Source organism: Parapedobacter sp. (assembly GCF_035556095.1).
In the GTDB taxonomy this organism is placed as follows: domain Bacteria; phylum Bacteroidota; class Bacteroidia; order Sphingobacteriales; family Sphingobacteriaceae; genus Parapedobacter.
The window spans coordinates 346,028-461,370 of sequence record NZ_DATMFT010000018.1 but is presented as its reverse complement, the minus strand read 5'-3'; the positions used below and the strand labels follow the sequence as shown (position 1 = coordinate 461,370).

Here is a 115,343-nt window from a genome sequence, read left to right as displayed (position 1 = left end):
TGCCGAAGTGACCGAATCGAATAGTAATGAGATTTTCCAATCGGTAGAAATCGATCCGAAACCACCGGGCGGCCTGCCTGCCTTCATGGCGTGGATAGCAAAGAATTACGATTATCCGCAGGCAGCTATTGAGGCCGGTGTGAATGGTCAGGTACAGGTGTCGTTCGTTGTGGAACGCGACGGTAGCCTAACGGATATCAAGATTGTACGGGACTTGAAGTATGGAACCGGCGAGGCGGCAGTGAAACTGCTTTCGAAAGCGGAAAAGTGGTCGCCAGGTGTGCAGAACGGAAGACCTGTACGTGTGGCCTACACATTGCCTATCCGGCTTAATCTCCAGCAGTAAAGCGGTGCAGCAACACGATAGAGATAACAATGGCAGACAGAAATCGCCCAACAAGCGGTTTCTGTCTATTTTGGGCCTGTTTATGTTTGGTTTTTACCTGGTGTTGGGCCTTGTCGTTATCTTTTGGAAAAACTTTCCGCTCGAGTTGGATAGCACGTATAGGGTCTTGTTTGGGCTATTGTTGGTGGTTTATTCTTTCTTCCGCTTTGTACGGCTTTGGCAAAGTCGATGAATTTGGAGTTGAGCAAAAAAGAGGTTATTTTTTCATAACTATGAAAAAATTAGTATTATTACCGCACATTTTTGGTCTCTTGGCTGTCTTGGGTTCATGTAATAACCCGCAGCCGCAGGAAAACCAAACCATTGTGGGCGGTAAGCTGCAAGTGCTGGTGGATGAGACATTGCTTCCTGTTATGGAAGAACAAGTAGCGGTTTTCGAACACTTATACAAGCAAGCGGACGTGGAGTTGTCCGTTGCGCAAGAGAACCAGATTGTAACCAAACTTGTGAATAACGAAGTTGAGGTTGCCGTGCTCACCAGGCAGTTGAATGCTGAGGAAATGACGTTCTTTGAAGCCCGCCAGTTCCGACCGAGGGTATACCGGTTCGCTGAAGATGCACTCGCGTTGGTAGTCAATAAAAACAGTGCTGATTCGGTGATAACCGTAGACGATATCATCCGTGTGATGCAAGGGAAAGAACCGGTTGGGCAAGTAGATAGATTGGTGTTTGACAATCCGAACTCTAGTACGGTGCGTTATTTGAAGGATCTGGCCGGCGTTGACTCGCTACCGGCAACTGGAGTATACGCGTTGAAATCGAATAGTGAGGTGCTGAAATACGTCTACGAGACTCCAAGAACCGTTGGTGTACTGGGGCTGAGTTGGGTGGTCAGACCAGACAGCGCACTCCGGCGGTATACAGACGGCGTAAAGGTACTCGGTGTGCGCAGTCAGGCGGGAAAACCGGGTGCCGACGGTTATTATAAGCCCTCGCAGTCAAACCTGGCCGAGGGAATTTATCCACTGTCGCGTTCGGTTTATATCATCAACGCCGAGCCCCGGAAGGGTTTAGGCATGGGCTTTGCAGCGTTTTTAACCGGATTGTCAGGCCAGCGGATTATCTTGAAATCGGGCTTAATGCCGGATAGCTTGCCACCAAGGGAATTAATTATAAGGAAGTAAATAGATTAAACACTTAATAGAGTAAAAATGATGAAGAAAGCAATGATATGGGGTATATCCCTTGCTTTTGTGGTTACGGGAGTGCAGGCGCAGAGCTTGGACGACGCGAAGAAGGCGATAGATGCGGAGCAGTTCGCCCAAGCAAAGCAAATGCTGGAGACGCTTGTGAAAAGCAAGCCGAAAAACGGTGAAAATTACTTTTATTTAGGGCTCGTTTATATAGAGAACGATCACCTTGATTCTGCAAAAACACTTTTTGATCAGGGGTTGACCGCTGATCCGAAAAACAACTTAAATAAGGTAGGGCAGGGGATCGTTGAGCTATATAGCGGCAACGAGAGTGCTGCCACAGCGAAGTTTGCAGAAGCGACTCAGAAATTGAAACGCAAGCAATATTTGGAGCTTTACCATATCGGTAGGGCGTATATTGATGCACCCGAGCCCAACTACCAAAAGGCAGTAGAATACTTGGATCAAGCGAAGGCCAAGAATACGGAAGATCCGATGATTCCGTTGGCGCTGGGGGATGCATATTTCGGATTGGAGAGCGCCAGTCCTGCTTATGTGAATTACCGGGACGCGTCGCTGCTGGACAATACGTTAACACGTGCAAAGGTACAGCTGCAGGTGATTACCCGTTTATCGCATGCTTGGCAAGAGGCGATTGATGGATTGAAGCAAATCGCCGAAGAGGTGCCTGACTATGCACCTACATACCGCGAGCTCGCAGAGACCTACCATGCATGGGCCAACACGGCAACCGCCATAGAAGACTACAACACACGCAACCAGGAAGCTGTGAAGTTCTATAAGCAATATATGGATAAAACCGACTACACAGTAGATTCGCGGATCCGCTATGCTGACTTCTTGGTTTATGTGAAAGACTACGAAGAATTGCAAGTACAGGCAGCTGAATTGGCACAGCTGGAAGATGTAAACCCGAAGGTACTGCGGTACCTCGGATATTCGGCTTATCAAAACAAACAGTTCCAGGAAAGTAAAGACGCGTTGGATAAGCTATTTACCCGGATGGAGGCCGACCGCATCATTCCGCGTGACTACCTTCACTTGGGCCTTGCCGATATCAAATTGGCAACGCAAAGCAACCCGACAGATGAAGCATTGTTCAATGAAGGGATTGTGCAGTTGAAGAAAGCCGTGGTTGCCGATTCGTCCATCGCCGATGACCTCAACGATGTGGGTAAGGAGATTTTTGCCGACAAGAAGTTTGTGGATGCCTCGAAGGTGTTCGAAATTGCCGCATCTACTCCTGCGTCGCGTAACTTTATTTACGATAACTTCTACCTCGGATATGCTGGATATTATGCGGTTGCAACGAAGCCGGTGGCCCAACGTGGTCCAGCGGAAACGGAATTGCTGCATCAAGCAGATACCGCATTCGGTGTAGTTATCGAAAAGGCACCGACTACGCAAGACGCTTACCTGTTTAAGGCGAGGATTAAGAATTTATTGGACGATAGCGAGCAGCCCAAGGGATTGGCCGTTCCTTACTTCGAAAAGTACATTGAAGTAGTGAAAGAAAAAGGAGATGCCGAGGTACAGAAGGCTAAAAATAATTTCATCGAGATCTACAACAACCTCGCAGCTATTAGCGCGAAAAACGGAGAGTACCAGAAGGCCCGGGATTATCTCGGAGAAACATTGAAGCTGGACCCTGAGAATGACTATGCTAAGCAAACGCTACAGTACTTAGAGCAAGCGTCAGCCGCTTCAGCAGCTGATTCTGCGGGAAGGTAATCAGCATCACCGCAGGTTTTTCAGTAACGACCTTAATAAAGCGCTAATTTCCGAATTAGCGCTTTATTTTTTAGTTTTGTCCCACGTTAACACAGATACGATGGAATCGGAATTATTGAGTACCCCCCAGGATTACTTACCTATATTAATCCAACTGATTGTAGCGGCCGGATTTGGCGTGGGAACAATCATCATTACGCACCTCATCGGTCCTAAGGTAAGGACTGAGAATAAGTTGGGTGCGTTCGAGTCGGGCGTGGAAGTAATCGGAAATGCTCGCCAGCCGTTTTCCATTAAGTATTTTATCGTGGCGATTCTATTCGTCATCTTTGACATAGAGGTTATTTTCATGTATCCTTGGGCAGTCAATTTCCGCGAATTCGGATTGTCTGGGCTGATTGAAATGTTCGTGTTTATGGGATTGTTGCTGTTGGGATTCATTTATATCATTAAGCGGAAAGCATTGGAGTGGGACTGAGTCGCACAACACTAGAACGTTTCTAAATAATACAATTCGCCCGATAAGCACCCAATATATTGTAATTTTGCGACTCGTCTATACTGTAATATAGGTGAGTTTTTTTTGAGGTAAGACCGGAGTAAGCATGAGTGATATTAAATTGGCGCCGGCGCCGCCTGGCGTAGAAGGGTCGGGTTTTTTTGCAACGACACTGGATAAGGCTATTGGGTTGGCTAGGGCCAATTCATTATGGCCGCTTCCATTTGCGACATCGTGCTGTGGTATCGAATTCATGGCAACGATGGGCGCTCACTATGATTTGGCCCGTTTTGGTGCGGAGCGGCCGAGCTTTTCGCCGCGGCAAGCCGATATGTTGTTGGTTATGGGCACCATTGCCAAAAAAATGGCGCCGGTGCTTAAGCAGGTATACATCCAGATGGCCGAACCCCGTTGGGTGATTGCCGTAGGGGCATGTGCATCGAGCGGTGGGATATTCGATACCTATTCGGTGCTGCAAGGTATCGATGAAGTGATTCCGGTTGATGTATATGTGCCGGGATGTCCTCCAAGACCGGAGGCGATCCTCGATGGTGTCATGCGGTTGCAGGAAATCGTGAAGAATGAATCATTGAATCGGCGCAATTCGCCCGAATATAAGGCTTTACTTGAAAAGTACGGAATACAAACCCATGGCTAAACTCGATAACAACACGGTATTGAAGCGTCTTCAGGGCCGGTTTGACGGAGATGCCATCCGCAACATAACGGAACCATTTGGGCTACTTACCGTCGAAACCGATACGACGCAGCTGCTGGATGTCCTGGAATTTTTGAAAACCGATGAAGAATTGCAATTCGGCTATTTGACGGATATCACGGCCGTACACTACCCCGACTTGGAAAAGGAATTTGCCGTGGTGTACCATGTGCACAGTCTGGTCAATAATGTGCGTATCCGTGTCAAAGTGTTCCTGCAAGGGGGATACCCAGCCATTCCCACCGCTACTGTGTTGTGGGATGGTGCGAATTGGATGGAGCGTGAGACCTACGATTTCTTCGGTATACAATTCGTCGGGCACCCCGATTTGCGGCGCATTTTGAACGTAGACGACATGGAGGTGTTTCCCATGCGGAAAGAATATCCGTTGGAAGACCCCAATAAGATAGATAAGAAAGACTATTTCTTCGGAAGATAAGATATGATGAGCGATTCGGTTTCCAAAATAACGGGCAACAAACCTGTTTTTAGCGACAACGACCCGCAGGATGAGTTGTTTACGCTCAATCTCGGGCCTACTCATCCCGCCACACACGGGGTGTTCCAGAATGTCCTGCAGGTCGACGGCGAACGCATCGTCAGTGGTGTGTCAACTATCGGCTATATCCACCGGGCATTTGAGAAAATCGCCGAACACCGACCTTACTACCAAATCACACCGCTAACCGACCGCCTTAACTATTGCTCGTCGCCCATCAACAACATGGGCTGGCACATGACGGTAGAGAAGCTCCTCGAAATCGAGATACCTAAAAGGGTGCAGTATATGCGCGTGATCATCATGGAGCTCGCACGCATCACCGACCATATCATCTGTAACGGCATTCTTGGCGTGGATACCGGTGCTTTTTCCGGCTTCCTTTATGTACTGCAAGAGCGGGAATTTATTTATGAAATCTACGAAGAGATCTGCGGGGCACGACTCACCACCAACATCGGCCGTATCGGTGGGTTCGAACGGGATTTCAACCAAACTGCGTTTGCTAAAATCCGTGAGTTCCTGAAACGGTTCCCGCCGGTGTTGAAAGAATTTGAAGAACTCTTCAACCGTAATCGGATTTTTATCGACCGTACTGCGGATGTGGCGGCGGTGGATGCAAAAACCGCTTTGGGTTACAGTTGGAGTGGGCCGATACTGCGTGCCACTGGTGTCGATTACGACGTTCGGGTGAACGAGCCTTACTCGTCATATGAAGAGTTTGAGTTTGATATCCCCGTGGGCACCAAAGGCGATGTATACGACCGTTTCATGGTCCGCAACAACGAAATGTGGGAGAGCTTGAAAATCATTGAACAGGCACTGGACAAGATTGAAAAGGAGCCAAAGGGCATTTTCCATGCGGATGTACCGGATTTTTATCTTCCGCCTAAAGAGCAGGTCTACAATAACATGGAGGCGTTGATTTACCATTTCAAGATTGTGATGGGCGAAATCGATGCGCCGAAGAATGAGGTGTACCACTGCGTGGAAGGGGCAAACGGTGAATTGGGCTTTTACCTGATCAGCGATGGCGGTAGGTCACCCTATCGGCTGCATTTCCGCAGGCCATCATTCATCAACTATCAGATGTACGCACCGATGAGTAGCGGGATGCTGCTCTCCGATGCCATCATCAACATGAGTAGCTTAAACGTCATAGCAGGAGAATTGGATGCTTAGTGTGAAACATAATGAACCCGTGGAGTTCACGGAAGAAATGCTGGGCAAGTTTGCCGAGATCGTGGCGCGCTACCCAGAAGGACGGCAGAAGTCGGCTTTGCTGCCGATCATGCACGAGGTTCAAGCGGTATATGGCTGGCTGAGTGTCCCCGCGATGGACAGCGTGGCCGCCTACCTTAAGCTGGAACCCATAGAGGTATATGAGGTAGCCACCTTTTATACCATGTTTTTCCTACGGCCGCAGGGCAAGTATGTGCTGGAAGTGTGCCGTACCGGGCCCTGTTGCCTGGTGGGTGCGGAGCGCATCATGGCACATATCGAGCAGCGACTGGGCGTAAAAGAAGGAGAGGTGACCGTCGACGGGTTGTTCAGTTGGCGGGGAGTGGAATGCATGGCCGCCTGCGGCTACGGACCGGTATTGCAGATCGGGCCGGAGTATACCTTCCATGAAAACCTCACGGAAGAGAAAGTAGACCAACTGATAAAAGAACTGAAGAATAAAGCTGAAGGGCGAGAGCTGACGGCTGAAAGCTGATAATTATGGCTCGTAAATTATTGTTGACACATATCGATGTTCCCGGCATCCAAACCTATGAGGTGTACCGCCAGAAAGGGGGGTACCGGGCTGTTGAGAAAGCATTGAAAACGCTCACCCCAGAAGAGGTGGTCGAAGAAGTGAAAGCGTCGGGTTTACGGGGCCGGGGTGGCGCCGGTTTCCCCACAGGGATGAAATGGAGTTTCCTGGCCAAGCCTGAAGGCGTGCCGCGTTACCTCGTATGCAATGCCGATGAGTCGGAGCCGGGTACGTTCAAAGACCGTTACCTGATGACATACATTCCCCACGCATTAATCGAGGGCATGATTGTGTCGAGCTACGCATTGGGTGCCCATACGTCATACATCTACGTGCGCGGCGAGATGATGCCGCAGATACGTATCCTTGAGAGGGCCATTGCCGAAGCCAGAAATGCCGGTTTCCTCGGCAAGAATATCTTGGGCACCGGCTACGACCTGGAGCTGTATGTGCAGCCCGGCGGTGGTGCCTACATCTGCGGGGAAGAAACCGCATTGCTGGAGTCATTGGAGGGTAAACGGGGCAACCCCAGGATTAAACCACCTTTCCCTGCCGTATCGGGACTCTACAATTGCCCCACGGTGGTGAACAACGTGGAATCCATTGCTGCCACCGTGCCCATTATCAACGACGGCGGCGAGGAGTATGCAAAAATCGGCGTGGGACGGAGCACGGGTACCAAGCTGATTTCTGCCGGCGGCAACGTGAATAAACCGGGCGTTTACGAAATCGAGTTGGGTGTGCCCGTAGAGGAGTTTATTTATTCCGATGAATATTGTGGAGGTATCCCCAATGGCAAACGCCTGAAGGCGGTGGTAGCCGGGGGCTCATCCGTACCCATCCTTCCAGCCAACCTGATCGTGAAAACGGCGAGCGGTGAGCCGCGCCTGATGACCTACGAATCACTCGCGGACGGAGGCTTCGAAAGTGGTACGATGCTGGGGTCAGGCGGTTTTATCGCATTTGATGAAGATCAGTGCATCGTGCGTAACACGTGGAATTTCACCCGGTTCTACCACCACGAGAGCTGTGGGCAATGTTCGCCCTGCCGCGAAGGGACAGGATGGATGGAAAAAGTGTTGCATAATATCGAACACGGCCATGGCTCCTATAGTGATATCGACCTGTTGGTGAATGTTGCCAAGAACATCGAGGGTAATACGATTTGCCCGCTCGGTGATGCGGCTGCATGGCCGGTGGGTAGCGCCATCCGCCACTTCCGGGACGAATTCGAGTGGCACGTAGCCAATGGTCAGGAAGCGCAGACCCGTAATTACGGATTGGCGCACTATGCCGATCCGCTGGAGCCGGTGGTGTGAAAAAGAAAGGTTTTAAGTACGGAGTTAACAGGACTGGAAGCCGAGGGCTGACAGTGTATAGCTGAAAAAGAATGGCTGAAGACGTTAAATTCAAGGTAAGCATTGACGGTATCCCGGTGGAAGTTTCGCCGGGGACAACCATATTGAATGCGGCCCGCACGATCGGTGGCGACGTTGTGCCGCCGGCGATGTGCTACTATTCCAAGCTGGAAGGTAGCGGCGGTAAGTGCCGCACCTGCTTGGTAAAGGTGAGTAAGGGCTCGGAAAAGGACCCGCGACCCATGCCGAAATTGGTCGCTTCATGCCGCACCACGGTGATGGACGGCATGGAAGTGCAGAACATTACCTCACCCGAAGTGCTGGAGGCCCGTAAGGGTGTCGTGGAGATGCTACTGATCAACCACCCGCTCGATTGCCCTATATGCGATCAAGCCGGTGAATGCCACCTGCAGGACCTGAGTTATGAGCATGGCCTAGCGGAGACGCGTTACGAGTTTGAACGGCGCACGTTTGACAAAATCGATATCGGTGATAAAATACAGCTACACATGACGCGCTGTATCCTGTGCTACCGTTGTGTGATGGTGGCCGATCAGCTTACACCACAACGCGTGCATGGTGTTTTGGGCCGTGGCGATGCCGCCGAAATCTCCACCTATATTACCAAGGCGGTAGATAATGAATTTTCCGGCAACATGATCGATGTATGCCCGGTTGGCGCATTGACGGACAAAACTTTCCGGTTTAAAAACCGGGTGTGGTTTACCAAACCCGTCGAGGCTCATCGCGATTGCCCGACATGCAGCGGCAAGGTAACGTTGTGGTATAAGGGCGAAGAGGTGCTGCGGGTCACTGCCCGGAAAGATACCTACGGCGAGGCCGAAGCGTTTATCTGCAATACGTGCCGGTTCGATAAGAAGGCCACCGCAGACTGGGTAATCGAAGGACCACGCACGGTGAAGCGGACGTCTGTGATCTCGGCAAACCACTACGAACAATTGAATCCGCCGCCGGTGGTCAAAACGAATCTGGCCTTACAGGAGGCCAATAAGGAGCAGTTTGACCGCGTGGAACGGTTACTGCCATAGGGTGTTGATTGGATGATTTGAAGATGAATCGATGTGTTGGTTTGAAAATAGGAAGTATTAGATATGGAACTGGCATTTGTCATTGAGAAAGTAATATTGGTAAGCCTGATTTTCGTGATTACGCTGGTGATTGCGATGTATTCTACCTTGGCCGAACGCAAGGTGGCCGGTTTCATGCAAGATCGCTACGGACCGGACCGCGCCGGACCATTCGGTATCCTGCAGCCACTGTGCGACGGCGGTAAGTTCTTCTTCAAGGAGGAGATCATCCCTGCCGGTGCGCACAAGTCGTTATTTATCCTCGGACCCACCATTGCCATCATTACGGCATGTATCGGCAGTGCGGTCATCCCGTGGGGGCAAACGCTCACCATCGGTGAACGGGTCATCGAACTGCAGGTAACAGACGTCAATATCGGCGTATTGTACATGTTCGGTGTGGTGGCACTCAGCGTGTATGGCATCATGCTGGGCGGCTGGGCATCCAACAATAAGTTTTCATTGATGGGCGCGGTGCGCGCCGCATCGCAAAGCATCAGCTACGAGTTGGCTATGGGGCTTTCGCTTATCGCCCTGTTGATGGTTACCCAATCGCTTTCGCTGAAGGAAATCGTAGAGCAGCAATCGGGATTCGTCAATTGGAACATTTGGGTGCAACCGTTGGGTTTCCTCATTTTCCTCATTTGCTCATTCGCAGAATGTAACCGTGTACCGTTCGATTTGCCCGAATGCGAGACTGAATTGATCGGTGGTTACAACGTGGAGTATTCGTCGATGAAACTCGGCCTCTACATGTTTGCGGAGTATATCCACATGTTTGTCTCTTCGGCATTGATGGCCACACTCTATTTCGGGGGGTATAATTTTCCTTTCATGGATACGCTGGGTCTCTCCCAAAATTGGATCACCATCATCGGTGTCGTCGTGTTTTTTGCCAAGATATTCGCGTTCATCTTTTTCTTCATGTGGATCCGGTGGACACTACCGCGCTTCCGTTATGATCAATTGATGAACCTGGGCTGGAAAGTGTTGATACCATTGGCTATCGCCAATATTGTGTTGACCGGGGTGATTACCATTATCAATGATACATTTTTTTAACGAAATTTGGTTGGGGAAAACGATATGCAGTCTTTAAGCAATAGGAAAAAGGTATTGGAGCAGAAGCCCATGAACTTCTGGGAGCGCATTTATCTCCCGGCAATCTTCAAGGGGCTAGGCATTACCATCAAGCATTTTTTCAAGCCGATTCCCACCGTGAAGTATCCGGAGGAAGAACGGCCGTATTCGAAAAACTTCCGCGGGCAGCATTCGCTGAAGCGCGATGAAGAAGGCCGCGAGCGGTGCACCGCCTGTGGGCTTTGCGCGCTGTCTTGCCCTGCCGAAGCCATCACCATGATTTCTGCCGAGCGGCAAAAGGGGGAAGAGCACCTCTATCGGGAAGAGAAGTACGCCGCCGTGTATGAGATTAACATGCTTCGCTGCATATTCTGCGGTCTCTGCGAAGAGGCATGCCCCAAGGAAGCCATTTACTTAGATGGCCCCCACGTGTCGGCTGACTATCTCCGCAAGGATTTTATTTATGGAAAAGACAAATTGGTGGAGCCCCGGTTTGACTTTCACGAAAAACATGAACCCACGGCCTAGTCCGCAGATAACCCCTACGAAAGCAGCATGAGCGTTTTTTATTTTGTGGCCTTTTTGTCAATCTTCTTTGCGTTGATGACCATCTTCACCAAGAATCCGGTACACAGCGTACTTTACCTCGTTATTACCTTTTTCACCTTTACGGTGCACTATATCCTGTTGAATGCACAATTTCTCGCCGTCGTCAATTTCATTGTCTATATGGGTGCGATCATGGTGCTGTTCCTGTTCGTTTTGATGTTGCTCAACCTCAACAAGGATACCGAGCCCCTTAAGTCCAATCTGGTGAAATTCATGGGTGTCATTGCGGGTATGTGTCTGTTGGTAACGCTGGCCGCATCATTCCGGTTACTGGAAGTGTCAGACCCGGTCGTGCTGAAAAATCCCGATATCGGACTGGTATCCAACTTGGGTAAGGTATTATTCAGCGATTTCCTGCTACCCTTTGAGATATCCTCGATATTGTTGTTGACCGCCATGGTGGGTGCCGTATTATTAGCCAAGAACGATCCAAAAAAAGTATAAATGGAAACCATTATACAAAATATACAGGGTGTACCACTCAATCATTATATCCTGTTTTGTAGTGTTATTTTTGCCATCGGTGTCATGGGGGTGCTTATACGCCGCAATGTCATCATCATCATGATGTCTGTCGAATTGATGCTCAATTCGGTAAACCTACTGCTAACGGCGTTTTCAGTACATCATGGCGATCCGGCCGGCCAGGTATTCGTGTTTTTCATCATGGCACTGGCGGCTGCCGAGGTTGCGGTGGGTTTGGCCATCATCGTGATGGTGTACCGGAATACCCGCTCGGTGGATATCAATGCGCTGAACCGCTTAAGGGGATGATGTTGATGTGACGATACGCTGATGCAGCGATGTGCAGATTGAAGACTGACGATTTGAACGATTAACAAAAGATGATAGATTTAATTTGGTTGATTCCATTGTTGCCACTACTTGGTTTTCTGATCAACGGTATGGGTCGAAATGCGTTACCTAAATCGCTGGTTGGGCTATTAGGCAGCGGCGTGGTACTGGCTTCGTTTCTGTTGAGTTGCGGCGTGTTCGCAGAAGTATACTCGGCCCGGCAAGCCGGTGAATCCGCAACGTTTGTCCAATCCGTTTTTGAATGGATTAACGCCGGTAGCCTAAACGTTTCACTGTCCTTTTTGGTAGACCCGCTAAGCGCCATCATGCTGCTCATCGTCACCGGCATTGGTTTTCTCATTCACGTCTATTCCATTGGTTACATGAAACACGATGCGGGGTTTGCCAAGTTTTTCGCATTCCTCAACCTATTCGTTTTCTTCATGTTGCTGTTGGTGTTGGGGTCAAACTACGTGGTCATGTTCATCGGCTGGGAAGGCGTTGGCTTGTGTTCGTACCTGCTGATCGGTTTCTGGTTTAAGAACAAGGAGTTTGCCAGTGCCGGAAAGAAGGCATTCGTGATGAACCGTATCGGCGACTTGAGTTTCCTCATTGCCGTATTCATGATATTCAACACCTTCGGTACGCTGGAGTTTGCAGGTGTATTTCCCCAGGCGGCTGGAATGGCCATGGGCGACACGACGTTGCTATTGATTACGTTGTTACTGTTTATAGCGGCTACCGGTAAGTCCGCCCAGATTCCCCTGTTTACCTGGTTGCCCGATGCGATGGCCGGTCCCACGCCCGTGTCGGCCTTGATTCATGCCGCCACGATGGTTACCGCGGGTATTTATATGATTGCACGGTCAAACATCCTGTTTACGCTCTCGCCGATCACCTTGCAGGTGGTCGCTGCGATCGGTATCTGTACAGCCTTGCTGGCAGCAGCCATCGCTATTACGCAGAATGACATCAAGAAAGTATTGGCCTATTCCACCGTATCCCAATTGGGCTATATGTTTTTGGGGTTGGGCGTTGGTGCTTTCACGGGGGCCTTTTTCCACGTCATCACCCACGCGTTTTTCAAAGCACTGCTGTTTTTGGGTGCCGGGTCGGTCATCCACGCCATGAGCGATGAGCAAGACATGCGTAGCATGGGTGGTTTAAAAAAACACCTGCCCATTACCTATGTGACTATGCTTATCGCTACCATCGCGATCGCTGGGATACCGCCGCTATCGGGCTTCTTTTCCAAAGATGAAATACTGGCCCATGCGTTTGCCGAAAACAAACTGCTGTGGGCGCTTGGCTTCATTGGTGCGCTATTTACCGCATTCTACATGTTCCGGATGCTGTCGCTGACGTTCTTCGGTAAATTCAGGGGTACCGCTGAGCAAGCAAGCCACCTGCATGAGTCGCCAGCCACGATGACGGTCCCCTTGGTTATCCTCGCCGTTTTGGCGGCCGTGGGTGGCTTGCTGAATGTGCCGTCGGCGCTGGGCGGTGGGCATGCATTGGCCGACTTCCTTTCTCCGGTATTCGCCGATTCGGCCGCGGTAACGGGAGCGTTCCATTTAGATCACAGTACAGAATACGTACTCATGGCCGTTTCGGCAATCGGAGCAATCGTCATGGCGGTCGTAGCCTATCGCCAATATGCGGTCAAAGGTACCGTGCCCGGGGGGGATGATGCGCCCCGCAGTCCGTTGGCCAAGCTCTCTTATCACAAGTTTTATGTGGATGAACTCTACGATGCCCTCATTGTGCGCCCTTTCAATGCCCTGTCGGTATTCTTCTATCGCATCATCGACCGGGCAGGAATTGATGGGTTAGTGAATGGGTTGGGCAAGCGGGTTGGCGAGTCGGGCCATGGGGTTCGGCTCCTGCAGACCGGCAACGTGGGTTCGTATATCTTTATGATGGTCATCGCCGTCGTGGCGCTCTTGGCTTATGGTTTTTTTAACGGTTAATCGAGACGAAGTTATATCGCGTACATGGACAATCTATTTATACTACTGTTAATTCCGGTCCTTGGAGCCATAGCGCTCGCTTTTGTACGGCAAGCCCGCGCAGCCAAGCAATTGGCATTGCTGGTGTCGCTGCTTTCCCTGGCGCTCACGATTCCGTTCTTGGTCAATTTCGTGCCGGATGCCAGTATGCAGTTTGAGCAGCGGTTTGCATGGATACCCGCGTTGGGCATCCATTTCCACATCGGTATCGATGGAATCAGCTTGCCGCTTGTACTGCTCACCAACGGGCTCATCCCGTTGATCATCCTTTCCGCGTTCAGCCACGACTACAAGGGCGGCTTCTTTGCCTTGGTATTGTTCATGCAGGCCGGATTGTTGCTCGTCTTCACGGCTTTGGACGCATTTGCGTTTTACGTGGGCTGGGAAGTTGCACTGATTCCGATTTACTTCATCTGTGCCCTCTGGGGTGGCGAGAACCGTATCCGCGTAAACATCAAATTCTTCATTTATACTTTTTTCGGAAGCCTGCTGATGCTGATTGCCATCATCTACCTACATGTGCAGGTGCCTTCGGGCGATTACGAGCTCAGCTCGTTTTATCAACTGGCACTCGATGAAAGTACACAACGGTGGATTTTCTGGGCGTTCTTCATTGCTTTCGCCATCAAGATGCCGATATTCCCCTTCCACACCTGGCAGCCCGACACGTATACCGAAGCGCCCACCGCGGGCACGATGTTACTGGCGGCGATCATGCTCAAAATGGGTGTGTATGGCCTTATCCGATGGTTGATTCCGATTGCCCCGTTGGGTACCGCTGCCTACGGCCAGTTGGCGTTGGTGCTGTGTATCATTGGGGTGGTCTATGCATCCATTATCGCGTTCAAGCAAGGCGATGCGAAACGGCTGATTGCCTATTCGTCGATTGCGCACGTAGGCCTTATCGGGGCGGGGGTTTTTGCTTGGAATGTGCAGGGCTTGCAGGGCGCCATCATCCAGATGATTAACCACGGCATCAGTGTGCTGGGACTGTTCTTTGTGGTGGATATCCTCTCCCGCCGACTGGGTACGCGCGACCTATCCGCGATGGGTGGAATCGCCAAATCGGCACCTGTGCTTGCGATTATGTTTCTAACAATCGTGATGGGGGCTATCGGTTTGCCGGTGACCAATGGGTTTATCGGTGAGTTCCTGCTATTAATGGGTATCTACCAGTATGGTATTTGGTATGCCGTATTCGGTGGGCTTACCATTATCCTTGCCGCCGTATATTTGCTGCGGATGTACCAAAAGGTGATGCTGGGTGAGGTGAATACCCAGACAAGCGGTTTCGCCGACATAAAAGGAACCGAATGGGTGATATTGACGGCGGTGGTGGTGCTGGTTATCGGTATCGGCGTATATCCGAAACCGTTGCTGGATATTTCCGAGGCGGCCGTTACCGAGTTGGTCGATAAAATCAGTTTGGTTAAGTAAAACGAAAGAACGCATATCCCGCAATTGATTAGGGCGGGATTAAGATAATAAACGAAATATGAGTGCAATCATTACGCTGTCTTTGTTAGCCATATTGGTGCTTTATTTGGGGTTGTTCAAAGCCCATAAGGCACTGCTGCCGGTGTCCCTGCTCGGCCTTGTTACCGCGGTGGTGCTCTATGGTGTGCAATGGGGTACAGCTGCCGAGCCGCTGTATAGTGGTATGGTGTTGTTCGATCATTTTGCCGTCGCTTTCTCGGTGGTATGCGTGGTATTGACTGCCTTGGTATTATTGTTGTCAAAAGATTATTTTGACAAATCAAGCCCGCATGTGGCCGAGTATTATGCGCTTATCCTGTTCTCACTGACTGGCGCAGTGCTGGTGGTTTCTTTTCACAACCTGGCCATGCTATTTATCGGTATCGAGATCATGTCAGTTGCACTGTATATCCTGGCGGGTATCCGCAAGAAAGATTTCGCATCCAATGAAGCGGCGTTGAAATATTTCCTGATGGGCGCGTTCTCTACGGGATTCCTACTATTCGGCATCGCGCTGCTGTACGGTGCCAGCGGCTCATTCGATCTGGCAGCCATCAAAGACTACGTGGTAGCCAACCCCCATGAGGTATCCCCATTGTTTTATGCGGGAATCCTGTTGCTGATCGTTGGATTGGCGTTTAAGGTAGGCGCGGCACCGTTCCACTTCTGGACACCCGACGTGTATGACGGCGCGCCGATACTGGTCACGATATTCATGGCCACGGTGGTCAAAACAGCCGCCTTCGGTGGCTTCCTGCGTTTGTTTTATTTCTGTTTCGTACCGTTGCAGGATTTCTGGATGCCGGTACTGTTGGTGATGACCATCATCACGTTGTTCGTAGGAAACATTACGGCCATCGTGCAGCAGAGCGTAAAACGGATGTTAGCTTATTCGAGTATTTCCCATGCTGGATATTTGCTCTTTGCCATTGTGGCCATCGGTACTACGTCTGCCGACTCGGTGCTCTTTTATGCCACGGCCTATTCACTGTCTACCATCATCGCTTTCGGAGCTCTTATCCTGGTGAAGAAAGCAACGGGCAGCGAGCATTTCGAAGCGTTCAATGGCTTGGCCAAAAAGAATCCTTACCTGGCACTGGCCATCACCATTGCCATGTTGTCGTTGGCAGGCATACCGCTTACCGCGGGCTTCGTGGGTAAATTCATGATGTTCTCGGGCGTGCTGGCCGATTACCAGGTGCTGCTGGTCGTACTTGCCGTTATCAACGCAGCAATGGGTGTTTTCTATTATTTCCGTGTGATCGTGGCGATGTATTTCAGACCGATAGACCGGAACACCGTCGCCGTTAGCAGCCCCTACCGGGTTGTGTTTTTCCTAGCCGCACTCATCACGCTATTGTTAGGCATTTATCCGGCCTGGCTTACCGGTGTGATTTAAGAATAATGTGCCAAAAATCTTCGATGGCTTTACACCTTGCATGCAAAGCCATCGAAGCAAACTTCCACATTACTTTGATTTATCTGGGAAACCAGGAATTGTCGGAACGCCCGTCGCACCGCCTTCAGCTAGCTTCTTCAGCAGTACGCTGATACCGCGTGCCAATTGCGTATCGTTACCCTTGTACTCCTCGTAAGGGTCGTTTACCACCTCGATATCCGGATGTACACCCTCCCCTTCGATAATGAATGACGAGCCATCCGCAGCAAAATGTGCAAACTCGGGCTTGCGCATATCGCCACCATCGATAAACGGTAGGGATCCGCTGATACCCACTACCCCACCCCAGGTGCGTTGACCGATGAGTGGCCCGATGCCGTAATACTTGAACTGCCAGGGGAACAGGTCGCCATCAGATGCCGAATACTGGTCGATAAGGCATACTTTCGGGCCCACGTGGGCGTCCGGCTTGATGGAAGCCGTTTTGCTATTGCGCCGCATGGTACCTAGGCCGGGTTTACGCAGCAGCCGCTCGATGATCATTGGCGATACGTTGCCACCGCCATTGCCCCGGTCGTCGATAATCAAGGCTTCCTTATCCAGTTGCGGGTAAAAGTAGCGGGCAAATTGGTTGAGGCCCTCCGGCCCCATATCGGGGATATGTACGTACCCGATACGGCCATCGCTTGCCGCAGTGACTTTCGCGATGTTCTGCTGTATCCATTCATGGTAATAAAGTGCAGCCTCATCTTTAATGGGTTTCACGAGTACTTTTCGCGTCCCGTTATTAGACGCAGTTCCATTGATTTCAATCTCTACCAGTTGGCCCGCCTTACCGACGAGGGTTTGGTAGATGTTATCCACTTCTTTCATCGACGTACCGTTAATAGCGATGATGTATTCGCCTGATTTGGCATTTACCCCTGGTGCACGCAAAGGCGATACCAACTCCTTGTTCCAGCTTTGGCCGGAAAGTATGCTGTCAATGCGGTAGTAACCACTCGCGTCACGGCTTAATCTGGCGCCCAATAGTCCCATTTGGATGCGATCCACATCGGGCCGGTCACCGCTATTTACATAAGCATGGCCGATATTGAGCTCTGCAATCAATTCACCGATGAGGTAAGTGAGGTCATCGCGGTGATTCACGTACGGAAGCAAAGGGGCGTATTTTTCGTGCATCGCTTCCCAATCTACACCATGCATATTGGGATCGTAAAAGTAATCCCGCATTTGGCGCCAGCTTTCGTCGTAGATTTGCTTCCATTCTGCTTTCAGGTCTACCGTCATTTTCATGCCTCCCAGATTCACGTTATTGGAAGGCGTTATTTTTGACGTGCCAAGGTTTTCGATGAAGAATCCGTCGCCGGTCCTTATTAAGATTTTTTTCCGGTCGGTCGTCACGCTATAATTCCCGAAACTGCCGATGTCGGTTTCCTTTTTGTCTTTGAGGTTGAAAAACTTGAATCCGCTATTCCCGTGGGTACGGCTGGAATAGTACAGGCCCTCAGTGGTAGCCACGAGCCCGTAATAGGAACCCGGTGTTACCGGAAGGCTCTCGATACGGTCGGCCAATCCCGCTTCATCCACCGTTACGGTGATATCGGTTTTGGAAGGCGCCTCCGCTTTCTCGCTGTCATCTTCTTTGTCGCTTTTCTTATCATCGTCATTTAGCGTCACTTCGTCGCTTTTTTCGGCAAAAGGCGATTTGTCAGCGGCACTCAACCGCACAAAATACGGCCTGCTCATGTCATTATACACGTGGTTCCACTCGGTACTGCCGTATGTCGGGCTGAAATCGCGCTGCGACACGAAATACAGCAATTTGCCATCGAGGCTGAATTCGGGCTGGCCACTGTTATACCACGTATCGGTTACGGGAACCGTCTTCTTGCTATCGAGGTCGAAAAGGTTGATGACTGTAAATTCGCGAGCGCGGCCGGGGAGGGTATACGCAATCCATTTGCTATCCGGAGCGAATGTGTAGGAGCCGACTGTACCCTCGTCAGCATGTGCGATCAATATGCGGTTGCCCGACTGGACATCCACAGCATAGAGGTTTTGACCGCGGTCGCCATAGAGCAGGTATTTGCTATCCGGACTCCACACGGGGGCGAACTTATAAGCTCCGCCACCTTCAGTAAGTTGTTTGGCTGGCGATGTTCCATCTTGTCGCTGTATGTACAATTCATCCTCACCGGTGCGGTCGGAGATAAAACTTATCCAACGGCCGTCGGGGCTCCACCCCACGTTCCGGTCGTGTGCTCCGCTGCTTTGCGTCAGGTTGCGCGTTACGCCGGTTTTGGCCGGTACGGTGAACACATCACCACGCGCACCGAAGACCACCCGCTTGCCGTCGGGTGAGAGGTCGGCACTGTACACAAATTTAGATGCATCCACTTGCTTGGAGCGGCCCGATGCAAAGTCCTCAGCAATGGTAATATGCAACTGTTCGGTTTGGCCCGTGAGCAGGTTGTGGAGATAAATGTACCCACCATTTTCAAAGACGATGGCATCTCCGCCCAACGCGGGGAATTTCACGTCGTATTCGGTGAAGTCAGTTACCTTTTCGGTTTGCTTGGTTCGGGTGTTGTAGACAAACAGGTTGGCAATGCGGTCACGGTCGCTCACAAAATAAATGTTGTCTTTATAGTACATCGGGAAGACATCCTGTGCAGGATTGTTGGTGAGGTTTTCGGTGATACCGGTTGCGGGGTCTGCCAGCCATATATCATCCGCCATCCCCCCACGGTAGTATTTCCACGTCCGGAATTCACGGAATACGCGGTTCATCGCCAGCTTGGTGCCGTCAGCATTGTAAGATGCCCAAGAGGCAACCGAGAAAGGGAGCTCCCGGCTGAGGTCGCCACTAAGCGGGGCGAGATAGAGCTTGCCCTTAAATGCGTTGAACGAGGTGCCGCGCCCACGGTAAATAACATGCTGGTCGTCTGGGGTCCACCCCATAACGATGTTGTTGGGCCCCATCCGGTCGGCTACATCGTCCCGGCCTAATGTGGCTGTGTAGGTAATGCGTTTAGGCTCGCCGCCCGTTGCCGGGATGACAAACACTTCGGTATTGCCATCGTATTGGCCGGTGAAGGCAATGTGCTTGCCATCGTGGCTGAAACGGGCGAATAACTCATATCCCGGATGGCTGGTTATCCGGCGGGCCATGCCACCATTCGTCGATGCGACGTAAAGGTCGCCTGCGTAGGTAAACGCCACTTGGTTGCCATGCACGGCGGGGAAACGAAGCAAGCGCGCTTCTTCCTGTGCGTTGGTGACCAAAATACTGCACAATACAATGATGAGTAAACTGACTTTCTTCATGGGATGCAATAATGTGTTAACTCAATTAAGGGTAATGGCAACTAAGTTAAGGAATTCATTTTCAATAAGGGCCCCTACGGGCGGGAGGATATAAAAAAACCGTCCCGACTTACGTCGGGACGGCCGCCCCAATGGGGTTAGGGGCTATCAACCTAAACCTATTCCGGTAATAGCGAAAACGGTGCCAAAAATTCACGGCAGCTAAAATCTTTTCTTTTTTTGTTGACTAATGCCATTTCCACTATCTCATTACAGTTGGTTGCGGGTGATTTTGCCCTTAATAATATACAGTCGGATGATGGAAGCTTTGTCGATAACGGTGTCGCCGCCATATGCAGGGTTGCTCGCACGGAGGATGATCTTGCTGGCATCGTCATGCTGATATAGGAGTTTTACCGTAACCATGCCATTGGCCCGCTCATCGGTAGCGACAAGGTAGGCCTCACCCCATAAGATGACATCGCGGTTGGTTACCTCTTTGACGGCGATGATCTCGCCATTGGCAAAGCGCGGGTACATGCTGTCGCCATAAATAGGGAGGTACGCCGTGCAGTCGTTGAAAGGGCGATAGTTTACATAATATTCGGGTGTACTTTCACCGAAAATATCGGGAAACCCCTGCAGCTGGGTAAGCTTGACGTCAAAAAAAGGTACGCTTTCGGCATGATCTACTGTCTGGGGCTGGAACGTCTTTTTGTGATAAGGCCGCACTTTTAGGACTTTCTCACCCTTGCCGGTATGGAGATAGGCCGGATTGATATTGTAATACTCGATAATATCTTTTGCCAGTCGTTTGCCTAAATTGCGTTTGTTGTTTTCAATAGAAGAACCATTGTTGAATGCTTTCATTAACGGGCTGTAAAATTCTTCCACCGTCATTCCCAAGGACTTTCGGACATCTTTAAGACGAGGTCCAATTTTTTCCGATTGTAAATCAATGGATTCCGCGACGTTTTGCATCTTATTTCAATTTGATATTGAATAATTATCTAAAGATAGTATCTTTGTTGTATAGTCATAGCAAGATACAAACTTAATGAACTTGACAGGGTATGCAAATAAAAATGATGAAGAAACCAACCGTTATGGATATCGATACAAATGACCTCCCCGCTGCGCAGCAGGTTACGCTGCGCCGATTGGCCAACGAACTTTCCCGTCGCTTGGCCACCGAGTTTATTTTTTGTTTTGCGCTGCAACGATTCGACGTACAGCGCACGCATTGCTTCGCCCCGAAGGTTAATAAAAAGTGGTTCCATGTTGATATTCTGTTAGTGTATAATGACAGCGAGCAACGTTGCCCGCCTGATATCCTTCATCTGGCAAACAGTGTAGCGATGGATGAGCTTCAATACGCGGCGGTAGTCATGCCTTACGCAGAAGCGATGCAAAATCTCGCCGACGGCGAGACGTTCGTCTGCACAGTATTTCAGCGGGGAGCCGTGCTCCACAGCCGTACCAATGTGTTGCCACCTCGAAAGGTGTTTGTATGTCACGAGACCTTGCTGCTGCAGACGAGGGACGGGTGGCGGCGTTGGTTCAACAACAGCTGCCAATTCATGGATTGTGCCAGTTATTGTTTGATGGAAGACAAATTCAACATGGCGGTGTTCATGGTGCATCAGGCTGTCGAACAGGCATGCAAGGCAATGCTCAAGGTGATGTTGCACATGCGGCCCAGCACACACAACCTAGCCTGGATGCTCAAGTTGTGCCGTACGTTGGCACCGGAAATCGCCTCGGTATTTCCGCGGGACAACCCGGAAGACAAGACGCTTTTCAACCTCCTAAAAAGCAGTTACATGGATAGCCGATATGCCGCGGACTTCTCGGTTAATGAGGAGGAGGCTTGGACACTTTACTACCGCGCTTCCACTTTGCTGAAGATTGCGGGCAAATTGTGCAATAAACGGATAATGGAGCTGGAAGAATTGGTGGGAGCACCATCCATTACTCATCCCTCAACGATGCTACCGGGTTCGCTACCGCCGCGCGTATCGCCTGCCAGCCTACCGTGAGTAGCGCAATCGCCACTGCAGCCAAGCCGGCCAGTGCAAACATCCACCACTGGATATCTATACGGTAGGCGAAATTATCGAGCCATCTGCTAAAGCCCCAGTAAGCTAGTGGGCAAGCAATGACAAATGCCACTGCCACTAATCTGACGAAGTCGAGACTTAACAGCCGTACCAATGACGTAACGGTGGCACCAAGCACCTTGCGTACGCCGATTTCCTTCGTGCGCTTCTCCGCAGTGAATGCGGCGAGCCCGAACAGGCCTAGGCATCCCACGAAGATGGCTAGTATCGAAAATGCAAGCAGCACCGATGCCGTCTGCTGGTCGGCCAGATAAAGGCTCTTCAGGTGGCTGTCCAGAAAGGTATAGTCAAAAGGCGCGTCCGGCGCCACCTGCTTGAATGCCTGTTCGTACTGTTGGAGTGTCGTCCGAAGGTCGCCCGTAGCAAAGCGTACCAAAAGATAGCGTAACCTTTGGGGCGTGTTTGTAAAGGCGTATGCGCCGATAGCGTCATGTAGCGAGGAAAAGTTGAAGTTATCCACCACGCCCACCACGTACGTGTTATCGCCAATGCCGGCCAGCGGTTTTTTGCCTAGGGCTTCTTCGGGCGTGAGACCAAGGTAGTCGACGGCGTACTTATTGAGCACCATCTCGAAAATCCATCCCCCTTCTTGCGTCGTATCACGATCCACCCGTTCCTTAACCATCCTGCCGGCCAATAGGTTCAGCTGCAATACCGCTTCGGTTTCACCATCCACCCGATTTGCACGAAACATGATACCCTGCTTGTCGGCGTCGTCCTTTCGTAATGTATGTCCACTTTCACCCTTCCCGGGGTACGCTTGCGACACCACCATACTTTGGGTGGGGGCTAACGCACCGACCTGATTCCGCAGTGCATCCAACTCCTGGTCATTCTTCAACGAGCCCAAACTGATGGCAAGGACATTCTCGGGGTTATAGCCCAACTTGCGGTGGCTTATGAAATCCATCTGGCGGTACATGATAACGACCCCTATGATAAGAACAATACTCGCCGTGAACTGCAACACGACAAGTGCCCTGCGGAAAATTGTTGAGCCGGCGCGGGTTACCTTGCCGTGTTGGAGGGCCTCCAATGGGGTGTATGAGGAGAGGATAAGGGCTGGATAGAGCCCGGCGACCAGTGTGAGCGAAAGCCACAACGCCGGTAACCCCGCCAGGAAAACCGGATGCGAAAGCGTGTCGTAAGCCAGCGTTTTGCCCGACATCGCGTTGAATAGGGGAATGCCCAGGACGGCCAACACCGAACCAAGCCCAATTGCAATGCAGGTGAGTACGGCGGTTTCAGCGTAGAACTTGCCCAGCAAGCCGCTCCGGCTGGCACCCAATGTCTTGCTTACACCCACTTCCTTGCTGCGCTGCTGTGCCCGTGCGGTGGCAAGGTTCATGTAGTTGATGGCAGCCATGAGCAGCAAGGCAATGGCGAGATACGTCAACTGCCCCAGTTGGTCAGCATCGCCTTTCCGATTACTATAGGCATTGATTGCTGTGGAATGTAGGTGCACGTCGGTCAATGGCTGGAGCGATAATGTGTAATAGGTGCCTTCAGAGCCAAAATGCTCTTGCATCATTTTTGGGAGATAATCTTCCACCAACCGGCTGTCGTCCGTTTCGCGGAGCATGATCCATGTTTCGAAACTGGCATTATCCCAAGTGATGTTTTTGGCGAAGCCTGTTGAATTGAATGAGCCGATCAGTTCGGCGTCGAACGTAACCGTGGGAGGTAGGTCAGCATATACACCGATTACCGTCAGCGTATTGCTCCGGTCCATTTCAACAGTTTTGCCCACCGGGTTTTCGTTGCCGAAATACTGTTTTGCCTTACTTTCCGATAGCAAGATCGTGTTTGGTTCGGTCAATGCCGTTTGGCGGTCGCCATGTACAATATGGAGATCGAATATTTCAATGATATCCGGATCGGCCCAATACAGCCGGTCTTCGGTGAACGCATCGTTACCAACACGGAAACTTGCATTTTCCCCGAAGCCATTCAACAGGGTGCGGGCCGACCACGCTACTTGTGGGATGTTGTCCTTTACAGCCGGGCCGATTGCGTTGGGTACACCAGCCCATATTTCGTTACCTCCATCATAATTGAGGTGAGCGAGGTAACGGAAGATTTTTTCCCGGTTCGGGATTTGGTTGGCCGAGTACTCCTGGATGATGAAAAGGGAGAGTAGCAAGGCCACAGTCAGCCCCAAGGCAAGCCCAAAGATGTTCAGTATACTAAACATGCGGTTCTTCTGCAGGTTCCGCCATGCGGTTTTAAAATAATTCGTTAGCATTTTCTTATGATGCCACTTTTCGAGCCAAATTTGCAATCTGTTGTTTTACAGTTGCTTATTTTTTGGATAACTAGCGGGCAGTGTTCGATTCCGAACACCGATTGTTCAGATACGGACAGTCAATTATAAAGGGCGTGCCGTACTCCTTGTGCACGGTAATTGGGATTTTTGCCCAACTTTTGCAGCCCCCTGTTTTTTATTGTACTTTTAGCGCTCATTTTGACAGACGTTATATGAGCATAACAACGACGACATCCTTGCAGAATGCAGTACATGAAAAATACTTGGAGCTCCATGGCGACACTCCGTTGCTGGTGCGATCCCCAGGTCGGGTGAACCTCATCGGTGAGCATACCGATTACAATCAAGGGTTGGTACTTCCGGCAGCGATAAACAAAAATATCATCGTGGCCATAGGTAAGCGTGATGACCGTCATATCCAATTGTATGCACTGGATCAGCAAGAGTCTTTTGATGCCGCGCTCAATGCACTGGAGCGGTCACCGCTGTTGTGGCCTGACTATATCCTCGGTGTGGTACAGCAATTGCAACAACGTGGCCACGATGTTGGGGGCTTCAACCTTGTATTTGGGGGCGATATTCCGCAAGGAGCCGGACTCTCATCGTCGGCCGCATTGGAATGCGCCACCGGATTTGCATTAAACGAGCTTTTCGACCTCGACATATCCCGTTTGGATATCGCGCTTGCTGCGCAAGCAGCGGAAAACGAGTTCGTTGGTGTAAAATGTGGCTTGATGGACCAATTTGCGAGTGTTTTCGGAAAAGAACAACAGTTGATTAAACTGGACTGTGCAGACTTCTCCTACGACTATATCCCTTTCAACAATCCCGATCTATGCATCGTGCTGTTTGATACCCAGGTGAAACATTCGCTAGCCTCATCGGCCTACAACGAGCGTCGTGAGCAATGCGAGCGCGGCGTGGCATTGATTCAGCAGCACCATCAGCACGTGAAAAGCTTACGCGATGTGACTATCGAGCAGCTTGACGAATATGTAAAACCGGTGGATGCCACCGTGTACAACCGTTGCCACTATGTGGTTTCGGAAATCAAGCGCTTGCAAGACGGATGTGAAGACCTGAAAAACGACGATTTTAACGCATTCGGCCAACGCATGTTTGAGACGCACGATGGGCTCCAGCATTTGTATGAAGTAAGCTGTGACGAATTGGATGTCTTGGTAGATCTGGTGCGCGACAATGATGCCGTGCTTGGTGCCCGCATGATGGGGGGCGGATTCGGTGGTTGTACCATCAACTTGGTGAAGATAGACCAGGTACAGAACCTGGTGGATACCGTTATCGGTGCCTATAATGAAAGAACTGGTCGAACTGCACAAGCGTATATTGCCAACATATCCGGCGGCACGAATGTAATTTTGGATTAACTCAATAACCCCGATGATGACGCCCTACAAACTACCCAAAGAAGACCAATTTGAACACCAGATTGCCGGAAAGCCCACGCACCTCATCCGGTTGGAAAACGACCGGGGGATGGCCCTGGCCCTTTCCGATTATGGAGCCCGTGTTGTAGGGCTTATCGTGCCCGACAAGGCAGGGAACCCTACCGATGTGGTACTGGGGTTTGATAGCATACAGGGATACCTCGCTGCGGACGAAATTTATCATGGTGTAACAGCGGGGCGGTTTGCAAACCGCATCGCAAACGGCCGTTTCACCATCGATGGCGAAACGTTCAGCGTCCAGCCCAATAACGGGCCGAATGCGTTGCATGGTGGCTCCGGCGGTTTCCATACGCGCGTGTGGGACCGGCGTGTGGTATATCGCGAAAAGGCGGATTTCTATTACGTGGCTGCCGATGGTGAAGAGGGCTTCCCCGGCAGGCTTTCTGTCATGGTGAAGTATCGGCTTACCGACGATAACGAACTGGTGATTACCTACCGGGCCGAAACGGATAAATCCACGGTAATCAATCTCACCAACCATGCCTTCTTCAATCTCAACGGTGAGGGAAATGGCAACGTCCTTGACCACGTACTATCCATTGCGGCCGATAAGTACCTGCCTTGCAATGAATATCAGATACCAACGGGCGAGCTGGCCGATGTGGCGGAAACGCCTTTTGATTTTACCACTGCTAAGCCGATCGGCAGGGACATTAACCAATCTGACGAACAGTTGCGAATCGGCCATGGTTATGACCATAATTACGTGCTTCGCCCCGCAACGGTGACCACCGGAGCCTCGATAGCTACCGTGGTATCTCCGACTACCGGCATCCGCATGGACGTGCATACCACCGAACCGGGCATACAGCTTTACACGGGTAATTTCCTGACGGGTAAAGATATAGGAAAACAAGGGAAGCCGTACAGCAAGTACGGCGCTTTCTGCTTGGAAACCCAGCATTTCCCGGATGCACCCAACCAGCTGGAATTTCCGAGCACATTACTGAAACCCGGACAGGTATTCCAATCGGAAACAAGGTATCGATTCTCGGTGGTTAAGTAAACGGCGTTAAAGAAGCCTTTTCCTTATTCGCCCACGAGTAGTCCCTTTAATGCACCGTGTATACGGTCGAAACCGAAGCGCTCCACCATACCATCGAATGCCTGTCGGATTTCTGTCGTACACAGGTTGCCGATGCTACCCTCGTGCGTGTGATTAACCACTTTTTGGGGACTGAAAGTGCCTCCCTCAATGGCTAAGCCGATATTGCGGTAAGCTTCACGGAAGGGAACACCTTTGAGCACCTCTTCGTTGACTACCTCTACACTGAATAGATAGTCGTACTTGGGATCATCGAGAATGTTCTTTTTGATTTCAATGTGTTCAAGCATAAACGTGGTGATTTCCAGGCACTCGTTGAGCGACCGGAATGCAGGAAAAAGATTTTCCTTGAGCAACTGCAAATCCCGGTGGTATCCCGAAGGCAAGTTGGCGGTCATCAGTGCAATTTCATTCGGCAGCGCTTGTATCTTGTTGCAACGGCCGCGGACCAATTCAAATACATCCGGATTTTTCTTGTGAGGCATAATGCTCGATCCGGTAGTGAGGTGATCGGGGAACGAGATGAACCCGAAATTCTGATTGATATAGAGGCATACGTCCATGGCGAATTTGGCCAGCGTGGCTGCGATGGCACTCATCCCCTGTGCCAGAATCCGCTCTGTTTTACCCCGTCCCATCTGTGCATATACCACGTTGTAATTCAGATCATCAAACCCAAGCAAGTCGGTTGTCATCCGCCGATTCAACGGAAACGAAGAGCCGTAACCGGCGGCGGAACCCAAAGGGTTTTTGTTGCATACGGTCCAAGCTGCATGCAGCAACGCCAAGTCGTCCACCAAGCTCTCGGCATAAGCACCAAACCACAGTCCGAACGAAGACGGCATGGCAATCTGCAAATGGGTGTAGCCCGGCAGCAACACGGCTTTATGGGTTTCACTCAGCGTGGCCAGTCTGTCGAAGAGAGCTTGGGTATGTTTAACGAGATTTTCGATTTCGGTACGGAAGTACAGCTTGAGGTCTACCAGTACTTGGTCATTGCGCGAACGGCCACTATGAATCTTTTTGCCTGCATCGCCCACCCGCTGCGTAAGCAACAGCTCCACCTGCGAGTGCACATCTTCCACACCGTCATCGATAGTGAATGTACCCTCGGTTACCTCGTTATATAGTTCCCGCAGGCCAGCTTGGACAGCAGCGAGATCCGGACCATCCAATAACCCGATGCTGTGAAGCATGCGCGTGTGTGCCAGGGAACCCAAAATATCAGCCGCTGCGAGTTGTAAGTCAAGCTCACGGTCATTGCCTACGGTAAAACTATCTACAAAGGCGTTTACATCCGTATTTTTTTGCCAAATCTTCATCTCTAGCTAAAATCTAAATCCAACCGCCAAACTTAGTAAAATGCTGCGTATTCGCATGCATGATGATGGTAATTTCGTTCCTGCACGTCCGTCGTGGCTCCCGAATGTCCTTTAGCGAAAATCGGGTGGATATACTAATAATGATTAAGCGAATTTACAATGGGTGAGTGTTTACTCACTTATTTTTAAAAAAAACCTTTGCGGGTATCGTTTATATTGTTACGTTTGTAACCAACAAAGGGGAAAATGGTTTGATTCAAACGCCTTTAGACTCGATTGTGTAGGGTGAGTGAATCATGAATTACTCGATATTGTAAACATAAATTAGTGGTAGACGCCCAGGTCTTAAAACTAGGGGAACATACTAATCGGTTATAAACCTACTTTTTTTTTGATGTTTGATTTTAAGCAAAAAGAGCGGCGCTAAGATGAGGGACTTAGCGCCGTTTTCTTGCTGGGCATTTCTATGTGCGTTTGCGGTATGCGAGTTAGTCTTTTCGCGTAGCCAACCGGCGTCGAATTTTACTTAAGAATTCCGGAGTCATGCCCAGGTAGGAGGCGATGTAGTGCTGTGGTACCCGTAAGGCAATTTTAGGGTATTGCTTCACAAACTCAACATATCGCTCCTCCGCTGTTTTGGCGATGGTGCGAATAAGTCGGCGTTCCAATGCCGATAGGTGACGTTGGATCATCAACCTGAATACCCGTTCGAATTGTGGTATACGGGCCAACAATTCTTCCTTACTGGTTGGACTTAAGGTGAGTAGCTCACTGTCTTCGATCGCTTCGATGTAGAGCAGTGACGGCGTACGGTCGTGGAAACTGCCGATATCGCTTACCCACCAATCTTCCACCGAAAATTGCAGGATAACCTCACTGCCATTTTCGTCGATATAAAACGTGCGCAGACAACCACTTCGAATGTAAGCCTCGAAATTGCATATTTCGCCTTCGCGTAGGAGCAGTTGTTTTTTTTTAATCGACTTAGGTTTGAGCAGGTCGTTGAACACCATCATATCTTCGCCCGAGAAGACGCCGCAGCGATTGACGTAATCATTGATGGAGGTAAACATCGCTTAAAACCCTACACTTTTCAATCGGAGCCCAGCGGTCTCATCCAAGCCGGCCATCAGGTTCATATTCTGTACCGCTTGGCCGCTGGCGCCTTTGAGTAAATTGTCGACAATACTAGTAATAAGTAGCTTATTACCATGTTTTTCGACTTGCAAAATGCATTTATTCGTATTGACCACTTGTTTGAGGTCAATGTTGGTATCACTGATGTGTGTAAAGGGATGTTCGGCATAATAGGACCGGTAGCATTCCTGTGCATCTTCTTCACCAAGATCGCTGTCCAAATAAATAGCAGACAAAATGCCACGTGGGAAATTGCCCCGCTGGGGGATGATATTGATGCGTTGCATGGCTCGTTGCAGCAACGGCGCATCCCCGTCGGGTAGAAAACCGGGTTGCAACTGCGTCAACGATTCACTGATTTCCTGGAGGTGCTGGTGCGAAAAAGCTTTATACAATGAAAGGTTACCGCTACGCCAGCTGAAATGCGAAGTGGCGGACGGCCGTTGCCCTGCACCGGTTGAGCCGGTGGTTGCGTTGATGTGGATTTCATCGGGCAGCAAGCCTGCGGCGGCCAACGGCAGCAAAGCCAACTGAATTCCCGTGGCGAAACACCCCGGGTTGGCCACGTATTGAGCAGACCGGATGGCATCACGCTGCAATTCCGGAAGGCCGTAGACAAATAATCGCCCTTGGTATTCCCGGTTGGCACTAAGCCGGTAATCCTGCGAAAGGTCGATGATGTTCACGTGCGGAGCAACTGCATTGGCCTCTAAAAATTTGCGCGAGTCACCGTGACCCACGCAAAGGAACAACACATCGATATCGCTGTGGTAGGTGTCGGAAAACCGCAGGTCGGTGTCGCCCAGCAGGTCAGTGTGCACGGCAGACACCTTATTGCCAGCATTGCTGCCACTGTGGGCAAACACGATGTCTACATTGGGATGGTGGATAAGTATCCTTAATAGCTCCCCTCCGGTGTAACCCGCCGAACCGATAATACCTACTTTAATTTTTTGCATGTTCTGTTTTCTCCCTCAGCTACTTCTCATTTACTTTATGCCAGATGGATACCTGGTTACCGAATATCTTGGAGAACCCTTTCACGTCATCCCCACTCCAAGTATTGTTCATTTCACCGTAGCTACCAAATGCGTTAGACATGAGGTCGTGTGCCGATTCGATACCGATTACTATGAATCGGTACGGATGCAACTCCACAAAGACGTCGCCTGACACCGTTTGCTGGGCGTTCTGAAGAAACGCTTCGATATCGCGCATCACAGGGTCATGCATCTGGCCCTCATGCATCCAGTTGCCATAGAAGGCGGCCAGTTGATCCTTCCAGCTCAGTTGCCATTTGGTCAAAGTATGTTTTTCGAGTGTATGGTGAGCTTTGATGATGATGAGCGGCGCCGCCGCCTCAAAACCCACCCGGCCTTTAATGCCAATGATGGTATCGCCCACGTGGATATCACGGCCTATGCCATAGGGTTGCGCAATGGCCTGTAGCTCCTGAATGACTTTCACCGGCCCAATCCGGTCGCCATCCAACGCCACGGGCTCGCCGTTTTCAAAGGTGAGGGTAATTCGGCGTGGTGCTGTCGCCGTCACCGGTGTCGGCCACGCTTCCTCCGGTAGTGTATCATGGGAGGTCAGGGTTTCCTTTCCGCCGACCGATGTGCCCCATATCCCCTTGTTGATGGAGTATTTTGCCTTTTCCGCATTGAACTCAGCGCCGTGTTTGTGGAGGTATTCGATTTCCTCTTCGCGGCTCAATTTAAGGTCACGGATGGGCGTGATGATCTCCACGTTGGGGATGATGGTGTTGAAAATCATATCAAACCGCACCTGGTCGTTGCCGGCGCCGGTACTGCCGTGCGCCACATATTCCGCACCGATTTTTTTGGCGTAGTTGGCAATGGCTGTCGCTTGGCTTACCCGCTCGGCACTGACCGACAAGGGATAGGTCGCGTTCTTCAGGACATTGCCGAAGATGAGGTATTTAATGCTGCTATCGTAATAGTTTTGTGTTTCATCGACTACCGTGTGCGACTTGACCCCAAGTGCGTAGGCGCGCTTTTCAATTTGCTCAAGTTCTTCCGTAGAAAAACCACCAGTATTGACAATGACCGAGTGGACTTCCAGTCCCCGGTCTTTGGATAAGTAAATACAGCAAAACGAGGTGTCTAACCCACCACTAAATGCTAATACGACTTTCTTCATCTATCTATTAATTTCAACTATTTAACTTATACCGTCTTCGGGTGCCGAGCAATAAATACCGTTACCATTTTCTTGGTAGACTTCCAGAGCTTGTTTTCAATCCGCTTCAACAGGGATGATTTCTTGGTGATCTGCTTTAGACGCTCTTTCGCTTTAGCTTTCATTTCAATCCGCTCGCGAAGTTCCTTCTCTTTTTCTACCGGATCCCAAAGCATAGCCGTACACATGCAATTTTTTCGCTGTTTCATGGTCAAGATGTCATAGTTCACGCAACTTTGGCAACCTTTCCAAAAATCCTCGTCTTGTGTAAGTTCCGCATACGTAACGGGCTCATAACCCAAATCAGAATTGATTTTCATTACGGCCAAACCAGTAGTGAGCCCGAATATCTTTGCCTTTGGGTATTTTTCCCTAGAGAGGTCGAAGATACGTTTTTTTATGGCCTTGGCCAACCCGACTTTGCGAAATTCGGGATTAACAACCAGCCCCGAGTTGGCCACGAAGTCGCCATGGCTCCAAGTTTCGATGTAGCAAAATCCGGCCCACGCTTTGTCGGCCTTGCGCAGCGCGATAACCGCTTTACCCTCACGCATCTTATTGGCTACGTATTCCGGACTGCGCCGTGCGATACCCGTGCCGCGGGCCTTGGCAGATTCTGCCATCTCGTTACAGATCTGCTCGGCGTAATCGACATATGCCTCGGTAGCTGGGATGATGATAAAGTCTGAAAGTTCCATTAGATTAACGACCCCGAAAATTGAAAACAAACAACCTGAGTTGTGTCTTACTGTTTAAATAACTTGAAAATAACATGATTAACCTGTACGGATGGACTCCTTGCCGCACACTCATCGGAGAGGTATGCCCCTTATTAAGCCCGGGGCAATATGGGTCGTCGGAACCGGAGAACCGGCCTCTCGGCTGTTGATAGTTCACAAAAAAAGCACATCATGCGCTGCTGGAAGCAAGGCACGGCAGATAGAGCTATCATATTTTTTGTGTTCATCGTATTCGTATACAGCATCGGGCTGCAATTAAGGTGCCAAATCTAAGTAAAATTCCTTTTTTATGCAAGCATAAATGTATTGAAACCGTCATGATTTTCAAAATCATACAGCGGAATGACTAAACGGCTTCAGCCATCTTGAATGTGTTGAAATCAAACACAAATGAAAAATCATGATCGCTTCATCACCTTTAAAACCGCCGAAGGCAGCATGAATGCGTTTAGAAACACCGATCGATCCGCCGTACGTTTCCCGCTGGTCATAAATGCATTTGCATGCCGTCTGTTTTCTTCCGACCTTTGCCACATGACAGGGGCCAGTTGGTTTTTTATCTTGATTTTCGCGATACCCCTTATCGCATTCCTTTTTTGGCTGATGAAGCAAGATCGCCGTAAAGGAATTTGGGGTATCATCATCGTGGCATTGCTTGCCATCGGCGCGATAGCAGCTTCCATAAGAGCGAGCAAAAATGCAGTCCAGAATTTCGAGGAGCGAAAAAAAGAAGCGCAGGAAGAAAGCGCTCCTGTGGTTCGGCCATAACGCGTCCATTAAACCTTTTGCTCAAATCATCATCAAACGAACGAACGATAACGCTGAGGTAAAGCGAACCTGGTGGAGCGGTTTATTGACACCAAAAAAGTGGAATTAAAAATCAATAATTTAGCTAAGTTTGCCCAGCACACTAAAATACACACAATATGGCGTTTTGGAAATTGCGCAGCGCACTCATCATCATCCTTCTCCCCTTACTTTCTTTCGGACAGACAAAAGATACTCCGCCAGCAAATTGGTTTAACCTCGATTACGAGCGCGACGGTGTGCTGGGTATCAGTACAGAAAAGGCGTATGAACAGTTACTGAGTGGTAAAAAGAGCACAACCGTTGTCGTGGCCGTGATTGACGGCGGCGTGGACGTGAATCACGAAGACCTGAAAGACGTCATCTGGGTCAATGCAAAAGATAGTGCCGCTACCGGTACGGATGAGGACGGCAACGGCTACATAAACGACCGATATGGCTGGAACTTCATCGGTAACGCCAATGGCGAGAACGTCCACTACGATAACCTGGAAGTTACCCGGCTCGTTAGGGAACTGGAGCCTAAATACGTCTCTGTGTTGCCCAGTACGCCAATGAGCGGCGAGGAGCGCCGCGAATTTGCCGAATACCAGAAAATGGTAACCTATTATGCTAATAAAACGCAGGAAGCGCGGTTTGGTCAGGTTAGCTATACCGGATTGAAGCGTGTAGTGGATACGATGGTGGCCCGGATAGGTAAGGAAACCCCGACGTTGGCAGATTTCGATAACTACAAAGCTAAGGACGACTTTGAGAAAATGGCACTGAAAATCGTCAAAAAGGAATTGAAAGATGAGCCCGACTTCCATGTATTTTACGAAGATCTGGAAGACGGCGTAACGCATTTCAATAATCAGGTAGATTACCACCTCAACAAGGAATTTGATTCGCGGCACATCGTGGGAGACGACTACGAAAACAGCCATGAACGTTATTACGGTAATGCCGACGTTATCGGGCCGGATGCTGACCATGGTACACATGTGGCAGGTATTATCGGAGCTATACGGACCAATGATATCGGCATCAAAGGCGTTGCGGATGATGTGCGCATCATGGTGCTGCGTACGGTACCCGATGGCGATGAGCGCGACAAGGACGTGGCTAACTCTATCCGCTATGCGGTAGAAAACGGGGCCAAAGTGATTAACATGAGTTTCGGAAAAGCTTTCGTAAAAGATAAACAAGTCGTTGACGATGCGGTTCGGTTTGCGATCGAGAACGATGTGCTCCTTGTCCATGCCGCGGGAAACGAAGGACAGGATAATGACGCCAATCCGAATTTCCCTAACCGCAACTTCGTCGATAGCTTGGGAATCAATAAAGGTGAGGCGGCGGCGTGGATAGAAGTGGGCGCCTCACAATGGAACAACGACGGAGACCTTGTAGCGTCTTTTTCTAACTACGGACGGCGGTCGGTCGATGTATTTGCGCCAGGCGTAAAAATCCACTCCACAATGCCGGGATCCGCCTACAAAGACCTGCAAGGCACGAGTATGGCAGCCCCCGTTGTTGCCGGCTTGGCCGCATTGATACGTTCTTATTACCCCCAACTGCCAGCGGTTGAAGTGAAGCGCGTAATTATGCAGTCCGTTACGCGGGTAGATCAACGCGTGAAAGTAAAGGGACCTGATGGGCGCAATATGCGGGTATCGATGAATGATATCTGTGTAACCGGCGGTATCGTAAATGCATACCGCGCCATGCAGTTGGCCGAGCAGGCCGCCGATGGACTGAAGAAAAAATGAATTTGAAGGTTGTGAAGCATACTAATTCGCGGGCGATAGCGTTATATACCATATAACTAATATGCTTATGACAGAAACGTATACACAAACAATCTTCCCCCGTAAGGCCGCTAGGGAAACAGACAGCGAACGCATCCAATTAGATGCCGACGACCAGCTGTTTTACGACTTGCTTAAAAGTGAATTAGACGCCTTGCTTCGACAACCGCAATCGGGAATCGTCAGTAAGATTACGTCGTATTCCCAAGCCCAGCGTACACGGTTGATGTAGAAGACGGGGAATATGCTTAAACATGCTTAAAAAAGAACGCTACCAGGCTTTTGTGGCGTATTTCTCTGCGCACAATCCAGACGCCCAAACCGAGCTGAATTACCGGAACCCTTACGAGCTGCTCGTGGCGGTCATCCTGTCCGCGCAATGTACGGATAAACGGATCAACCAAGTAACACCGGCATTGTTCGAGCGGTTTCCGGAAGCGGAGAGCCTTGCCGCAAGCAATCCCGATGAAGTGTTTACCTATATACGTAGTGTCAGCTATCCCAACAATAAAGCGAAGCACTTGGTGGGGATGGCCCAGAAGTTGGTCAGCGATTTCGGCGGCGTGGTGCCGCAATCGGTAGATGACCTGCAGAAACTTCCCGGCGTAGGCCGCAAAACAGCCAATGTCATTGCTTCTGTAGTGTATAATGCGCCCGCCATCGCGGTAGATACGCATGTGTTTAGGGTAGCAAACCGGATCGGTTTGACCGATAGCGCCAAGACGCCCCTTGCCGTGGAAAAACAGTTGGTGAAATATTTACCAAAAGATACATTGGCAATTGCGCACCATTGGCTAATTTTACATGGGCGGTACATCTGTGTAGCCCGAAGGCCCAAATGCGAGGAATGCCCGATTACGTGGATGTGCAGATACTATGAGAAAGTGATGCGCCCCAAGCTGGAAATAGGTATTCCGCAATCGAAAGGAAAGGTCGGCCGTTGAATGCTAACCGCCGGTGATTAATTGTCGGCAAGCGATGGAAAACGAAAAAAATTAGTAAAACAAAATAAATTTAATTACCTTTGACCGATAAATTACTAATATAATGAGTAGCCAAGAGAAACTGAAAGCCCTGCAGCTTACATTGGATAAGCTGGAAAAATCCTACGGAAAAGGTGCCGTGATGAAATTAGGTGATTCTGCGGTGGAGCCAATTGACTCCATTTCAACCGGATCTATCGGATTGGATATCGCGCTGGGAATCGGTGGGGTGCCCAAGGGACGGGTTATCGAAATATACGGGCCGGAATCTTCAGGTAAGACCACACTGGCTACCCACATCATCGCAGAGGCCCAGAAAAAAGGGGGAATTGCGGCGATTGTCGACGCGGAACATGCATTTGACAAATATTACGCGCGGAAACTTGGCGTGGATATCGACAATCTATTGATTGCCCAGCCCGATAATGGTGAACAAGCGTTGGAGATTGCCGATAACCTGATCCGGTCCGGGGCGATCGATGTAATCGTGATCGACTCCGTGGCCGCATTGGTACCTAAAGGAGAAATTGAGGGCGAAATGGGGGATTCAAAGATGGGATTGCAAGCCCGACTGATGTCGCAAGCATTGCGGAAACTCACCGGCACGATTTCCAAAACCAATTGCTGCTGTATCTTCATCAACCAACTACGTGAAAAGATCGGGGTTATGTTTGGCAATCCGGAAACCACCACGGGTGGGAATGCCCTCAAATTCTACGCCTCGGTTCGGCTTGATATACGCCGAATGGCCCAAATCAAGGATGCTGACGAAGTGGCAGGCAACCGTGTGAAAGTGAAAATCGTCAAGAACAAGGTAGCACCGCCGTTCCGTATAGCCGAATTTGATATCATGTTTGGTGAGGGGATTTCCAAAGCGGGCGAAATCATCGATTTGGGTGTTGATTTCAATATCATCAAAAAATCGGGCTCATGGTTCAGTTATGGAGATACCAAGCTTGGGCAGGGGCGTGATGCGGTGAAAACGTTGCTGCTCGACAATCCCGATTTGATGGATGAATTGGAAACGAAAATTAAGGCGGAAGTAACCGCCGAGAAATTAGAGGACCTTTAATGTCGGTTTCTGGCAACACAGTGCTTATTTAACAAAATTTTAACACTTAGGGTGTGTTTTCGGCACGGAAGTTGCTCAAGTAATAATATAAAATTGTCTTTTCATAATTTAGGTTTATAATTGGTTAGTTAGAAGGCCCTGATTCTCCCCGTTTCAGGGCCTTTCTTTTGACCGATCTTTGCCGGGGATCGGCTTACGTAAAATTATTATAACTTTTTGTCAATAAGCTGTGCCAGCGTTTTGCCTGTCTTCGCAAATCCCTCAGCTATCCGGTCGTTGTTATTCGGTATCCCTACAAAAGCGATGTCTCCCGGAGCTTTCTCTGCCTCGATGGACAAGAGCACATTTTCGGGGTTACCCGTCTCTACAAACTGCAACAACGTGCTGATTTTCGCATGCTGCTTCATTACCCCACCAAACCATCCCGGATAAATCCATGTGGCTTTCACGATAAGCGTATAAGGTGCATTGCCTTCGGTAACAAATGTGATTTTAGCCTTTTTGGAGTTTTCTGTGGCGACGGCCGTGAACTTCTGCAAGAAACGCTCGTTTTTGAACGAGTCCCAGTCCTTTACCCAGTTGGCAGATTCACCGGGATCTTTCTCTTCAATTTCCTTAATCCGCTTATCGATGTATTCCTGTTCGGTCAGGTTGTCGTTATAAAACGTCACCTCACTGAAATCCAACTTCGTCAAAACGGTTTCCTGGCCTTTCAAAAAATTGAAGTCGCCAGATATAACCTTCACCTTTTGTGCAAACCCTAGTGTAACGACAAGCATTATCGCTACGGTAGTACTGATTAACTTTTTCATGGTGCTCTATATTCAATTTTTATTTGGTACTACTAAAGTAGTTATTTTCGGAAAATTGCCAAAGACATTCGGAGGATACGGATGAACCAAAGGATATATCGTCATAAAATCAATTCATTTTAACCTATTAATCATGCTAATACGTTATTCGATTATTTCGCTTTGGCTTCGGTTATCTTCCAAGCCGCGGTAGGTCAAGCCCCGGCTTCCACACATGGTTTTTTTCATTGCGACGCCCGGCCCTGAGCGGCCGCGATTCATTACTGGCCGGCTTGCGCAGACCGCGTGTATTCTCGGGGCGCCACCCCAAAAAAGGATTTGAATGATCGACTGAAGTATTTAGGGTCATTAAACCCTGTTCGGTAAGCCACCTCGCTGATTGTTAATTGATGTTGACTCTCCAATAGGCGCGCTGCTTTTCTTAATCTAATCGAATTGATAAGCTCAATGATGTTCAGACCGGTAAGTTGTTTTACTTTTTGAAAGAGCGCACTACGGCTTACGCCTATTTCCGCCGCCAACATATTGACATTAAACTCATTTTGGGTTAGATTATGCTCAACGATTTCAATAATTTTTGCTAAAACGTCCTGTGTTGCAGTTGTTTTCGACGCTGGCAAAGCATATTCTAGTAGATACTCTTGGATGAATTTTTTCCTTATTCCTTCCCTCGTTTGAAGGATATTTGAAATTTTCAACATTAGCACCTCGAAACTGAAAGGTTTTGTAATGTAATCATCAGTGCCTCTTTCCAAGGCTGCAATTACATGTTCAGGAGCTGTTCGGGCGGTCAACAGGATGACCGCGATATGATTGGTTTCATTTTCTGATTTGATTTTTTTCAGCAACTCCATCCCGTCGCTTATAGGCATCATGACATCGCTGACCACAATATCTGGCTGCGTCTTACTAATCAATTCCCAAGCCTCAGAACCGTCACTAGCCTCTATGATCGTATATTGCCCACGCAGCCCATCTGCAATAAATGACCTTAATTCATCGTTATCGTCGACAATTAGAATAAGGGGCATCGCCCGGTCCGGCTTCAGGTTGAAGTTTTTATTAGACGATTCATTTTCTGAGTCATTACAAATTAACAGCGGGCTCATCGATTCGGATAATTCACAGCATTCTACATATTCTCCGGTATTAAAAAGTACCTGTTGGCTAAAATGATCTTTACCTAATGGAAGCAATACGGTAAACCGAGTATTGATTTCGCGTAAGTCAGCCGCCTCGTTACGAAGATTGCTAACAACATTAATCACACCACCGTGTAGTTTAACAAGACCATCAGATAAAGCAAGGCCAATGCCCGAACCGGAAATGCTACGCGAATTATTTCTTTCCGGATTATGAACTTGATAAAACTGCCCGAAAATGGCATCCTGTCTCTCTGCTGGTATTCCGATACCACTGTCTTCCACAATAACTTGGGCAGCGCCTTCTGGATAGCTGTCCGAGGGCAAGGTTTTGCTTAACCTGACACGAATATTCCCCTCATCTGGCGTAAATTTGAACGCGTTTGAAATGAGATTAAACAAAACCTTTTCCAATTGGTCCCGATCTGCCCACAACGTTAGAGGCTGGCCCCATACGTTGTCGAAACGAAGGGTAATACGCTTCTCATTAGCAAGGTATTCAAACGTATCAATGATTTGGCTGAGAAAACCTACCATTTCGATGTGGCTAACGTGGAGCTGCATAAGTCCACTCTCTTGTTTCCTAAAATCCAATATCTGATCGACAAGTCGCAGTAGCCGCTGACCGTTGCGTTGTGCTGTGGCCAATAACGATTGGAAGGTATTTGGCAGGTTCGGTTCATCCAAAAGCCGTTCAATTGGCCCAATGATCAACGAAAGCGGTGTACGGAACTCATGCGAAATATTAGCAAAGAAATTGAGCTTCTCTTCATGGATTTCCCGCTGTTTTTCAAGCGCCATATGTTCAACCAACAAGTCATGCTTCAACTTATTACGTACATTGATAAATTTGACACACATATATATAGCAATACCCGCCATCACCACGTAAATTAAATGCGCCCACCAGGTCCTCCAAGGGGGTGGAAGGATATGGATGTCCAAAGCAATCGGGGTATCATTCCAAATTCCATCGTTATTTGCTCCTTTGGCCAATAAGGTGTAATGGCCCGCGTTTAGATTAGTATAGCTAGCAACGGGAGTCTCCACGTAATTCCACTCATTATCAAACCCTTCAAGTTTATAGGCGTATTTGTTCTTCTTAGGTATGATGTAATTCAATACAGCAAATTCGATGGAGAAAACACCCTTATTGTGTGGTATTGTAATGGATTTGGTTACTGAAATGTGTTGCTGAAGCACATCAGATTCGCCCGGAGCCACGGATTTATTAAATAGTTTAAAATCTGAAAATATCACTTGTGGTACAAATGCATTGATCTTCATGCTATCCGGAGCGAATATGGTGAATCCCCTGGCGTTGCCAAAAACCATACGCCCGTTCTCCAATTTGGAATATGCGCCGAAGTTAAATTCATTGCTATTAAGGCCATCTGTCGTGTTGTAGTTTCTGACAAGACCGGACATAGGGTTAAATCTACAGAGCCCGCCATTTGTGCTTAACCAAAGATTGCCCAATTTGTCCTCTAATATGCCGAATATATTATTTCCCGGTAGACCATCCGCTATGTTATAATGGGTAAATGTACGATCGCGTGGATTATAACGGTTCAACCCATCGTTATAGGTTCCAATCCAAAGGTTATTTCTACTATCTTCAAATATACTGATAATAAGATTTCCGCTAATTGAATGTTCGTCTGCAGGGTCCGATTTAAATACGTGGAATTGATTGGTACCAGGGTGCCGTAGGTTTAGCCCATTCCTGGTGCCCACCCAAAGGTTTTCCTCTGAGTCCACGAAAATTGTGCGGATTTGGTCGGAGCTGATATGCGGGTACCGCACGATGTCGAATGTATCAGCGTGGTGGCTCCGTTTTATATTTAATCCGCCTCCATATGTTCCGACATATAAATTTCCCTGACTGTCCGCTGTAATCGCATAAATCCTATTGTCCGAAAGTGAGGTTGGATTGCCCGGATCATGTTTGTAATGTTTAAACGATTGCGCTCCCTTTTCAAGGACATTCAATCCGCCTTGATAGGTCCCCACCCATAAAGCCTCCTTTTCATCCCGGAAGAGCGTTTTAACAGTATTGTGGCTAAGACTAAGGCTATTGCCGGGGAGGTGTTTGTAACGCTCGAACGTACCCGTTTCTATTTCGTAGTAATTTAATCCACCCCCCTCCGTACCAATCCACAAATTACCTCGTTCATCTTGTGCAAAAGAGCTCACTACGTTATAGCTTAAGCTATTTGCATTCGGCCCTTGCGAAAAGTTATGAAAATTCGGGATATCAGGATCTAAGATGCTGACGCCACCGAAGTAGGTGCCAATCCAGATGGATCCCCGGTTATCCTGGAATATAGGCCTTATCGAATTGTTGCTGATTCCCGTCGACTGCTGATCGGTATACGTCAAAAACGCCCCGTCCTCATAGAGACTCAGCCCTTTGAATGTCCCCACCCAGATATTTCCCCGCCTATCTTTCAAAATTGACCGTACATCGTTGTCGGGGATGCTCTGTATGTCGTTATCAACATGAACGTGATAGGTAAATGTGTTGGTTGTTTTATCGAGAATATTGATACCTCCGCTTTTAGTGCCTATCCATAATTTGCCCTTATCGAGCTCATTTACGGTGTTAATCCAATTGTCATTTAAGCCATTGTTTGTTTGTCCTTTTACGAAATAGGTTTTCACGGTGAGCTTATTAGGAAATTTCTCGTCAATGATGGTGCCCAGTAAACCATGTTCGGTACCTAACCAAAGCACGCCATCTGCATCTTCAAATAGTGATCTCACGTTGGAAAATACATGTTGAGTACTTCCAATAGTTGTCTCATACGCACTGAATATCAGTTTTGCGTAAGGCTGGTGGTCTTCAATAATTCTAAATAACCCGCCATTACTAGCTACCCATACATTCCCGCGTTTATCACTTATAATGGTATACACGGAGGGCTCTTCTTGATCCATTGCCGAGAACGGCAATGCAATGCGTATGAAACGATCGTTTGCTCGATCATATAGGTTAAGGCCATTGCTTGTCCCGATCCAAAGCCGCCGATGCTGATCTTCAAAGATTGTTTGGATGAAATTATCGCTCAATGAAGTGGTATCATACGGCGCATTCCGGTAAACGGTAAAGTTACCAGCATCGTATTTATTCAACCCATCCCGTGTTCCAATCCACACCAACCCTAAGTGATCTTGACTGATGGCATATACGGTATTTTGTGATAGTCCATCAACTACATCGAGGTGGGTAAATTTCATGTACGGATACTGTGCCGATGCCTTCAATAAGAGAGCAGCAAACGCGAAGCCACATAAAACGATATTCCTAAATAGCATTTTTGGAATAAAAATCGGTTATAACCAAATCATAAAAATAGGCTTTTAATTTGATAACCTATATTGGATAATAGCCATTTTTTCGATAAAAACCATTTTTCACCCCTTATTCTGCCGAAAAGTGCACCTATTTGTCGACCGGGCGTTTCAACTTTACGTCCTGGAAACACAGGTGTTATTTCGCGTTACCATTTATAAGCGGCATATCGTTAACACGGAGCGATCAATAGACTAGATGTAAATATTAGTCCAATTATTCATTCAACTGAAATAGATAAACGATGAAACCACAATTACTGAAAGTATCGTTTGGACCTGCACAGTCATTCAGTGTTAGGCAAGATTCGGAACCATCGATAAACAATAAATGGCATTACCACCAGGAACTGGAACTGATTCACTTCAATAAAGGCGAGGGCATGCAATTCATTGGCGACAGCATGCGGCGCTTTAATCAGGGCGACATCCTATTGGTGGGTTCTTATTTGCCACATTATTGGCGATTTGATGATATGTATTTTGAAAGACGCTACCGTGCACCCGTGGACGTACGGGTAGCTCATTTTAGGGAAGACCTATGGGGGAGCTGTTTCATAAATTTACCCGAAAACAGATCACTGAGAGATATTTTAGAACGATCCAAAAGAGGTCTGAAAATAAACGGAAGGAATAACGCTACAGTTGCGAGGCTGTTAGCAAAAATGCTCCATGCGAATGGAGCCCAGCGGTTAATCATCTTGACCCAGATTTTGGTGGAAATAGCCGGGAAGAGTGACGTTGAGCAGCTGTCCTCGGTTGGATTCCAATCAACGGTGGAGCAAGCCGAAGAGGAGCGGTTAAAAGATGTGTATGCATATTCGTACCGCAACTTCCGGAAACGGATTCCTTTGGATGAGATTGCTGAAATTGCCAATGTAAGCCCCAACTCGTTCTGCAGGTTTTTCAAATCGCGCACGCAGAAAACTTATTCACAATTTCTAACGGAAATCAAAGTAGGTCAAGCGTGCAAACTGCTTATCGAAAATCAGTTAAACGTGAAACAAGTCTGTTTCAGCAGCGGCTTCAATAATTTTACCAGCTTTTATAAAAGCTTCAAAGACATTACCGGTAAGAGTCCTCTAAATTATCAAAAAGAATATGTAAATCCTTAATCATCGATATCGAATCTAATAGCTTATGAAGTTCCAAAAAATCAGTTTAATTATTCTTTTTTCATTTTCCGTCATTTCAGTAACTGCTCAGATCACGTGGAGAGATGTGTTGCCCGGTGTCTGGAAAGGAAGCATCGGAACCCCCGATGCCTACAATTTCTTAACCATAACGGAAGTCCAGCCACGTGAGGATGCCATCCACGCAATGGCCGGTGCGCACTTTCCGTTGGAGCAAGCGAAAATTACTGCTACGGTGATGAACGGCGAAACCTATTTGCGTTTTCCCCTGGAAAAGGGCGAACAAGTATTCGGTTTTGGTTTGAATTTCCAAAGTGTGTATCAACGGGGGAAAGTGCTGAACCTACACGTGGATCACTACGGTGGCAGGGACAATGGCCGTACCCATGCTCCCGTGCCTTTCTATGTGTCGTCCAGAGGATATGGGGTATTTATCAATGCCGCTCGATATCTTACCGTATATGCGGGCACTGCAGTTAGGTTAGATAGCGAGGATTTTCCGGAGGTAAAGGATCGTAACCTTGACAAGAGCTGGTCTTCGCGCCCTTATTCGGATGCGGTGGAAATACTGATTCCGGCCGACGGTGTCGAGTTCTATGTTTTTGCAGGGCCTTCCCCCCTCGAGGCAGTGAGCCGTTTCAACCTATTCAACGGCGGTGGATGCCTGCCGCCAAGATGGGGACTCGGGTTCACACAACGGGTCAGAACGCTCTATACAGCGGACGATGTGGCCGAAGAAGTACAGGCGTTTGCCGACAGGGGGTTCCCGCTCGATTTTGTCGGACTTGAACCGGGCTGGCAAAGTAAAGCCTATCCCTGTACGTTCGAATGGGATACCACACGCTTCCCACGTCCGCAGCAGTTTGTCAACGATATGCTTGCCAAAGGCGTCAGGGTAAATCTCTGGACCAACCCCTATGTGGCACCGCAATCACCTATTTATAAGTCTATATTGCCGTTTACAGGCTCGCATACCGTATGGTTGGGGGCCGTTCCAGACCTCACCCTGCCGCAAGCCCGTGATCTATTCTTTGGCCAACTGAACAAAAGCCAGGTAGCTATCGGTGTGAGTGGATACAAATTTGATGAGGTAGATGGTTACGACCATTATTTATGGCCTGATGTAGCTACGTTCCCTTCCGGAAAGACGGCCGAACAATTACGGCAAACGTATGGTTTATTGGTACAACGATATAGCACACAACTTTTTCATAATCGCAACCAGCGTACGTTCGGCTTGGTACGCGGATCCAACGCCGGTGCCGTCTCATACCCGTATGTGATTTACAACGACTACTATAACCACGAGGATTTCATCACTGCCCTCATCAATAGCGGTTTTTCGGGCGTCTTGTGGACGCCCGAAGCCCGCGCCTCGAAATCCGCAGAGGAGTGGCTACGGCGTATGCAATCTGTGATATTCTCGCCTATGGCCATGATCAATGCATGGTCGAGCGGTACCAAACCCTGGACGTATCCAGAAGTGGAAAACCAGGTGCGCGAAATGGCAGTCCTGCGGATGCAGATGATGCCTTATTGGTACAGCGAGTTCGCGAAATACCACTTTCAAGGGATTCCACCCTTCAGGGCAATGAACCTTGAACCGGGTTTTTACGTCGATGTCGTCAAGCAGCAGGGATCGGCCGACCTGGAAGAGAATCCCTATGCCGAAGCGGTGAGTAAAGAAGTGAAAGATCAGTATATGGCCGGGGAGTATTTGTTGGTTGCCCCGATGTTTGCCGGGCAGGAAAGCAGAACGGTCATCTTGCCAAACGGTAATTGGTATGATTTCTATACGGGCGAATACGCAGGAAACGGTGAGGTTATTACCGTCACACCTGGGTTAGCCCGTATCCCCGTCTATGTAAAAGACGGTGGCATCATCCCATTCGGTCCGGCATTGATGCACGCACCCAAGCCGGAAGAAAAAATCGATTTGGAAATCAGGTATTACGGTCACAAGCCGGGCACATACCGCTTATATGACGATGATGGGGTGACATATGACTATGAAAAAGGGGATTACACCTTTCGCGAAATACGGGTAGCCAGGCAGGCCAACGGTACACTGGAGACGAGCATTTCGGCACCAGCAGCTGGAAAGCCAAATACGGTTGCTTCTGTTGAATTTGTTGCAATGACGAAGTAACTATGAAGAAGGGTATTTATATCATCGCATTATTCTTCGCAATAGGTAGCCCCGTTCATGCCCAAAGGAATGGTGCAGAGACGGAACTCGTCGATGCGTATTTCATAAAGGCTGCCCAATTGCTGAAGCGGCAAACCCTGCGGGAAGCCAAGCAAGCGTTACGGCGAAAGCCGATTACGATTACGGCATTCAAAGCGTCAAGAAGCGCCGGTGGCATCAATGACTTTTACTCCGAAGGCGATTATTGGTGGCCAGACCCCGAAGAACCTGATGGCCCTTATATCCAGCGGGATGGTCTTAGCAATCCCGATAATTTTGTCGAACACCGTTTAGCATTGATACGGTTCAGCGAGATAATCGGCACATTGGCATCCGCGTATAAACTAACCGGAAATCATAAATATGTCCGTGCCGCAATCCCGCACCTCAAAGCGTGGTTTGTGGATGCTGGAACCCGCATGAATCCTTCGCTACTTTATGCACAGGCTATCAAAGGCAGGTTTACCGGACGTGGTATTGGCATCATAGACACCATACACCTGATGGAAGTGGCTCAGGGGATTTTAACAATGCAGGCACATATTGAGCCAGCGGAATTGGAACGTATCAAAGGATGGTTTGAAGCTTATTTAGATTGGTTGATGACACACCCGTATGGTGAGGCAGAGATGAATGCCAAAAACAACCATGGCACCTGTTTCGTGATGCAAGTCGCTGCTTTTGCTTCACTGACGAACGACGGAAAGCGATTGTCGTTTTGCAGAGAACGCTTTAAGCAGGTATTGCTACCCGATCAAATGGCTAGCGATGGCAGCTTCCCACGGGAAATTAATCGCACCAAACCTTATGGCTATTCGTTATTCAACCTGGATGCCATGGCAATGATTTGCCAGATACTTTCATCACCGGAAGACAATTTATGGGACTATACCACCTCGGATGGTAGATCCATCGAGAACGGAATAGCCTATTTATTTCCTTTCGTCGACGATAAGAGCAAATGGCCTTTTCCGCAGGATGTGATGTACTGGGACAATTGGCCGGTGGCCCAACCCTTTCTATTTTTCGGAGCACGCGCATATGAAAACGATGCTTGGTTGGCAGCCTGGAGCAGACTCGACCACAAACCGAGTGAGGAAGAAGTGATACGAAACCTCCCCATCAGACACCCGCTAATCTGGATAAACTGATTTTATTCTTTAGTAATTGACATAGCCTTTTTTCACATATGAAATACCCGAAATTATCCATAAAATTAATTGTCGCTACGTACTTTCTCGGCGGTTGTGCTGCCCACATTCCAACAGACGAACGGGTTGACAGGGCTGCTGCCCAAACCCATTTGCTGCTAAAAGAAGTCAACAAAGTAAAGGAGCAAAACGAGCAAAAGAACTTGGTGGCGCCCCGCACAATCGAAGCTGGGCAATTAAAACTGGTCCCTTCCCGGGATTGGACCAGCGGTTTTTTTGCGGGCAACCTCTGGTATCTCTACGAACTCACTGGCGATAACACTTGGAAGGAACAGGCACAGCTGTATACCAGCGACATTGAAAAAGAGAAATTCAATGCCGGTACGCATGACATGGGCTTTAAAATCTATTGCAGCTACGGTAACGCGTACCGGCTCACTCACAACCAACAGTACCGGGATATCATCGTCAAAGCCGCACAAACGTTGTCTACACGTTACAATGCCAAGGTTGGTGCAATACGCTCGTGGGATCATAATCAAGATAAATGGGAGTTTCCAGTCATCATTGATAACATGATGAATCTGGAGTTGCTTTTTGAGGCAACCAAACTCACCGGCGACTCTTCCTTTTATCAAATTGCGGTCGCTCATGCCAACACAACCATGAAAAATCATTTCCGTGAAGATTTCAGCAGTTGGCACGTCATCGATTATGATCCGAAGACAGGGACTGTCGTACATCGACATACGCATCAGGGCTATGCACATCATTCGGCATGGGCTAGGGGCCAAGCGTGGGCGTTATATGGCTATACCATGTGTTACCGGGAAACCCACGATCCGCGGTATTTACAGCAGGCGGAAGCGGTTGCCGCATATATCTTCAATCATCCACATTTGCCTAGTGATCTCATACCTTATTGGGACTTTGACGCCCCCAGTATCCCAGCCGAACCGAGGGACGTATCGGCAGCTACTATCACGGCGTCGGCACTATATGAGTTGAGCACATTCGACGAAAAGAATGCGGACTATCGCGCAAAGGCCGACACGATCATGCGGAACATCAAAGACATCTACGCCTCCCAACCTGGAGCGAATAAAGGGTTCATCTTAGGGCATAGTACCGGCTCGAAACCATCGGATAGCGAGGTAGATGTATCCCTAATCTACGCCGACTATTATTACCTGGAGGCAATTCTCAGGGAAAAGATGATGGTTAAATAATAGATTTTCATGCTTTTGCCAAAAACGCGTATTACCATGCTAATATGCGGTATAAATAAAGGGTTAGTTACGTGTACTTTAGTTGACGAAATTCGTTTCGCTTAGATAACTAATTAGTAAACCTTAAAAAATGCTTATGGAAAAATTTACCTGATTTAATTTGTGCAATCGTTTGACTGATATCGGCACGGTGTATTTCAAGGCATATCGTGTTGTTAAAGTCCGAGTATCAAATGGCCTTGACTAGTAACCAAGTAAATGCTTAATTGAAATTGAAACATGATTATGAAAGATAATTCACTGTACCGTAAGGTAGGTGTTGGCCTTCTCATGTTTGTCTTTTGCGGTCATCATGCTTTGCTGCATGCGAAAAGTCCCGGGTATAAAGACAACTTCATCGACATCGTGGACACTCATTCTTTTCAGAAAGAAATTCGTGGTACCGTTACCGATGATCAGGGGCCATTGCCGGGAGTATCGGTTATCGTTAAAGACAGACAGAATGTTGGAACGACCACCGACCTAAACGGTAAATTCTTTTTGGAGACGCCTGGCGAAGATGCTATTCTGGTATTCTCGATGGTTGGATTCGAAACCCAAGAAATTCCCGTTGCGGGTAAGGACGTGATCAATGTGGAGCTCCGGATGGTCGAAGGACAATTGGAGGAAGCTGTGGTGGTCGCGTTCGGTACCCAAAAGAAGGAATCTGTTATCGGATCGATAACAACAATTAACCCAAAGGAACTGAAGGTCCCTTCGAGCAATTTAACTACCGCATTGGCCGGACGTCTCGCCGGTGTTATCGCCTATCAGCGAAGCGGAGAACCTGGAAGGGATAATGCCGAGTTTTTCATCCGAGGAGCCACCACATTCGGATACAAAGCATCGCCACTTATCCTGATTGACAACATGGAATATACGACTACGGATTTAGCAAGGTTGCAGCCGGACGATATTGAAAGTTTCTCCATCATGAAAGACGCTGCGTCCAGCGCCCTTTATGGGGCAAAAGGTGCCAATGGCGTCATCCTGGTGACCACCAAAAAAGGTGTGGCCGGTAAGCCCCGAATCAACGTGCGATATGAAAACTCCATTTCTTCACCTACCCAAAACTTGGAATTCGCCGATCCCGTCACCTACATGCAATTGCACAATGAAGCCTATGTGACCCGGCAACCGCTTACTCCAACCCCCTATTCACGAAGCAAAATAGACAACACCATCGCCGGAACTAATCCGATTGCTTTTCCCACGGTCAACTGGCAGGATGAGTTGTTGAAAACCGCTACATTGAACCAGCGGCTGAATTTCAATTTAAGCGGTGGTGGGCAAGCTGCGACGTATTACGTAGCAGCGACCATGAATCAAGACAATGGTATCCTGAAAGAAGACTCCCGTAACCATTTTGACAACAATATTAAATTGATCAGTTATAACCTTCGCTCGAATGTGGAGTTGAATGTTTCCAAGTCAAGCAAGGTGACCGTCTTTCTCAATGGGAATTTCGATGACTACAACGGACCGCTTGATGAGGGTCAAGGCTTATACCGCAAGATTATGCGATCCAATCCGGTTATGTTCTTACCTTCCTATCCTGCCGAATACGGTACGGCGAAACACATCATGTTTGGCAATGCCGACCAAGGTCGCTACTTGAATCCTTATGCCGATATGGTACAAGGGTTTAAGGAGTCTGCACGATCATTGATGGTTGCTCAATTGGAACTGAAACAGGACTTTGCATTCCTGACTCCCGGCCTGTCGTTGAACGCGATGACCAACATCAACCGTACGGCTTTTTTCGATCTGAGAAGAGCATACGTGCCTTTTTATTACCAAGTCGGGTTTTATGATAAGCTCAACGACGCGGTGACCGTCAATGCGATCAATCCGGATACGGGCACAGACTTTCTTAACTACGTACCTGGCGATAAGGAAGTAGCATCTGTCTTTCATTTTCAATCGGCTTTCAATTATAACCGGACGTTCAACGAAAAGCATGCCGTGGGAGCCATGACGGTGCTGATTATGAATTCCAGGCTGGATGGGAATGCCAGTAATTTACAGGCGGCATTACCTTCCCGAAACCTCGGTATCTCCGGGAGGTTCACCTACGGGTACGACAGTCGGTACTTTTTTGAAGCCAATTTCGGCTACAATGGCTCGGAACGCTTTTACCGCACGGAGCGTTACGGTTTTTTCCCATCAGCAGGTTTGGCATGGCAGGTTTCCAATGAACCGTTTTTCAAACCGCTTTCGGGTACCATTACGAACTTAAAAATCAGGGGTAACATCGGCCTCGTCGGGCAAGACGCCATCGGAGACAAGAATGACCGATTCTTTTACCTCTCGAATGTAAATATGTTTGATGGTACCAACGGAGCGAGTTTCGGAACGGAGGGATCCTACAGCAGATCCGGCATTTCGGTGAGCCGTTATGAGAATCTGGACATCACCTGGGAAACGTCTTTGAACAGTACGTTTGGGTTGGAGTTCAGTTTATGGAACAAACTCAATGTGATTGCTGAATACTTTACGGATAACCGATACAATATCCTAATGGACAGGGCTTCGATTCCGCGAACCATGGGGCTTCAGGGAGCTACGCCGAAAGCTAACGTAGGTAAGGCACGTTCGAACTCCTATGAGGTGCAAATGGATTACGGCCACTCCTTCATGAATGGATTGTACTTGGGCGCCCGGGGTAACCTGACATTTGCAAGAAATTATTACAAAGCTTATGAAGAACCGATATATGAGCAACCTTGGCTATATCGGGTTGGCCATCCAACAGCGCAGTCGTGGGGATATATTGCTGAACGCCTCTTCGTGGACGACGAAGAAGTAAGAAGTTCACCCACCCAATCATTTGGCAGCTTTCCCACTATGGGAGGCGATATCAAATTTCGGGATGTCAATGGTGATGGGCAAATATCTCCGCTGGATATGGTACCCATCGGGCATCCGACACGACCTGAGCTGATTTGGGGGACGCAATTAACTGCTACATACAAGGGAGTGGACTTATCGGCCTTCATTCAGGGATCCGCTCGTTCTTCATTCTTTATTGACGTAGCCCAGACGTCGCCGTTTTCAAGGTACGTATATAGCGGCGAATCGTATAGCTCCCAAACTATTTTACAAAACCAACTTTTGAAGGCTTATGCTGATAACCATTGGTCGGAAGAAAACAGAGATCTGTATGCGCTATGGCCGCGGCTCAGCCCAGAATTGAATGCCAATAGTGCGCAACGGAACACATGGTTTATGCGTGACGGCGGATTTGTTCGGCTAAAACAGGTTGAACTGGGGTATACCTTGCCTCAACACCTTACGGAACGGATAAGGGTGGCTAATTTCCGAGTCTATGCCACGGTAAACAATGCCTATACCTGGAGCAAATTCAAGCTGTGGGATATCGAAATGGGCGGAGAAGGTTTGGGCTATCCGGTGCAGCGGGTTCTTAATTTCGGTTTACAAGTAGGCTTTTAAATGCGACCAGCTATGAAAATTATTAAATCAATAACAATCACATTGTGCACTGCTTTGCTGCTCTCTTGCGACAAGTATTTAGATGTCGTACCTGACAACATTGCTACCTTGGACTACGCGTTTAATTTACGGTCATCTGCAGAACGATACCTATTCACGTGCTACTCCTACATGCCAAACAATGGTCACTTCAATACCAATCCGGCCTTTTTTACCGCTGATGAAGTATGGAACCCAAATCCACCGATTGACATTAACCAGGATTTTTACAGCATTGCTTTAGGATTGCAAAACACGGCTTCGCCTTTTGGCGACTATTGGTCTGGCGGAAGGAGTGGCCGCCCCATGTTTATCGCACTGCGCGACTGCAACATCTTTCTCGATAACATCCACAAAGTAGACGAATTGCAGGAATTCGAACGTCAGCGGTGGATTGCCGAAGTACAGTTCCTCAAGGCTTATTACCATTTCATTCTATTCAGGAGTTACGGCCCTATTCCATTGATCAAAGAAAATCTGCCCATTTCCACCGGCCCGGATGAGGTGCAATTGAAACGGCAGCCCGTTGATGATGTGGTGAATTATATCGTGGAATTACTCGACGAGGCCAATGCAAATGTGAACCTGCCTGACAGGGTACTAGGTACAGAAAATTCAGAGTTAGGGAGAGTGACCCGCGCCATGGTACTCGCGCTGAAAGCAAAGGTGTTGGTAACGGCCGCGAGCCCATTATATAACGGCAATCCCGAATACGCCAATTTCAAGGACAAGGATGGCGTCCAATTGTTTAATCCAACAGTAGACCCCGGCAAATGGGCCAGGGCTGCGCAGGCATGTAAGGAAGCCATTGATTTTTGCCATGCCAATAATTTTGCCTTACATGCTTTTTTCGGTAATCCCGGATATGTCATCAACGATACTATTAAAGTAGAGTTGGATTACCGTACTGCGTTGACCACCAAGGAGAACAGTACGGAAGTTATTTGGGTCAATACAAACAGCCGGGCCACGGATATGCAGCGATGGGCCATGCCGTTAATCGCCGCGGGCGTCAGTGGATCGGGGCCCAAGGGCATCCTCGCACCCACACTGAAGGCGGTTGAGCGTTATTATTCGGCAAACGGCGTTCCCATTACTGAAGATCGATTGTGGGACTACAGCGACAAAAACAGTCTTCGTACGGCTACAGCCGCTGATCGGTTTTACGTAAAAGAAGGTGAGCAAACCGTAAAACTGCATTTTAACCGGGAGCCCCGTTTTTATGCCAGCGTGTCATTTGATAGAGGCATCTGGTTTGGTAATTGGGTAAACAATTACAACGTCAACAACTTGTTCGCCGTGCAAATCCGCGCAGGCGAGATTGCCGCGCGGCAAGGGATTAGCAACTTCTCCATTACGGGATACGGCATTAAAAAATTGGTAAATATTGAAACAGTAGCAGCCGCCGACGGCAACGTATTGGGCGGAAACCAATCGCCTTATCCCTGGCCTGAGTTTAGGCTTTCCGATTTGTACCTGCTTTATGCAGAAGCACTCAATGAAGTTAACGGATATAGTGAAGAAACAACACATTGGATTAACCTGGTCCGGGCCCGGGCAGGCTTGCCTACAGTGGAGTATTCGTGGACAAATTTCTCGACCAATCCCACCAAATTTCAAAGCAAAGAGGGCTTACGGGAAATTATCCAACAGGAACGTGCCATCGAGCTGGCTTTTGAAGGTCACCGTTACTGGGATTTAAGACGTTGGAAAACTGCTCATATTGAGCTTAACAGGCCGATTAAAGGGTGGGATATTACCCAAAAGGATGCCGTATCTTATTACCGCGAAGTGCTGTTGTTCAATCAAAAGTTTACCATGCGCGACTACCTATCCCCGATTCCATTGGGAGAGATGCAAATCAACAGGAACTTAGTTCAAAATCCGGGCTGGTAGTCCAAATTACCTTTTATCTGACAAAGAAAAAACCAAAGGATGAAAAATGCATTAAAAGTCGTCACATTTATCGCAGCAATCGCGTTTGTGATGCAATCTTGTAAGGAGGAAACCAACACCATCCTCCACGATGACAGTGCTGCGCCGGGCCCAATCAGCAATCCCGTAGCCGAGGCGATTCCGGGCGGTGCCATTATTCGATACGAGTTGCCAGCTAATGAAAACCTTTTGTACGTAAAGGCTACATATGAACGCGGAGGTAAAGAGGTCGTCTCAAAATCCTCATTGTACAATGATCAGGTCCTGATAGAAGGGCTGGGTGATATACGGGAACGGGAAATTACGCTGGTCGCCGTTAGCCGCTCCGAGGTGGAATCTACCCCGGTAACTATCCGGATTACTCCACTCACCCCTCCCATCGAGGATGTTTTGGAATCGCTCGACATTGTTGCTTCGTTTGGCGGCATGCGGGTGGCGTTTGAGAATAAAGCAGCCACGCCAGAGACACCCACTAACATTGTGATTGGTGTAGTTCGTTGGAACGAAGAATTGAAAGAATGGGAAGACATTGATGCCCATTATACCGGATTAGCACAGGGCGACTTTTCAGTACGGGGACTTGATGCCGAGGAACGTAGGTTTGGCTTCTACGTGAAAGACGTTTGGAACAATCAATCCGACACCATTTCCATGGACCTAACTCCCGTGTATGAAGAGGAAATTGATGGGACAACCTTTCGAGATATGCGCTCCGGCAGCCCGCAATATCCCATCCCGCAGATGCCGCCATTGCCTGCCTCGGGAGAACCAGTCAAACACCCGGGTAATTTGGGTTCCTGGCCATTTGCTAGGTTATGGGATGGTGAGTTAGGAAATACCGGTTTTCATACGACCGAACGTATGGATGTTCCCATTTGGATACCCATCGACATGAGGGTGAGGGTAAGGCTGAGCCGTTATAAAATCTGGCAGCGTAATAATAATGGCGGATATCTCTATTCGCACGGCAACCCGCACGAATGGGAAATCTGGGGGACCAATACGCCGGAAGACGTGGATAGCTGGGAACGTCTCGATCATCAGGTGATGGTGAAACCCTCTGGATTACCGTTGGGCCAACTGTCAAACGATGATCTCGCCATTGCAGAAGCAGGCCATGAATATGAATTTCCGATAGACGCTCCTTCAGTGCGATACATTGCGTGGAAACACATCGACAGTTGGGCAGCAATCGAAGGTGCAACCGGATTTCTGCATATGGCCGAAATGAAAATCTGGGGACAGGTACAGGAATAAATTGAGGGCATTAATTTTTGAAATTATGAATATATTTAAAAAGCATTGGCGTTTCGTAGTGCCTATTCTATTCATAGCGGGCATACTAGCTTCTTGTGAAAAGCAGAACTCGTCCTACATCGATTTTCTCGGGGACGGTGAGTTGATTTATTCCGGAAGGCCCGATTCGTTGCAAGCGCTTGCTGGCAATGGGCGGGTTCAAATAGCATGGGATTTGGTCTCAGATCCGAAAATCACGAAGTGCAGGGTATTCTGGAATAACCGAATGGATTCCGTCGAGGTACCCGTAGCCGATCTAAGCGGCAGGAAGCGGTTCGATGTGATTATCGATGGCTTGGAAGAGGGCACTTATACGTTTGAAGTGTTTTCCTATGATGATCGCGGAAATACCTCAATCCGCACAGAGGTAATCGGTAACGTTTATGGACCAACCTTTGAGGAAACATTGTTCAATAGGCCGCTTGATTCCGCGACTTACGATCCGGTAACCGGAAAATTGGGCATCGCATGGTTTGGTGCGAATGCCCAGGTTGCCGTGATTGAAATAATCAATATCGATCAGGACAGCGAGGAAATCATCACGCAAATCCACAAAGTTTCCAATCCCATAAATCCGAACCGGCCCAAAATCTGGGCAGGCTCCGATACGATTACAAACTATAAAAAAGGAACATCTTTTAGGTATCGGACGGGATATGTACCAGAAGCCGCATCCATTGATACATTTTTCACGGATTATACGGAAGTGGCCGACATCAAAGAGGTGGTAGCCGGCCCTCCACCCCCGCCGCCAGCCGAAAATTTGGCACTGAGTAAATCGGTCGACAAAAGCAGTGACGTGAGTGCCGGACGGGCAGGCAATGTAACGGATGGTGATATTGCTACTTTTTGGCAAGCGGGAAGTGGGGATAGAGCGGATTTCAACACCTGGTTGGTTGTTGACCTAGGCACTTCACAAACGTTTAACGAGGTGTTTCTTTATTGGTTTAAATCCCAAGAACGGGTAGTTAAATATGAGCTGTTGTATTCTGACGATAACGTAACTTGGAAATCAGCGTTTGTCAAAAATATGCCACCGGAAAAGGAAGAGCTGGCGCAGTTCACTGCGGTTACGGGCAGATATGTCAAATTGGATTTGACGTTGGATGCAACATCCGCGAACGTAAATCTCGCAGAATTCGAGATCTGGAATAGATAATACAGGTTAACCGCAGAGCCGTCAAAATAATGGTTCTGCGGTTTTGTTTTCATCTTCAACACTCATCATGAAACTATTACCAGCCCTATTTCTTAGTCTCGGTTGTTTGCCTGCATGCGACGAGAAAATTACGGAACAACCCGACACCATCGTTCCTCTCCCGAATCGAGTCATATCCGGGCAATTCTTGCCGGGTCGGCAACGGGCCAAGCTTCAGTGGGCACTTCAAGAGGGGAAAAAGCCTAATAAATGCCGCATTTACTGGAAACAGAAGGCTGATTTATTGGATGTTGATATTCCCGTCGGCAAGGACACGATGAGTATCATTATCGACAACCTCGATGAAGGTGATCATTCTTTCTCAATTATTGCATTGGACGCCGCTGGACTGGCGTCAGCTCCAGTAACGTTAAATGGAAAAGTGTATGGAGCAAACTACGAAAAAGAATTAAAAAATCGACATGTTAAAAATGTAGCGTTGGTTGACGCAAAAGCAGAGGCTACAATCAACTGGGGTGCTGCACCGCTAGGCATGGTTAGGACCGAAGTGAATTATACAGATGCTTCCGGCAATCGTCATGAATTACAAGCTTCTTTGTTTGAAATCAACACGATACTATTAAACTTTAGCAAAGAAAGTACTTTTGAGTATCGGGCTGTATATCTACCTCATATCAATGCAATTGATACCTTTTACACGGACTATGACACGCTGGCGGTTAAGCCCACAATCCTTCCTGATGACGAAACCGGATACGCCGTCGTGAGGTTACATGCAGACGGGCCAGGCGATACGTATGAGCTATTGAACCGTGTTTTGGGGGGAACAGCACATGAAGTGCCTGATTGTTCACATAAAGATTTTGGCAGGCATATTACAGAAGAGTTTGACAATACATTAAACAAACATGTATTTGCTTTTTTCGCACATGTGGAGTCTGATGACGATCGGTGCGTAAATTTTGATCGCCAGCGTACGGAAATAAAAACTTACGGGCCTTCACCGGTATCCGTCAAGGGTCTATCGGGCGATGAAGTGCTCTTAAAATGGAAATTTAAGCTTGCACAGGGTTTTCAGCCCTCCTCCAGTTTTACACATATTCATCAGATTAAGGCCGGTGACGGTACCAATGCCGGAGCTCCCCTGATTACCATCACCCCACGATTTGGTAACCCAAATAAATTGGAGATCATCCACACTGGCAATACTAGCGCCAGTACACAAGGAAAGGTACAGGTTGTCGACCTTGCTCCTTTTGTTGGTACATGGATAGAAGCCACTTCTAAAATTAAATACGGAACAAATGGTACATATGAACTTACAATGCGGAGAGTTGACGACGGAACCACGCTGCTACATTACTCAGGCGATAACTTGGATCTATGGCGGACCGCTGCCACATTCATGCGACCCAAATGGGGTATTTACCGGAGTCTAAACAATAAAAAACAACTGAGGGATGAAAAAGTGCTGTTTGCTGATTTTGTAATCGGCAAGAAATAACTGGGCCGGAGCGGCAATGGATATACAGGTTCCAAGCTTAGTATATATTGACTTGTGATTTGGCAGGTATATCCATGCAAAATGTTATCGAAACAATATGACCATAAATTTTTATATATGATTAATTTGAAATTGATATCCACATTAACCGCTACGGCCTTCATTATATTCGTCCAAGCACAACCTGTCACAATCAGTAGTCCGGATACGATGGTGAGGCTACAGGTAATGAGCCTTGAGGGTCAGTTGATGTATACAGTACACTATCGAGGCATGCCTGTCATTGAGCGCTCTACATTAGGGATGGTCATTGACGGGATAGACGTCGGAGAAGAAGTGCATATTGGCGAAGTACAGTCATATGTTGGTGAACGGACATATCCAATGCGCGGTAAGCATTTACAAGCGAGCGACGTTCATCAAGGGGCACTCATCGCGATTGGCAGCAAGTCGGATGATAAAACTTACGAACTCGAGGTACGCGTATTTAATGACGGGGTAGCGTTCCGCTACCTCCTCCCGGACAACGGGGAACGCCAGCTCACGGCAGAATCTACGTCATTCTCCATCGTGGCCGGAAGTAAGGTGTGGCATCATGGTATCACTGCTATGCATTATGAAGAAAAACACCAGAAGGACGATGTCGAATCAATTGCCGCAGGTACCTGGATAGCACCGCCAATGACCGTTCGTTTACCGGATGGCAGGGGCTTTGCAGCCATTACCGAGTCGGGCATCATCAAGTCAACCGGCGAAAATTTCCCGGGTATGGCGCTGGAAGCGGCCGGACAGCGGGTTTTTAAAGCTCGCTTGGGCCATGAACATCCCGCTAATTTTCCATATGTGCTGCGTTATGGAGAAGCGGACCATCAACGGTTGACGAAGTCCCCGTTGTTAGACGGTGCGATTGAAAGTCCCTGGCGTATTATCATGATAGGCCAAGACCTGAATATGCTGTTCAACAACGACATTGTACAGCATGTGGCTCCAGCACCCGATCCAACAATTTTTCCAAATGGGTTTGACGAAGCCTGGATGAAACCGGGTCGTGCGGTATGGGGGTATTTGACGGATGAATCTCGTACACTGGACGGAATGAAAAGGCTATCGAAACTGGCTGGCGAGCTGGGCTTTGAATACCACGTGGTAGAAGGCCATTGGCAGCGTTGGAGTGTCGCCGAGCGGAAAGAATTGGTTGACTATTCCAATCAGTATGGCGTGAAACTATTGTTTTGGAAGCACTCAAAAGACATCAGAGACCCCAAAGCCCGCCATGAATTTTTCAAGCACCTGCATGAGCTGGGGGTTGCGGGCGCTAAAATCGACTTCTTCGATCACGAGGCCAAGGAGATTATTGACCTTTACGCGGCCTGTTTGAAGGAAGCGGCTCGCTATCAACTCATCCTTAATTTTCATGGAGCTTACAAACCTGCCGGGGAATCAATCACCTGGCCAAACGAAGTGACACGGGAAGCCATCCTCGGTTTTGAGATGCGGGGTCCGTGGGCCACGCACAATACCACACTTCCGTTTACCAGAATGCTGGCCGGCCACGCCGACTATACACCGCTTCATTTCGGCGACCGCCGGGCAGAGACATCCGAAACACATCAGGTGGCTAGTGCCATCGTTTTGCAAGCCCCTTTACTGATTTACGCGGCCCATCCCCAGGAGATTCTTGACCACCCAGCCGTAGCGGTAATAAAACAGATTCCAACGGTATGGGATGAAACCATTGTCCTTCCGGGAAGTGAACCCGGTGAGGTTGCTGCATTTGCTCGAAGAAGTGGAGATAAATGGTTCATTTCTGTCATGAACGGAGAGCAATCGCGTTTTTTGAAAATCGACCTTCCATTCCTCAGCCAGGGCGAGCATAAGATAACCATGGTACGTGACAAACGGCCGGAGTCGGCCATGGTATCACTGGTACGCAAACGTAATTCATTCGGCGCGCAACACGGGGTGTCGATTGACGAAGCGACTATTGCCCACAACGAATCGCTATTTATCGAGCTGATGGCAGGCGGTGGTTTCGTGGCTATTGTTGAGTAAAGTAAAATGTATGAGAAATAGGTCTAATCAATTGTTTTTAAGTGTGCTGGCCGTTGCGTTCGTAGTCATTGTACAGGCACAAACCCGTGTTAGAGATGATTTGGCAAAAAGTAAATGGGTCAGTCTGGACGCCAACGATAAGTTGCAATACCAACGGTTGCCACAAGGCGACCAGATTATGGATTTTTCACATGCCGGCTATAAGGGCGGGGGGATAGCGCTACCTGATATAGCTGTGCGTATTACGGTAAAGCCTTCCGAGACTGGCGATGATACGAAGACTATTCAGGCCGCAATAGACAAGGTTTCGGCCATGCAACCGGATGATCACGGATTCCGTGGCGCCATATTGTTAACGCCGGGCACGTTTACGTGTTCAGAGACCATCACCATTACTGCTAGCGGAGTGGTGTTGCGCGGCAGCGGTACGGGGCTTGATGGGCCGGGCAGCACCATTCAAATGGTCGGCGGCAAACATACTGCCATCGTAGTTAGTAGGCCACGCAATCGAGGCACAGAGGGTGTCACTGAATCAGCCAAAACGGTATTGGCCGATAGGTATGTGCCTTCGGGGTCAACGGTGTTTACCGTCGAGAGCACGGCTGGTTTGGCTGCGGGTGATACCATTCAACTCCGGCGGCCGGTAACCAATGCCTGGATCGAATTTATGGAAATGCATAACCTGGTCAGGGATGGCAAGCCCCAAACCTGGCTACGCGAAGGCACCCGAACCGTTACTGAACGACGAATTAACGCAGTGGAAGGCAACCAGATTACAGTCGACGTTCCGTTGACCGATTCATACAATGCCGTTTACCTGAATCCACCGGGTACGGAGGTTGTCAAAATCAGTGAACCGAATCGGCTTAATCTGTGCGCAGTTGAATATCTGCGCATCGTTTCGCCTCCACAGCCTTTTAACCATGCGCAGCAATTGTATGCCGCGATAAGGTTGAATGGCGAAGACTGCTGGATGCGCCACGTACGCATTGAAGAAACGATGAACAGCGTCAACATAGGCGGCCAACGGATTACGTTGCAGGAGGTGTCGGTAATCCGTAAGGCGCGGCACGAGGGGTCTTCCAAGCCCTCGGAGTTTTCCCCGAATGGTGGTCAGGTGTTACTTGATCGCTGTTCCGTAGAAGGAGACAATGTGTGGTTCGCTGCGACGGGTGGTGGTATATCCGGCCCGATTGTGTTACTCAATTGTACCTTTCAAGGAAATGGCCGTATCGAAGGTCACCAACGGTGGACTACCGGTATTTTATTGGATAATTGTCGTCTACCCGACGGTGGCATCGATTTCAAGAACCGAGGATCTATGGGGTCGGGCCATGGATGGGGAACAGGCTGGTCCGTAGCGTGGAACTGTGTAGCAAAATCGTACGTGGTGCAGCAACCACCCGGCACCCACAATTGGGCCATTGGGTGTATCGGGGAAAGCACCCCGCTTCCCCGTCCGTTTGACCGATCGCTCCTGCTGCCCGAGGGCACATTTGACGCCCACGGCACACCTGTGACGCCACAGAGTCTTTATTTGACACAATTGGAGGAACGATTGGGGAAGCAGGCATTAATCAACATTGGCTATCCATAAATTAAAATGATCGTCTTGCCAATACTTCTTAACATTAGGCCAATATCCCTTACAGGAGAGACAATACTTGTTTATACATTTGGGAGTAGGTGATTTTCGATAATCATGAAAAATATCAGGTATCTTTCTTTTTTGATTTTGATTCTCTTTCAAGTCAATTTATCGGCAAACGAAGTCGTTCATAGCCCTGACGGAAAGATTGATTTTAAAATCTCTGTTGTTGAGAACGGAATCAAATATTCCGTAAGTTTTTTGAAGCAGCCGGTTATCGAAACGTCACCCATGCATATGATATTGGATGGGAAGGATTTGTGTGCCCATGCTGAACTCGGTAGCGCAGAAAAATATTCGGTGGATGAAAAATATCCGACAAGAGGTGTGCATTCCTTGGCGATAAATAAATGTAACGGAGTGAAAATTCCCATTATCGCTGAAAATAACACCAAATATTTTATTGAAGTCCGCACGTATAACGATGGTGTAGCCTTTCGGTTCATTATTCCCGGCGACCATCAACGTCGTATCCCAGATGAAGCAACTGTTTTTAATCTCCCGGCTTCGTCGACCGTTTGGTATCATGATTTCTATTGGCATTACGAAGGTGTACATTTGAAGAAGCATATTTCAGCGGTAGCGGAAGGGGAGTGGGGAGCGCCACCATTAACGTTTAAGTTGGCCTCAGGTCATTACGCAGCGATCAATGAGGCAGATTTGAGGAACTATGCCGGTATGTCGCTACAGGCAGATGGCAACGGCGGATTTGTAACGCGGCTCGGCCATATTCAACCCTCTTCCTACCCCTTCGCCCATGATTATACGCTGCAGGATGCAATTCGTCTGTCGGAAATTGCGGCCATCCAGGGAGATATTACAACGCCCTGGCGGACGGTCACCATCGGCACCGATTTAAACACGATGGTAAACTCCGATTTGCTTACCAATTTATGCCCGCCGCCTAATGAAGCGCTTTTTCCAGATGGGATTGAGACCGATTGGATAAAACCCGGCCGTTCTGTTTGGGCATGGTTAGATGGGGGCGACCGTACGATAGAGGGAATGAAAATGTTCTCGAAATTGGCTGGCGAACTGGGTTTTGAATATAATACGGTAGACGCGTTTTGGGGCAGGTGGACGGACGCGGAGATTAAAGATTTGGTGGATTACTCGGCAAAATATGGTGTGAAGATTTGGCTTTGGCGGCATGGTAGGGATATACAGAATAACGAGGAACGCCGAGCCTTTTTTAAACGTTGCCGTGATTTGGGTGTGGTCGGGGTAAAACTGGATGCGTTTTCTAATGAGTCTAAGGAATTCATCGACCTTTATCAAGATTGTTTGAAAGATGCTGCTGAGTTTAAATTGATGGTTAATTTCCATGGAAATAACAAGCCCAGTGGAGAATCGCGTACCTGGCCGAATGAGATGACCCGCGAGGGTATAAGGGGGTTGGAGTATGGTAAGAATCAAGGCGCTTGGGCGACACATAATGTTACGTTGCCGTTTACACGTCTGCTTGCCGGGCATGGAGATTATACGCCGATGGTGTTTGGTGAGCGACGCCTGGAAACCACATGGGTTCATCAGGTAGCGACCGCCATCGTTTTCACATCGCCGGTACTCATATTCGGTGCAAATCCCCATAGCTTGCTCGAAAATCCTGCCGTAAATGTAATTAAAGACATCCATGGCTCTTGGGATGAAACGTATGTTTTACCAAATAGTGAAATTGGAGAGTTAGCGGCATTTGCCAGAAGAAAAGGAGATACGTGGTTTTTGGCAATCTTAAACGGAGATGCTGCGAAGCGATTCCAAGTGCCCCTTACTTTTCTGGAAGAAGGAAATTGGTATGAAGGAACGGTATTAAGTGATAGAGCAAGTAATCCTGCATCTATAAAAATAGACAAGGTTTTTAGCCGATCTACAGATGATATACCTGTTCATCTAAATGCTGCTGGCGGTTTTGTAGTACGGTTCAAAAAGGTCAAACAATAGCTTTTTATGTTAAAAGTGAAAATAACTGAATGATGAAACGAAGTGTAAGCTTAATCAAACCGTATATGAAATTTTTTACACTATTAATTCTTACGCCACTTTTGAACACTAGTCAATTGTCGGCATCTTCAATCAATACCCCGCTCGGTTCTGATAAGGTTGCCAGCTCCCATTGGGCGCAGGTCACCGTTAAGGGGAATGTCTCAGATGATCAAGGCGTTTTATCCGGGGTATCGATCAAAGTCAAAGAAACAGCTAGCGCCACCGTTAGCGATCAAAACGGAAACTATGAAATAAATGCGCCTGCAAATGCCACGTTGGCGTTTAGTTTTTTGGGTTACATTCAACAAGAGGTTGCAGTTAATGACCAGTCCGTTATCAATGTCATTTTAGTGCCGGATTTAAGGCAACTGGAAGATGTGGTGGTTACAGGTTATCGTACGCAAAGCCGGGGGAGTATAACCGGGTCGGTGTCGTCCGTTAATAGTTCAGACTTTAAGGATACGCCGGTTGACAACCTTTCTAATGCGTTGTCTGGCAGGTTGTCCGGGGTCACCATAACGCAGGCCGCTGGAACACCGGGGATGGAATCTTCGATCAGGGTACGGGCACAGGGGACATTTAATAACGCCGATCCGCTATACGTTATCGATGGCATTGTAAGTGATAAATTCGCATTCGATGGATTAGGGCCAACGGAGGTGGAGAGTATTACCGTATTGAAAGATGGGGCTTCAGCCGCAATTTATGGTTCTAGAGCGGCCAATGGTGTTATCTTAGTGACCACAAAAAGAGGTAAGGAAGGAACTCCTCAGTTGTCTTATAACGGACTGGCTGGCGTGCAAACACCTACTAAGCTCCCTGAAACACTTAACGCATACGAACATGCTTCTCAAATAAACCATCAATTAAAATATACGAATGTCCCAATCACCGACGCCAGGTATTATACGCAAGATGAGTTGGATTATTTTAAAACGAACTCTTGGAATTGGGTGGAGGAAATGTGGAAGGATCCAATAACTACTCAACATTCGTTAGATGTGAGTGGAGGAACATCCACGGTACGGTATTTCTTGGGAGGTTCCTATAATTATGCTACGGGAACCTTCGATAATGTAGGTTACAAAAAGTTGAATTTGCGAGGCAATGTGGATGTTTCAATAACGAAAGACCTTAAGGTTTCGCTTGATTTGAATACAGACAAGCGGAATACGAATGGACCCAGTTGGGACATTAACAATTGGAGATTGGAAGACCTATACAAGGCTTTGTTGTTAAGATCAAGTATGGTACCTCCATATATCAATGGGCTGCCCGTAGGCAATTGGGTAGAATGGCATCCGGGTGTAGTACTCGATCGCAGCTCAGCCGGATACAACGACAGGGAATGGAACGGACTCAATTATACCGTAGCGTTAAATTATAAAGTACCATTTATTGAAGGGTTGAGTGCGAAAGTCTCCTATAATAAGTATAATAGAAATCGGTATATCAAACAGTTTAACCTACCGTATAATATGACACTCTTCAATACCCTAGGCGAACATAATCACATCGTGGGAGACCAAGTTGTCGGTACCAGACCCCGGGCGGCTGCCGAATTTTTACAGTCGAGATATGACAAGGGCGACCGATACCAGCTCAATGCCCAACTGAATTTTACTCGAACTTTCAATAAACACCATGTGGATGCGTTACTGGTCTATGAACAGGCAGAAGAAAACGACTTGTATTTCAGTGGCCGTAGGGATGATTTTATCTCTGCTAAAATAGACCAGTATGTCGGAGGCAGCAATGTGAATTCAACAGTAGATGGGTCAGAAAGTGAATTGGCCAGATTGTCTTATGTTGGGTTGGTCGGTTATAATTATGCACAGAAATATCTTTTGGAGGCATCTTTCCGCTATGACGGGTCGGTTATTTTCGCGCCAGAAAAGCGCTGGGGATTTTTCCCTTCCGTGTCTGCGGGATGGCGGATTTCCGAAGAATCTTTTTTTAACGGTAATGGGTTTGTAAATGACCTTAAATTGAGAGCGTCTGTTGGTATGCTAGGGAATGATGCCGTAGGTAACTTCCAATGGTTGCAATCATACAATATCGTGCCAGGAGCGATTTTCGATCAGGCATCTTTCGGATTGGAGCAAGGCGTTCTGGCCAACAGGGCTATAACCTGGGAAAAGTCACTTTCGTACAACGGGGGTATCGACGCTCAGTTTTTAGACAATAAGTTCAACATCAAAATTGATGGTTTCTTTAGGCATACGTACGACATCCTCGGATCGCGGCAATTAAGCATTCCAAGTACGTTAGGCGCTACCTTACCTGATGAGAATTATCAGGAAATTGATTCCCGAGGCTTTGAAATTGAATTGGGGTATGCAAACCAAGCGGGAAATTCCGATAAGTCAATCGCTTACTTTGTACGAGGAAACTTCGGATATGCAACCAATAAAGTAGTCAAGTTGGACGAAGCAGAGAATATACGTCCTTACCTATCGAAAATAGGCCGCCCGGTGAATGGGATTTTAGGATATGTAGCTAGCGGTATCCTACGCACACAGGCTGATCTGGACGCCCTACCCGAGGGCTATACCATCTTGGGCGTGGCTCCTCAACTGGGTATGTTAAACTACAAAGACCTTAGAGGGCCGAATTCAGATTCACCCGACGGCCGGATTACTTCAGACGATCGGATGTATATTTCTGACTATCGTATTCCTCCGATGAATTTCGGGCTGTCTTTCGGTGCTTCCTTCGGTGCCTTCAGTGTTGATGTACTGCTGCAAGGGGTTGCTGGCGGTAACGCTATGTTGCCAACATCAGGAAGGGATATCCAAGCAAGAGCAGAAGAGGCGTCATTCGCATACTGGGCTGATAGTTGGTCTCCGGAAAACCCGAATGGAGAATACCCCGGCTATCGGGTAACAGGTTACCGTACGCGTTTTGACGAATCAACGTTTTGGCTTATGGACCTTACGTTTTTACGATTTAAGAACATGAATATTTCATATAGCCTGCCACAAGGGATACTTAGGGGGATCAATGTGAAAAGTACACGGATATTTTTCACGGGGTCGAATCTTTTCATGCTGTATAGCGGCAATAAAATTTATGATGCGGAGATGAATAACATCCAATCTTATCCCATGATGGCGACGTATTCTTTCGGATTAAATATCGGACTATAATTTAAACTGGTTTTATTATGAAATTCTATAACTATATATATATAGCGCTGGTTGGCTGCCTTCTGAGCGGTTGTGAAAAGATTTTAGATAAGAAAGACCTCGGTAAAATAGGTGAAGCGGACAATGTATGGAATGACATTGATTTGGCTACTGCTTACGTCAATCGGATACACGCACAATGCTTGCCGGAATGGAATACGTCAAACGCAGGTATTTCTGATGAAACCGCTGGAAGCGGAAGCTATATGTACGGGCAATTAACAGAAAATTCGGTCGACTATTGGCCGTATGATCATATCAGAAGAATCAACATTTTATTGGCGGAGATTGATCAGGGTACCCTAGAAGATGCAGACAAGCAATGGCTAAAAGGTCAAGCGTTGTTTTTCAGGGCATGGGAATATTTCGAGCTGGTAAAATTATATGGGGGAGTACCGCTCATTCTTGAGCCTCAGCAATTGACAGATGACCTGTTGGTGAAAAGAAGTAGCACCTCCGCATGTATGCAGCAAATCATTGCGGATTTGGATTTAGCAATCGCATACCTGCCAGCAGTCTCCCAGGGTTCGACCGAAAATAACGGTCGGGTACATAAAGGAACGGCTCTGGCCGTAAAGGGAAGAATACTGTTATATTATGCCAGCCCGCAGTTTGATCCCAGTCAAGATGCCAGCGGCCGCTGGCAAGCTGCCTATGATGCTAATTTTGAAGCTAAAGCATTCTTAGAAAGTATGGGATTCGGTTTATATCCCAGCTTCTCTGAATTGTGGTTTGAAGAAATGAATAAGGAAAGCATTTTTGTGAGAAGATATCAGTACTCCCCAAGCGATCCAGCTAGTTATAATAACTGGGCAGCCGCCACTCGTCCATTGGATGTCTCGCAAGGGTCGACCGGTGGCAATCGGGCGACATGGGATATTGTGCAAGCTTTCCCAATGAAAGATGGGAAAGCCATTGATGATCCTACCTCTGATTATGCATATGACCCCGATTACTTTTGGCTGAATCGTGACCCACGTTTTAACCAGACAATTGTCTATAATGGAAGCTTGTGGGAACTTGGGATGTCTGCAAGACAAAGCGGACGGATTCAATGGACATATATCGGGTCTGAACAAAACGGTCCGACGCCATCAGGTTTTTATACGAGAAAAGCGGTAGATGAGAACCAAAGTGCAATTCAAGCCTTCAACAGCAGCACGGATTGGATTGAACTTCGGTTTGCCGAAATGTTGCTAAATCTGGCCGAAGCGGCAAACGAGATCGGCAAAACCGATGAAGCCTATGCAGCGATAGTGGCATTACGCGCACGAGCAGGAATAGACCCAGGGGCCGATAATAGTTATGGTTTGGTTAGTGGCATGGACATCGCTCAAATGCGAGACGCGATTATGTTGGAACGAAAGATTGAATTCACCTTTGAGAATAAACGTTATTGGGACCTAAGAAGAAGAAGACTGTTTGAAGATGAATTAAATGGAACCCGTCGCTATGGGTTGAATATTATGTTGGAAGTTCCAACGGATCAATGGAACGCTGTACGTAATTCAATGACTTCGCAAGAGCTCATCGATCATTTGAACACAAATTATACGGACTACTTTGAGAGCGAACTTAAACTTCTGGACACCCAGTTTGACATAAACTGGAAGCCGGAATACTACTTTTTTGCCATCCCGACTGAGCATTTACAATTAAATAGTAATTTGGAACAGACAAATGGCTGGCCGGGAGGAACTTTTGATCCTTTGCTATAGAAAACATCATCGGCAACCAACATTCATTATGAGAAAGATGATTGGTATCACCGGATGTTGTCTCTTGTTCGCCATCCTACCAACCCATGCGCAGCAACAAGCCGCCTTGTGGGATGAGTATGTGCGAGCTTACAAATCCGGTACATCTGCTACGGCACCTGATTTTTCCTACGCTGGCTACCACTTTTCGGAGGAAGAAATCCCTGATGTCTCAAATCGCAAACGCTTTGATGTGACCTGCTATGGTGCCATGCCCAATGATGACCAGCCGGATGAGGCAGGTATTCAAGCGGCAATAGACGCTGCCCAAGCTCATCCGGGCGGAGGAGTTGTGTTTTTTCCACCAGGAAGGTTCTTGGTGTCTGCTGATACGGCCAGCCGCCGTCAACTTCATGTCAATTCAAGCAACATCGTGTTGAAAGGTAGCGGCAGTGGTCGGGGAGGAACAGAAATCTACCAGGCCAACATCTGGGTGGGACGCCGGCTGTTTCTTTTCCAGCCACCCAGCAGCCGGTCCGGACGATTGACAACGGTGGTAAGCGACATGCCCCGGGGAAGCTTCTGGGTGGATGTGAAAGATGGAAGTAGCCTGCGCCCCGGACAGCACGTAGTGCTTAGACACCGGAGCGAAGTGTTTACAAGGAAATATTTTGGAGAATTGCCACTCAATCCGAAGTGGGATAGGTTGTTTGGCCCCCGGGGAGGGATGCAGATTCAGGAAATACACGTTATTGAGCAGGTGCAGGAAAACCGCATACGGTTCAAAAATCCCATCCAGTTTGATCTCACCCTGGTAGACGCAGCACCGTTCGAATTGCATGCTTTCGAATCGATCACCGAATGCGGTGTGGAAGATATCCTGTTTACCAGCAATTGGCGCAGCTACCCAGAAGATTTCGTGCATCATAAGGATGTCATTCACGACAGCGGTTATATGGCTCTGGGGATGGAAAATGTCCGGAATAGTTGGATACGAAACTGCGAATTCCGCGATTGGAATGACTGTATCCATATCCGGGCAGGCTTTGCTGTTACTGTTGAAAATGTCATTTTCGGTGGAAAAAAAGGCCACACTTCCATTCATGCGCGCAGTTGCTACGGTGTACTGATTAAAGACTGCCATTTCAACGGCGCACACCATCATGGGCCCGGCATCGGATACGGGGCCGTATCGTCAGTAATTACTCGCTGTACACTAGGCGAAGATCAAAACATCGACATCCATTCCGGACAACCCTATGCCAACCTATTCGATGATATCGACGGTGGCATATTTGCCAACCTAGGGGGGCCGGAGCCCGGTTTCCCACATCACGGCAGGCACTTGGTATTCTGGAATTTCAGGCACAGCTCATCACGCGACAGACACTATAACTTCTGGGATACGGAGCGGCGACGCAATTATACCATCGCTCATCCTATTCTGGTAGGCTTTCAGTCGGATAAACGCGTCACATTCGAAAACACCGGAATTAATCAGTTGCAAGGAAATGCTGCGAAGCCTGCCTCGTTGTTCGAGGCCCAACTGGCATTACGTTTATCCAAGGAATAACCACATAAAAACATGCATATGCAAAGAATGATTATGGGCATGATTGCGCTGTTTTTCATTACGGCAGCCTGTAAAAAGGACCCATCTGAAGTTGAAAAGCTCAATGAGCGCATACAAGGCTCGTGGAAACTTGTTTCCAACAAAATCGAATACTTCGATGGAGAAGCCAAAGATTTTGAGGATATCATCGAGGCCGATGAATTGATGAATGAAATTGACTTCATGCCTAACCTCAGGTCAAGGGTTATATTGCGCAATGGTGAGGTTACGCAAACGGAATACAACATGATTAGGCATTATGAGGAGCTCTACCTCGAGTTGCTAGATGCCGCTATTTTTGAATCTCACGTCTGGAAAATCACTTCATTCACCGAAACCGCTATGGAATGGAAAGCCTTTTATTCCAATATCCAATACGAGAACACCGAAACAGGTGAGATTAAAATATCAGACAACATCGTAATCACCCTGCTTCTTGAACGGAAATAACCCAGCGACTTATGCGGAACGTTGCATACTTCTTTTGCCTGATACTACCCATTGGGTTGTATGGACAAGCAGGGGGCACTATTGCCTTTGAAGGAACGAATGCGTTGCGCATCGCCAATACCTATCAAGTCAACCAGAATATTTTTCTGTTGCAGGCCCAGTTAACCGAACGTGGATACCAGGTAGCTGTCGACCGAAAAAACAATATCCTGATCACTCGTGATTCCCTTATCGAAGGTGGAGGTATATCGTATGTCATTTCAGCGCGGATACAGCCCAACGAAATCATATTAACGGGTCAATACCAAACGGCGGTTGTTACCTCTGTCCTGAGTAATCGACAGGAGATTTACACCTACGATATCACACATGAAGGCCGACCCAACTCGTTGTCGAAAAGGATGTTTCGGGTGCTGGAGGAACTTGCCAGAAATTTGGAAGGGACATTATATTTTATCAAAGAAAAGAAAAAACGGACTACGCTTTTTTGATGGCATGCCTAAATCTTTGACGAAGATGTATGCCGTTATTGGTTGAGCTGGAGCGGGGCTGACTATCGTCGGAAGAAGGGGTGAGTCCGCCAGATGCTTTAAGCCAATTTGACGTAATAACCCGCCAATAAAAGGGATAAACAACTCCATAAATGCCCATATTTTAGTCCATTGGTAGTTGATACTTTTTAAAATCATTGGCAAATCGAATTTATGAACCTCAGAATTACGTTTTTTATTCCGGTGGTGTTTACTGGGTTGATTGTTTTGGCTGCGTTTAGGCACATACCGGCAATTAATAATGCAGGGTTAAAGCTGCCAGCGGGTTTTAAAGCCGTTGTTGTAGCGGATAATGTAGGAAAGGCGCGCCATCTCGTGGTTACTCCCCAAGGCAACCTATATGTGAAATTAGCCCGGGTTGTAGATGATCAAGGAATCTTATATTTATCTGATACGAATGGAGATGGTAAACTCGATAAACAGCAGGGATTTGGAAACTACGGCGGAACAGGTATCTACCTGAAAGACGACGTGTTATATGCTTCATCCAATGAGGAAGTATTTAGCTATGCGTTGAATGACAAACACGAGGTGATTAATCCCGGAAGCCCAGCGCTATTGGTAAAGGGGCTGGTGCGTGGAAGGCAGCACGACACCAAATCCATTGTGCTGGATAATGATGGAAATATCTATGTCAATATCGGAGCCCCCTCAAACTCCTGTCAGGAAAAGGATCGGACACCCGGATCAATGGGAAGACCCGGATGTCCATTGCTGGATTCGGCTGGTGGTATATGGCGGTTTAGAGCCAACAAAACGGATCAAAGTTATGCCGAAGGAATGCGCTATGCTACGGGGTTGCGAAATGTGGTCGGGTTGGATTGGAATCAGGAAACCAACACACTGTTCGTGATGCAACACGGCCGGGATCAGTTGCATGGTCTTTTCCCTGACCTCTACGATGAAAAGACGTCTTCGGAGGTGCCTGCCGAATGCATGTATCAAATCAAACAAGGCGACAACGCCGGTTGGCCCTTTGCCTATTATGATCAATTGCAAGGCAAAAATATCCAAGCGCCTGAATATGGTGGAAATGGGAAGAAGGAAGCCAGCAAGGAATTTATCGATCCCGTATTGGCTTTCCCGGGACATATGGCACCCAATGGGTTGTTGTTTTATACCGGAAATCAATTCCCAGAGCGTTACCAAAACGGGGCTTTTGTTGCATTTCACGGTTCGTGGAACCGCACGCCCTTTAACCAAGAAGGATTTTACGTAGTTTTTGCACCGTTTAAAGACGGCAAACCCACGGGAGAGTGGGAAGTCTTTGCCGATGGATTTGCGGGAACGGACACCGTGACCTCTCCCCGTGATGCCAAATACCGACCATGTGGACTTGCCCAAGGGCCGGACGGAGCACTGTATGTAACCGACGACGTGAAAGGGCGAATATACCGCATCAGTTATCAATAAGCCCGAAAATGAAACGATTATTAACAAGTTGTATCGTGGTATTGTTGGTGGCTGTGATGGTTGCCACCGCTCAACAGCCGCAGCAGAAGACAGATACCGTTGCGAAAGCCGGTGCACCACGGACGATGGCCGCAGGCAAAGCTATTTATGCCAAATATTGCATGGCTTGTCACCAAGCAGACGGCGGTGGCGTGCCTAACCTGAATCCGCCACTTATTAAAACTACCTACGTCTTGGACGATAAAGTGAGACTGATTAATATCGTTCTTAACGGGCTGGATGAAGAGGTAGAAATAGATGGCGAGTTTTATTCTAATCCCATGCCGCAATTGGATATCTTAACGGACCAAGAAATCGCCGACGTGCTCACCTATATCAGAAATAGTTTCGGGAATAAAGCCAGTGCAGTCGCAGTGGCCGAGGTCAAGGCGGTAAGAGCATCCAACAGATTAAACACTAACCCAAAATGATGATTATCTTAGCGTTAATAGCCGTGTTTTTTACTGTCGACCCCGGAACAAAATCTGAACAGGTGATTAGACCGGCAAATCAGGCAACACATATTGTAAAAATCAGCGGCGACACGCTTTTCGTCATATCGAGCAAAACGTATGCCTACACGGTGGACACTAAACCCGGTGATGGACTGGTATCCACCGGATTGGATGCAGAACGGGTGAGCGCACAACTGGCTTCCGTGGATGGCTCCACCCAACGATACAGGGTAACGGATAAAAATGGTGAGGAGAAAGAACAGGGCGAACTGTTGTCTGGCGATGTTCTTGAAGTGAGGGATTCAATAGGGATGTTGGCAAAGAGATACGTTATCCACACGATGGAGAGGGCGGTTGGCGGTACACTGAAATTGGCCCAGCAGCAGGTCGTGGCTAATGTACCGACAGAGCTGGTCTTATCTTTTACAGTGGGACAGCGCAGCCCCGATGCGACGGTTTATTTCAATCTACCCCCCGAATTGAGGATCACAGCAAAAAACACGACCATTAATGTGATTGGTCGCGGTGAGGTCGCGCTGACGGAATTGGAACGGCAACCTATCGGCCGAACTGGTAAGCGCTATAGTTACCAAAATGTGGGATCGGCAAATCTCGAAAAAAAAGCTGACGGAGGGACGCTATTGATATTAAAGCACCTAGATTTGCGCCCATCAAATGGTGAAGACGTAGTGCTTACCATCCGAAACGTGACATTGCCCAAACCGGGCAAGTTGGCAATCAACGCTAGGTATTCCATTACAGAACCGAACGAGCTCGACAGTCCTGGCGCCGGTGCGGAAACTGCGGAGCTGTTGGTTTCGAATACCATCTCCAACTTCAAACGGATTGTTGATCGGAACCATACCTATACGGAGACTCCAGAGACCTATATATCAACTCGGTTCAAATGGAAAGCCACACAAGGTACACGTGTGCGCCTGATGCAGTCTTTGGATAATGGCAAAACATGGCAGAAGGCCGAGGCTACGATCGATGCCGAACATGGTTCCGCCGGGATTTCAGGATTGACACCGGATACGTTATACACCTTCAGGCTTATCGTGGAGCATGGCCCACATGCAGGGCCATCCAACAGTGTCCGGTTCTTTTCAGGAAAAATGGATGTCAAACGCTTTGGTGTTTTGGGCGACGGTGTCAGCGATGACACAGAACACATCAACCTCGCGATCGATTCAATAAGCAGGCTGGGAGGCGGCACCCTGTTTTTCAGCGAAGGGATTTATCCCGTACGCACTGTACACCTGAAAAGCAACGTGTACCTGTATATAAGCGCCCTGGCGGTAATCAAGGCATTGAAAGGTACTGATGCGCCGGAAACAACGTGGTTCAGCGACCGGGCCTATCGTTCGGGATTATCCCCGACCGATACAGGCCCGTATGAGGAGCCCGAAAACTGGTTAACCAAGCAGGACGTGGGGCACACCTATTTCCGGAACACGCTATTTTTCGGGGAGCGGCTTGATAACGTAAAGATCATCGGGAATGGTCGGATTACCGGAGACGGTAATCTGGTAACCGGCGATCGGGTGATGAACAATGCGCCGGATAACCGTGCCGACAAAATGTTTACCTTCAAGCTTTGTACTAATATCGAAATAGGCGGCCTGCATACGCAAGATGACCTTTGGTACGATGAGGTTCGCGACGAACCTTATTATATTAACGAACGGAATGAAAAGCGGACGGATTTATCAAACATGCTGCATATCGACCGCGGCGGTCATTTTGTGTTATTGGCTACCGGCACCGATAGCATACATGTACATAATACCTATTTTGCGAAACATCACACCGGGAATGCCCGCGACATCTATGATTTCATGGGGTGCAACGAGGTGATGGTAACCAACATCTATTCCAAAGTGAGTTCGGACGACATCGTGAAGCTTGGCTCGGACTGTTCGTTGGGCTTTACCCGTAAAGCGAAAAACTATTGGGTACGGAACATCATCGGTGATACGAATTGTAACCTGTTCCAGATCGGATCGGAAACGGCCGATGATATAACAGATGTGTATGTAGACAACATTTACGTACTGGGTGCGAATAAGGCAGGATTCTCTATCTCCACAAACGATGGCGGTCATGTGCGGAATATTTTTTTGAATAGCGGACGTACAGGCCGCATCCACTCGCGCTCTAAGATGCTCCGGACAACGACCCCGTTCTTCCTTTCGATTTCCAACAGGGGCCGCGTATTGGGTGCCGAAGTAACCCGGCAAAAATTCAGGGAACATGGCACGTTACGGGATGAGTTGTTGGTGACGAACGTGAATATCGGCATAGTTGATAATATTGTCATTAATGGTGTGGATGTGACCGAAATCTATGGTGGCAGTTCTTATCGGGATAGTGACACCCGCTGGAAGCCGTATGACGGCTCGCAACGCAGGGCTGCACCGATTGTGGCGGGTTACCGATTACCCGGTCCGGAATCAATCGTCGATGGAACATCCTTTCGTCTGCCTAATGGTCATCACACTGGTTTCGTAACCAACGTGACGTTTGACGACGTGCATATCCTGGCCAAGGGAGGAAACCCGCTTTCCGACACGACTCAACGGCCACCTGAACTGGGTGTCGGCCAGTATAATGTCTCCAATCTGAAAACACAACCTTCTTATGGTTTTTGGGCTCGACACGTAAAGGAGCTCAACTTGATTGATTGTACCTTTAATTATGAAAAGCAGGATGGCCGGTATGCACTGTTCCTGGAGAACGTGCGCGGCGCGAAGTTAACTGGCATCGAGACGGTAACGATGGACACGAACAACATCCCTATCGCAGCGATGGAATCGGTTGATATCTCGATATCCAAAAGCAGCTATTACCGAAACAATTGGAGAGCGTCACCCCTGCCCCTAGCAGTAACTGAATTAACAGCTCATGATAAATAAAAATATGCCCAAAACCAATCGATCTGCCATGCGACGCCGATTAATCGCCATGTCCCTATTTGCAATGCTGGCCTATCACGGATGTGCCGTGGATGGCGGAGCGGCCTCCCCCACTCCGATCATTGATTCGTTGCTTCGGCTATGGTATAAACAGCCTGCCGGAAACTGGAATGAAGCACTACCGATCGGTAATGGCAGGCTCGGAGCCATGGTCTATGGTGGCACCCAGCTGGATGAATTGCAACTTAATGAAGCTTTCCTATGGTCAGGCGGCCCACGGGAAACCAATAATCCGGAGGCGGCAGAAGTGCTTCCTGATATTCGCCGGGCGCTATTCGACGAAGATTACCTCCGGGGCGACGCGTTGGCTAAAAAGATGTTGGGACCGTATTCTGCGCGGTATCTCACATTGGGAAGCATATTGTTCGACCACGACCTGCAAAAAGGCGATGTAACCACCTATTGTCGGCAGCTTGATCTAAATACGGCTGTCGCACGCACGTCATTTAAAGTAGGAAAAACATCCTTCACTCGGGAGGTTTTCAGCAGTTATCCGGATCAGCTGATTGTCATCAGATTTACCGCATCAACCCCCAAAGCCATTTCGTTCAGCACGCGTTTCCAGAATCCCATGCCACATGAACTGGTGCCCTTGGCAAATGACCACCTGGTCATGAAGGGAAAATGCCCCGAATATGTTGCCCATCGCAGCTATGACAAACGTCAAATCGAGTATGCAAAAGATCCGGACGGGCAAGGGATCAATTATGAGTTGCATGTAAAGGCCATGGTAAACGAGGGTATCGTGACAACCGATATGCAGGGAATGGCAGTGAAAGGAGCCACAGAAGTGATTTTGTTGGTCTCCGTGGGAACCAGCTATAACGGGCCTTTCCGCCATCCGGGCAAAGATGGTAAAAACCCAGCTGCTGAAGCTGAAAAGCACCTCACCGCTGCCAACGGAAAAACGTATGATACACTGTTGAAAAATCACGTACTAGATTACAACGCGCTGTTTAGTCGAGTGCAACTCGATTTAGGGTCTGACTCGACCACCCTCCTACCTACCGATACACGCCTGGTGCAGTATACCGCCGCCGGCGGCCATCGCGATCCTCAGTTAACCACGTTGTTATTTCAATATGGAAGATACCTCATGATTGCCGGATCCAGACCCGGAGGGCCAGCAATGAATTTACAGGGAATCTGGAATGATAAATTGCAACCACCTTGGGGGTCTAATTATACGACCAACATCAACACCGAGATGAACTATTGGCCCGCAGAGGTTACCAACCTAGCAGAATGTGCCGAACCTTTGATTGATTTTATTGGTAAACTAGCAAAAAGTGGCGAGGAGACGGCGCGGATAAATTATGGTGCCCGAGGCTGGGCCGTACACCACAACACGGATATCTGGGCTATCAGCTCACCGGCTGGTGGGGCAGATTGGGGAGACCCCTCCGCGCAGCCGCGATGGGCCATCTGGCCGATGGCCGGCGGGTGGTTCTGCCGCCACCTATGGGAACACTATCAATATACGGGAGACCGGGACTTTCTGCGGTATAATGCCTATCCAATTATGAAAGGCGCGGCAACGTTTATGTTGGATTGGCTCGTAAAGGATAGACAGGGGAAATGGGTGACCAACCCATCCACATCGCCAGAGAATTCATTCCGGGTAAATGGGAAACGCGCCGGTTCGGTAAGCGTGGCCTCGACGATGGATTTGAGCATCATCCAGGATCTATTTGATTTCACAGTCCGTAGCGCCCGTATTCTGGATAAGGATGAAGCTTTTGCAGATTCGTTGCAATCTGTATTGAAAAACCTTTACCCTTTTCAGGTGGGGCAGTATGGGCAGCTGCAGGAATGGTATAAGGATTGGGACGATCCCGAGGACAAACATCGCCACTTATCTCATTTGTATGGATTGCATCCTGCTGGCTTTATCGCCACGCGTACACAACCTCAACTGGCAGCCGCAGCAAAACGAAGTCTACTACTGCGCGGCGACGGTGGCACAGGGTGGTCAAAAGCGTGGAAAGTCAATTGGTGGGCACGGCTTGAGGATGGGAACCATGCCTATGAAATGCTGAATAAGCAATTATTTTTAACCACCGAAACCGGCATTAGCGTAGACGATCATTCCGGGGGCTCTTATCTGAATCTTCTGGACGCCCATCCGCCCTTTCAGATTGATGGGAATTTTGGCGTGACCGCCGGTATTGCCGAGATGTTATTGCAAAGCCATGATGGCACAGTTTACCTATTACCTGCTTTGCCCGATGCGTGGGCCGACGGAAGCGTGAAAGGCCTTAAAGCACGGGGTGGCTTCGTGGTGGACATGGCGTGGAGAGTTGGGAAATTGATTGATGTTAAGGTGCATAGTGAGATTGGCGGTATCTGCCGTATCCGTACCAAACAACCGGTAGATGGCATGGATGCGGTTTTCAAAGCAGCACTTAACAAACAAACCAACGAATTTCTTGCGGGTGCACAGCCGGTAAATGCCGTAATCAACCATGAGTCGCAATTGCCCCAAATTCATCTCGAACCGGTCTGGGAATACGATATTCAGCTAGCAAAGGGCGAAACAGTAACCATAAAATTCCAATGATGAAGATTAAATACATGATAGGTGGGTTGATGATGCTGGTGTTGTGGGCTCATACTACTGTAACAGCACAAACAAACAAACTATCCAAGGATGAACGCATGGAATGGTGGCGGGAAGCCCGGTTTGGCATATTCATCCATTGGGGTGTCTACTCCCAATGGGGCGGCGTTTACCGGGGGCACCACCAAGCACGCGGTGGCGCCGAATGGATCATGAACCGGTGTAAAATTCCGATGCTCGAATACCAAGAGCGTGCAAAAAGCTTTAACCCAACCCAGTATGACCCGAACTATTGGGTACAGTTGGCCAAAGCCGCGGGTATGAAATACCTGATTATCACCGCCAAGCACCACGACGGCTTTGCCCTATTTGACACCAAGGCGAGCACCTGGGATATCGTGGATGCCACGGTGTATGGAAAGGACCTCTTAGCACCCTTGGCCGAGGCTTGCCGAAAGCATGGCATCAAGCTCGGGTTTTACTATTCGCAGTCTCAAGACTGGAACAATCCCGGCGGTGCTGCCGCCAGGAAGGCCATGGCAGAGGGATGGCCCAATCCGGATAGTGCCGCAATCGACGCGTACACCAAAGCCAACGGCGGGCACTGGGACCCCATGCAGCAAACCAAAACGTTTGACCAATACGTGAACGATGTAGGGCTGCCGCAGGTGAAGGAATTGCTGACGAATTACGGCGATATCGCCGTGTTGTGGTGGGATACGCCGATGGGCATCACCGACGAACAGGCTATTAAATACGAGCAACTATTGAAGCTACAGCCCCACATCATTACCAATGACCGATTGAAACGCCCCAATTTCCGGGGAGATACCGGTACACCCGAGCAGGAAATACCGGATCCGGATGAACTGGATGGCCGTGACTGGGAAACTTGTATGACCATGAATGGTTCATGGGGGTACAAGAGCTGGGACCATAATTGGAAGTCAACACAGACCCTCATCCGCAACCTGATTGACATTGCTTCGAAAGGAGGGAACTATCTACTGAATATCGGACCAAAAGAAGATGGAACATTGCCGGCTGAAAGCGTAGAACGGTTGCAACAAATAGGCCAATGGATGGATGTGAACGGAGAGTCGATTTACGGCACGCAAATGAGCCCCCTCCTGCCCATGGATTGGGGCCGGTGTACCTCAAAGAAAAACGGTGACCAAACGATCTTATATCTCCATGTATTCGATTGGCCGACCGGGCAGCAGCTGGCGTTGCCAGGGCTGACGAATCATGTGCTTACTGCGAAGCTCTTGGGGAGTGACAGCCCTTTGCGTTACGAGCGGACGGTTGATGGTGTGCGCCTTTTCACGCCTTTGCAAGCACCTGATAACATTGTCAGCGTTATCAAGCTCACAGTACGTGGGGAGGTCGCGAATCAACGGACGGAACCACAAGGCAAGAAAATGAAAACAGGGGCCCTAGATGTAGAGTAAACATACAGCAATCCCATTTAAGCTATAAGCGCTTTGTTCTCGAACAATTTCCACCCCCTAATCAACCGATTAATACCCCTGCATGTCTTCAAGCACCGGTAATTTTACTTCCGGTTATCGTAGCCTAGTACATATATAATTAATTAGTCGTGAAAAGTATTCGATCCATTATTTTCCTATTGCCGCTATTTTTAGCGACAATTTCTGTGGCACAACAAAAGCAGCGCCTTACCGACAACTGGGAGTTTGTACGTCAAGACCTAGGGGGAGTATGGGAGGTCGTAAGGCCCTATAAGCCCGGTAATCCGGAAACGTTGCCCATTTGGGAGGCCGTCACTTTACCACATTGTTATAATGCGGTGGATGCTGTAGCTCCGGACGTCAACTATTACCAAGGACCGGCGTGGTACCGGACTACGTTGGATATTGCAAATCCTTATACCAACGGTCGCGTTTTACTCCATTTTGAAGGTGCAGGCCAAAAAACGGAGGTATACGTCCATATGCAGAAGGTGGCGGAACACGTTGGAGGCTATGATGAATGGACAATAGATATCACGGAAGCGGTTGAAGCTTTTAAATCCATGGATACATACATGGAACAATTCCAAGGTAAAGTGCCGCTCTCTATCCGGTGTGATAATTCACGCGACCTCGAACTCATTCCTTCCGACTTATCTGATTTTAATCTTTATGGTGGGATATACCGTTATCTCAACTTGGTGTATGTGCCCCAGTTATCCGTTGATAAGCTGTTTGCTACGGCAAGGACCGATGCAAAAGGTACCGACGGCCAAATCCAGATAAACACACGTTTCCACAATCCGAACAGGATACAACAAGCCGATGTTGCCGTCGAACTTTTTGGCCCTAATGGGAAGCTTATCAAATCGCAACAGCAACGGGTGGTCTTGGTGGACAGCCCGTCGACTATTGAAAGTATAGGCGTGGAACGTCCGGTATTATGGTCGCCTACCGACCCGTCGCTATATACCCTGCGGTTAATAGTGGTAGCAGGTAATGACACGGCTACCCATACCGAGCGCATTGGCTTCCGTCATTTCGAATTCGCGGAAAAAGGTCCATTCTATCTCAACGGAGAGCGATTGCTGCTCCAGGGTACGCATCGTCATGAAGACCATGCCGGCGTAGGTGCGGCAATGACGGAAGGTATGATTTGGCACGAGATGCGTATGATGAAAGATATGGGTGTCAATTTCATTCGACTTGGGCATTACCAGCAATCGCGTATCGTCTTGGAAGCCTGCGATAGCTTGGGTATATTGGTGTGGGAAGAAATTCCGTGGTGTCGCGGTGGATTGGGCGGTGAAGTATACAGGGCACAGGCCCGTCGGATGCTGACCAATATGATCGAACAGCATTACAATCACCCATCGGTTATCATTTGGGGGTTGGGCAACGAGAACGATTGGCCCGGCGATTTCGAGGAGTTTGACAAACAAAAAATCCGTGTGTTCATGAAGGAACTCCACGACCTTTCCCACCAACTCGACCCCACACGCAAAACAGCTATCCGCAGATGCGATTTCTGCAAAGATATCGTAGATGTATACTCACCCTCTATATGGGCAGGTTGGTACCGCGGCATTTACACAGACTATAAAACCGCCTCCCGAACGGAGTTCGAGAAGGTAAATCACTTCCTCCACGTTGAATGGGGCGGCGATAGCCACGCCCGGCGTCACTCGGAGAATCCTGACAATGGACTATCGTCCGTGATGAACAGTACGACAGCTGACGAACGTGCAGGCGATGCGTCGCTATTCGGGGGGCCGGCAAGGGTGTCTAAAGATGGCGATTGGAGCGAAAGTTACATCAGCAACCTTATCGACTGGCACCTCAAAGAACAAGAAACCATGCCTTGGCTTACCGGCACCGCGTATTGGCCTTTCAAGGATTTTTCTACACCCATCAGGCCGGAGAACCCAGTGCCGTATGTTAACCAAAAAGGGGTGGTGGAGCGTAACTTCACGAAGAAGGAATCGTATTACATTTTCCAGTCGTACTGGACCGAAAAGCCTATGGTTCATATCTACGGCCACAGTTGGCCGGTGCGTTGGGGCAAAATGGGTGAGGAGAGGATGGTAAAAGTGTATTCAAACTGCACTGAGGCCGAACTGTTCGTAAACGGAGTGAGTCAAGGAACCCGGCACCGCAACAGCCAGGATTTCCCCGCTGCGGGTCTACGTTGGATGGTGGTGTTGCAGGAGGGTGAAAATACACTGGAAGTCGTGGCCCAGAAAGATGGCGTTACCGTGAAAGACAGTATCACCCAGATTTATCAAGCTGCTGTGTGGGGCAGCCCTGCCACGGTCCAAATCAAGGCCCTGAAGACAGATGCCGATACAGTTACCGTTCAAGCAACACTTGTTGATGAAAAAGGAGTGCTATGCCTGGATGCCGCCGATTACATCCATTTCTCCACAGTCGGCGAAGGCTACTTGCTGGCAGAACAGGGCACCTCCGATGGCTCCCGAACCGTACAGGCTTATAACGGTCGGGCAATCATCCGGTTGAAACGTACGGGAAGCAATTTGGTTGTAGCCGCCAAAGTCGATGACTTGCAGACGGTAATTTTGAATTTAAGTGGGGATTAGCGGGGGAATACAGTACGCATTGACGCTGATTTGAGAATAAAGAACTTTTTTTACCCTGTATTTAAACGATAATTACCCCTTAAGCCCCCAATTATTAAGTGACATTTGCTAATGATAACCAATGTAAGTCGTTTAACTTACAAGTTTTTTATCCATTGCTTCTGGCCATTTATCGAAACGTTAATCTTACAATGGATGATTCAATGGAGGTTGGCGTGCATGCTTTAGGGTACAATTGCCCAGTTAACTTTTAAATTCAATAACCTTAGATATGAAAAAAACAATTAGACATGGTACTATTGCTGCTATAAGCACCTTTGTACTTTTATTGGTTGTAATGCCCGTCAGCGATTTATTCGGTCAGGAACGGGTTATAACAGGACAGGTCACCAACAATGCTGGAACGCCCTTGCCGGGAGTTAGCGTGTACATTAAAGATTCCTCATCAGGAGTAAGTACGGACAATGAAGGGTATTATCGTATAGAAGCAAGTCAGCAATCGATTTTGCAGTTTAGTCAAATCGGCCTATTATCCCATGAAGAAGCCGTGGGTTCAAGAACGGTAATCAATGTGATTCTTGAAGATGACAATGAGGAATTGGCTGAGGTGGTGGTTATTGGTTACGGACAACAGAAAAAGACCAATCTCACAGGCGCTGTTACTACAGTGGAATCAGAAGAACTTGTGAAAAGGCCGGCCCCCAACACGTCGTTGTTGCTGCAAGGTAAGGTTCCCGGACTTCAGGTTGTGCAGAATTCCGCACAGCCGGGGATGGAGAACGCATCATTGCAAGTGCGAGGCCAAGGCACTTTTAGTGCAGCAGGAAACAACCCACTCGTTATTATCGACGGGGTACAGGGTAGTTTAGCTAGCTTAAATCCGAATATGATCGAGTCAATCACCGTACTGAAAGATGCGTCATCTGCAGCAATATATGGCGTTCAGGGAGCAAATGGTGTTATTTTGGTCACAACGAAATCTGGTAATAAAGGTAAAATGAGGCTAGAATATGCTTATAATTATGGTGTTCAAAAGCCGGCAGGCGTACCCGACCTGATATGGAACTCTGTTGAATTTATGGAGTTGAACAACGAAGGGATTAACAGGACGGGGCAAAATGTAGCCAAACTGTACTTGCCGGAACAAATCGATGCCTATCGGAACGGAACCGGAGACCCCCAATTTCCGAATACCAACTGGGTGGATCTGATGTTCGGTAATGCGGGTATGCAACAACATTTTTTAAGTGTCAATGGAGGTGAAGGCAGTACGGTTTATAATTTCGGCTTAGGTTACCTGGATCAGGAAGGTATATTGATGAATACCGGGTATAAGAAGTATAATACGATGTTCAATTTCCAGACAGAGCTGAATAATTTTATTTCTTTTGGAAGTAATATTAATCTCATGTATGGTGATCGACGTGACCCGGTCGACAATTCGGAGAACCTGGTGTTAAGTATTTACGCCCAGCACCCGCTGTGGTCGCCGTATTTACCTGATGGCAGCGGGCGTGTTTCCAGCAAAGCATATGATTTCGAAACGACGAACCAAAATGCCTATGTGGTGATGGAAACCAGTAAGGACTTGAACAAAGAATACAACGTTTCGGCACTAAGTTATATCAAACTAAACTTAGCTAAAGGCTTAGTCGGGGAAGTGCGGGGCGCTGCGAGATTCAATTCAGATCGGCAAACGGCCCAGCGAGTTCCAATACCAACCTTTTTGTTTCAACCCGATGCAAACGGGAATCATACACCACAACAGAATTACTTGGGTAACTTCGTCACATTAAGGAAAACACAACAGGAGTCTGTGCATTACACGTTCTTTTCGACATTAAATTATGACGAAACCTTCGGTGGCAAGCACCATGTGACTGCGTTGGCCGGATATAACCAAGAAAACAGGAAATATGAACAACAAGGGGGCTTCAGACGGGATTTTCCTTCACCAGAGCTATTGGCTCTGGATGCCGGGGGTACAGACGCCCAGACAGCTAACGGTTATGGGTATGATTGGGCATTGAAATCGTTTTTCGGAAGAGTAAATTATGCTTTTGACAATCGTTACCTTTTTGAGGCAAGCCTCCGTTACGATGGTTCCTCCAAGTTTCGTAAAGGGAATAGGTGGGGGGTATTTCCTTCTTTTTCAGGAGGCTGGCGAATTTCGCAAGAGTCCTTTTTATCCGATGTATCATGGCTGACAGAATTGAAAATCCGTGGATCATGGGGTAAATTGGGTAATCAGAACGTCGACAATTACCCGTACCAGAATTTACTGGATTATGGCCTATATGTCTATGACAACGTCACCACTGGAGTCATGCACCAGAACCTCGTCGACGCCGATATCACATGGGAGACTACGCAAGCAGCAGGAGTGGGACTGGATTTTTCATTATGGAATGGGAAGTTGTCTGGAACGGTGGATTACTTCAATAAAAATACGACAAATATATTGAGGAGAACCCAGCTTCCTGACTTCGTAGGCCTCGGAGCTCCAACGGTCAATTCGGGGGAGATGAATAATAAGGGTATCGAAGCGGATTTACGTCACCGAAATAGACTTGGGAACGTCACGTACTCGTTAGGTGCTAACTTCTATGCCTATAAAAATGAAGTGGTTAAATTTGGACCCGAAGAAATTCAATCTAATAAGATTCGAAGAGAAGGGCTTCCGTGGAATTCATGGTATATGTTGGAATGGGTTGGCGTATTTCAGCATACCGACCAGATAGCTGAAAGTCCCGTTCATGAAAACAATCCTAGGCCCGGAGATTTGATTTTTGCCGACCGAAGCGGCCCCAATGGGGAGCCCGACGGGCGGATTGACTCATATGACAGGGTGGTAATTGACGGACAGCATCCAACATTTACCTACGGATTTGATTTTGCTGTGGAGTATAAGGGTTTTGATCTCTCGGTATTTTTCCAAGGGGTTGAAGGGCGGAAAATATTTACGTCAGAATGGGGATATGGGGCGTTTAGGCAATGGTCCCCTCCACCTACTTTCTGGAGAGCGCGTTGGACACCGGAAAATCCAACAAATAAGCTTCCGGGGATGTATGTGGATAATTACGCACCGATTACAACGGCCTCGTCATTTTGGTTGCAGGATGCTTCTTATCTCCGGCTTAAGAATTTGATGATCGGTTATAATCTGCCAACGCCATTTGTAAATCGAATTAAAATGAAAAATATCCGCGCTTACTTCTCTGGAGACAATTTATTGACATTTACCAAGTTTATTGGAGACCCAGAACGTGTTATCCAAGATAATACCAGCGGCAGGTTTGCCATTTATCCCCAAGCCAATTTATACACGTTCGGCATTAATGTTACCTTCTAAATTTACAATTATGAAAACCAATAACGCATCACTGACAACATTATTGATTTGTTCCGTCATATTCTTTTGCAGTTGTCAAACAGAATTTTTAGACAGGCAACCAATTGACAAATTAACCAATGAAAAGTTTTGGGCGTCAAAGAAGGATGCGGAACTGGCCTTGGCAGGTTGCTATAGCACGTTGCGAACACCGGCATTTTTTATCGATGGCAGTTCCTTTTCCGCTATGCAATTTGAGGGATTAACGGATAATGCATATTGCAACTCCACATTAGATAATTATACGAATATTTCACGAGGTATCCTCAATCCCTCAACGGGAGGAATCCAATACCGTGTTTGGTCGGACGCATATAAGGGGATAGCCCGTTGCAACTGGTTCTTGGGAAACCTATCACGAGTTCCCGGCTTAACGGAAAATGAATATGCGGCCATGGAGGCGGAAGCATTATTTTTAAGATCATTCTTCTATAACGAACTAATCATGTTATACGGTGATGTGCCCCTGATTACCGAGCAATTAGGATTTGGGGAAGACGTATTCAACGTAACCAAGGCTCCCAAATCAGCAATCGTCGATAAGATTACACAAGATTTGGACAAGGCAGCGTCAGCATTGCCGAATGTATCCTATTCAAATGGCCACCCTGTAAGGGGCTCGGCCCTGGCTTTGAAAGCCCGGATCTGCTTATACCATGAACGATGGAACGAAGCCGCCGAAGCCGCCAAAATGGTTATGGATGAAAACCGGTTTAGCCTTGCTGAAAATTACCAAGGGATATTTTGGGGGGAACAAGCCAACAATCCTGAAATTATATTCTCTATACGTGCGCAAAGCCCGGTCGCAGTCCACAATATGGATTTGCTGTATGGCTCTCGGTTCTCCATGGTTCCGATCCATAGTTTGGTAGATGCTTACGAGATGCGCGATGGTTCAACACCGGTAGCGCCCATAGTACCTGCTTCCTACGACCCTAGTGACCGTATGCGGAACGATTTTTATCAAAACCGGGACCCCCGGCTCAAGCTCACCATCTTTACACCAGGAGACGAATGGGCATATAATACAGATATCGGCTTTAATAATGTAGCTACCGCAAGGACGGAAAGCCCATCCGTCAATAACTTAGGTATACGTAAGTACATCAACTTAACCGTAGATGACGGCAGGGGTGGTATAACTGGAAGCGAACAACATCTTGTTAAACTTAGATATGCTGATGTGCTGCTTATGTACGCAGAAGCAATCATGGAAATGGCGGACGGTGAAACGAATGACCCGATTGCGCTGAAAGCACTAAATGATGTCAGAGCCAGACCCGGTGTTGATATGCCTGCCAAGACAGTGCTTACCCGAGCTATCGTACGTAATGAAAGACGGGTGGAGCTTGCCTTTGAAGGGCTACGATTATATGATATCAGAAGATGGAAAATAGCGAAAGAGGTAATCGACGGCTACCGGGATCCGGGAAACTATGTAAGGGTGTTCGAAGACAGGCATTATTTGTGGCCCGTCCCACAGCCCGAAGTGGATAAGATGGGTGCCGATTTCCAAAATCCGGATTATAGATAGGGTTTTATAACTGAGATATGACAAAGCGTAAATTAGTATTTTGGTTTTCTGCATTTTTATGCACTACACCTACGTATTTAGCGGCAAAATCGGCTAATGAAGTGAATAAGGGCCCACTCATTCAAGTGGATTACCAAAAATTGGTGAGCAGAGCCGATCTGCATTATGACACGCCGGTTAAGAAAAGTGAAGAGGGTCAACCCATAGGGAACGGAGTGATGGGTTCGTTGGTGTGGACCACCCCCTCTCAGATACGTATGCAGGTAAATCGGGTTGACGTGTTTGGAAATAATTCGACGTCAAATAACTTTTATGAGCGGAATACAGAATATGGAGGTGGGCTGGGTTGGATAGATATTGATTTTGGTAACCCCGTTTTTAGCGTACCCCATTACAACCAGCACCTATCCTGTTATAATGGGATATCCACCATCAGCGGTGACGGAATTAAAGCCACAGCGACCGCATGGCAGCATCAGGACGTCCTGGCCGTCCATATAAACGATAGTCGGGGTGAGCAGTCTTTCAAAGCAGTCAATCTACGAATGTTGAGATTACCCACTGTGAAAAACGGAAATCATACCGTTGTTTCTTCCTTAGAACATACTGGAGACCAACTTGTACTTATACAAGAGTTTAGGGAAGACGATTACTATTGCGCATCGGCAATAGCGATATCCGTTTCAGGCGACAAAGCAATGTCAGAGCAAATAAACGAAATGACGCTCCGGCTTGTATTAAATCCTTCGAATAAGGTGTCCACTGTTTTCGTGGCAAGTGCTGCCAGTTTTGATCCAAACGAAGATGTGGGAAAATTGGCATTGAATAAACTTGCATTGGCAACAACAAGTGGTTTCGATAAAATCGTCAATTCAAACCAAGAGTGGTGGCGATCATTTTGGGAACGGTCTTACATATCTCTCAATAGCAGGGATGGGGAAGCAGATTTCATAGAGCAAAACTATACATACTATCTCTACGTGATGGCGTCGTCTTCAAGGGGTAAGTATCCGACCAAATTTAATGGCATGCTGTGGGCGACCGGTGGCGACATCCGGCAGTGGGGCAATGCATTCTGGGGAGCCAATCAAGGATGTTTGTATAACGCGTTGTTCCCAAAAAACCATATCGGTCTTTTGGACCCGTTATTCAACATGTATTCAAGTGTTTATCCTACCTTGGAAGTGGCTGCAAGCCAACAATGGGGTTCCAAGGGTATTTACATTCCGGAGACCATGGGGCATGACGGTGTGCCCGAGTTACCAGACAACATCGCAAAAGAGTTGAGGGCTTTGTATTTATTGCAGAGACCTTGGGAAGAGCGGTCGGATGAATTTATGGCTTATGCCAATACGAAGATGCCATTTCTCAGTAGATGGAATTGGAAACACACGGGACAGTGGGATTCGGGTACTTGGACGTATGATGAGCGGGGAGATGGACCGTTTGGGCCTGTCAATCATATTTTTTCCAGAGGTGCCAAGATAGCTTATCAATACTGGCAGAAATACGAGTACACCCTTGATGAGGACTGGCTTCGCGAATACGCCTACCCCATGCTCAAGGGGATGGTCGAATTTTACCGTCATTTCCCCAATCTGAAAAAAGAGGAGGATGGCAGATATCATATTAGCCATGTCAATGATAATGAATCGCTATGGCGCAGCAAGGATCCTGTTGAAGAAATATCATCAATGCATGGGATCATCCCCGTGTTGATTAAGGCCTCCGAAAGGCTAGGCGTAGATGAAGACATGAGACCGGTCTGGCAAGAATTTCTGTCGAATTTAGCCCCGTTGGCCACCAATGCAAGTATCGAAGGCGAGTCAAAACAACCGGAAGTCTGGGTGGGCGCTTTACATTCTACTAGCCCCGTTAGGGGAAATGCGAAGCGTTTGCCCGATCGGAACACCATGCCTGTTTGGTATTTTGATTTAGCTAATCCGGGCACGAATCCGCAGAATTGGAGAATTGCAAACAATACATTTGATGCGTATTTCCCAAATGGATTGAGTAAAGACCACTATCCATATGTACTGTCTAAACTTGCAATATCAGGGGCGATACTGGGTCGTCCAGATGCTGTCAAATATTTGTTACCCAATCAATTGCGAAGAGATCCGAAAGATGAGGTTATGCCCAACCGCATGGATTTGAGCGAAGGCTTCTTTACCACTAACATACAACGGTTGGGCAGGGGCGCTGAAGCCTTGCATGCCGCCCTTTGTTTCAATGCTCCATCGGAACCGGGTAGAGAGCCCATTATCCGGGTTTTTCATGCATGGCCACGAGATTGGGATGCTTCTTTTCAGCTTCTCGCCAGGAATAATATTTTAGTGAGTTCATCTTTCAAAAATGGTACGATTAACTTTATCGAGCTTTCCATACAAGGGGACAGCGGGACCGACCTTCTCAACCCGTGGGAAGGGAGCGCCGTCGCAGTATACCGAAATGGTGCGCACGAAGGATTTTTGGAAGGAGATGTTTTAACGGTCGAGGCTGGCCAAGGAGACCAAATAGTACTCGTAAGAAAAGGTGACGACCCACTCAAATATAAACAACGCCTTACATTATGAAATTGCTTTCTTTGATATCGATGCTTGCGATATACCTTACGGTTTCGGGGCAGCAAACCAACGAATCGATCAGCGTTACCGTCGGTGGGGCCATGATGGATCCTCAGCAAAGCATTATGCGAAACATTTTGAAAACGCGGGACCATACCGTTTTCTCAGCTGTCATTAAAGCTGCCGGCCTGGACCAGCTATTGAGAGACCACGGGCCATTTACGGTATTCGCCGCTACGGGAGAAGCTTTTATTCATAAAATGCCCGCGGGAACCGTTGAAGTCATGTTTGACGAGCTCCTGCCCGAACAACAACCAGCGCTGTACGACATCATGACTTATAATATCATAAAAGGAAACCTGGGGGAACACGATATTCGCAGCCTTGTCAAATCTGGAAACGGTCGGGCCATACTCACAACACTTTCGGGAAAACCGATTGTCGCTGAAGTAACTCAAAACGATGAAATCATTTTGAAGGATGAAAACAATAGGATTGCACGTATAACTGGCAAAGACATAATCGTAAAAAATGGTATCATCCATATCACTGACGAAGTTCTTTTACCCCACCACCCGTTTTTTCATGAGGAACTGACGTTGTACCCTTCGGGTCAAAAGCCCCGTGAGGTAATCAAGCCCAACCATGCTTATCACCAGACATTAACGCTGACGCTGGGGATGTCGTTTGCCACTTATGATGGCAATTCAAGGAGAAGAGATAATGGAGATTCCCAAATAAGGTATACGGTGCAGGAAGCTTTTGATTTTATCAAAGAATTGGATAAGCTAACGTTGGGAATCCCCAAGATTATTTTTTTGGTAGGGTGGCAGTATCGAGGGCATGACTCCAAATACCCCGCCTTCTTTGAGGGAAATGATGCACTAAAACGTCCACAAGATAAGGATGCGTTGGAAAGCCTGAGGTGGTTAATGGCCGAAGCAAAGAAATTTAATACAACCGTAAGCCTGCATATCAATTTTACGGATGCGTATGAAGACAGTCCGTTGTGGGATGAATACTTGGCTAATGATATCATAGGCCGTTTGGAAGGTGGTCATATCCGTAAGGCTGTAGGGTGGGGATATCCCATCAGTTATGTACGAGAACTAGAAACCGGCTACTTCAAAAAAAGAGTTGACCGGTTGTTTGAACTCCTTCCGTTAAAAGATGCCGGTGTGGTGCATGTAGATGCGTTTCATACGTATAATCCCCTAGACCCGCGAGGGCCTATGAGCCCATATTTGGGTTATACCGTCCAACAGGAAGAAGACGCCCAAAAAGAAATGTTCGCATATGTGGCCTCCAAAGGAGCCAACGTGACCTCGGAATTTGTTCACGAATTTCGGGACTTTGGCTTTCAAGGGTATCAACATTTTGCATGGCATTTTCGAATCACCGCCCAGCAATATCTAGACTGGCCCGCTTCCTATTACTGCGGAGGATTGGATAAAACCGAGTTAGGAAAGTTGTTTGGCACGAGTTTCCACTTAAATATGGGGAATATTAAAGCCAACTTTTGCACCAAAACATTGCCTTGGTATTTCCTTAATCGACTAAAACGACTGGCCTATCAAAAAAACAGTGATTTCCAGGCTGTCACCTTTTCTGAAGGTGTGGAATCGCGCCTTGATAAAGAGGGGAATTATTTGCTCACTCAAGATGGGCGGGCAATGGTTGTCAATGGCGATGTTTTTGTACCTGCTCACTGGGTAAATGATAAAGCAATCATTGCATACAGTACAGCAGGATATGCTTCCAAGAAATGGGAGTTGCCGGCAGAATGGAAAGGAGTTAAAAAAGCGACTGTATACCAAGTGGATTTTGAAGGGAAAAAAAGGATGGTCGATGTCAATATCTTGAACAACAAAATAACATTGCAAATGGCTGCGGACCAACAGCTATTATTGCTTCCGGCAAACAGTGATATCTGATTGCCATATGGTTATCTTATTACGGTTGGTGTACATACTGGCTTTGTTTATTCCGCTACAGGCGTATGCAGACCTTAGGCTGCCGGCATTGTTTTCAGATGGCATGGTCCTTCAGCAAAAAACTCACGTCGCTTTTTGGGGCTGGGCTGCGCCGTTTGAAGAAATAACGTTCCGTACAGATTGGGGTTTGAATGGTGAAACAGCCACGGCTGACTCCACTGGACGATGGTTTACCCGTATTTTGACACCATCTGCGGGCGGCCCCTATGAAATCAGGGTCTGTGGAGCGGAAGATTCGACTGTGCTGAAACAGGTGCTGATAGGCGAGGTTTGGTTGTGCTCGGGGCAGTCCAACATGGAATTCCCTTTAGGTTTCCTAGGTAGGTGGAAAACCGGTGTATTCGACTACGAAAAAGAAATCGATGCAGCGTCTCATCCCAATATTCGCATGTTTCAAGTCAAACGGCGTGCGTCAGCCACGCCTGAAACGGACGTTGAAGGAAAATGGGCGTATTGTGAGCCGGAATTCGCTGGTGATTTTTCGGCCGTAGCCTATTATTTTGCTAAGGAATTAGCTGCAAAAACGACGTGCCCAATAGGCATTATTCATGCTTCATATGGAGGAACAGCAATTGAATGTTGGATGGGAAAGAATGTTTTTTATAACGATACGACCATGTATTCCAACTTTCGAGAGCACCTATCCGACCTCTCCCGGTGGGAACGCAACCGTATGGGCCGCAATCCATCGGTTAAGTATCCAACCGTTCTTTATAACGGGATGATAGCTCCTCTTGTCCCTTTTACGATCAAAGGTATCGCATGGTATCAGGGTGAATCCAATTCGGACAGACCTAAGGAATATCGACAACTGTTTCCTGCCCTAATTGAAAACTGGCGAAACGAATGGAATGCAATGTTACCGTTTTATTATGTACAAATAGCACCGCATGCTGAAAAAGGGCCACTAATTCGAGAAGCACAGCTACTTACCTTGAAGCGAGTTTCGCATACGGGTATGGCGGTCATTACAGATGCAGCCGATTCGCTCGATATTCATCCAAGGGATAAAAAAAAGCCCGGCGACAGGTTGGCTAGACTTGCTTTAGCGAACGTCTATAAAATCGACGGGGTGTGTCCATCCGGCCCGATTTACGATACCATGAGGATAGTGGATGAAAAAATTGAGCTTTCTTTCAAATACGCGAAAGGTTTGTATTCGAAAGGTGGGGCGTTGACAGAATTTGAGATTTGCGGTGCGGACCGCATATTTGTAAAAGCAAACGCCACCATCGAACGGGATATTATTACGGTATCCAGTAACGAGGTGGATCAACCCATTGCGGTACGTTTCGCGTGGAAAAATTTTCCACGCCCAAATTTATACAATGGGGCGGATCTGCCGGCCTCCCCTTTTCGAACCGATGATTGGGAACACTAGGCTAATATCCTTTAAGCAAAAATATGAAGAAAGAGAAAGCAATAACTGCGCTTTTAAACATTGCATTGTACTTTTTCGATTAATTTTCGATATTGCGATAACAATGGTCACTTGTCAAGCGAATGTTCATGCGCTCGCCGGCGCACGTTTCTATATGCTAGCAATCCTGTTGCTGCTCCATGTCGCCGGGCTTGGGCAGCCGATGGATTACTCGGTTAAATTCACCCGAATCGGGTTACATGAAGGGTTATCGCAAAGCAGCGTATTCTCGCTTTGTCAGGACTACCTAGGTTTCATGTGGGTAGGCACCCGGGATGGATTAAACCGGTATGATGCGCGGACGTTTACGACGTACCGGAATATCCCTTCGGATAGCACTTCGCTTACCAATAATTACATTCTGTCCATTTCGGAAGACAGTAAAAAGCGATTGTGGGTGGGCACCAGCGCTGGTATTAATCTTTATAATCGCCACCTCGACCGGTTTGAGCGGTTCCCCCTTGTCAATAACCAATCGGGTAATTCCCCTTCAGAACCGAATATTTCGGCTATCAAAGAGGACCGTAACGGGCGGGTTTGGTTTGCGACAACACAGGGGCTATACTGCCTTGATGATCGGATAAACCCTAATCAGCTCATACTGGTATTTGACGCCACCATGTACAATGGCCAGGGTATACCGTTAGAATGCAGTAATGTATTGTCGTTCTATGAAGATTTCCTTGGCCGGGTTTGGCTGGGCACTGAAAAAGGCGTACTCGTTTTTGACCCCTATCAACCCGGCACGCCGCTACACATTAACCACCATTTCCGACGCCGCGAAGGCCAATTAAACAGCGATGAGGTACGTGTGATACGCGAAATGGCCGATGGCATCTTTTGGTTCGGCACCAAAGATGGGGGGGTCAATATATACAACGCGAATACAGGTACATTTGATTACCTCACCCATCAACCCGAAGCCAATGGCAGGTCATTGGCCAACAATGACGTCCGTTCAATCATCGAAGACCGCTTCGGCGGCTTTTGGATTGGGACTATCAATGGCCTCAACTATTATACGCCGGAACAGGGCTTTCAGACGTTTAGGACCAATGACTATGACCAATTCTCACTTAGCAACAATTCTATCCGGCCTATTTTTCAAGATAAACGCGGATCTGTGTGGATAGGCACGTACTATGGCGGCGTTTGTGTTTTTGACCGCCATATCCCGACCTTCCAGAATTATTCACATAGCCCTTATATAAGTAGTCTGAGTTATAACGTGGTGAGCAGCATTCTGGAAGATAGACAGGAAAATCTATGGGTGGGCACCGAGGGGGGCGGCTTAAATTATATGGACAAGTCGGGCCATGTGTACCGCCATTTTAAGCATAACCCGGATGTAACCGGTTCTTTAAGCCATAACCACGTCAAATCACTTTACCTCGATAGGGAAGAGAACCTGTGGGTGGGCACCTACACCGGGGGGTTGAACTTCCTGAAAAAGGGCACGCATACGTTCCAGCACATTAGGCACAACCCATCGGTCTCCCATTCAATATCAAATGACAATGTGTACTCCATCAAGGAAGATGCACATGGCAACCTCTGGTTTGGCACCTATGGCGGTGGTCTCAACGTAAAGAAACCCGGCGATGTGATGCGATTCGAAAGCTATAGGATCAGGAAGACAGGGCGTTACCACATCAGCTCAGACCTGGTGCGGACCGTGTTCATTGATAGCCGCGATAACCTTTGGGTGGGCACCGAAGATGGCCTGAATCTCAAACGCCCCGGCACAGACCAGTTTGAGGTCTTTCGATTTTCACTTGATGACCCCCGAAGCATCAGTGGTAACGTCATCATCAGTATATTTGAAGATAGCAAAGGGCGTATTTGGTTTGGTACCTTTAAAAACGGATTGAATCGATATCATTACGATACGGGTTCATTCAGCCGCGTAACTGAACAAGATGGTCTACCCGGTAACAATATTTTCGGCATATTGGAAGATGCTGGCCATTTGTGGTTGAGCACCAATAAAGGGATTTGTCGCTTCAATCCCGAATCGGGAACCATTAAGTCGTATAATACCAAAGATGGTATCGGCGGCAATGAGTTTTCAATCGGCGCCTATTGCCGCACAGCTACTGGGCGATTGATATTCGGTGGCTCCCATGGTCTTACCGTTTTTAACCCGAACGATTTTAGTTCCAGTAGCTTTGTGCCGCCGATTCTCTTTACCGATTTCCGGCTGTTCAACAAGCCCGTGTCGCCCACAAAAGACGGTGTGTTGAGCAAACCGATCTTCGTCACGGATACCATCGTGCTTAGCCATGCGCAACGGATTTTTACGGTTGAATTTTCTGCCATCAATTATGTGCTTCCCGAAAAGAATAAATATGCCTATCGCCTAGATGGCTTGGAAGATCAATGGAATTATGTGAACGTGCCTTCGGCCACCTACACCAATCTGCACGCGGGCACTTATACCTTATTGGCTAGGGGCTCCAGCAACGACGGCATTTGGAATGAGGTACCGGCCAAGCTGACCATCAAAATCTTGCCACCCCTATGGCAGACGTGGTGGGCTTACCTCTCCTATGCGCTATTGGTGGCGAGTGGTCTTTATGTTGTCATTCGGTATACCAAAATAAGGAGCCGACTCGAGCACCAGTTGGAATTGGAACACCTCGAAAATGAGCGGCAGCGTGAAATCAATGAGATCAAACTCAATTTTTTCACCAGTATATCCCACGAATTCCGTACACCCCTCACACTTATCCTTGCGCCCGTGCAACACCTGTTGACCAATATGAATTTCGATGCACATGCACGGACCATGATGGTGACGGTAAAGAATAACTCCCTGCGGCTGCTCAACCTTGTCAACCAATTGCTCGATTTCAGGAAGCAGGAAAACGGTAATTTCCAACTGGCCGTATCGCCCCACGACTTTATCGCTTTCATCGACCGAATCGTTAATGAATTTCACCATTACGCTGAGGAACAGCGCATCCATCTGGAATACAGTAAACCTACCACCACCATCGAAGCTTGGTTTGACGCAGACCAATTCGAGAAAGTAATCTACAACCTGCTATCGAATGCGTTTAAGTTTGCCCCCATAGGGGGTAGTGTGCGGGTAACTGTCGAAAAAATCGCACCCTCGATAGATTGCCCCGAAGGGTCGGCAATGGTGACCATCTGGGATAATGGAAAAGGAATACCCGGGGACAAGCTCACATCCATCTTCGAATTTTATTATCAGTTTCATCACAACAGTGAGCAGCACCGTAGCAATTTGGGCTCCGGCATTGGTCTTGCCCTAGCGAAGAACTTGACGGAAATGCATGGCGGCAAAATTAGCGTGACGAGCTACGACGGCAAAGACAGACCCACCTACACCCGTTTTACCGTGGAACTTCCGCTGGGTAATACACATTATAAGGCAAAGGACATAATGGGCTACCATACAGGGGAGACGTTAACTATGGCAACCGCTATACCTGATCTGGCAGGTAATTTGATCGCAGATGATGAAACGGTGAAAAATCATGGCGCCGACATACTACGCCCTGTTGTTCTGGTTGTAGAGGACAACACTGACATTCGCACATTCATCGCTAACCATCTTCGTGCGCATTACACGGTATTGCAAGCGTCCAATGGCCTAGATGGTTGGGCATTGGTCCAATCTAAGCTGCCGGATCTGGTAATTACCGATATCATGATGCCGATGGCTGACGGCATCTCACTGCTGAAAAACATCAAGCAACACGTGGATACCAATCACATTCCGGTGCTGTTGCTGACCGCACGTACGTCCATGGAAAATGTGATTGAAGGGCTCCAACTCGGCAGCGATGATTACATCACGAAACCTTTCCATCTCGATGTACTTTCGCTAAAAATCCGCAACAGCTTGGCTGCTCGTGAACGCTTCCGAAAGAAATTTATCCGGGACTATGTACTCACTCCGCAGCAAGAGGTAAGCGAATCGGACGCCGAACAGCAATTTCTTGGGAAAGTCATCAAACTGATTGAAGATAATCTGGTGGAAACACAGTTCAATGTCAATGCTTTGGCCAGCGAATTGGGCATGAGCCGTCCAGTGCTTTATCGTAAGTTGAAGCAAATGACCGATCTCAGTGTCATCGAACTCATCAATGTGCTCCGGCTTAAGAAAGCCGCCCAACTCCTTGCCCAGGGCCAGCTATCCGTAAGCGAGGTGGCATACCAGGTCGGATTCAGCGACCCGAAATATTTCGGCAAGTCATTCAAGAGTTATTTTGGCAAGTCGCCAACGGCTTATACGGCGCTGGAGGCTAAGGAGCAACAGGATGTACTCACCCAAAAAACCAATTCATTTTGATGCAAACGGTATGGTGCGATGCCGGCGCATTCCTGGACGAGTTCTACGGTGCGGAGCCACCGAACGAACAGGGTGAGGTTGCGTGTTTCAAGGCCTTATTCGCTGAAATCCGCAACCGCTAGGCCAACTGTTTGGCAAACGTCAGATTATCGGCTGACCACCAGCCTGTATCGGGAATTCCGATATTAATCCCTAACTTTGTACCTATGATTGAACTTCCCGTGATCCCAGCAAATCAATTGCAGCGCAAGCCCGATTGGTTGCGCGTGAAACTACCGGTAGGTAAAGAATACCGCCATGTGCGTAGTTTGGTAGACGAGCATAAGCTGCATACCATCTGCGAGAGCGGCAATTGCCCCAATATGGGTGAGTGCTGGGGGGCCGGAACGGCAACGTTCATGATACTCGGGAATATCTGCACACGCTCCTGCTCCTTTTGCGCCGTAGCTACCGGCCGACCGTTGGCGGTCGACTGGGATGAACCAAACCGGGTGGCCCGGTCGGTGAAACTCATGGAGGTGAAGCATTGCGTCATTACGTCGGTAGATCGCGATGACCTCAAGGATGGCGGCTCGACCGTGTGGGCAGAGACAGTGAACGCGATCCGCCGTGAAAGTCCCGGTACGACACTGGAAACATTGATCCCCGATTTCAAGGGGCAGTGGGAAAACCTCGAACGTGTATTGGCCGTACGCCCGGAAGTTGTTTCACACAATCTCGAGACCGTTCGCCGACTCACGCGTGAAGTGCGTATCCAGGCCAAGTACGACCGGAGCCTCGAATGCCTGCGCCGAATTTCCGCAGTCGGCCTGCGTACCAAATCGGGCATCATGCTTGGCTTTGGCGAAACCGAGGCGGATGTCATTGAAGCGATGACCGATCTATATGAAGCGGGCGTGCATATCCTCACGCTTGGCCAATACCTGCAACCCACCAAAGCGCACCACCCCGTGGTGGAATGGATTACGCCCGAGCAATTCAAATATTACCAGGAAGTGGGGTTACGCATGGGCTTCAAATACGTGGAGAGTGGCCCGCTGGTGCGGTCGTCTTACCACGCTGAGAAGCATTTATTCGATATGCAGTGAAGACTGCTGTAAGGAGCAGGCGTGGCGTATGGAAGAAGTTTATATACAGACCCCCCTCGGCATTACCGTCATCAAGGGCGACAGTGATGGTATTGTAGCTGTCTCTGTCCTCAAAGAAGATACAGTCAAACCATCCCAGCATATCCCCGATAACCTAACCCATGCCGTTAAACAGCTCGGAGAATACTTTGCCGGGACACGGCAAACCTTCCAACTGCGGCTGAACCCGAAAGGTACGGACTTCCAGAAAAGCGTGTGGCAGGAACTCCTTAAGATATCCTACGGAAAAACGATATCCTACCTGGAGCTCTCTAGGCGGCTTGGCGATGTAAAAGCCATCCGCGCCGTGGCTGCGGCCAATGGACAGAACCCTTTTTGGATTGTTGTGCCATGCCACCGGGTTATCGGCAGCGATGGGTCGCTCACCGGGTATGCAGGCGGCCTTTGGCGGAAGAAGTGGCTGCTCGACCATGAAAGCCCCTACAAACAACAGACTTTGTTTTAGCGACCTCCTGCTTCGCCGGGCATGAGGGCACCGCAGTACACGCTATCGGATATGGTGTCGAAAAAGGTATCCCTGAATGCTGCATACACATGCACAGGTTTTTCGATAAAACGTAAATGCTTGATCACTAAAATTTCCGATCCTTCCCGCCGTTCAGCGCCGCTTTCACGAAAATGGCGAAAATGCCCGCCATCATATAATAGCAACAGGAGCCGGTCGTCGCCTCCGCCGCCAGACTGCTCCCAATGGATGGTCAGCCGGTCATCTTCATATGCCGCCGTGCAATTCAGTGGGGGCTTCAGGGTACCCCGCGAAATAAGCACCTTCGCCGGATTGACAAACGGCTTATCCTCCTCGTCAAAATCAATTGCATTTTTCCTGACATACGATTGAGCCAATTGAAATGCGCCCACCCGACTTCCGGGAGGAGCCTCCCGCTGGTATCCGAATTTTACGAAAGGTTTAATCGGTGCCAGAAATTCAGAAACCGCCTTCATTTTCGCTTGGTTCAAAAGCTCCAACACGGTAAAGGGCCTGGTTCGCCTCCCGACAGAACGCATCACCTGCTGGCCGTTGAGGTTGTACCCCACGATTGATCCCACTTTCCCGCTGAATGAGCCGTTAATTCCTCCGTGATTGATAGCCATAATCGTTATGCTTATAATCCGATACTGATTCAATACTTAGTTAAGACAAATATAGAATAAAAATAGAATAAGTAATATAATTACTTAGGATTCATAGAGGTTTTACCTATGTTAACCCTATGTGAAACCTCTATAATATCTTTGTTAATACAATGTGAATATTCAATAAGCATGGAGTATGCCTTAGACAAAGCGGGGTAGACGCTGTAGAAATACTGTTTTATTGTGCATGTTAAACCAAGTATATTTGTGCGATGTTCAATTCATTTATCTCCAAACTGATTATAGCCACCATGGCGTTGTCGTGCGTAGTGCAGTTGGTAAATGGGCAGTATAGCCTAGATAGCATACGTACGCTCCGGCAGTTGAAACTGGAACGGCTTGCAAAAGACCCCAGTGCCCCGTTGACTGCAGATGATATACGGCATATACACCATTACGACCCAGACAGTATTTATGTGGTTCCCGGTCGTGTCGAATTATTGCGTGGAGAGCTGCCTTTCCGTATGCCCACCTCTGATGGCACCAGCAAAACCTATATCCGGTATGCCAAGGTGAGGTTTCAATTGCAAGGCCAAGACGGGGAGTTGACCTTATTCCGCAGCCAGGACCTCTTCACCGACCCACGCTATCGCAACCACCTGTTCCTGCCGTTTACCGATGAGACCAACGGCGATGAGACATATGGTGCCGGTCGCTATATCGACCTGTCTATCGATGATATCCAAAACGGTAGCATCACCATTGATTTCAATACGGCATACAATCCCTATTGCGCATACAGCAGTGGTTACCGGTGCCCCCTGCCACCGGTCGAGAATTTTCTCCCCGTCCCCATAAAGGCAGGCGAAAAGAGCTACACCGGCCCTATCCGGGAGCGCCCGCAACCACTGGCCGTGCCAAAACCGCTTAGCACGGCGGAACACGAGCTTGTCCTATCGGGCGATACGACGCAGCTGATGCGTGTTATCCAAGATACAGTAGCTGTGGAAGAAGCGGTACTGAGAAAGCCATCGGTGGATATAAACCCCGACGAGCCGTTGCTTCCACTATTGGCAAAGCGCATGTACTTGTCCGTAATGGATTCGCTGCACCCAGGGGTGGGCATCGCGGCTCCCCAGGTGGGCATCAATCGCAACGTCATTTGGGTACAGCGCTTCGACAAGCCGGGCGAGCCGATGGAACTATATCTCAACCCAAAGATCACCTGGCGTTCCAAGTTGTTACGCAAGGGATTAGAAGGTTGCCTTTCCATCCCCGACACCATGGGGCAGGTGTTGCGCAATTATACCATACGCCTCACCTATCAGGATAGCGATGGTGCTCAACACGAGGAAATGATAGAAGGCTTCACAGCTGTGATTTTCCAACACGAAACGGACCACCTCCACGGTGTCCTTTTTACCGATCGACTGGCCGAGCAGGAACAGGGAACCTACAACCGCATCAACGGAGAAACCGACCTTTATTTGAAGGAACGGCTGCGACGGCAGTAGGTTAGGTAATATTTGTACCTAAAACACGCATAATTTATGGGTTTTAAAGTCTACTAAATTAGTATACTTTTGTGGGGTCGCAATTGAAAATCAATTGTACCCATAAAAGAAGTAGTATTTTAAAGTTCAACGTTATGTATCACCGAGTCACTGTTGCAAATTCGAGTTCCCCTATGTTTACCTTCTTCTACGTCGACAGTCACATGTGCATGTGCGGTTGATTTGACTTAATCCTTCCACATTTACTGATTTATTGGTTGGCTAGGTTGCCCTATTGGGCGACCAGTGAGTAGGCGGCAGTTTGTGTCGCATGGTCGAATATTGCCTAGTAAAATATTGTTACGTAATGGTTTAGATTGTAAATCGAGCCGATTAGGCTAAAAAAAATTAAAGATGATTAAAATTCAATATAAGATTTGCTTACTATTTTTAATACTGGCGCAGGGGGCTGTTTATGCGCAACAAACAACTCCCTTGATAAACTCTACGCTCGACGGCTTGGTGATAGATGCAGTAACCAGTGAGCCGCTCGCTGGGGCTTCCTTGCAGTTGGAAGGGGTAACGCACAGCACAAAGACAGACAACCGCGGCCGGTTTCAATTCGTTACGGGCCAGAAGTTCCCCTATACGATCATTGTATCGTATGTGGGCTATAAAACCAAAAATGTCGTTGCCGATGGCAGCCCGATTACGATTGAATTGGAGCGCGATGCCACGGGTTTGGACGAAGTGGTGGTTGTGGGGTATGGCACGCAGAAACGGAGTGACCTTACAGGTTCTGTGTCTAAGGTCAATCCAGCGGAGGTGAGGACGATACCCGAGGCCAGTTTCGATGCCCAGTTGCAGGGGAAGGCGGCGGGTGTCCAGATCAATAGCAATACCGGTGTGCCCGGTTCGGATATATTTATCCGTGTACGGGGAGCCACGTCGATCAATGCCAGTAATGATCCACTATATGTCGTCGATGGGGTTGTGATAAATAATGTTAGTCTCCAGCATATATTCCAGGAGCGTGCAACATCACCCCTGACGGATATCAATCCCAACGACATCGCATCGATAGAAGTACTCAAGGACGCCAGCGCAATTGCCATCTACGGTTCGAGGGGCGCGAATGGGGTTATCATCATTACAACAAAGCGCGGCAATTACGGGCAGTCGGCAAAAATTGAATTCAATGCTTCAGAAGGTTTTGGATGGGCTCCAGCTGACCGGGTATGGAAGACGACAACCGGCCCTGAACATGCATTGTTAGTGAATGAATATAACCGAAATTCAGGCACTACGCAACCGTTTAGGCCGGAAGATGAAGTAATCAACGGCGTGCGGGGAAGAGGTTTGCCCGAGGAACAGCCTACCTATGACCGGATGGCTATTTTGAACCGGACAGCCCACTTAAGGAATTATGACGTAACCTTGCAGGGAGGGTCGGAATCTACGAAGTATTACGTAGGCGGCGGATATACTGGCCAAGAGAGCATATGGAAGCCGATGGGTTTCCAACGGGGCAGCCTTAAGGCTAACATCGATCAGAAGGTGGGCGAACGGATCACGGTGTCGGCGAATAATACATTTACTAAAAGTTACCGGGATCAGGCAAGGCCGGCTAATGGCGGGAACGGTACGTTATTGCAGGCGTCGCTCAATATCCCCACCTACCTCCCCATCTTCGCGGAAGATGGCACGCCCCTGAAGTGGGTGAACTTCGATAACATCGACGTGTTGACCAGCAGGGTAAACCTTTGGTCGAACAGTTACCACTATATTGGTAATGTGTCGGTTGACTATGAGATTTTACCGGGGTTGAAGTTCCGTTCCAGCTTGGGGTTGGATTATAATAATTATGAGGAAAACGAATATTGGGATACACGGGCGATTTTGGGGGCTTCGGGCGGCAGAGGTACACAAAGTATCACCCAATCCGAAATCTACATCAACGAACAGACACTGGCATTCAATACTGCTTCCAATGATCACAACTTTGGGGTATTGGTGGGCAACACATTGCAGGCTAGCAAGTTAAAGAACGTCTCTGCTACGGGCACGAACTTTCCGAACGATTCCTATACGCAGATTTCTTCTGCGGCGAGTCAGACGGCATCGCAACTCAACTCGGAAAGCACACTCGCGTCTTTCTTTTCGAGGATAGACTATAATTACGCAAGTAAATATTACTTGGAGTTCATTGTAAGGGCCGACGGATCGTCGAAATTCGGTGCTAATAATAAGTGGGGATATTTTCCGGCGGTTGGTGGGGCTTGGCGGATACATGAGGAGCCGTTCCTACAGCATAATAACGTGATCAGCAACCTTAAATTGCGGATTAGTTATGGTATCACTGGTAATCAAGGTGGAATTGACGATTTCGCTTCCCATGGGCTGTGGACTGGTGGCTTCGGATATGCGGACCAAGATGGAAGCGCCGAGGGCCCAGGTACCGCCCCTTTACAGATTGCCAATCCCGATCTGCGTTGGGAAAAAACATCCCAGCTCAGCACCGGCGTTGATCTTGGCTTATTGAATAACCGTATCAATATCGAGTTCAACGCCTATAACAAATATACCACTGATGTGCTGCTGGAAATAGCCACCCCGGCTTCCACAGGCTTTAGTTCATACCTGACCAACTACGGCGAGTTAAGCAACAAGGGCTTTGAGCTCGCGGTCAATTCGGTGAATGTCTCAAAGGGCAGGTTTTCGTGGACAACGGACTTCAATATATCGCAGAATCGGAATACGATTGAAAACATACCTGCCGACATCCCTTTTGCCGGGCGTGACCTCATCCGCTTGCAACAGGGCAGTTCGCTGTACGCATACTGGCTATACAAACAACTTTATGTGGATCCGGAAACGGGAGATGCTGTATTTGAAGATGTGGATGATAACGGTGTAATCAATGCAGGAGACCGGCAGATTATCGGGAGCATCTGGCCCAAATATTTTGGTGGGTTCGACAACACATTCCGATTCCGGGACTTTGACCTGGGCATATTCTTTACCTATTCTTTCGGAAATGGCATATGGAACCATAACCGGATGCTTGGAGAAACAGGTGGAACGCTGGATGCCAATCGCGTGTTGCTGGCCAGCCAGCTGGACCGGTGGACCACACCGGGTCAGAAAACCGATGTGCCGCGGCTTACGGCGGCAAACTACGCGCGTCAGGAAAATAGCAGGTTCTTCGAAGATGCCTCATTTGTCAGATTGCGCTCATTGACCGTCGGATACACGTTACCCAATCAGCTGGCTAGGAGAATAGGGTTCGATAAATTGAGGCTGTACTTTGCCGGAAGCAACCTGCTGTTGTTCACAAAGTATACGGGGGCTGACCCCGAAACAAATATCGGGCAGAATAATATCCAGGGGTACGACTACGGTACCCCACCACAGCCGAGGACCATCCAATTTGGAATAAATGCATCGCTTTAACGCATATACAACATGAAATATTCAAAAAATACGATAAACGCACTGGGAATTGTTTTGATCGCTCTACTGTCCGGTTGCGAAAAATTCCTAACGACTGAACCGGTCAACGACGTGTCGGACGAACGGACGATTTATGATAAGGTATCTGCCGAAACGGCACTTCGCGGAGTATATCGGCAGTTGGGGGCTTCTAATTATTACGGGGAAACCTACGTGACTTTGGGATACTTCCCAAGCGGAGACATCAAAAACCTCACAACCGGTGGAGGGGCCAATCTGGTAAACATCAATTTCCGTACAGATGAAGTGCTCTTCAATTCGGCCTGGTCCGCAATTTATGAGACCATAAACCGGGCAAACCATGTCATTGCCAAGGTACCCCAAGTACAGGACCCGGCGTTGACACCAGCATTGAAAGACCAATACGTTGGAGAGGCAAAGTTCATCCGGGCATTGGCCTACTTTGACCTGGCGCGTGCTTGGGGAGGTGTACAGCTGATTTTGGAGCCCACGATTTCGCTAACCGATAGACCGGAGATTAAACGAAGTTCATTGGCAGATACCTATCAGCAGGTGTTGAATGACTTGGAAGATGCCGAGACATTACTGCCAGATGGATTGAATAGGATAAGGGCAACCAAACGGACCGTTTGGGCGCTGAGGGCACGGCTGCATCTCTACCGCGAAGAATGGGCGCTTGCCGAGGAGTATGCGGGTAAGCTGATTGCGCTAACAAGCGACTATCAATTGGTCAAGCCATACAGTGCTTGGTTTGCCAATGACGTAACGGGTTCGGAAGAATCCATTTTCGAACTCCAGTTTAGCTCGATCAATCCGAGCGCCATCCGTGCTCAGATGCAACACCCCACCAATGGCGGTACGTATCGATATGCGCCAACCGACCAGTTTGTCCAATTGCTTTTGGACCCCAACATTGCAGGGGGGCGGCGTGCGTTGATCGGGAGCGTCACGCAGGGAGGAGTGACCATCTGGTTCGGGAACCTTTACTACCGCCTGCCGGCTACCGACCCCGCGTACATACTGCGTATCGCGGAGATGTACTTAATACGGGCCGAAGCGAGGGTTCATTTGGGTGAATTGGTCGGCGAGAGCAGTGCATTGGAAGATTTGAACCAAGTACGGTACCGGGCGGACCTTCCGCCGTCCGCGGCGGCTACTCAAGACGAATTGCTGTTGGCCATTGAAAACGAACGCCGTTTCGAATTCGCATTCGAGGCCCATAGATGGTTTGATCTTGCACGGACAAAACGAGCCAAGGAAGTGCTCGAGGCACTGAATCCGAACGCCAGTGTAGAGCCCTATGAGCTTCTGTTTCCGATTCCGGTGACGCAGCGACAACTGGATCCGTTTCTTGACCCAAATCCGGGATATAATTAATCAACCGTGTAACACGGTGAGTTAAATAGATTGTACTATGTCAACTCCAAATAGCACAATAGGAACCCAATCCGCCGAGCTCCATACGGAGCCGCCAAGATACTGGCTTGCTCATGAAAAGTTTTGGTTCAGGGTGTTCTTTATCTTCTTTTTCGTGTTGGTGGTACCGCTGGATACCAGCTACTATACACAGTGGTTTACGACGGACTGGAATAACCTGCATATCCGCGATATCGGCAGTTTGAGCGGCTCATCGTTCAGCCCGATTAAGATAGTCAACCCCGACCGCCCCGGTGCGCGCGATGTGGGATCGATCGGTGAGTCCCCGACGGATTTTCTGAAGATCAGATCTGAAGAAGGGAGTTTTGGCCTCTTAAGTTATATCAACTGGGCCCTTGCTTTTGGAATAGCATTGATACTTGGCTCCCTGTGGACCGTTTTGGACCGGCGGCCAAGGAATTACCGCGTGTTGTATTATTTCTTGATAACCGCGGTAAGTTATTCGCTGCTGATCAGGCTACAGGGGCTCACATTTTCCAAAGTGTTTCCTTCTCAAATGCCGGAGCTGGCGCTTACACAACTGAATACACCACTCGGTGATTTCGTCGCCCAAAAACTGTATTGGATACAGTTCAGTTTCGTGCCCGATTACCAGCGTTTCGCTGGGTGGGCAGAGTTGTTAATCATGTTATTCCTGTTTTTTAGGCCAACAAGAGCCTTGGGAGCTGCGCTGGCTGTGGCAATGATTGGCAATATAGCTTTCGCCAACCACGCATATGATGGTGGTATCCACCTAGCCGCTTCCTTTTATATGTTGGGAGGGCTATTCGTATTAGCGGCGTATCTACCTGGCATTTGGCGGCTTATCATACAGGAGCAGGATACGGTTCCCTCGGTATACGTTTATCCATTCAGGGAGAAATGGCAGCGGCGTTTCCGGTTCGCGTTCAAAACGTTCGTGTTCCTGTTTTTCTTCGTGTTAAGTGCCTATTTGCACTGGCATAACTACACTTATGACTCTTATAAAGTACCCGCTAACCCCGGATTGCCCGGGTCAAGGGGGGTGTATGATGTCACCGAGTTCAAAGTTAATGGCCAAACCATCCCTTATTCCCCCTTGGATTCCCTGCGATGGCAGCGCGTGACATTTGAAAAATGGTCAACCCTATCGTTTACAGTGTTCAACACATTCAATATCCATGGAGAAGCGGGCAGGGGAAAGCAGTTCGCGGATATCGACCGTACCTACGAGTCGGCAGGGACAGGCGGTGGCAGACGGCATTATTACTATGAGGCCGATACCATCAACAACGTATTGTTTCTGCAGAACAAAAATAAGTTATATCGGGATAAGACGCTACGGCTCCATTATAAGCGCCCAACCGATGAGCAAATTATCCTATGGGGAACCAATGAGTACCAGGATTCGATTTATGTCGTACTGGACAAAAAAGAGGAAGTATACCCCTTATATGAAGGAAGTCCGCAACGGCTTTCCGTACGACCTCAGTAGGGAGGAAGCCCAAAACAATTTAATTCAAATACAAAGATGATATAATCATGAGTGCAGAGCAACATACCGTTTGGAACGAAAAACAAAAAAGCACCTTAAAGTTTTTTACCTTGCTTTTTGCCTTTTCAATCATTCCCTTGTTTGATAAGACGCTTTATAGCCTGTTATTTTCCGGTGAGAAAAACAGCTTCGATTGGGCCTTATTAGTGAGTTACTATCCCCGGATTTTCACTGACGGTACGGAGCTGGGATTATACAGCTATTTAGACTTCGCATTAATCCTATTGGCTTCGGCTGTCGGCGTGGTCGTATGGAACAAAGCTGTAACGCCTAAATCGACGGATGATTATGATAAACTGCATTACTGGGTTCGTGTGGCGGTGAGGTACAAGCTAGCGGTTAGCTTGATCGGTTTCGGACTTTTAAAGATCTTTGTGCTGCAAATACCCTATCCGTCATTAAGCAACCTACATACGAATTACGGTGATTTCCTGCCTTGGAAAATCTACTATCACACCATCGGGATTGTTCCGGGGTATGAAGTGTTTCTGGGCTCCGTTGAAGTAATCACGGGACTGCTTTTGTTACACCGCAAAACCGTCACCTTCGCTACGGGGATTGTGCTGGGTTTTGCAGGCAATGTATTCATGGCAAATATCGCGTACCAGATCGGAGACCATATCCTACTGACCTGGATATTATTGTATGCTGGTTTTCTGTTCGCATATGATGCCCCCCGTCTTTATCGGCTGCTGTTTTTACAGCGCAAGGCGGTGGCTTCACGCTTTAAACCCGATTTTTCCAATGAAAAGCTGCGGAAAACTCGGAGGGTGTTAAAATCCGCTTTTGCTGTTCTACTGCTGTTATTGTTTGTGGAATCGTACAGCGACTACGCCAATGATCCCTATTTGATTCCTAAAGAAGAAGGGTTGGAGGGTGCCTACGGCTATTACAACGTACGTGAATTCGTTTACAACAGGGATACCATCCCGTACTCGCAGGACGATCCATACCGCTGGCAAAACGTCGTCTTCGAAAAATGGGCCACTATCAGCATAAAAATAGCTCGCCCGGTGCAGGTAGACCATGCCCTGTACCGTGAATTGGCTGCTGAAAAGGACAATCGTCGCTATGAATCCGCTGGGGTTGGAGACAGGCACTATTTTTCCTATACGGTGGATTCCATTGCGCGAACTCTGCAACTGCGAAATAAAAACAAATATCATGAAGCGGAAAAATACACCCTGAATTTTAACCATGTGGACGATACGATTATCCTTTCCGGTGTGGATGCGCAGGGTAATACCATTCACGCTACGTTGGATAAAATCAATAGGAAATACATGTTGATCGAAGGCAGGAGAAGGCGGCTAAAGTTATAGAATAGATTACCATCTAAACGTTGACAAGGTATGGCACTAGTACGATTCTTAAAAACAGCCACTCCTGCGCAGGCCCCTTCAGTCTGGACCAACGGGCAGAAGTTCGCCTTTCGCGCAGCCTTTATTTTCGTGGTCTTATGGGCAATACCGCTGGATTACGGCTGGTACCTTCGCCTTTTTGCGTTAGACTACGCCCATTTGAGCTACCAGGACTTCCGCGCCACGGTAAGCACTTATCTGCCGGACTTCTTTGAACACCTTTCCGAAGATGGTTTTTTCGGTGTCCGTAGCTATGTGAATGTCGTTTTCACGATATTTTTGGGTATTGTAGGTTCGGTTATCTGGGGATTCTTCGACCGGAAACGCGCCAACTACAATACGCTTTACTATTGGGCGCTCGTATTGGCACGATACCGTGTGGCGTACGGGGTGATTGCCTGGGGCTACGCCAAAGTGTTCCCTTTACAGATGCCGCCTCCCAGTGTTGGCGGCCTATATACGGAGTACATCCATTATTTCGCCAAGCGTCTGTATTGGCAGGTTACGGGGCTTTCCACCCCATATGTAATTATTCTGGGCTTTGCCGAGTTTATTCCTGCTGCTTTATTGCTATTCCGCCGGACGGCTGTGCTGGGTGCCGCGGGTGTGATTGCGGTGGTGGGCAATGTGTATGTAGCCAACTTAGCATATGACGTTTGCGAGCATATTCCGTCACTCGGCTTTACCATGCTATCCGCGTTTATCTTGTGGTACGATTTTCCCAGGATTTGGAACCTGTTGGTCAACAACAAAGACGAGCAGTTGGTGAGGTACTACCCGGTTTTCGACAAGAAGTGGAAGTTGTCCCTCAAACGTGCTGTTAAATACACGGGCAATGGGATTTTTGTGTTTTTGTTCGGTATTTACCACCTCATCGGTTGGATTAGCAATGATAAGTACAAGCTACCGAAAACTCCGGGGCTGCCGGGCGCTGAAGGCCACTATTCGGTAAAGGAATTTAGGCTGAACGGAGAGACACTTCCCTATTCTCCTTTGGATTCCATCCGATGGCACGATGTTACCTTCGAACGGTTCTCTTCCATCAGCATCTTACTTGCAAACCGGCCGCAGCATATCGCGATGTTCGGGCCTAACTACCCGCGTTGGGGTGAGGCTTACGACAATCAATGGTATTTTCACATCTTAGGCAATGAAAGGCGTTACGAAGGGGCTATTGGACGAAAAGGTCAGCCCCGGAAATACGATGACGAAAGCCGGGATAAACGTATCAATTGGGAGTTTTCGGGCATCAGTGAGCGACATTGGTATTTTTATCGCGCAGATACTGTTAATCAAATCCTATATTTGGAACACAAAAACCGGCGGGATAACGAGTTCAAACAGGTACTCCATTACGAAAGACCAAACAGTACCACTTTTATACTCAATGGCACTAATGAGTTCAACGACGTTATTTATGTGGTATTGGAAAAAACGCCGCACCTCACCACACTCGAACAGGCATTAGATAAAAAATTGTAAATGGCAATCAATATAAAGGACGCGCATTATCGAAAAAAGCTCATCGTTGCTGGCGGCACGGGAGCATTGGGTTCGATTATCACGGCTCGGTACCTAAATACGGACACTGAAGTAGTGGTATTAACCCGTAATGCGTTGCCAGATCAGCACAATGTGCGGTACGTTCGCTGGGACGCCGCAACATTGGGAATCTGGGCCGCGGAGCTTGAGGGAGCTACTGCTGTGGTAAACCTGGTGGGCAAGTCGGTCAATTGCAGGTATACCCGCGCCAACAAGCGCGAAATCATCCAGTCACGGGTAGATGCGACAACCGTTATCGGGAAGGCAATCCAGCAAACCACCTCCCCGCCGAGGGTTTGGATCAATGCTGGTTCGGCAGCGATCTTTGGCAATGCTGGGCCAGCCATAAAAACGGAAGAAAGCATGGATTTTGGCGAAGGATTCTCACCCGAGGTCTGCAAGCAATGGGAGGCCGCCTTTCGGGATGCTCATACTCCGCTGACCCGAAAGATTATGCTACGGATAGGTGTAGTCCTCCAAAACGGTGGCGGCGTGCTGAAACCGTTCGTGAGGCTCGCAAGATTTGGTTTAGGCGGGCCAATCGGTTCCGGTGAGCAATACCTCTCATGGCTCCATGAGACAGACTTCGTACGGTTGGTTGAATGGGTGATTGAGCAGGAGGAAGTGGAAGGCGTCTTGCATGCATGTAGTCCTTTCCCGGTGAAAAACCGGGATTTCATGCGGGCTATCCGTAAAGAATTGGGTGTGCCTTTCGGATTACCCAATCCCGCGTGGTCCACTAAGATAGGTGCTTATTTGATCGGTACGGAAAGCGAACTGGTGCTCTCTGGTCGCCGCGTGGTCTCTCGTGTTTTGGAAAAAGAACAATTTGAATTCAGATTTCCGAAAATAGCCGACACTTTTCGTAATTTAGCCCTGTAATCACGCCAGCTTGAGTTTTCATCGATCATACGACGCCATCGTCATCGGCTCCGGCCCCAATGGGCTTGCTGCTGCGATTACCTTGCAGCAAGCAGGGGTGCAGGTATTGTTGCTGGAAGCCAAACCGACCATCGGTGGGGGGATGCGGACCACCGAACTCACCTTCCCCGGTTTCCACCACGACGTGTGTTCAGCCGTTCACCCCATGGGGGGGGCGTCGCCTTTCCTGCGTTCGTTGCCTTTGCACAACTTCGGCCTCGAATATATTTATCCTGAAGTACTTGCGGCCCATCCGTTCGATGACGGCACGGCAGCGGCACTTTACCCATCCCTCGATGAAACGGCAACGGGTTTGGGAGCTGATGCGGCCGCATACCGGCACCTCTTCGGGCCGTTGGTGGAAGAATGGCCCAAAATTGACGCCCACATCCTGGGGCCGATGCTGAAAATACCGAAAAACCCGCTCGCTTTAACCGCATTTGGCTTAAAGGCGCTCCAATCTGGAAAGCAGATTGCCGCACGTTTCCGTACCCGCGAAGCGAAAGGCCTGTGGGCGGGCATCGTAGCCCATAGTATGATTCCGCTGGATGCCTTCACCTCATCCGCCATTGCCTTTGTGCTCACCATCGCCGGGCACCGCGGCAGTTGGCCCATACCGAAGGGTGGCTCGCAATCCATTGCCGAGGCTATGGCGGGTTACTTCCAATCACTTGGGGGCACGATCCAAACCGATATGGAGGTCAAAACCTTGGCTGATTTACCCGATGCGAAAGCCGTCTTGTTTGACACCTCACCCAAGCAGCTTCTGCAAATCTGTGGCGATGCGTTATCCGCTCTTTACCGTTGGCAATTGAAACGCCACCGGTACGGCATGGGCGTATTCAAAGTAGATTGGGCACTGCGTGAGCCTGTCCCTTTCCAAGCCGAGGCAGCAAGGAAAGCCGGGACCGTGCACTTGGGCGGTACGTTCGATGAAATCGCCCAAGGCGAGCGTCAGGTATGGAAAGGCGGGCACCCCGAGAAACCTTTCGTGCTGTTTGCACAGCAGAGCGTATTCGATGCGTCGCGGGCACCCGCCGGGCAACACACCGGTTGGGCGTATTGCCATGTGCCGAATGGATCGGCTAGAGATATGACCGATGCGATCACAAGCCAGGTTGAACGTTTCGCGCCGGGGTTCCGGGATACCATACGCGCCACCCATATTTTCGATACCGCCCGGATGGAAGGATATAATGCCAATTACATCGGGGGTGATATCAATGGTGGGGTAGTGAATATCGCACAGCTGTTCAATCGGCCTGCACTTCGGTTTTCTCCGTATCGTACTTCTGCCAAAGGTATTTATATTTGCTCGGCGTCTACGCCGCCCGGCGGTGGGGTACATGGCATGTGCGGTCACTACGCGGCTAAGCAGGCGCTAAAAGATATTTTTTAAGCTAACTATTTTTCTTCTTATTATGTCATCATCACGTATAAAGCTCACCGAGGACTGGGCAGTCGTTTTTTTGGGATTCCTCATCATTTTATTGGCCGTAGTGGGTCTGTCAATACCTGTTCCGCAGTATAAGTGGAACGATGGCGCTGCACTGGCTTCGCTGTTTACCGCCACCAATGGCGTAAGTGTTTTTTTCCAGTTCCTATTTGCCTATGCTATCGTCATCATCGGTGCTTTCATTACCGGCAAATCCATCAGATCGCAGTTGATAGGGTTCCCATTGGTGTTTCTGCTTACCGTTGGCGCATTAATCCTTTCGGGTAATGCCTTTTTGAATGACCTGGGATTGGAAACCGTCATTTTCAGCCTATTGATCGGGTTGCTGGTAGGCAACTTATTCAAGCTGCCGCAGTGGTTCCGGGACTCACTGAATGCAGAGTTGCTTGTTAAGATAGGGTTGGTGCTGCTGGGTACGCGGGTCATTTTCTCGGACATCCTTGAGGCAGGGTCGCTGGGGCTGGTACAATCGCTCATCGTCGTCTTGTCGGTATGGTATTTTGCGTTCTGGCTATGCCGCAAGCTTAAGGTCGATGACGAGCTTACGATGATGATTTCCAGTGCCGTTTCGATTTGCGGTGTTTCGGCCGCCATCGCCACGTCGGGCGCCATCAAAGGGGATTCCAAAAAGCTTTCATACGTGGTATCAATGGTGTTGATTACCGCTATACCGATGATGATTGCCATGCCGTATATCGCCAATGCATTCGGGTTTCCCCAGGAGGTTACCGGGGCTTGGCTCGGGGGCAGTATAGATACCACCGGGGCGGTGGTCGCCTCGGGCAGCTTGGTGGGTGAACGTGCGTTGGAAATCAGCACGATTGTGAAGTTCTCGCAAAACGTATTGTTGGGTATCGCGGCACTTGCTATTTCCATCTATTGGACCTACCGGGGCACGCCCGATGGCGAATACGTGGAGAAACCGGGACTGGGGGTGATCTGGGAGCGCTTTCCCAAGTTCGTATTGGGTTTCATCGGTGCGTCGCTGTTGTTTTCCTTCGTGCTGGATGCCGCTACCGTAACAGCGGTGAACGGAGGTGTCAAGAGTATCCAGGGCCTGTGGTTCGCGCTGGCATTTACCAGTATCGGCCTCGAAACGAATTTCAAAGACCTCTTGGGGCACAACAGCATCAAGCCCTTCTATGCGTTCCTTGTTGCGCAGTTTTTCAATATCTTGATTACGCTGGCCGTAGCGTGGTGGCTGTTTGGTTAGTGACGGATTCGTGAAATCGTTACTGCGAAGTATGTATTCGCGGATTACAACGGATTGGAGGCGGTGGAGCGGGCGATAGGTTAAAGGCCCTGCAAATATGCTTCAACGGTGACAATCTTTGTCTGTCTATATTGGCCCAAAACCAGCAAATCATTATCGCCGGTTATCAAATGGGTTGCACGGCCATCTTCGGCCAATGCCAGCAAAAAATTGTCTTTATCATCTCTGCAATCACTCGCCTCACTAACGACATTTATCGGTTCAGCCCTCAAGCTTAGTTGATGCAATAAGGAGGAAACGTCTTCGGGATGGAAATACTTCTTGAACTTCGGGCGCTGAGTCACTTCAACAAGTTCATCTAATAATTCTTGAGAAAACAGAAGGACAATCTCTTTCTTCACTAGGATCGTGTCCAGTTTTCTCAATCCTTTCGAGAGGAGATAACTTATCCAGAGGTTAGTGTCAATGATTATTCGATGCCTTCTTTTTGGCATAACGTTGAGATCTTACCAATTCAACCTCTTTGGTTATTTCCGCTAAGCTTGGCGCGTCATCGGCAGCGGTTGACCGAAATTTATCCACCAACTTTTGAAAACTATCGTTACGAATGGGCTTAATTGCTATCAAGCCTAGTGCTGCCAGATCTTTCAGCAGCTTGCTCGCTTTAGGATTCAATATATCTACTTGCAGCGTCTCCATGATGCCAAAGATAATCTTTTTTCCATAAAAAGCTGCCCTCGGATTGGCGACCAAAGCACACGTACGTTAATCGAAGGCGAGGTAGGGCGTGTATCCCGTTTTTTGTATCAGTGCTTGGCCTTGGGCAGATTGGATCCAGGCAATTAGTTTTTCGGTATTAGCAGAAGGGTGCCGGTTGGTTACCACATAGAATGGTGCGGTAAGCGGATAGCTTCCGTCTTCAATTGCCTCCCGATCCGGATAGACCCCATTAACACGTAAAAGCCGGATTCGGTTGTTTTGAACCATGTCGGTCGCATAGAAGCGAAACGTAAACCCCAGCGCGCGGTGGTAATTGCGGTAGGTGGCTACGGTATGGACCATTCCGCCCATGCCCGCTGGGGTTTGGTCCATGGGTGCTTCGCTTAGCTCGGCGTCACCCATCATGCGGATAAGGGCCGTTTGGCTACCGCTCCCTTTGGGGCGTTGGTAAGCGATGATGCGCGACCATGGGCCTCCAGCGGTTCGCCAATTTCCGATTTCGCCCGAATAGATGCCTTTCAATTGTTCGATGCTCAGGTTGTCGACGTTGTTTTCTTTGTGGGTAAAAAACACAAAAGCTTCCTTGCCGATGGGGTGAAATGTGAACGCCGTGCCTTGGGATTTTGCATAGGTGAGCTGTTCGGCGGAGGGGTCCGCTACAAAAATGACATCGGCTTCACCTTCCGCCAGTGCCTTGTAAGCATCAATGGTTTTGCTGCATCGGATGTATCCCGTGTGGGGAGGATAGTCTCCCCGCGGATAAACAGCTTCGGCAAATGCCGCATAGACCGGATAAAGG

80 protein-coding genes (2 of these 80 running past the window's edge) are annotated in these 115,343 nt (G+C 48.4%); 66 read left to right on the top strand and 14 right to left on the bottom strand.

Annotated features, from left to right (window positions below):
- The 17 genes from VNQ80_RS10270 to VNQ80_RS10190 form a co-directional block, all read left to right on the top strand.
- A protein-coding gene (locus tag VNQ80_RS10270) for a TonB family protein (protein WP_325638157.1) crosses the window boundary here: on the top strand, positions 1–346 show its 3' end. 488 nt of this gene lie to the left of the window's left edge; the window shows 346 of its 834 coding nt (coding positions 489–834); its start codon lies beyond the left edge, outside the window; its stop codon occupies positions 344–346.
- A gap of 272 nt (positions 347–618) precedes the next feature.
- The gene (locus VNQ80_RS10265) at positions 619–1,530 is read left to right on the top strand and encodes a substrate-binding domain-containing protein (protein ID WP_325638154.1); all 912 of its coding nucleotides are present in this window, start codon (positions 619–621) and stop codon (positions 1,528–1,530) included.
- A gap of 27 nt (positions 1,531–1,557) precedes the next feature.
- A complete protein-coding gene (locus VNQ80_RS10260; RefSeq protein WP_325638152.1) occupies positions 1,558–3,291 on the top strand; it encodes a tetratricopeptide repeat protein in 1,734 nt (577 codons plus the stop codon).
- A 100-nt stretch (positions 3,292–3,391) separates the two neighbouring features.
- Positions 3,392–3,769 carry an NADH-quinone oxidoreductase subunit A gene (locus VNQ80_RS10255; RefSeq protein WP_325638150.1) on the top strand — a complete coding sequence of 126 codons (378 nt, stop codon included), beginning with the start codon at positions 3,392–3,394 and terminating at the stop codon, positions 3,767–3,769.
- A gap of 127 nt (positions 3,770–3,896) precedes the next feature.
- On the top strand, positions 3,897–4,448 hold the full coding sequence (locus VNQ80_RS10250; protein ID WP_325638148.1) for an NADH-quinone oxidoreductase subunit B: 552 nt from the start codon (positions 3,897–3,899) through the stop codon (positions 4,446–4,448).
- Positions 4,441–4,947: an NADH-quinone oxidoreductase subunit C gene (locus tag VNQ80_RS10245; RefSeq protein ID WP_325638146.1), complete on the top strand. Its 507-nt coding sequence runs from the start codon at positions 4,441–4,443 to the stop codon at positions 4,945–4,947. The genes VNQ80_RS10250 and VNQ80_RS10245 overlap by 8 nt, the downstream gene beginning before the upstream one ends.
- Positions 4,948–4,953: 6 nt before the next feature.
- Positions 4,954–6,189: an NADH-quinone oxidoreductase subunit D gene (locus tag VNQ80_RS10240; RefSeq protein ID WP_325638190.1), complete on the top strand. Its 1,236-nt coding sequence runs from the start codon at positions 4,954–4,956 to the stop codon at positions 6,187–6,189.
- Positions 6,182–6,724 (top strand): NAD(P)H-dependent oxidoreductase subunit E, encoded by a 543-nt coding sequence (locus VNQ80_RS10235; RefSeq protein ID WP_325638144.1) that lies wholly within the window; start codon positions 6,182–6,184, stop codon positions 6,722–6,724. The genes VNQ80_RS10240 and VNQ80_RS10235 overlap by 8 nt, the downstream gene beginning before the upstream one ends.
- A gap of 5 nt (positions 6,725–6,729) precedes the next feature.
- Positions 6,730–8,082 carry an NADH-quinone oxidoreductase subunit NuoF gene (gene nuoF / locus VNQ80_RS10230; protein WP_325638142.1) on the top strand — a complete coding sequence of 451 codons (1,353 nt, stop codon included), beginning with the start codon at positions 6,730–6,732 and terminating at the stop codon, positions 8,080–8,082.
- Between the two features lie 71 nt (positions 8,083–8,153).
- Positions 8,154–9,170 (top strand): 2Fe-2S iron-sulfur cluster-binding protein, encoded by a 1,017-nt coding sequence (locus VNQ80_RS10225; RefSeq protein WP_325638140.1) that lies wholly within the window; start codon positions 8,154–8,156, stop codon positions 9,168–9,170.
- Positions 9,171–9,233: 63 nt separating this feature from the next.
- Positions 9,234–10,271, top strand: a complete 1,038-nt coding sequence (gene nuoH, locus VNQ80_RS10220) for an NADH-quinone oxidoreductase subunit NuoH (protein ID WP_325638138.1) — start codon at positions 9,234–9,236, stop codon at positions 10,269–10,271.
- Positions 10,272–10,295: 24 nt separating this feature from the next.
- Positions 10,296–10,817 (top strand): NADH-quinone oxidoreductase subunit I, encoded by a 522-nt coding sequence (locus tag VNQ80_RS10215; RefSeq protein ID WP_325638136.1) that lies wholly within the window; start codon positions 10,296–10,298, stop codon positions 10,815–10,817.
- A gap of 27 nt (positions 10,818–10,844) precedes the next feature.
- A complete protein-coding gene (locus VNQ80_RS10210; RefSeq protein WP_325638134.1) occupies positions 10,845–11,342 on the top strand; it encodes an NADH-quinone oxidoreductase subunit J in 498 nt (165 codons plus the stop codon).
- Entirely contained in the window at positions 11,343–11,672 is a 330-nt protein-coding gene (nuoK, locus tag VNQ80_RS10205) for an NADH-quinone oxidoreductase subunit NuoK (protein WP_325638132.1), read from the top strand.
- A 71-nt stretch (positions 11,673–11,743) separates the two neighbouring features.
- The gene (gene nuoL, locus VNQ80_RS10200; protein WP_325638130.1) at positions 11,744–13,663 is read left to right on the top strand and encodes an NADH-quinone oxidoreductase subunit L; all 1,920 of its coding nucleotides are present in this window, start codon (positions 11,744–11,746) and stop codon (positions 13,661–13,663) included.
- A gap of 24 nt (positions 13,664–13,687) precedes the next feature.
- Positions 13,688–15,139, top strand: coding sequence for an NADH-quinone oxidoreductase subunit M (locus tag VNQ80_RS10195; RefSeq protein ID WP_325638128.1), 1,452 nt, complete (start codon positions 13,688–13,690; stop codon positions 15,137–15,139).
- Positions 15,140–15,197: 58 nt separating this feature from the next.
- Entirely contained in the window at positions 15,198–16,577 is a 1,380-nt protein-coding gene (locus tag VNQ80_RS10190; RefSeq protein WP_325638126.1) for an NADH-quinone oxidoreductase subunit N, read from the top strand.
- 69 nt (positions 16,578–16,646) lie between these two features.
- Here the strand turns inward: VNQ80_RS10190 and VNQ80_RS10185 are convergent, their stop codons facing one another.
- On the bottom strand, positions 16,647–19,907 hold the full coding sequence (locus VNQ80_RS10185; protein WP_325638124.1) for a S41 family peptidase: 3,261 nt from the start codon (positions 19,905–19,907) through the stop codon (positions 16,647–16,649).
- Positions 19,908–20,156: 249 nt separating this feature from the next.
- Positions 20,157–20,756, bottom strand: a complete 600-nt coding sequence (locus tag VNQ80_RS10180) for a S24 family peptidase (RefSeq protein ID WP_325638122.1) — start codon at positions 20,754–20,756, stop codon at positions 20,157–20,159.
- A 215-nt stretch (positions 20,757–20,971) separates the two neighbouring features.
- On the opposite strand from VNQ80_RS10180, the gene VNQ80_RS10175 reads away from it, so the two are divergent.
- Positions 20,972–21,925 (top strand): HEPN domain-containing protein, encoded by a 954-nt coding sequence (locus VNQ80_RS10175; RefSeq protein ID WP_325638120.1) that lies wholly within the window; start codon positions 20,972–20,974, stop codon positions 21,923–21,925.
- On the opposite strand, the gene VNQ80_RS10170 is transcribed toward VNQ80_RS10175, so the two are convergent.
- Positions 21,858–24,251 carry an ABC transporter permease gene (locus VNQ80_RS10170; RefSeq protein ID WP_325638116.1) on the bottom strand — a complete coding sequence of 798 codons (2,394 nt, stop codon included), beginning with the start codon at positions 24,249–24,251 and terminating at the stop codon, positions 21,858–21,860. The genes VNQ80_RS10175 and VNQ80_RS10170 overlap by 68 nt on opposite strands.
- A 233-nt stretch (positions 24,252–24,484) precedes the next feature.
- On the opposite strand from VNQ80_RS10170, the gene galK reads away from it, so the two are divergent.
- Positions 24,485–25,660: a galactokinase gene (gene galK, locus VNQ80_RS10165; protein ID WP_325638114.1), complete on the top strand. Its 1,176-nt coding sequence runs from the start codon at positions 24,485–24,487 to the stop codon at positions 25,658–25,660.
- A 13-nt stretch (positions 25,661–25,673) separates the two neighbouring features.
- The gene (locus VNQ80_RS10160; protein ID WP_325638112.1) at positions 25,674–26,747 is read left to right on the top strand and encodes an aldose epimerase family protein; all 1,074 of its coding nucleotides are present in this window, start codon (positions 25,674–25,676) and stop codon (positions 26,745–26,747) included.
- A gap of 23 nt (positions 26,748–26,770) precedes the next feature.
- Here VNQ80_RS10160 and argH read toward each other — a convergent pair whose 3' ends face one another.
- The 5 genes from argH to VNQ80_RS10135 all read right to left on the bottom strand — a co-directional run bounded on the left by argH (position 26,771) and on the right by VNQ80_RS10135 (position 32,145).
- Positions 26,771–28,108, bottom strand: coding sequence for an argininosuccinate lyase (gene argH, locus VNQ80_RS10155; protein WP_325638110.1), 1,338 nt, complete (start codon positions 28,106–28,108; stop codon positions 26,771–26,773).
- Positions 28,109–28,596: 488 nt separating this feature from the next.
- Positions 28,597–29,181, bottom strand: coding sequence for a Crp/Fnr family transcriptional regulator (locus VNQ80_RS10150; protein ID WP_325638108.1), 585 nt, complete (start codon positions 29,179–29,181; stop codon positions 28,597–28,599).
- Positions 29,182–29,184: 3 nt separating this feature from the next.
- Positions 29,185–30,204 carry an N-acetyl-gamma-glutamyl-phosphate reductase gene (argC, locus tag VNQ80_RS10145; protein ID WP_325638106.1) on the bottom strand — a complete coding sequence of 340 codons (1,020 nt, stop codon included), beginning with the start codon at positions 30,202–30,204 and terminating at the stop codon, positions 29,185–29,187.
- Between the two features lie 19 nt (positions 30,205–30,223).
- Positions 30,224–31,408, bottom strand: coding sequence for an argininosuccinate synthase (gene argG / locus VNQ80_RS10140; RefSeq protein WP_325638104.1), 1,185 nt, complete (start codon positions 31,406–31,408; stop codon positions 30,224–30,226).
- A gap of 26 nt (positions 31,409–31,434) precedes the next feature.
- Entirely contained in the window at positions 31,435–32,145 is a 711-nt protein-coding gene (locus tag VNQ80_RS10135) for a GNAT family N-acetyltransferase (protein WP_325638102.1), read from the bottom strand.
- A 432-nt stretch (positions 32,146–32,577) separates the two neighbouring features.
- On the opposite strand from VNQ80_RS10135, the gene VNQ80_RS10130 reads away from it, so the two are divergent.
- The 5 genes from VNQ80_RS10130 (at position 32,578) to recA (ending at position 36,836) form a co-directional block, all read left to right on the top strand.
- Positions 32,578–32,955, top strand: coding sequence for a hypothetical protein (locus VNQ80_RS10130; RefSeq protein WP_325638100.1), 378 nt, complete (start codon positions 32,578–32,580; stop codon positions 32,953–32,955).
- Positions 32,956–33,113: 158 nt separating this feature from the next.
- Positions 33,114–34,742, top strand: a complete 1,629-nt coding sequence (locus VNQ80_RS10125; protein WP_325638098.1) for a S8 family serine peptidase — start codon at positions 33,114–33,116, stop codon at positions 34,740–34,742.
- A gap of 67 nt (positions 34,743–34,809) precedes the next feature.
- A complete protein-coding gene (locus VNQ80_RS10120) occupies positions 34,810–35,013 on the top strand; it encodes a hypothetical protein (protein WP_325638096.1) in 204 nt (67 codons plus the stop codon).
- Positions 35,014–35,035: 22 nt separating this feature from the next.
- Complete coding sequence (nth, locus tag VNQ80_RS10115) at positions 35,036–35,725, top strand: endonuclease III (RefSeq protein ID WP_325638094.1); 690 nt, start codon at positions 35,036–35,038, stop codon at positions 35,723–35,725.
- A 103-nt stretch (positions 35,726–35,828) separates the two neighbouring features.
- Complete coding sequence (gene recA, locus VNQ80_RS10110; protein ID WP_325638092.1) at positions 35,829–36,836, top strand: recombinase RecA; 1,008 nt, start codon at positions 35,829–35,831, stop codon at positions 36,834–36,836.
- 206 nt (positions 36,837–37,042) lie between these two features.
- Here recA and VNQ80_RS10105 read toward each other — a convergent pair whose 3' ends face one another.
- Both VNQ80_RS10105 and VNQ80_RS10100 read right to left on the bottom strand, forming a co-directional pair.
- Complete coding sequence (locus tag VNQ80_RS10105) at positions 37,043–37,648, bottom strand: hypothetical protein (RefSeq protein ID WP_325638090.1); 606 nt, start codon at positions 37,646–37,648, stop codon at positions 37,043–37,045.
- A gap of 260 nt (positions 37,649–37,908) precedes the next feature.
- A complete protein-coding gene (locus tag VNQ80_RS10100; protein ID WP_325638088.1) occupies positions 37,909–42,108 on the bottom strand; it encodes a hybrid sensor histidine kinase/response regulator transcription factor in 4,200 nt (1,399 codons plus the stop codon).
- Positions 42,109–42,389: 281 nt separating this feature from the next.
- Here VNQ80_RS10100 and VNQ80_RS10095 point away from each other — a divergent pair, with 281 nt between their 5' ends.
- The 32 genes from VNQ80_RS10095 (at position 42,390) to VNQ80_RS09940 (ending at position 98,785) form a co-directional block, all read left to right on the top strand.
- Positions 42,390–43,259 carry an AraC family transcriptional regulator gene (locus tag VNQ80_RS10095; protein ID WP_325638086.1) on the top strand — a complete coding sequence of 290 codons (870 nt, stop codon included), beginning with the start codon at positions 42,390–42,392 and terminating at the stop codon, positions 43,257–43,259.
- 25 nt (positions 43,260–43,284) lie between these two features.
- Positions 43,285–45,426, top strand: coding sequence for a TIM-barrel domain-containing protein (locus tag VNQ80_RS10090; protein ID WP_325638084.1), 2,142 nt, complete (start codon positions 43,285–43,287; stop codon positions 45,424–45,426).
- A gap of 2 nt (positions 45,427–45,428) precedes the next feature.
- Positions 45,429–46,616 (top strand): alginate lyase family protein, encoded by a 1,188-nt coding sequence (locus VNQ80_RS10085; protein WP_325638082.1) that lies wholly within the window; start codon positions 45,429–45,431, stop codon positions 46,614–46,616.
- A 38-nt stretch (positions 46,617–46,654) separates the two neighbouring features.
- Positions 46,655–47,845 carry a glycoside hydrolase family 88 protein gene (locus tag VNQ80_RS10080; protein WP_325638080.1) on the top strand — a complete coding sequence of 397 codons (1,191 nt, stop codon included), beginning with the start codon at positions 46,655–46,657 and terminating at the stop codon, positions 47,843–47,845.
- Between the two features lie 285 nt (positions 47,846–48,130).
- Complete coding sequence (locus tag VNQ80_RS10075; protein WP_325638079.1) at positions 48,131–51,337, top strand: TonB-dependent receptor; 3,207 nt, start codon at positions 48,131–48,133, stop codon at positions 51,335–51,337.
- A gap of 12 nt (positions 51,338–51,349) precedes the next feature.
- Positions 51,350–53,272: a RagB/SusD family nutrient uptake outer membrane protein gene (locus VNQ80_RS10070; RefSeq protein WP_325638077.1), complete on the top strand. Its 1,923-nt coding sequence runs from the start codon at positions 51,350–51,352 to the stop codon at positions 53,270–53,272.
- 39 nt (positions 53,273–53,311) lie between these two features.
- Positions 53,312–54,568 (top strand): DUF5000 domain-containing lipoprotein, encoded by a 1,257-nt coding sequence (locus VNQ80_RS10065; protein WP_325638075.1) that lies wholly within the window; start codon positions 53,312–53,314, stop codon positions 54,566–54,568.
- A 25-nt stretch (positions 54,569–54,593) separates the two neighbouring features.
- Positions 54,594–55,766 carry a DUF4998 domain-containing protein gene (locus VNQ80_RS10060; protein WP_325638073.1) on the top strand — a complete coding sequence of 391 codons (1,173 nt, stop codon included), beginning with the start codon at positions 54,594–54,596 and terminating at the stop codon, positions 55,764–55,766.
- Between the two features lie 67 nt (positions 55,767–55,833).
- Entirely contained in the window at positions 55,834–57,270 is a 1,437-nt protein-coding gene (locus VNQ80_RS10055; RefSeq protein ID WP_325638071.1) for a DUF4998 domain-containing protein, read from the top strand.
- Positions 57,271–57,387: 117 nt separating this feature from the next.
- Positions 57,388–59,322 carry a glycoside hydrolase family 97 protein gene (locus tag VNQ80_RS10050; protein WP_325638069.1) on the top strand — a complete coding sequence of 645 codons (1,935 nt, stop codon included), beginning with the start codon at positions 57,388–57,390 and terminating at the stop codon, positions 59,320–59,322.
- A 10-nt stretch (positions 59,323–59,332) separates the two neighbouring features.
- Positions 59,333–60,919, top strand: a complete 1,587-nt coding sequence (locus VNQ80_RS10045) for a hypothetical protein (RefSeq protein WP_325638067.1) — start codon at positions 59,333–59,335, stop codon at positions 60,917–60,919.
- Positions 60,920–61,024: 105 nt separating this feature from the next.
- On the top strand, positions 61,025–62,911 hold the full coding sequence (locus tag VNQ80_RS10040) for a glycoside hydrolase family 97 protein (RefSeq protein ID WP_325638065.1): 1,887 nt from the start codon (positions 61,025–61,027) through the stop codon (positions 62,909–62,911).
- Between the two features lie 65 nt (positions 62,912–62,976).
- Entirely contained in the window at positions 62,977–66,102 is a 3,126-nt protein-coding gene (locus tag VNQ80_RS10035; RefSeq protein WP_325638063.1) for a TonB-dependent receptor, read from the top strand.
- 17 nt (positions 66,103–66,119) lie between these two features.
- Entirely contained in the window at positions 66,120–67,859 is a 1,740-nt protein-coding gene (locus VNQ80_RS10030) for a RagB/SusD family nutrient uptake outer membrane protein (RefSeq protein WP_325638061.1), read from the top strand.
- Between the two features lie 28 nt (positions 67,860–67,887).
- Positions 67,888–69,411: a DUF4955 domain-containing protein gene (locus VNQ80_RS10025; protein ID WP_325638059.1), complete on the top strand. Its 1,524-nt coding sequence runs from the start codon at positions 67,888–67,890 to the stop codon at positions 69,409–69,411.
- A gap of 18 nt (positions 69,412–69,429) precedes the next feature.
- Positions 69,430–69,900 (top strand): hypothetical protein, encoded by a 471-nt coding sequence (locus VNQ80_RS10020; protein ID WP_325638057.1) that lies wholly within the window; start codon positions 69,430–69,432, stop codon positions 69,898–69,900.
- 11 nt (positions 69,901–69,911) lie between these two features.
- Positions 69,912–70,391 (top strand): hypothetical protein, encoded by a 480-nt coding sequence (locus tag VNQ80_RS10015; RefSeq protein ID WP_325638055.1) that lies wholly within the window; start codon positions 69,912–69,914, stop codon positions 70,389–70,391.
- Between the two features lie 213 nt (positions 70,392–70,604).
- Complete coding sequence (locus VNQ80_RS10010; protein WP_325638053.1) at positions 70,605–71,864, top strand: PQQ-dependent sugar dehydrogenase; 1,260 nt, start codon at positions 70,605–70,607, stop codon at positions 71,862–71,864.
- 8 nt (positions 71,865–71,872) lie between these two features.
- Complete coding sequence (locus tag VNQ80_RS10005; protein WP_325638051.1) at positions 71,873–72,334, top strand: cytochrome c; 462 nt, start codon at positions 71,873–71,875, stop codon at positions 72,332–72,334.
- Entirely contained in the window at positions 72,331–75,276 is a 2,946-nt protein-coding gene (locus VNQ80_RS10000) for a glycosyl hydrolase family 28-related protein (protein ID WP_325638049.1), read from the top strand. The genes VNQ80_RS10005 and VNQ80_RS10000 overlap by 4 nt, the downstream gene beginning before the upstream one ends.
- A complete protein-coding gene (locus VNQ80_RS09995) occupies positions 75,266–77,896 on the top strand; it encodes a glycoside hydrolase family 95 protein (RefSeq protein WP_325638047.1) in 2,631 nt (876 codons plus the stop codon). Before VNQ80_RS10000 ends, VNQ80_RS09995 begins: the two co-directional genes overlap by 11 nt.
- On the top strand, positions 77,893–79,347 hold the full coding sequence (locus VNQ80_RS09990; protein ID WP_325638045.1) for an alpha-L-fucosidase: 1,455 nt from the start codon (positions 77,893–77,895) through the stop codon (positions 79,345–79,347). The genes VNQ80_RS09995 and VNQ80_RS09990 overlap by 4 nt, the downstream gene beginning before the upstream one ends.
- A gap of 206 nt (positions 79,348–79,553) precedes the next feature.
- Positions 79,554–81,965 (top strand): glycoside hydrolase family 2 protein, encoded by a 2,412-nt coding sequence (locus tag VNQ80_RS09985; RefSeq protein ID WP_325638043.1) that lies wholly within the window; start codon positions 79,554–79,556, stop codon positions 81,963–81,965.
- Positions 81,966–82,236: 271 nt separating this feature from the next.
- Positions 82,237–85,317 (top strand): TonB-dependent receptor, encoded by a 3,081-nt coding sequence (locus VNQ80_RS09980; protein ID WP_325638041.1) that lies wholly within the window; start codon positions 82,237–82,239, stop codon positions 85,315–85,317.
- Between the two features lie 10 nt (positions 85,318–85,327).
- Positions 85,328–86,890, top strand: a complete 1,563-nt coding sequence (locus tag VNQ80_RS09975) for a RagB/SusD family nutrient uptake outer membrane protein (protein WP_325638039.1) — start codon at positions 85,328–85,330, stop codon at positions 86,888–86,890.
- 17 nt (positions 86,891–86,907) lie between these two features.
- Positions 86,908–89,466 carry a glycosyl hydrolase family 95 catalytic domain-containing protein gene (locus VNQ80_RS09970; protein WP_325638037.1) on the top strand — a complete coding sequence of 853 codons (2,559 nt, stop codon included), beginning with the start codon at positions 86,908–86,910 and terminating at the stop codon, positions 89,464–89,466.
- Complete coding sequence (locus tag VNQ80_RS09965) at positions 89,463–91,391, top strand: fasciclin domain-containing protein (protein ID WP_325638035.1); 1,929 nt, start codon at positions 89,463–89,465, stop codon at positions 91,389–91,391. Before VNQ80_RS09970 ends, VNQ80_RS09965 begins: the two co-directional genes overlap by 4 nt.
- A 7-nt stretch (positions 91,392–91,398) precedes the next feature.
- Positions 91,399–92,832 carry a sialate O-acetylesterase gene (locus VNQ80_RS09960; protein ID WP_325638033.1) on the top strand — a complete coding sequence of 478 codons (1,434 nt, stop codon included), beginning with the start codon at positions 91,399–91,401 and terminating at the stop codon, positions 92,830–92,832.
- 103 nt (positions 92,833–92,935) lie between these two features.
- On the top strand, positions 92,936–97,192 hold the full coding sequence (locus tag VNQ80_RS09955) for a hybrid sensor histidine kinase/response regulator transcription factor (protein WP_325638031.1): 4,257 nt from the start codon (positions 92,936–92,938) through the stop codon (positions 97,190–97,192).
- Positions 97,192–97,314 (top strand): hypothetical protein, encoded by a 123-nt coding sequence (locus VNQ80_RS09950; RefSeq protein ID WP_325638029.1) that lies wholly within the window; start codon positions 97,192–97,194, stop codon positions 97,312–97,314. Before VNQ80_RS09955 ends, VNQ80_RS09950 begins: the two co-directional genes overlap by 1 nt.
- 84 nt (positions 97,315–97,398) lie before the next feature.
- Positions 97,399–98,280, top strand: a complete 882-nt coding sequence (gene lipA / locus VNQ80_RS09945; protein ID WP_325638027.1) for a lipoyl synthase — start codon at positions 97,399–97,401, stop codon at positions 98,278–98,280.
- A gap of 28 nt (positions 98,281–98,308) precedes the next feature.
- On the top strand, positions 98,309–98,785 hold the full coding sequence (locus tag VNQ80_RS09940) for a methylated-DNA--[protein]-cysteine S-methyltransferase (protein ID WP_325638025.1): 477 nt from the start codon (positions 98,309–98,311) through the stop codon (positions 98,783–98,785).
- Here VNQ80_RS09940 and VNQ80_RS09935 read toward each other — a convergent pair.
- Positions 98,782–99,432 (bottom strand): DUF6266 family protein, encoded by a 651-nt coding sequence (locus VNQ80_RS09935; RefSeq protein ID WP_325638024.1) that lies wholly within the window; start codon positions 99,430–99,432, stop codon positions 98,782–98,784. The genes VNQ80_RS09940 and VNQ80_RS09935 overlap by 4 nt on opposite strands.
- A gap of 254 nt (positions 99,433–99,686) precedes the next feature.
- Here VNQ80_RS09935 and VNQ80_RS09930 point away from each other — a divergent pair, with 254 nt between their 5' ends.
- The 9 genes from VNQ80_RS09930 to VNQ80_RS09890 all read left to right on the top strand — a co-directional run bounded on the left by VNQ80_RS09930 (position 99,687) and on the right by VNQ80_RS09890 (position 113,824).
- Positions 99,687–100,928 carry a DUF1684 domain-containing protein gene (locus VNQ80_RS09930; RefSeq protein ID WP_325638023.1) on the top strand — a complete coding sequence of 414 codons (1,242 nt, stop codon included), beginning with the start codon at positions 99,687–99,689 and terminating at the stop codon, positions 100,926–100,928.
- A gap of 393 nt (positions 100,929–101,321) precedes the next feature.
- Positions 101,322–104,360 carry a TonB-dependent receptor gene (locus VNQ80_RS09925; protein WP_325638022.1) on the top strand — a complete coding sequence of 1,013 codons (3,039 nt, stop codon included), beginning with the start codon at positions 101,322–101,324 and terminating at the stop codon, positions 104,358–104,360.
- A gap of 12 nt (positions 104,361–104,372) precedes the next feature.
- The gene (locus VNQ80_RS09920; RefSeq protein WP_325638021.1) at positions 104,373–105,758 is read left to right on the top strand and encodes a RagB/SusD family nutrient uptake outer membrane protein; all 1,386 of its coding nucleotides are present in this window, start codon (positions 104,373–104,375) and stop codon (positions 105,756–105,758) included.
- Between the two features lie 37 nt (positions 105,759–105,795).
- Complete coding sequence (locus VNQ80_RS09915) at positions 105,796–107,271, top strand: hypothetical protein (RefSeq protein ID WP_325638019.1); 1,476 nt, start codon at positions 105,796–105,798, stop codon at positions 107,269–107,271.
- A 47-nt stretch (positions 107,272–107,318) separates the two neighbouring features.
- Entirely contained in the window at positions 107,319–108,653 is a 1,335-nt protein-coding gene (locus VNQ80_RS09910) for a DoxX family protein (RefSeq protein ID WP_325638017.1), read from the top strand.
- A gap of 30 nt (positions 108,654–108,683) precedes the next feature.
- Positions 108,684–110,174: a hypothetical protein gene (locus VNQ80_RS09905; protein ID WP_325638015.1), complete on the top strand. Its 1,491-nt coding sequence runs from the start codon at positions 108,684–108,686 to the stop codon at positions 110,172–110,174.
- The gene (locus tag VNQ80_RS09900; protein ID WP_325638013.1) at positions 110,175–111,116 is read left to right on the top strand and encodes a TIGR01777 family oxidoreductase; all 942 of its coding nucleotides are present in this window, start codon (positions 110,175–110,177) and stop codon (positions 111,114–111,116) included.
- Positions 111,117–111,126: 10 nt separating this feature from the next.
- A complete protein-coding gene (locus VNQ80_RS09895; RefSeq protein WP_325638011.1) occupies positions 111,127–112,554 on the top strand; it encodes an NAD(P)/FAD-dependent oxidoreductase in 1,428 nt (475 codons plus the stop codon).
- 22 nt (positions 112,555–112,576) lie between these two features.
- Positions 112,577–113,824, top strand: coding sequence for a YeiH family protein (locus VNQ80_RS09890; protein WP_325638009.1), 1,248 nt, complete (start codon positions 112,577–112,579; stop codon positions 113,822–113,824).
- 80 nt (positions 113,825–113,904) lie between these two features.
- On the opposite strand, the gene VNQ80_RS09885 is transcribed toward VNQ80_RS09890, so the two are convergent.
- The 3 genes from VNQ80_RS09885 to VNQ80_RS09875 all read right to left on the bottom strand — a co-directional run.
- The gene (locus VNQ80_RS09885; protein WP_325638007.1) at positions 113,905–114,318 is read right to left on the bottom strand and encodes a putative toxin-antitoxin system toxin component, PIN family; all 414 of its coding nucleotides are present in this window, start codon (positions 114,316–114,318) and stop codon (positions 113,905–113,907) included.
- A complete protein-coding gene (locus VNQ80_RS09880; protein ID WP_325638005.1) occupies positions 114,287–114,523 on the bottom strand; it encodes a hypothetical protein in 237 nt (78 codons plus the stop codon). Before VNQ80_RS09880 ends, VNQ80_RS09885 begins: the two co-directional genes overlap by 32 nt.
- Before the next feature lie 66 nt (positions 114,524–114,589).
- On the bottom strand, positions 114,590–115,343 hold the 3' portion of the coding sequence (locus tag VNQ80_RS09875) for a PstS family phosphate ABC transporter substrate-binding protein (RefSeq protein ID WP_325638003.1). The gene runs 407 nt beyond the window's last position; the window shows 754 of its 1,161 coding nt (coding positions 408–1,161); the start codon falls outside the window, past its right edge; its stop codon occupies positions 114,590–114,592.

Coding starts and splice junctions, on each gene's coding strand:
- VNQ80_RS10005 (WP_325638051.1), top strand. CDS start 71,873: ATGAAACGATTATTAACAAGTTGTATCGTGGTATTGTTGGTGGCTGTG.
- VNQ80_RS09960 (WP_325638033.1), top strand. CDS start 91,399: ATGGTTATCTTATTACGGTTGGTGTACATACTGGCTTTGTTTATTCCG.
- VNQ80_RS09995 (WP_325638047.1), top strand. CDS start 75,266: ATGATAAATAAAAATATGCCCAAAACCAATCGATCTGCCATGCGACGC.
- recA (WP_325638092.1), top strand. CDS start 35,829: ATGAGTAGCCAAGAGAAACTGAAAGCCCTGCAGCTTACATTGGATAAG.
- nuoH (WP_325638138.1), top strand. CDS start 9,234: ATGGAACTGGCATTTGTCATTGAGAAAGTAATATTGGTAAGCCTGATT.
- VNQ80_RS10260 (WP_325638152.1), top strand. CDS start 1,558: ATGATGAAGAAAGCAATGATATGGGGTATATCCCTTGCTTTTGTGGTT.
- VNQ80_RS10100 (WP_325638088.1), bottom strand. CDS start 42,108: ATGCTATTTAGGAATATCGTTTTATGTGGCTTCGCGTTTGCTGCTCTC.
- argG (WP_325638104.1), bottom strand. CDS start 31,408: ATGAAGAAAGTCGTATTAGCATTTAGTGGTGGGTTAGACACCTCGTTT.
- VNQ80_RS10250 (WP_325638148.1), top strand. CDS start 3,897: ATGAGTGATATTAAATTGGCGCCGGCGCCGCCTGGCGTAGAAGGGTCG.
- VNQ80_RS10265 (WP_325638154.1), top strand. CDS start 619: ATGAAAAAATTAGTATTATTACCGCACATTTTTGGTCTCTTGGCTGTC.
- VNQ80_RS10135 (WP_325638102.1), bottom strand. CDS start 32,145: ATGGAACTTTCAGACTTTATCATCATCCCAGCTACCGAGGCATATGTC.
- VNQ80_RS10210 (WP_325638134.1), top strand. CDS start 10,845: ATGAGCGTTTTTTATTTTGTGGCCTTTTTGTCAATCTTCTTTGCGTTG.
- VNQ80_RS09965 (WP_325638035.1), top strand. CDS start 89,463: ATGAAATTGCTTTCTTTGATATCGATGCTTGCGATATACCTTACGGTT.
- VNQ80_RS10050 (WP_325638069.1), top strand. CDS start 57,388: ATGATTAATTTGAAATTGATATCCACATTAACCGCTACGGCCTTCATT.
- VNQ80_RS10120 (WP_325638096.1), top strand. CDS start 34,810: ATGACAGAAACGTATACACAAACAATCTTCCCCCGTAAGGCCGCTAGG.
- VNQ80_RS10080 (WP_325638080.1), top strand. CDS start 46,655: ATGAAATACCCGAAATTATCCATAAAATTAATTGTCGCTACGTACTTT.
- VNQ80_RS10125 (WP_325638098.1), top strand. CDS start 33,114: ATGGCGTTTTGGAAATTGCGCAGCGCACTCATCATCATCCTTCTCCCC.
- VNQ80_RS10090 (WP_325638084.1), top strand. CDS start 43,285: ATGAAGTTCCAAAAAATCAGTTTAATTATTCTTTTTTCATTTTCCGTC.
- VNQ80_RS10245 (WP_325638146.1), top strand. CDS start 4,441: ATGGCTAAACTCGATAACAACACGGTATTGAAGCGTCTTCAGGGCCGG.
- nth (WP_325638094.1), top strand. CDS start 35,036: ATGCTTAAAAAAGAACGCTACCAGGCTTTTGTGGCGTATTTCTCTGCG.
- VNQ80_RS10010 (WP_325638053.1), top strand. CDS start 70,605: ATGAACCTCAGAATTACGTTTTTTATTCCGGTGGTGTTTACTGGGTTG.
- VNQ80_RS09905 (WP_325638015.1), top strand. CDS start 108,684: ATGGCACTAGTACGATTCTTAAAAACAGCCACTCCTGCGCAGGCCCCT.
- VNQ80_RS10195 (WP_325638128.1), top strand. CDS start 13,688: ATGGACAATCTATTTATACTACTGTTAATTCCGGTCCTTGGAGCCATA.
- VNQ80_RS10075 (WP_325638079.1), top strand. CDS start 48,131: ATGAAAGATAATTCACTGTACCGTAAGGTAGGTGTTGGCCTTCTCATG.
- argC (WP_325638106.1), bottom strand. CDS start 30,204: ATGCAAAAAATTAAAGTAGGTATTATCGGTTCGGCGGGTTACACCGGA.
- VNQ80_RS10035 (WP_325638063.1), top strand. CDS start 62,977: ATGAAATTTTTTACACTATTAATTCTTACGCCACTTTTGAACACTAGT.
- VNQ80_RS09935 (WP_325638024.1), bottom strand. CDS start 99,432: ATGGCTATCAATCACGGAGGAATTAACGGCTCATTCAGCGGGAAAGTG.
- VNQ80_RS10235 (WP_325638144.1), top strand. CDS start 6,182: ATGCTTAGTGTGAAACATAATGAACCCGTGGAGTTCACGGAAGAAATG.
- VNQ80_RS10060 (WP_325638073.1), top strand. CDS start 54,594: ATGAATATATTTAAAAAGCATTGGCGTTTCGTAGTGCCTATTCTATTC.
- VNQ80_RS10025 (WP_325638059.1), top strand. CDS start 67,888: ATGAGAAAGATGATTGGTATCACCGGATGTTGTCTCTTGTTCGCCATC.
- VNQ80_RS09880 (WP_325638005.1), bottom strand. CDS start 114,523: ATGGAGACGCTGCAAGTAGATATATTGAATCCTAAAGCGAGCAAGCTG.
- VNQ80_RS09970 (WP_325638037.1), top strand. CDS start 86,908: ATGACAAAGCGTAAATTAGTATTTTGGTTTTCTGCATTTTTATGCACT.
- VNQ80_RS10130 (WP_325638100.1), top strand. CDS start 32,578: ATGAAAAATCATGATCGCTTCATCACCTTTAAAACCGCCGAAGGCAGC.
- VNQ80_RS10180 (WP_325638122.1), bottom strand. CDS start 20,756: ATGAAAGCATTCAACAATGGTTCTTCTATTGAAAACAACAAACGCAAT.
- VNQ80_RS10030 (WP_325638061.1), top strand. CDS start 66,120: ATGAAATTCTATAACTATATATATATAGCGCTGGTTGGCTGCCTTCTG.
- galK (WP_325638114.1), top strand. CDS start 24,485: ATGAGCATAACAACGACGACATCCTTGCAGAATGCAGTACATGAAAAA.
- VNQ80_RS10055 (WP_325638071.1), top strand. CDS start 55,834: ATGAAACTATTACCAGCCCTATTTCTTAGTCTCGGTTGTTTGCCTGCA.
- VNQ80_RS09920 (WP_325638021.1), top strand. CDS start 104,373: ATGAAATATTCAAAAAATACGATAAACGCACTGGGAATTGTTTTGATC.
- VNQ80_RS10170 (WP_325638116.1), bottom strand. CDS start 24,251: ATGCTAACGAATTATTTTAAAACCGCATGGCGGAACCTGCAGAAGAAC.
- VNQ80_RS09940 (WP_325638025.1), top strand. CDS start 98,309: ATGGAAGAAGTTTATATACAGACCCCCCTCGGCATTACCGTCATCAAG.
- VNQ80_RS10215 (WP_325638136.1), top strand. CDS start 10,296: ATGCAGTCTTTAAGCAATAGGAAAAAGGTATTGGAGCAGAAGCCCATG.
- VNQ80_RS10175 (WP_325638120.1), top strand. CDS start 20,972: ATGATGAAGAAACCAACCGTTATGGATATCGATACAAATGACCTCCCC.
- VNQ80_RS09950 (WP_325638029.1), top strand. CDS start 97,192: ATGCAAACGGTATGGTGCGATGCCGGCGCATTCCTGGACGAGTTCTAC.
- VNQ80_RS09885 (WP_325638007.1), bottom strand. CDS start 114,318: ATGCCAAAAAGAAGGCATCGAATAATCATTGACACTAACCTCTGGATA.
- nuoK (WP_325638132.1), top strand. CDS start 11,343: ATGGAAACCATTATACAAAATATACAGGGTGTACCACTCAATCATTAT.
- VNQ80_RS09980 (WP_325638041.1), top strand. CDS start 82,237: ATGAAAAAAACAATTAGACATGGTACTATTGCTGCTATAAGCACCTTT.
- VNQ80_RS10000 (WP_325638049.1), top strand. CDS start 72,331: ATGATGATTATCTTAGCGTTAATAGCCGTGTTTTTTACTGTCGACCCC.
- VNQ80_RS10085 (WP_325638082.1), top strand. CDS start 45,429: ATGAAGAAGGGTATTTATATCATCGCATTATTCTTCGCAATAGGTAGC.
- nuoF (WP_325638142.1), top strand. CDS start 6,730: ATGGCTCGTAAATTATTGTTGACACATATCGATGTTCCCGGCATCCAA.
- VNQ80_RS10225 (WP_325638140.1), top strand. CDS start 8,154: ATGGCTGAAGACGTTAAATTCAAGGTAAGCATTGACGGTATCCCGGTG.
- argH (WP_325638110.1), bottom strand. CDS start 28,108: ATGAAGATTTGGCAAAAAAATACGGATGTAAACGCCTTTGTAGATAGT.
- VNQ80_RS10185 (WP_325638124.1), bottom strand. CDS start 19,907: ATGAAGAAAGTCAGTTTACTCATCATTGTATTGTGCAGTATTTTGGTC.
- VNQ80_RS09910 (WP_325638017.1), top strand. CDS start 107,319: ATGAGTGCAGAGCAACATACCGTTTGGAACGAAAAACAAAAAAGCACC.
- VNQ80_RS09900 (WP_325638013.1), top strand. CDS start 110,175: ATGGCAATCAATATAAAGGACGCGCATTATCGAAAAAAGCTCATCGTT.
- VNQ80_RS10150 (WP_325638108.1), bottom strand. CDS start 29,181: ATGTTTACCTCCATCAATGATTACGTCAATCGCTGCGGCGTCTTCTCG.
- VNQ80_RS09930 (WP_325638023.1), top strand. CDS start 99,687: ATGTTCAATTCATTTATCTCCAAACTGATTATAGCCACCATGGCGTTG.
- VNQ80_RS10190 (WP_325638126.1), top strand. CDS start 15,198: ATGAGTGCAATCATTACGCTGTCTTTGTTAGCCATATTGGTGCTTTAT.
- lipA (WP_325638027.1), top strand. CDS start 97,399: ATGATTGAACTTCCCGTGATCCCAGCAAATCAATTGCAGCGCAAGCCC.
- VNQ80_RS10020 (WP_325638057.1), top strand. CDS start 69,430: ATGCAAAGAATGATTATGGGCATGATTGCGCTGTTTTTCATTACGGCA.
- VNQ80_RS09890 (WP_325638009.1), top strand. CDS start 112,577: ATGTCATCATCACGTATAAAGCTCACCGAGGACTGGGCAGTCGTTTTT.
- VNQ80_RS09990 (WP_325638045.1), top strand. CDS start 77,893: ATGATGAAGATTAAATACATGATAGGTGGGTTGATGATGCTGGTGTTG.
- VNQ80_RS10065 (WP_325638075.1), top strand. CDS start 53,312: ATGAAAAATGCATTAAAAGTCGTCACATTTATCGCAGCAATCGCGTTT.
- VNQ80_RS10045 (WP_325638067.1), top strand. CDS start 59,333: ATGAGAAATAGGTCTAATCAATTGTTTTTAAGTGTGCTGGCCGTTGCG.
- VNQ80_RS10255 (WP_325638150.1), top strand. CDS start 3,392: ATGGAATCGGAATTATTGAGTACCCCCCAGGATTACTTACCTATATTA.
- VNQ80_RS10240 (WP_325638190.1), top strand. CDS start 4,954: ATGAGCGATTCGGTTTCCAAAATAACGGGCAACAAACCTGTTTTTAGC.
- VNQ80_RS10015 (WP_325638055.1), top strand. CDS start 69,912: ATGCGGAACGTTGCATACTTCTTTTGCCTGATACTACCCATTGGGTTG.
- VNQ80_RS09915 (WP_325638019.1), top strand. CDS start 105,796: ATGTCAACTCCAAATAGCACAATAGGAACCCAATCCGCCGAGCTCCAT.
- VNQ80_RS10040 (WP_325638065.1), top strand. CDS start 61,025: ATGAAAAATATCAGGTATCTTTCTTTTTTGATTTTGATTCTCTTTCAA.
- VNQ80_RS09975 (WP_325638039.1), top strand. CDS start 85,328: ATGAAAACCAATAACGCATCACTGACAACATTATTGATTTGTTCCGTC.
- VNQ80_RS09925 (WP_325638022.1), top strand. CDS start 101,322: ATGATTAAAATTCAATATAAGATTTGCTTACTATTTTTAATACTGGCG.
- VNQ80_RS10095 (WP_325638086.1), top strand. CDS start 42,390: ATGAAACCACAATTACTGAAAGTATCGTTTGGACCTGCACAGTCATTC.
- VNQ80_RS10160 (WP_325638112.1), top strand. CDS start 25,674: ATGATGACGCCCTACAAACTACCCAAAGAAGACCAATTTGAACACCAG.
- VNQ80_RS10070 (WP_325638077.1), top strand. CDS start 51,350: ATGAAAATTATTAAATCAATAACAATCACATTGTGCACTGCTTTGCTG.
- nuoL (WP_325638130.1), top strand. CDS start 11,744: ATGATAGATTTAATTTGGTTGATTCCATTGTTGCCACTACTTGGTTTT.
- VNQ80_RS10105 (WP_325638090.1), bottom strand. CDS start 37,648: ATGAAAAAGTTAATCAGTACTACCGTAGCGATAATGCTTGTCGTTACA.
- VNQ80_RS09955 (WP_325638031.1), top strand. CDS start 92,936: ATGGTCACTTGTCAAGCGAATGTTCATGCGCTCGCCGGCGCACGTTTC.